The 114,434-nt window shown below is 42.7% G+C and carries 94 protein-coding genes and 1 tRNA gene; 49 read left to right on the forward strand and 46 right to left on the reverse strand.

Features of this window, described 5'->3' with window-relative positions:
* The first annotated feature begins 574 nt into the window (after positions 1–574).
* The 9 genes from ACPK8D_RS10930 (at position 575) to ACPK8D_RS10970 (ending at position 10,149) form a co-directional block, all read left to right on the forward strand.
* Complete coding sequence (locus ACPK8D_RS10930) at positions 575–949, forward strand: response regulator (RefSeq protein WP_424717886.1); 375 nt, start codon at positions 575–577, stop codon at positions 947–949.
* 321 nt (positions 950–1,270) lie between these two features.
* Positions 1,271–3,340, forward strand: coding sequence for a methyl-accepting chemotaxis protein (locus ACPK8D_RS10935; RefSeq protein ID WP_424717887.1), 2,070 nt, complete (start codon positions 1,271–1,273; stop codon positions 3,338–3,340).
* A 28-nt stretch (positions 3,341–3,368) separates the two neighbouring features.
* A complete protein-coding gene (locus ACPK8D_RS10940) occupies positions 3,369–3,881 on the forward strand; it encodes a chemotaxis protein CheW (protein WP_424717888.1) in 513 nt (170 codons plus the stop codon).
* A 191-nt stretch (positions 3,882–4,072) separates the two neighbouring features.
* The gene (locus ACPK8D_RS10945; RefSeq protein ID WP_424717889.1) at positions 4,073–5,389 is read left to right on the forward strand and encodes a GntP family permease; all 1,317 of its coding nucleotides are present in this window, start codon (positions 4,073–4,075) and stop codon (positions 5,387–5,389) included.
* Between the two features lie 138 nt (positions 5,390–5,527).
* Complete coding sequence (locus tag ACPK8D_RS10950) at positions 5,528–5,977, forward strand: metal-dependent transcriptional regulator (protein WP_424717890.1); 450 nt, start codon at positions 5,528–5,530, stop codon at positions 5,975–5,977.
* Between the two features lie 501 nt (positions 5,978–6,478).
* On the forward strand, positions 6,479–7,453 hold the full coding sequence (locus ACPK8D_RS10955) for a metal ABC transporter solute-binding protein, Zn/Mn family (RefSeq protein ID WP_424717966.1): 975 nt from the start codon (positions 6,479–6,481) through the stop codon (positions 7,451–7,453).
* A gap of 108 nt (positions 7,454–7,561) precedes the next feature.
* The gene (locus ACPK8D_RS10960; protein WP_424717891.1) at positions 7,562–8,326 is read left to right on the forward strand and encodes a metal ABC transporter ATP-binding protein; all 765 of its coding nucleotides are present in this window, start codon (positions 7,562–7,564) and stop codon (positions 8,324–8,326) included.
* Between the two features lie 39 nt (positions 8,327–8,365).
* Positions 8,366–9,202, forward strand: a complete 837-nt coding sequence (locus ACPK8D_RS10965) for a metal ABC transporter permease (RefSeq protein ID WP_424717967.1) — start codon at positions 8,366–8,368, stop codon at positions 9,200–9,202.
* Positions 9,203–9,693: 491 nt separating this feature from the next.
* A complete protein-coding gene (locus ACPK8D_RS10970; protein ID WP_424717892.1) occupies positions 9,694–10,149 on the forward strand; it encodes a hypothetical protein in 456 nt (151 codons plus the stop codon).
* Between the two features lie 1,291 nt (positions 10,150–11,440).
* Here ACPK8D_RS10970 and porB read toward each other — a convergent pair.
* The 6 genes from porB to ACPK8D_RS11000 form a co-directional block, all read right to left on the reverse strand.
* Positions 11,441–12,331 (reverse strand): pyruvate synthase subunit PorB, encoded by an 891-nt coding sequence (porB, locus tag ACPK8D_RS10975; RefSeq protein ID WP_424717893.1) that lies wholly within the window; start codon positions 12,329–12,331, stop codon positions 11,441–11,443.
* Entirely contained in the window at positions 12,328–13,536 is a 1,209-nt protein-coding gene (porA, locus tag ACPK8D_RS10980; protein WP_424717895.1) for a pyruvate synthase subunit PorA, read from the reverse strand. Before porA ends, porB begins: the two co-directional genes overlap by 4 nt.
* Positions 13,536–13,823, reverse strand: coding sequence for a pyruvate synthase subunit PorD (gene porD, locus ACPK8D_RS10985; RefSeq protein WP_424717968.1), 288 nt, complete (start codon positions 13,821–13,823; stop codon positions 13,536–13,538). The genes porA and porD overlap by 1 nt, the downstream gene beginning before the upstream one ends.
* A gap of 41 nt (positions 13,824–13,864) precedes the next feature.
* Positions 13,865–14,413 carry a pyruvate ferredoxin oxidoreductase subunit gamma gene (locus ACPK8D_RS10990; protein WP_424717896.1) on the reverse strand — a complete coding sequence of 183 codons (549 nt, stop codon included), beginning with the start codon at positions 14,411–14,413 and terminating at the stop codon, positions 13,865–13,867.
* Positions 14,414–14,980: 567 nt separating this feature from the next.
* Positions 14,981–15,952, reverse strand: coding sequence for a tRNA dihydrouridine synthase DusB (gene dusB, locus ACPK8D_RS10995; protein WP_424717897.1), 972 nt, complete (start codon positions 15,950–15,952; stop codon positions 14,981–14,983).
* A 606-nt stretch (positions 15,953–16,558) separates the two neighbouring features.
* Positions 16,559–17,116 carry a signal peptidase I gene (locus ACPK8D_RS11000; RefSeq protein ID WP_424717898.1) on the reverse strand — a complete coding sequence of 186 codons (558 nt, stop codon included), beginning with the start codon at positions 17,114–17,116 and terminating at the stop codon, positions 16,559–16,561.
* Between the two features lie 935 nt (positions 17,117–18,051).
* Between ACPK8D_RS11000 and ACPK8D_RS11005 the strand changes: the two genes are divergently transcribed.
* The 7 genes from ACPK8D_RS11005 (at position 18,052) to ACPK8D_RS11035 (ending at position 28,501) form a co-directional block, all read left to right on the forward strand.
* Positions 18,052–20,100 carry a DNA-directed DNA polymerase II small subunit gene (locus ACPK8D_RS11005; RefSeq protein ID WP_424717969.1) on the forward strand — a complete coding sequence of 683 codons (2,049 nt, stop codon included), beginning with the start codon at positions 18,052–18,054 and terminating at the stop codon, positions 20,098–20,100.
* A 258-nt stretch (positions 20,101–20,358) separates the two neighbouring features.
* On the forward strand, positions 20,359–21,387 hold the full coding sequence (gene twy1 / locus ACPK8D_RS11010) for a 4-demethylwyosine synthase TYW1 (protein WP_424717899.1): 1,029 nt from the start codon (positions 20,359–20,361) through the stop codon (positions 21,385–21,387).
* Between the two features lie 926 nt (positions 21,388–22,313).
* Positions 22,314–23,561, forward strand: coding sequence for a peptide chain release factor aRF-1 (gene prf1 / locus ACPK8D_RS11015; protein WP_424717900.1), 1,248 nt, complete (start codon positions 22,314–22,316; stop codon positions 23,559–23,561).
* A 167-nt stretch (positions 23,562–23,728) separates the two neighbouring features.
* The gene (argS, locus tag ACPK8D_RS11020; RefSeq protein WP_424717901.1) at positions 23,729–25,438 is read left to right on the forward strand and encodes an arginine--tRNA ligase; all 1,710 of its coding nucleotides are present in this window, start codon (positions 23,729–23,731) and stop codon (positions 25,436–25,438) included.
* A 318-nt stretch (positions 25,439–25,756) separates the two neighbouring features.
* Complete coding sequence (locus ACPK8D_RS11025; RefSeq protein ID WP_424717902.1) at positions 25,757–26,167, forward strand: hypothetical protein; 411 nt, start codon at positions 25,757–25,759, stop codon at positions 26,165–26,167.
* A gap of 125 nt (positions 26,168–26,292) precedes the next feature.
* Entirely contained in the window at positions 26,293–27,339 is a 1,047-nt protein-coding gene (locus ACPK8D_RS11030; protein ID WP_424717903.1) for a methionine synthase, read from the forward strand.
* A gap of 127 nt (positions 27,340–27,466) precedes the next feature.
* Positions 27,467–28,501 (forward strand): methionine synthase, encoded by a 1,035-nt coding sequence (locus ACPK8D_RS11035; RefSeq protein WP_424717904.1) that lies wholly within the window; start codon positions 27,467–27,469, stop codon positions 28,499–28,501.
* A gap of 244 nt (positions 28,502–28,745) precedes the next feature.
* On the opposite strand, the gene ACPK8D_RS11040 is transcribed toward ACPK8D_RS11035, so the two are convergent.
* Together ACPK8D_RS11040 and ACPK8D_RS11045 are read right to left on the reverse strand one after the other, a co-directional pair.
* Positions 28,746–28,916, reverse strand: coding sequence for a ribbon-helix-helix domain-containing protein (locus ACPK8D_RS11040; protein ID WP_128506349.1), 171 nt, complete (start codon positions 28,914–28,916; stop codon positions 28,746–28,748).
* Between the two features lie 685 nt (positions 28,917–29,601).
* Positions 29,602–29,675, reverse strand: a tRNA-Lys gene (locus ACPK8D_RS11045).
* 528 nt (positions 29,676–30,203) lie between these two features.
* Here ACPK8D_RS11045 and ACPK8D_RS11050 point away from each other — a divergent pair.
* The 4 genes from ACPK8D_RS11050 to ACPK8D_RS11065 all read left to right on the forward strand — a co-directional run bounded on the left by ACPK8D_RS11050 (position 30,204) and on the right by ACPK8D_RS11065 (position 31,758).
* On the forward strand, positions 30,204–30,410 hold the full coding sequence (locus tag ACPK8D_RS11050) for a TRAM domain-containing protein (RefSeq protein ID WP_424717970.1): 207 nt from the start codon (positions 30,204–30,206) through the stop codon (positions 30,408–30,410).
* A gap of 55 nt (positions 30,411–30,465) precedes the next feature.
* Positions 30,466–30,672: a TRAM domain-containing protein gene (locus ACPK8D_RS11055; protein WP_011033303.1), complete on the forward strand. Its 207-nt coding sequence runs from the start codon at positions 30,466–30,468 to the stop codon at positions 30,670–30,672.
* A 53-nt stretch (positions 30,673–30,725) separates the two neighbouring features.
* A complete protein-coding gene (locus tag ACPK8D_RS11060; RefSeq protein ID WP_424717905.1) occupies positions 30,726–30,932 on the forward strand; it encodes a TRAM domain-containing protein in 207 nt (68 codons plus the stop codon).
* A 397-nt stretch (positions 30,933–31,329) separates the two neighbouring features.
* Positions 31,330–31,758 (forward strand): polymer-forming cytoskeletal protein, encoded by a 429-nt coding sequence (locus tag ACPK8D_RS11065; protein WP_424717906.1) that lies wholly within the window; start codon positions 31,330–31,332, stop codon positions 31,756–31,758.
* Positions 31,759–31,866: 108 nt separating this feature from the next.
* Here the strand turns inward: ACPK8D_RS11065 and ACPK8D_RS11070 are convergent, their stop codons facing one another.
* The 3 genes from ACPK8D_RS11070 to ACPK8D_RS11080 form a co-directional block, all read right to left on the reverse strand.
* Positions 31,867–32,631, reverse strand: coding sequence for an ABC transporter ATP-binding protein (locus tag ACPK8D_RS11070; protein ID WP_424717907.1), 765 nt, complete (start codon positions 32,629–32,631; stop codon positions 31,867–31,869).
* A 1-nt stretch (position 32,632) separates the two neighbouring features.
* A complete protein-coding gene (locus ACPK8D_RS11075; protein WP_424717908.1) occupies positions 32,633–33,421 on the reverse strand; it encodes an ABC transporter permease in 789 nt (262 codons plus the stop codon).
* A 125-nt stretch (positions 33,422–33,546) separates the two neighbouring features.
* Positions 33,547–34,587, reverse strand: a complete 1,041-nt coding sequence (locus tag ACPK8D_RS11080; RefSeq protein ID WP_424717909.1) for an ABC transporter substrate-binding protein — start codon at positions 34,585–34,587, stop codon at positions 33,547–33,549.
* A 389-nt stretch (positions 34,588–34,976) separates the two neighbouring features.
* On the opposite strand from ACPK8D_RS11080, the gene ACPK8D_RS11085 reads away from it, so the two are divergent.
* Positions 34,977–35,498: a helix-turn-helix domain-containing protein gene (locus ACPK8D_RS11085; protein ID WP_128503196.1), complete on the forward strand. Its 522-nt coding sequence runs from the start codon at positions 34,977–34,979 to the stop codon at positions 35,496–35,498.
* Between the two features lie 424 nt (positions 35,499–35,922).
* Here the strand turns inward: ACPK8D_RS11085 and ACPK8D_RS11090 are convergent, their stop codons facing one another.
* From ACPK8D_RS11090 to ACPK8D_RS11110, 5 genes are all read right to left on the reverse strand, one after another.
* Positions 35,923–39,315: an S-layer protein domain-containing protein gene (locus tag ACPK8D_RS11090; RefSeq protein ID WP_424717910.1), complete on the reverse strand. Its 3,393-nt coding sequence runs from the start codon at positions 39,313–39,315 to the stop codon at positions 35,923–35,925.
* Between the two features lie 172 nt (positions 39,316–39,487).
* Positions 39,488–40,510: a thiamine-phosphate kinase gene (thiL, locus tag ACPK8D_RS11095; RefSeq protein ID WP_424717911.1), complete on the reverse strand. Its 1,023-nt coding sequence runs from the start codon at positions 40,508–40,510 to the stop codon at positions 39,488–39,490.
* A 492-nt stretch (positions 40,511–41,002) separates the two neighbouring features.
* A complete protein-coding gene (locus ACPK8D_RS11100; RefSeq protein WP_424717912.1) occupies positions 41,003–41,785 on the reverse strand; it encodes an anaerobic ribonucleoside-triphosphate reductase activating protein in 783 nt (260 codons plus the stop codon).
* 46 nt (positions 41,786–41,831) lie between these two features.
* Positions 41,832–44,216, reverse strand: a complete 2,385-nt coding sequence (gene nrdD, locus ACPK8D_RS11105; RefSeq protein WP_424717913.1) for an anaerobic ribonucleoside-triphosphate reductase — start codon at positions 44,214–44,216, stop codon at positions 41,832–41,834.
* Positions 44,217–44,295: 79 nt separating this feature from the next.
* A complete protein-coding gene (locus tag ACPK8D_RS11110; RefSeq protein WP_424717914.1) occupies positions 44,296–44,547 on the reverse strand; it encodes a glutaredoxin family protein in 252 nt (83 codons plus the stop codon).
* A gap of 774 nt (positions 44,548–45,321) precedes the next feature.
* Between ACPK8D_RS11110 and radB the strand changes: the two genes are divergently transcribed.
* The gene (gene radB, locus ACPK8D_RS11115; protein ID WP_424717971.1) at positions 45,322–46,017 is read left to right on the forward strand and encodes a DNA repair and recombination protein RadB; all 696 of its coding nucleotides are present in this window, start codon (positions 45,322–45,324) and stop codon (positions 46,015–46,017) included.
* A 192-nt stretch (positions 46,018–46,209) separates the two neighbouring features.
* Here the strand turns inward: radB and ACPK8D_RS11120 are convergent, their stop codons facing one another.
* Entirely contained in the window at positions 46,210–47,310 is a 1,101-nt protein-coding gene (locus tag ACPK8D_RS11120) for an inositol-3-phosphate synthase (protein WP_424717915.1), read from the reverse strand.
* A 590-nt stretch (positions 47,311–47,900) separates the two neighbouring features.
* On the opposite strand from ACPK8D_RS11120, the gene ACPK8D_RS11125 reads away from it, so the two are divergent.
* The 4 genes from ACPK8D_RS11125 to ACPK8D_RS11140 all read left to right on the forward strand — a co-directional run bounded on the left by ACPK8D_RS11125 (position 47,901) and on the right by ACPK8D_RS11140 (position 52,414).
* Positions 47,901–48,920 (forward strand): S-methyl-5-thioribose-1-phosphate isomerase, encoded by a 1,020-nt coding sequence (locus tag ACPK8D_RS11125; protein ID WP_424717972.1) that lies wholly within the window; start codon positions 47,901–47,903, stop codon positions 48,918–48,920.
* 295 nt (positions 48,921–49,215) lie between these two features.
* Positions 49,216–49,383 carry a preprotein translocase subunit Sec61beta gene (locus ACPK8D_RS11130; RefSeq protein ID WP_424717916.1) on the forward strand — a complete coding sequence of 56 codons (168 nt, stop codon included), beginning with the start codon at positions 49,216–49,218 and terminating at the stop codon, positions 49,381–49,383.
* Between the two features lie 25 nt (positions 49,384–49,408).
* The gene (locus tag ACPK8D_RS11135) at positions 49,409–50,227 is read left to right on the forward strand and encodes an alpha/beta hydrolase (RefSeq protein WP_424717917.1); all 819 of its coding nucleotides are present in this window, start codon (positions 49,409–49,411) and stop codon (positions 50,225–50,227) included.
* Between the two features lie 45 nt (positions 50,228–50,272).
* Positions 50,273–52,414 carry a MutS-related protein gene (locus ACPK8D_RS11140; RefSeq protein ID WP_424717918.1) on the forward strand — a complete coding sequence of 714 codons (2,142 nt, stop codon included), beginning with the start codon at positions 50,273–50,275 and terminating at the stop codon, positions 52,412–52,414.
* A 4-nt stretch (positions 52,415–52,418) separates the two neighbouring features.
* Here the strand turns inward: ACPK8D_RS11140 and ACPK8D_RS11145 are convergent, their stop codons facing one another.
* Positions 52,419–52,541, reverse strand: a complete 123-nt coding sequence (locus tag ACPK8D_RS11145; RefSeq protein WP_424717919.1) for a hypothetical protein — start codon at positions 52,539–52,541, stop codon at positions 52,419–52,421.
* Between the two features lie 419 nt (positions 52,542–52,960).
* Between ACPK8D_RS11145 and ppk1 the strand changes: the two genes are divergently transcribed.
* A complete protein-coding gene (gene ppk1 / locus ACPK8D_RS11150) occupies positions 52,961–55,147 on the forward strand; it encodes a polyphosphate kinase 1 (protein ID WP_424717973.1) in 2,187 nt (728 codons plus the stop codon).
* A gap of 419 nt (positions 55,148–55,566) precedes the next feature.
* Here ppk1 and ACPK8D_RS11155 read toward each other — a convergent pair whose 3' ends face one another.
* Together ACPK8D_RS11155 and ACPK8D_RS11160 are read right to left on the reverse strand one after the other, a co-directional pair.
* Positions 55,567–55,677, reverse strand: coding sequence for a desulfoferrodoxin FeS4 iron-binding domain-containing protein (locus ACPK8D_RS11155; RefSeq protein WP_424717920.1), 111 nt, complete (start codon positions 55,675–55,677; stop codon positions 55,567–55,569).
* 198 nt (positions 55,678–55,875) lie between these two features.
* Positions 55,876–56,079 carry a hypothetical protein gene (locus ACPK8D_RS11160; RefSeq protein ID WP_424717921.1) on the reverse strand — a complete coding sequence of 68 codons (204 nt, stop codon included), beginning with the start codon at positions 56,077–56,079 and terminating at the stop codon, positions 55,876–55,878.
* 1,283 nt (positions 56,080–57,362) lie between these two features.
* On the opposite strand from ACPK8D_RS11160, the gene ACPK8D_RS11165 reads away from it, so the two are divergent.
* Positions 57,363–59,012 (forward strand): HD domain-containing protein, encoded by a 1,650-nt coding sequence (locus ACPK8D_RS11165; RefSeq protein ID WP_424717922.1) that lies wholly within the window; start codon positions 57,363–57,365, stop codon positions 59,010–59,012.
* A 21-nt stretch (positions 59,013–59,033) separates the two neighbouring features.
* Here ACPK8D_RS11165 and ACPK8D_RS11170 read toward each other — a convergent pair whose 3' ends face one another.
* A complete protein-coding gene (locus ACPK8D_RS11170) occupies positions 59,034–61,709 on the reverse strand; it encodes a CHAD domain-containing protein (protein WP_424717923.1) in 2,676 nt (891 codons plus the stop codon).
* Between the two features lie 989 nt (positions 61,710–62,698).
* On the opposite strand from ACPK8D_RS11170, the gene ACPK8D_RS11175 reads away from it, so the two are divergent.
* A complete protein-coding gene (locus ACPK8D_RS11175) occupies positions 62,699–63,820 on the forward strand; it encodes an ORC1-type DNA replication protein (protein WP_424717924.1) in 1,122 nt (373 codons plus the stop codon).
* Between the two features lie 187 nt (positions 63,821–64,007).
* On the opposite strand, the gene thsB is transcribed toward ACPK8D_RS11175, so the two are convergent.
* Positions 64,008–65,663, reverse strand: a complete 1,656-nt coding sequence (gene thsB, locus ACPK8D_RS11180) for a thermosome subunit beta (protein WP_424717925.1) — start codon at positions 65,661–65,663, stop codon at positions 64,008–64,010.
* A 59-nt stretch (positions 65,664–65,722) separates the two neighbouring features.
* Here thsB and ACPK8D_RS11185 point away from each other — a divergent pair, with 59 nt between their 5' ends.
* Positions 65,723–65,935, forward strand: a complete 213-nt coding sequence (locus ACPK8D_RS11185; protein ID WP_424717926.1) for a hypothetical protein — start codon at positions 65,723–65,725, stop codon at positions 65,933–65,935.
* Between the two features lie 127 nt (positions 65,936–66,062).
* On the opposite strand, the gene ACPK8D_RS11190 is transcribed toward ACPK8D_RS11185, so the two are convergent.
* The 4 genes from ACPK8D_RS11190 to ACPK8D_RS11205 form a co-directional block, all read right to left on the reverse strand.
* Positions 66,063–66,818, reverse strand: a complete 756-nt coding sequence (locus tag ACPK8D_RS11190) for a DUF169 domain-containing protein (protein ID WP_424717927.1) — start codon at positions 66,816–66,818, stop codon at positions 66,063–66,065.
* Positions 66,819–66,846: 28 nt separating this feature from the next.
* Entirely contained in the window at positions 66,847–68,466 is a 1,620-nt protein-coding gene (sepS, locus tag ACPK8D_RS11195) for an O-phosphoserine--tRNA ligase (RefSeq protein WP_424717928.1), read from the reverse strand.
* A gap of 378 nt (positions 68,467–68,844) precedes the next feature.
* On the reverse strand, positions 68,845–69,468 hold the full coding sequence (locus ACPK8D_RS11200; protein WP_424717929.1) for a haloacid dehalogenase: 624 nt from the start codon (positions 69,466–69,468) through the stop codon (positions 68,845–68,847).
* A gap of 670 nt (positions 69,469–70,138) precedes the next feature.
* Positions 70,139–70,420 (reverse strand): UPF0147 family protein, encoded by a 282-nt coding sequence (locus ACPK8D_RS11205; protein WP_424717930.1) that lies wholly within the window; start codon positions 70,418–70,420, stop codon positions 70,139–70,141.
* Between the two features lie 251 nt (positions 70,421–70,671).
* On the opposite strand from ACPK8D_RS11205, the gene ACPK8D_RS11210 reads away from it, so the two are divergent.
* Positions 70,672–71,301: an Sjogren's syndrome/scleroderma autoantigen 1 family protein gene (locus ACPK8D_RS11210; RefSeq protein ID WP_424717931.1), complete on the forward strand. Its 630-nt coding sequence runs from the start codon at positions 70,672–70,674 to the stop codon at positions 71,299–71,301.
* 257 nt (positions 71,302–71,558) lie between these two features.
* Here the strand turns inward: ACPK8D_RS11210 and ACPK8D_RS11215 are convergent, their stop codons facing one another.
* Complete coding sequence (locus ACPK8D_RS11215) at positions 71,559–74,210, reverse strand: DEAD/DEAH box helicase (protein WP_424717932.1); 2,652 nt, start codon at positions 74,208–74,210, stop codon at positions 71,559–71,561.
* Between the two features lie 262 nt (positions 74,211–74,472).
* The gene (gene glyS / locus ACPK8D_RS11220; protein ID WP_424717933.1) at positions 74,473–76,296 is read right to left on the reverse strand and encodes a glycine--tRNA ligase; all 1,824 of its coding nucleotides are present in this window, start codon (positions 76,294–76,296) and stop codon (positions 74,473–74,475) included.
* Positions 76,297–76,728: 432 nt separating this feature from the next.
* On the opposite strand from glyS, the gene ACPK8D_RS11225 reads away from it, so the two are divergent.
* A complete protein-coding gene (locus tag ACPK8D_RS11225) occupies positions 76,729–77,049 on the forward strand; it encodes a nucleotidyltransferase family protein (protein WP_424717934.1) in 321 nt (106 codons plus the stop codon).
* Positions 77,050–77,580: 531 nt separating this feature from the next.
* On the forward strand, positions 77,581–77,763 hold the full coding sequence (locus ACPK8D_RS11230; protein ID WP_424717935.1) for a hypothetical protein: 183 nt from the start codon (positions 77,581–77,583) through the stop codon (positions 77,761–77,763).
* A gap of 723 nt (positions 77,764–78,486) precedes the next feature.
* Here ACPK8D_RS11230 and ACPK8D_RS11235 read toward each other — a convergent pair.
* The gene (locus ACPK8D_RS11235; RefSeq protein ID WP_424717936.1) at positions 78,487–79,077 is read right to left on the reverse strand and encodes an acetate uptake transporter; all 591 of its coding nucleotides are present in this window, start codon (positions 79,075–79,077) and stop codon (positions 78,487–78,489) included.
* A 435-nt stretch (positions 79,078–79,512) separates the two neighbouring features.
* Here ACPK8D_RS11235 and surE point away from each other — a divergent pair, with 435 nt between their 5' ends.
* Positions 79,513–80,316, forward strand: a complete 804-nt coding sequence (surE, locus tag ACPK8D_RS11240) for a 5'/3'-nucleotidase SurE (protein ID WP_424717937.1) — start codon at positions 79,513–79,515, stop codon at positions 80,314–80,316.
* Between the two features lie 243 nt (positions 80,317–80,559).
* On the opposite strand, the gene ACPK8D_RS11245 is transcribed toward surE, so the two are convergent.
* From ACPK8D_RS11245 to ACPK8D_RS11260, 4 genes are all read right to left on the reverse strand, one after another.
* Positions 80,560–80,724 carry a hypothetical protein gene (locus ACPK8D_RS11245; protein ID WP_424717938.1) on the reverse strand — a complete coding sequence of 55 codons (165 nt, stop codon included), beginning with the start codon at positions 80,722–80,724 and terminating at the stop codon, positions 80,560–80,562.
* A gap of 47 nt (positions 80,725–80,771) precedes the next feature.
* Positions 80,772–81,770 (reverse strand): GTP 3',8-cyclase MoaA, encoded by a 999-nt coding sequence (gene moaA, locus ACPK8D_RS11250; protein WP_424717939.1) that lies wholly within the window; start codon positions 81,768–81,770, stop codon positions 80,772–80,774.
* An 802-nt stretch (positions 81,771–82,572) separates the two neighbouring features.
* On the reverse strand, positions 82,573–84,372 hold the full coding sequence (locus tag ACPK8D_RS11255; protein ID WP_424717940.1) for a hypothetical protein: 1,800 nt from the start codon (positions 84,370–84,372) through the stop codon (positions 82,573–82,575).
* A gap of 541 nt (positions 84,373–84,913) precedes the next feature.
* Entirely contained in the window at positions 84,914–86,005 is a 1,092-nt protein-coding gene (locus tag ACPK8D_RS11260; protein WP_424717941.1) for a hypothetical protein, read from the reverse strand.
* A 468-nt stretch (positions 86,006–86,473) separates the two neighbouring features.
* Here ACPK8D_RS11260 and ACPK8D_RS11265 point away from each other — a divergent pair, with 468 nt between their 5' ends.
* Positions 86,474–87,793 carry a cobyrinate a,c-diamide synthase gene (locus ACPK8D_RS11265; protein ID WP_424717942.1) on the forward strand — a complete coding sequence of 440 codons (1,320 nt, stop codon included), beginning with the start codon at positions 86,474–86,476 and terminating at the stop codon, positions 87,791–87,793.
* Positions 87,794–88,027: 234 nt separating this feature from the next.
* A complete protein-coding gene (locus ACPK8D_RS11270) occupies positions 88,028–88,492 on the forward strand; it encodes a glyoxalase/bleomycin resistance/dioxygenase family protein (protein ID WP_424717943.1) in 465 nt (154 codons plus the stop codon).
* Positions 88,493–88,680: 188 nt separating this feature from the next.
* On the opposite strand, the gene priL is transcribed toward ACPK8D_RS11270, so the two are convergent.
* The 4 genes from priL to ACPK8D_RS11290 form a co-directional block, all read right to left on the reverse strand.
* A complete protein-coding gene (priL, locus tag ACPK8D_RS11275; RefSeq protein WP_424717944.1) occupies positions 88,681–89,769 on the reverse strand; it encodes a DNA primase regulatory subunit PriL in 1,089 nt (362 codons plus the stop codon).
* A 4-nt stretch (positions 89,770–89,773) separates the two neighbouring features.
* Positions 89,774–90,511, reverse strand: a complete 738-nt coding sequence (locus tag ACPK8D_RS11280; protein ID WP_424717945.1) for a DNA polymerase sliding clamp — start codon at positions 90,509–90,511, stop codon at positions 89,774–89,776.
* A 300-nt stretch (positions 90,512–90,811) separates the two neighbouring features.
* The gene (locus ACPK8D_RS11285; protein ID WP_424717946.1) at positions 90,812–91,126 is read right to left on the reverse strand and encodes a transcription factor S; all 315 of its coding nucleotides are present in this window, start codon (positions 91,124–91,126) and stop codon (positions 90,812–90,814) included.
* Complete coding sequence (locus ACPK8D_RS11290; protein WP_424717947.1) at positions 91,104–91,520, reverse strand: NUDIX domain-containing protein; 417 nt, start codon at positions 91,518–91,520, stop codon at positions 91,104–91,106. Before ACPK8D_RS11290 ends, ACPK8D_RS11285 begins: the two co-directional genes overlap by 23 nt.
* 616 nt (positions 91,521–92,136) lie before the next feature.
* On the opposite strand from ACPK8D_RS11290, the gene artA reads away from it, so the two are divergent.
* Genes artA through ACPK8D_RS11310 form a run of 4 tightly spaced genes read left to right on the forward strand, consistent with a single transcriptional unit; the run spans position 92,137 to position 94,836 of the window.
* Positions 92,137–93,003, forward strand: a complete 867-nt coding sequence (gene artA, locus ACPK8D_RS11295) for an archaeosortase A (protein ID WP_424717948.1) — start codon at positions 92,137–92,139, stop codon at positions 93,001–93,003.
* A 5-nt stretch (positions 93,004–93,008) separates the two neighbouring features.
* The gene (locus ACPK8D_RS11300; protein ID WP_424717949.1) at positions 93,009–93,632 is read left to right on the forward strand and encodes a phosphatidylserine decarboxylase; all 624 of its coding nucleotides are present in this window, start codon (positions 93,009–93,011) and stop codon (positions 93,630–93,632) included.
* A 2-nt stretch (positions 93,633–93,634) separates the two neighbouring features.
* A complete protein-coding gene (locus tag ACPK8D_RS11305; RefSeq protein WP_424717974.1) occupies positions 93,635–94,426 on the forward strand; it encodes an archaetidylserine synthase in 792 nt (263 codons plus the stop codon).
* Positions 94,427–94,479: 53 nt separating this feature from the next.
* Entirely contained in the window at positions 94,480–94,836 is a 357-nt protein-coding gene (locus ACPK8D_RS11310) for a dihydroneopterin aldolase family protein (RefSeq protein WP_424717950.1), read from the forward strand.
* Between the two features lie 87 nt (positions 94,837–94,923).
* On the opposite strand, the gene hisC is transcribed toward ACPK8D_RS11310, so the two are convergent.
* The 4 genes from hisC to ACPK8D_RS11330 form a co-directional block, all read right to left on the reverse strand.
* On the reverse strand, positions 94,924–96,024 hold the full coding sequence (gene hisC / locus ACPK8D_RS11315) for a histidinol-phosphate transaminase (protein WP_424717951.1): 1,101 nt from the start codon (positions 96,022–96,024) through the stop codon (positions 94,924–94,926).
* Positions 96,005–97,114, reverse strand: coding sequence for an acetylornithine transaminase (locus tag ACPK8D_RS11320; protein WP_424717975.1), 1,110 nt, complete (start codon positions 97,112–97,114; stop codon positions 96,005–96,007). Before ACPK8D_RS11320 ends, hisC begins: the two co-directional genes overlap by 20 nt.
* Before the next feature lie 538 nt (positions 97,115–97,652).
* The gene (locus tag ACPK8D_RS11325; protein ID WP_424717952.1) at positions 97,653–98,876 is read right to left on the reverse strand and encodes a polymer-forming cytoskeletal protein; all 1,224 of its coding nucleotides are present in this window, start codon (positions 98,874–98,876) and stop codon (positions 97,653–97,655) included.
* 213 nt (positions 98,877–99,089) lie between these two features.
* A complete protein-coding gene (locus ACPK8D_RS11330) occupies positions 99,090–99,572 on the reverse strand; it encodes a PUA domain-containing protein (protein WP_424717953.1) in 483 nt (160 codons plus the stop codon).
* A gap of 340 nt (positions 99,573–99,912) precedes the next feature.
* Here ACPK8D_RS11330 and ACPK8D_RS11335 point away from each other — a divergent pair, with 340 nt between their 5' ends.
* The 4 genes from ACPK8D_RS11335 (at position 99,913) to ACPK8D_RS11350 (ending at position 104,273) form a co-directional block, all read left to right on the forward strand.
* Positions 99,913–101,022, forward strand: a complete 1,110-nt coding sequence (locus tag ACPK8D_RS11335) for a hypothetical protein (protein ID WP_424717954.1) — start codon at positions 99,913–99,915, stop codon at positions 101,020–101,022.
* 127 nt (positions 101,023–101,149) lie between these two features.
* Positions 101,150–102,202: a hypothetical protein gene (locus ACPK8D_RS11340; RefSeq protein WP_424717955.1), complete on the forward strand. Its 1,053-nt coding sequence runs from the start codon at positions 101,150–101,152 to the stop codon at positions 102,200–102,202.
* Positions 102,203–102,528: 326 nt separating this feature from the next.
* The gene (locus ACPK8D_RS11345) at positions 102,529–103,623 is read left to right on the forward strand and encodes a hypothetical protein (protein ID WP_424717956.1); all 1,095 of its coding nucleotides are present in this window, start codon (positions 102,529–102,531) and stop codon (positions 103,621–103,623) included.
* An 83-nt stretch (positions 103,624–103,706) separates the two neighbouring features.
* The gene (locus ACPK8D_RS11350; RefSeq protein ID WP_424717957.1) at positions 103,707–104,273 is read left to right on the forward strand and encodes a hypothetical protein; all 567 of its coding nucleotides are present in this window, start codon (positions 103,707–103,709) and stop codon (positions 104,271–104,273) included.
* 173 nt (positions 104,274–104,446) lie between these two features.
* On the opposite strand, the gene ACPK8D_RS11355 is transcribed toward ACPK8D_RS11350, so the two are convergent.
* The gene (locus ACPK8D_RS11355; protein WP_424717958.1) at positions 104,447–104,749 is read right to left on the reverse strand and encodes a DUF1894 domain-containing protein; all 303 of its coding nucleotides are present in this window, start codon (positions 104,747–104,749) and stop codon (positions 104,447–104,449) included.
* Between the two features lie 548 nt (positions 104,750–105,297).
* Here ACPK8D_RS11355 and ACPK8D_RS11360 point away from each other — a divergent pair.
* Together ACPK8D_RS11360 and ACPK8D_RS11365 are read left to right on the forward strand one after the other, a co-directional pair.
* Positions 105,298–105,756, forward strand: coding sequence for a DUF1890 domain-containing protein (locus ACPK8D_RS11360; protein ID WP_424717959.1), 459 nt, complete (start codon positions 105,298–105,300; stop codon positions 105,754–105,756).
* The gene (locus tag ACPK8D_RS11365) at positions 105,753–106,127 is read left to right on the forward strand and encodes a DUF1894 domain-containing protein (RefSeq protein ID WP_424717960.1); all 375 of its coding nucleotides are present in this window, start codon (positions 105,753–105,755) and stop codon (positions 106,125–106,127) included. The genes ACPK8D_RS11360 and ACPK8D_RS11365 overlap by 4 nt, the downstream gene beginning before the upstream one ends.
* A gap of 191 nt (positions 106,128–106,318) precedes the next feature.
* On the opposite strand, the gene purM is transcribed toward ACPK8D_RS11365, so the two are convergent.
* The gene (purM, locus tag ACPK8D_RS11370; protein WP_424717961.1) at positions 106,319–107,320 is read right to left on the reverse strand and encodes a phosphoribosylformylglycinamidine cyclo-ligase; all 1,002 of its coding nucleotides are present in this window, start codon (positions 107,318–107,320) and stop codon (positions 106,319–106,321) included.
* Between the two features lie 21 nt (positions 107,321–107,341).
* The gene (locus ACPK8D_RS11375; protein WP_424717976.1) at positions 107,342–108,760 is read right to left on the reverse strand and encodes an aspartate kinase; all 1,419 of its coding nucleotides are present in this window, start codon (positions 108,758–108,760) and stop codon (positions 107,342–107,344) included.
* A 409-nt stretch (positions 108,761–109,169) separates the two neighbouring features.
* On the opposite strand from ACPK8D_RS11375, the gene ACPK8D_RS11380 reads away from it, so the two are divergent.
* Together ACPK8D_RS11380 and ACPK8D_RS11385 are read left to right on the forward strand one after the other, a co-directional pair.
* Positions 109,170–110,366, forward strand: a complete 1,197-nt coding sequence (locus ACPK8D_RS11380) for a cofactor-independent phosphoglycerate mutase (protein ID WP_424717977.1) — start codon at positions 109,170–109,172, stop codon at positions 110,364–110,366.
* Positions 110,367–110,597: 231 nt separating this feature from the next.
* Positions 110,598–111,059, forward strand: coding sequence for an Hsp20/alpha crystallin family protein (locus tag ACPK8D_RS11385; RefSeq protein ID WP_424717962.1), 462 nt, complete (start codon positions 110,598–110,600; stop codon positions 111,057–111,059).
* Between the two features lie 175 nt (positions 111,060–111,234).
* Here ACPK8D_RS11385 and ACPK8D_RS11390 read toward each other — a convergent pair whose 3' ends face one another.
* Both ACPK8D_RS11390 and ACPK8D_RS11395 read right to left on the reverse strand, forming a co-directional pair.
* Positions 111,235–112,212, reverse strand: coding sequence for a cation diffusion facilitator family transporter (locus ACPK8D_RS11390; protein ID WP_424717963.1), 978 nt, complete (start codon positions 112,210–112,212; stop codon positions 111,235–111,237).
* Between the two features lie 416 nt (positions 112,213–112,628).
* Positions 112,629–113,030, reverse strand: coding sequence for a hypothetical protein (locus ACPK8D_RS11395; protein WP_424717964.1), 402 nt, complete (start codon positions 113,028–113,030; stop codon positions 112,629–112,631).
* Positions 113,031–113,515: 485 nt separating this feature from the next.
* On the opposite strand from ACPK8D_RS11395, the gene ACPK8D_RS11400 reads away from it, so the two are divergent.
* The gene (locus ACPK8D_RS11400) at positions 113,516–114,280 is read left to right on the forward strand and encodes a coenzyme F420-0:L-glutamate ligase (protein WP_424717965.1); all 765 of its coding nucleotides are present in this window, start codon (positions 113,516–113,518) and stop codon (positions 114,278–114,280) included.
* The last annotated feature ends 154 nt before the right edge of the window (positions 114,281–114,434 follow it).

The following is a 114,434-nucleotide window of genomic DNA, read 5'->3' on the forward strand; positions in this document are numbered from 1 at the left end:
GCACTACTAAAATAAAAGCACTACTAAAATAAAAGCACTACTAAAATAAAAGCACTACTAAAATAAAAGCATTACTAAAATAAAAGCACTACTAAAATAAAAGCACTACTAAAATAAAACACTACTATATTTGTTTTAAACTTAATCTGTATTAACCTCAAATCTTTTTCCTCAAATAATAATACCAAAAATGATACCATAATTTAAATAGATTATTTTTATCGCTGTTTATATATTGAAAAAATGACTCTAAAGTTAGCAAATAAATTTATATCCTCTCGAACTTCATATATTATTCAGTAAATTGAGATATTAAACCTGACGCAATTGCAGGTATAAAATATACCTATTAAAAATATGAACGAGAAATTTTATTTAATATTTAACTGCATCAGATCTTTCAAGGAAAATTTGTTATAAACACTTCTTTAAAAGAATCTTGTTTACAAAAATCTCGTTTATAAAAGCCTTGTTTATAAAAAATTTCCTCTTACAAAAACCCATTTATAAAAATTTCCTCTTACAAAATTTCCCTTTAGAAAATCTTCAAGCTGCCTCCCAGGAGTAGGTTTTAGTGCCTGAAATCTTGATTGTTGAAGATGATTTACTTAATCTGACGATCGAAGCAGACTTACTTAAGTCCCTTGGATATGGGTCGAAAAAGGCCAAAAACGGTTTTGAAGCCCTCGATATCCTCAATAATATGAAAATTGATCTGATATTGCTTGATATGGAACTTCCGAAAATGCACGGTCTTGAACTGCTTCAAAGAATCAAACTTAATCCTGAAACCCGGAATATAAAGGTAATTGCAGTTACAGGTCACTCGGATCCCGAAAGTAAAGAAAAGTTCCTTAAGGCCGGATGTCATGCCGTTCTTGCCAAACCCATAAATTTTGGCGATTTTGGTTCACAGGTCGAAATATTTCTTACAACGGCAGATTCTTGAAAACAAAAGGGTAGGCACGAAGACAAAAGGGTAGACGCCTCAAGAGTTACTGATCACGATTACTCAGTGAAAAATTATCCGATGAAAGACCAATGATCAAAAAAATTACTGAGCCAAAGTTTTTATCTGGTCTCTACTCTTTAATGAATCAGAAAATTTATCAATTCTCAAATAGTCTGTATCGAATAACTGGTTGGGAAGATCAGGCAATTTCCTGTAGGGATATTCCGCCCGTTTACCTTCCTCAGCAGGTACCGCTGACAGGTTAATAGCCCGATTGCGGGCAGAGAGGCGGAGAAGCTGTAGCCACGGGTGAGAAAGATGTATAAAAACACAAAAATAGGGCATGTAGTGATAGGCTTTGCTCTTCTTCTAGTTTTGATTTTTTTTGTTGGGTACACAGGCTATCAGGGTATGGACGATGTTGAAAAGAAGACTCGAGCCATTCAAAACATGACCTTTATCATGAATAATATGCAGGGTGCCCTGGAAGCCCAGGAAAGATATGTTATTTATGGTGATCCTGCTTATAAAGAAGAGACTTATAAACGTCTTGATCTTGTGCCCACGCAGGCAGCTATATCTAAAGAAATATATCTTGACTATCTTGATCCTGTAAATCAGGAACGGATGGATTCTATTCTGGAAACTTCCGGCGAATTCAGGGAAACTTTTGACAGCTATGTTGAAGCAAATGATGAAGAGATAGCCCTGAGAACCGATATTGTCTCAAATGGCGAGCTTATTTTGCAGAAAGCAGACGAGCTTTATCAGGACCAGATGCTTCAATATCAGCAGTATGTGGAGAACGGCTCTTCGAGTGAAGTCCTCCAGCAAAAATTATCCAATGCTCAGGAAGCCCAGAAAATCAGTATACTTGCGATGGAAGCTCGAAACGAATATCAGAACTATATAATTGATCCCGAAGCTCAATATGCGGAAAATTTTGATCGGCTAATGGGGAATATAATTGAAGTTACCGAGAATCTGGATGAACAGATGGCGAGACCTGAAAATCTTGAGCGTGGAAACACAATAATTGCCAGTGCCACAGAGATCCGGACTGATTTTGATCGCCTGAAAGTTCTTAAAGAGAGAAAGGCGGTTGAAGTGGAAAATATGGCAACCATAGCTGGACAGGTTGAAGGAATTGCTCAAGCTGCCAGTACCGATCAGAAAGAGCGACTTGACGCCCTGATAACGGATTCTATAAATAAGATCTTTCTCGTTACTCTTCTTTCGATGCTTATCGGGGCTCTACTCGTTTTTATAATTCTGAACCTTTACAGGAAACCCATTTACGAACTACTTGAAGCGTCCGACAGGATTTCGGAAGGAGACCTGAGTATTGAGATTAAAGGAAACTCCAGAAGTGAAATCTCTCAGCTCTCACAAGCCTTTAAATCGATGGTTGAAAACCTTCGTAGTCTAATTAAAGAAATTCAGGAAAGTTCGCTTCACCTTTCCACACTTTCGGAAGAAATGTCTGCTTCTTCCGAGGAGGTAGCGTCGGCATCAAGAAAAATTTCCGATACCGCAGCTGAGATTTCAAACGGGACAGAAGTGCAGAGTACAAAAATAGTGGATATAACTCATGCAATGCAGGATATGACACATAATATCCAGGAAATTGCCGAAAATACCCAGAAAGTTTCTAAAAACACAAATCTTGTCAATAACACTGTCAGTAATATAGGAAATGCTTCAAGAGAAATCCTGTCAAAAATGGACCTTATTCGCTCCTCTGTTGATGAGACTGAGGAAGTGATAATGGAGCTGGACTCCAAATCTCAACAAATTAATGAGATTATAACTCTTATTACCAGGATCGCGGACCAGACAAATATGCTTGCACTGAATGCTGCAATTGAGGCTGCCCGAGCTGGCGAACACGGACGGGGTTTCTCTGTTGTAGCCGATGAGGTTCGAAAACTTGCTGATGAATCCGGCCGTGCTGCTAATAACATTTCCAAGCTAATCGATGAAATAAGAAGCAGTATCGGTGAAACGGTGGAAAGTATAGAAGCCAGTAAAAAAGATGTGCAGGTCGGTTCACTATCCGTTAACAACGCGGTTGAAATGGTTGCAGGGATAGTTTCTACAATCAATGAAATCACAAATATGATCGAAGATGTTGCAGCTGCTACAGAAGAGCAGTCCGCATCCATTGAAGAGATTACTTCCACCCTGGAGGATATTTCCTCAATCTCGGAACAGTCCGCCGCAGGAACGCAGGAAACTGCTGCAGCTCTCGAAGAACAGAGTGCTTCAATGTCAGAACTTGCCAATATGGCCAGTGATCTTTCCCTGCTCGGGGAAAAGATGAGAAAAGCTACTGAAAAATTCAGGCTTGGTAACTCAAAAGAAGTATCAGAAAATACAACTAGTTAAAATCCCGGAATTATTTTGAGGAATTCAAATGTTTGAAGAAACATTAGAAGAGGATTCAGGGTTCTCGGAAGAAACTCTCCATTTAGTGACCTTTGAACTTTCAGGCGAAGAGTTCGGAGTAGATATCATGCAGGTTTCCGAAGTTGTTCCGGTCCCGAGAATTACCCGCATCCCTCAGGCTCCGGAATGCATAAGAGGACTGATTAACCTGCGGGGAAAAATCCTCGTCGTGATAGATCTTAATAAACGGCTTGGCTTCAAGTCGAAAGAGACTGACAGCCTGTCCAGAATTATCATAGTGGAAATCAAAGATACAGTCATTGGAATGCTTGTAAATTCTGTAAAGGAAGTCCTGCGCCTGCCTCTCTCCTCAATCGAACCGCCCCCAGAGATGATCAAATCGAAAATTAATGCAGAATATCTGACAGGTGTCGGAAAAATGGGGAACAAGCTTCTTATTCTCCTGAACCTTGCAAGGGTACTTGGGGAAGAAGAGCTTGAAGAACTCGGTCAGATGTCTTCTCCTGAAGAGGAGGTTTAAACTGAGTGAAATGTCCCCTACCAGAGAGCATGTTTAAACTCGCTGAACTGTCTTCTCACAAAAAGAATAATAAAAGAATAATAAGAATAATAAAAGAATAATAAAAGAATGTTTAATTAAAAAATATTTTAAATCAGTGAGCTGCCTTCTGTTGAAGTGAATATTTAAAAATTCACGAGCCGGTTTTAAACATGCATCCTGTGGTCATCTTCCTTTTCGCTCTTCTCTGCATCCTGCTTTTTACAGCCAAACTGAGATTGCACCCTTTTCTTAGCCTTGTCCTTGTGTCCGTTCTTACAGGCGTCCTTGCAGGAGAACCTCTGGCCACGGTCGAAGCAATAACCGGGGGATTAGGCAGTGTTTTTTCCCGTTTTGCCATTATTATTACGTGCGGAAGTGTTATCGGGCTTTTGCTGCAGAGAACGGGAGGAACGTCCCTAATAGCCTCTGACATTATACGTTTTTCCAGAAATCCTCTACTTGCGCTGAATTTCCTTGGTTTTCTCTTTTCCGTGCCTCTTATGTGTTACATTCTTGCCTATGTTATCTTTATTCCAATAGCTAAAGAGTTGGCTGCCAGGCTCGATAACCCCCCAATTTCCACTGCAACAGCCCTTGCACTCGGAGCTGTTGCCTCATTTAATCTGGTTTATCCTTCACCTGTAGTGATTTCGGCAGCAGAAGAACTTTCAGCGAATACGGACAGGCTTTTTATCCTGGGATTTCTTATAGCGATTCCGACTTCCATTGCAGGCTACCTTTATGCCAGATGGCTGGGAAGGACTGAACCCGAAGGCGTTTCCAATAGGGTAAATCAAAGGAGATCCGAAATTCAGGAGAAAAACGTAGAAATATATAGAAACACTGCCGAAAACCCCCCCCGACTTGAAGCTTACTCTCCTATCTTCTTTCCTTTGCTTCTTATTTTCCTTCAGGCAGGTTTTGGACACTCTTATCCTGTGCTCACTTTTCTGGGAAACCCGAATATTGCGCTCCTTACAGGAGTTATTCTCTCCATTTTTTCCGGCAGAAGATTAGGGTCTTTCGCACTGAGGGAACTTGTCGAAAAAGCTGTAAGGAGAAGCGGAGTCGTCCTTCTTGATCTCTGTGGAGGAGGAGCACTCGGTGCAACCCTTGCCATGACAGGGGCAGGAGAAGCCCTGGGTCAGCTTTTCCTGCAGTTGAGCCTTCCTCATATCCTGATACCTTTTCTCGTTGCCGCAGCCCTTCAAACAGTACAGGGATCAAGGGTCGTGACCATGCTCATTGCACCTTCCCTCTTACTGCCTCTGGTGCCTGAACTCGGGCTTCCTCCGGAAATCCTGATTCTTTCAATGGCTTCTGGCACTTTTGTAATTTCCCATGTCAACGACCCTTTCTTCTGGATTTTTGGAGAGCTTGCAGAACTGGAACCTTCTGAGGTTTTCAGGTCAAATACCCTTGGAGGTGCCCTGATGGGCATTGTGAGTTTCCTGCTGGTATCTGCTGCGTATGTCTCCTTTTACTGATTTTTTTCTTTTACCTGGGCTTTTAATCGCTATTCTTCCGAGATTTTTCCAGCTCATCTGATTTTGCTATAGCACAATTATAACTTTATAATTTGGTGTGTGGCAAACAATAAATACCGGTTTTTTATATTTCTCTATATGAATGAGCAAAGTTATCCTGAATTTACAGGCCTTGAAATCTCCCCGAGAAAGGTAGATTATCTTAAGTTCATTCTTGAAAAAGGAGGCACTGTAAAAACCACAGAGATTTCATCAGGCCTGCAGGTTGACCCTTCAACTACAAGCAAGACCTTAAACGAGCTTGCAAGTGCAGGCTACCTGAACCACGTTCCTTACAGGGGTGTGGACCTGACGGAACTGGGGAAGGCATATACGCAATTTCTTGTCCGAAGACACAGGATTCTCAGTCTTCTTTTAACCCACTACGGTCTTTCGTCGGAGGAAGCATGTGATGAGGTCTCGCGCTTTGAGGCTTTTGTTTCTAGGCATGCTGTAAATAAAATCTGCAGCTCAATGGGTCATCCGATGTTCGGAGTATGCGGAGAAATAAGTCATGAAAAATGCTTGCATGAGGAAAATCATCATTGAATACAGGAATTCCCGGAATAAATAAAGCTTTAAACGAAATGCTAAATGAAATGCTAAAGTGCTAATAAAATGTTACTGAGTTATTACTGGAATATTAATGAAAGTTAATGAAATGCTAAAATAAGGTGCTGGCGAAGGGCTAGTGAAGTGCTAAAAAAGTGCAAGTGAAGAGCTAAGTGATGTGCCAAATGAAAAAAGTGATGTGCCAAATGAAAATCAACACTATATAAAGCCCTAATGAGCTTCGAGACAAATTTGGGCGTACACCAAAAAAATTTCCTGATAACTCAAAAATTTGGGTATATGCCAAACTTTGGATATTACAGAATTTGAAGATTCAGACTATGGAAATATACTAAATTTTGGAAATATGCTAAGCTTTGGAAATACACTAAACTTTGGAAATATGTCATTTATTCCTCTGATGTTGATTTTATCTCATCCGGAAGTAAATTCATGAGTCAAGTAAAAAATGAAAGTGAAGAAGGCGGGATCTCAAGTATGAATCTGAAAATTCTACCTTTATTAGTGCTCTTGACTGTTGGTCTGAGCCTTTTTGCCAGCGGCTGTACAGGCCCAGGTGATTCCCGGGTTAATGAAAGTACAGGACAGGAAGTAAAAGTAACAGAGTCAGGTGAGCCTATAGTCGTAGCTGTAAGCGTACTTCCTCAGGCTGAGTTTGTAGAAAAAGTGGGTGGAGATAAAATAAAAACCGTTGTCGTTATTCCTCCGGGAGCAGACCCTCACACCTATGAGCCTTCTCCAAGAGAACTCGGAGAAGTGAGTCAAGCCCGTATGTATGTTACGGTCGGAGTCGATATGCCCTTTGAGAAAGTCTGGATCGACAGGTTCGAATCTATCAATAGTGAAACTCTGATCATAAACTCTTCTAATGGGATCAAACTCAAGGAACTTGCTGCCCACGAGCATGATGAAGGGGAGGGAGCAGAGGAACATGCAGGAGAACTTGAAGCTGATCACGAAGAAACTGGACTGGACCCCCACATCTGGACATCGCCTGCAAATGCAAAGATAATGGTTGAGAACGTTTATGAGGGGCTTGCCAAAATAGATCCCGGGAACGAAACTTACTATGCTCAGAATAGAGATGCCTATCTTAAGGAACTGGACGCCCTGGATGCAAGGATCCGAGAAAAGCTTGAGGGAAAAAAGGAAAGAAACTTCATGGTTTATCACCCTTCCTGGGGCTATTTTGCAGCGGACTACAACCTTACCATGATTCCAGTTGAGATTGAAGGAAAAGAGCCGAGTGCTCAGGACCTGGCCGAACTCGTAGATCTGGCAAAGGAAAAGCAGGTTAAAGTGATTTTTGTTCAATCCCAGTTCAGTACGCGAAGTGCTCAAGCTGTAGCTGAAGAAATAGGCGGGGAGGTTATAGCTGTTGACCCTCTTGCAAAGGATTACATTGCAAATATGGACAATGTATCCGATGTTTTTGCCAGAAACCTTGTGTGAAGTCAGTAAAATTAGCATCAGGCCAGGTAAAGGCAGCATGCATGTCCTGTATCCGAATATAAAAGCACGTAATCCGGTAAATAAAAACGATATTCTGAAGGGAAGGCTATGGAGAAAGTTATAGAACTGAAGGACGTCTGGGTTCGTTACGGAAACCAGATAATTCTTGAGGCAATAAATCTGGAACTTAAAGATTCCAGTGGACTGCTTGGGATAATCGGACCTAATGGGGGAGGAAAGACTACGTTTCTCAAAGTGCTGCTCGGGCTTTTGAAGCCTTACAGGGGCAGTGTTAAACTCTTTGGGAAACCACCCGAGAAGAGCAAAGAGCTTGTAGGGTATGTCCCTCAATACAGAGGTTTTGATTTTGACTTTCCTATCAGTGTCTGGGAAGTTGTGCTTACAGGCAGGATGAGCCATACGGGTTTTCTGAAAAAATATCGGGAAGAAGACAAAAAGGCTGCCGAAGAGGCCCTGAAGACGGTAGAAATGTTCCAGTACAGGAACAGGCAGATTGGGCAGCTTTCGGGCGGGCAGCGGCAAAGGGTCTTTATTGCACGAGCTCTTGCCACAAACCCCAAACTCCTGCTTCTGGACGAACCCAACGCCGGGTTAGATCCTCATATGCAGGATGAACTCTACCGCCTGCTGGATAGGCTCAAGCACGAAATGGCAATTATCATGGTTACTCACGACCTCAGTGCAGTTTCGATTTATGTCGATAAGATAGCCTGCCTAAACCGCACCCTCTATTACCACAACTCCAGGGAAATCTCGGTTAAAGACCTGGAAGCCACTTACCAGTGCCCTGTCGAACTCATTGCCCATGGAATACCTCACAGGGTATTGAATAATCATGAGGGAAACCAATGAAGATTGAAATTGGTTCGAAAAACAGACGGAGAAATAAAAATGTTTGAGCTCCTGCAATACAGCTTTATCCAGAACGCCCTTGCAGCCGCAATTCTTGCAAGCATAGCCTGCGGGATTATTGGGGTCTACGTTGTCGTCAAAAAAATAGTCTTCATTAGCGGCGGGATAGCGCATGCTTCCTTTGGAGGTGTCGGGCTGGGCTACTACCTGGGAGTCAATCCTATGTTCGGCGTTCTTCCCTTCAGCCTGGTTTCGGCTCTTGTCATGGGAACAGTGAGCAAGAAATCTAAAATCCCGGAAGACAGTGCTATAGGTATACTCTGGTCTCTTGGAATGGCGCTTGGGATAATTTTTGTCTACCTGACTCCTGGCTATGCTCCTGATCTTATGACCTACCTATTCGGAAGCATTTTGACAGTGCCTCGCTTTGACCTCTACTTCATGCTGGCTCTTGATATCGTGATAGTAGGTGCGGTTTACTTATTTTATAAGGAATTTCTCGCCCTCTGTTTTGATGAAGAATTCACAACCGTACAGGGCCTTCCTACAGAGAAACTTTACCTTTTCCTGCTCTGCATTATTGCCCTGACAATTGTAGTCCTTATTAAAGTCGTGGGTATTATACTTGTGATTGCCCTTCTTACCATTCCTGCTTCCCTGAGCCGTAAATTCACGCACAACCTGAAGCAGATGATGTTGATCTCCATAACCTTCGGAACTGTAATCAGCGTTACTGGAATAGGCCTTTCATATGCTCTGGATGTTCCATCCGGTGCCACGATAATTCTTGTACTGAGCTTTGTATACGGACTTGCGGCCTTCGGGATGGAAATGCTCGAGAACAGAAGAAGTTCAGGGGATTTAAAAGAATCCTGAGCTCTGTCATACTAGGTTCAGGTACATACTCTATCATCCCTAATCATCCGAGATTATTCTTGAATTATTCTTGAATTATTCTTGAATTATTTTTGATATATTATAAAATGGGAATTTAAGCGGAATTGAGCAATAATCTTCTTTAATTATATTTATTCAGTTTTATTAAGACAAAATTTTATATATGGTGAGATGCAAGAGCCTAAACGTTTAATTGATTTTATTTTATAGAATCCCAGGATTAAACTTTCAGGCTGGGTTCGTAAAGAAAAAACGGAATCTGAAGCATCTAACCCATGTGCGTACAACCGCTTCGAGTGGGGAAGCGACGGATACGCCGGCAAGTTAGACACACTGGATGTACTTGGAGCCACCCTAAGCCAATCCAGTAAGTGTACCTGAAGCCACCTCAAAGCAAGTGACGAACCCGTTATATAAGACGGGAACCACCAGACTATTTATTAAACAAAATGTCACACCAGGGTGATAAAATGGACCGTGATACAACCCGGGATCAAAATATAAAAGAAAACGAAACTTTCGATGGAGAATACCTTGACCTTCCGGATATTCCCCTTCCGGAGACCGATAACGTGCTGTATTCAATCCTCAACTCCTTAAACCAGAATATCGCAGATTTTCACACCTTTGTGAAATTCAACCCCTATCTGTCTGAGGATCACCTGAACGTTGAACTTCTTAAAAGAAGCATGGGCATTCACAGGGACTTTACAGCCCTGTTCCTGCACACTAAAGAAGAACTGATATTTACCTACCCCGAGTTTATAGAAAAAACCGAAAAATTGCTGTTCAAGGGGAATGTTGGTACCAATTGCATAAAATATACACACAAATTATGCAGAACAATAAGCGATTATAAAATCGCCCTGCACAGAGAAGGCTATTTGCCTGACCTGAGAAGGCAGTTACCGTTAATTGATCTGTAATCATCCGGTAACTTCCTTTTTTATAAAAACCTATTTTTTATTAAGATGCAGAGCTGATTTCATTCTATTTTTAAAATGCTCTGAGTATCGTAAAAGCCCCTGAGAATTTCAATAATTCTAACAACTTTAATAACTCCAATAATCCTGAGAATTCTAATAACTCAATAATTCCATAATTCTGATAACTCAATAATTCTAATATTTTAACAATTAAAGGCGCTTCGAGGCCCAAATTCCAATTGAATGCAGAAAGAAGATTTCTTTCCTGTTTATGCCCGAACTCCTACTATATTTTACGGTACTTCCGGAATCTTATATTTAATTTTCAGTACATCCGTAGTTTTATATTATTAAAAGATATCTGGCATTCAAGGCATCTGTAAAAAACGGTGTCCTTGAAAAACGGTATCTTAAAAAACGGCATAAGAAAAACGGATTCTTTGAAAAACGGTCTTCGAAAAACGGTATTTTTTAAAAGTGGCAGTTAAAAAACGGATTCTCGAAAAACGGTACTAAAAAACAGCATTTAAAAACAGATGCCTATCTTATTTAATACTGGGGCTTCTTCTTATATGCTTCAAAAGTTATCAGACCTTTCCCATTTGTCTTAATAATTCTTCTCCTTCTTTATTCTACATTTCTCTATTTTAGTATTAATATTTTCAAGTTTCAACTTCAAGTTTATTTTTAACTGTATTCTGGAATTATCTTTTCTATATATTCTCGATATTAAATACTGATACAGGTTAATTTATTTCCGATTTTTAATCCAGAAATGCTATTCTTATATAATGCTCTTCCTTAAAAAGGAAGAATCTTAAGTATATATAGAATAGATTTAAAAATCTATTCTATACGGATATTGCAAGGTGGGGGTTTTAATCGTTTAGATTTTAGAGTATTCAGGTGCTGAAAAAAGTTTAATCAAAATTATCAGACAATTCGGATTTTAGTTTGGATGTTTTGATGATATATCTAAAGAAGAACATCTTAAAAACCAGTATATACTGAAGTATCCGACTGAATGTAATAAAGTTGAAACTGAAATAAAAAATCTGGAAGCCAAAATAGATGACCTCAAAATAGAAATAGAGTCCAGGTCGCTCATGCGTTCAAGCGAATTAAACCGCTACATAAAAAGAGGTTTTCAAACTCTTTTTCCTGAGGATCCCCGCGAGATTGCCGAAAAATTAAGCTATCGAGTTCCATAATCCAGTAACATCGAAAGTAAAGAAATAACCTGTGAGAATAGCAAAATAAAAAGAGGATTTAAAAAGCAGAACTTCAGTTTTCACTGAAGTCCGAAATGTTTTATGTTCCAGTCTGCACTGGCCTGAATTTTCTTTATTTCTTCTTCTCCGCCTTCCATGGTGAAGAGGTGTCTGAACCTTTTCTGGGCCTTCAGGTACTCCTCGACAGGTATGGGATCTTTAACCTTTCTGACATGGGTAATTTCCCCGTTTTCCATTTCGTACAGGGGCCAGAGACAGGTTTCGACTGCGAGTTTGGCGATCTCCAGAGTCTGGGAGGTATCAAAGCCCCAGCCAGTTGTACAGGGGGCGTGGGCATGGATGTAGGTCGGGCCCACGATTTCAGTGGCTTTCTTGACCTTACGCATCATATCCCTTGGGAAACCTATAGAGGTTGTGGCCACATAGGGGGAGCCGTGGGCCGCCATTATGGCAGGCATATCCTTTTTGGGGCGCGGGTTTCCGAAGGAAACTTTTCCGGCTGGACTTGTTGTGGTGCTGGCATCAAAAGGAGTCCCACTGCTGCGCTGGATTCCAGTATTCATGTAAGCTTCGTTGTCCATACACACATAGGTAAAGTCGTGCCCACGCTCAAAAGCACCTGAAAGGGCACCGATTCCTATATCCATGGTAGAGCCGTCGCCTCCTATTGATATGATTTTGATGTCATTCTTTTTGCCAAGGGCTTTTAAAGCAGCTTCCACACCTGAAGCCACTGCCCCTGCGTTTTCAAAGAGCGAGTGGATCCAGGGAACCTGCCAGGAGGAATTCGGAAAAGGAGTGGTCATCACTTCAAGGCAGCCTGTAGGGTTGACTACAATACAGTTAGGGCCTGCGCCCATAAGTGTAAACTTTGCAGCAAAGGCATCACAGCAGCCTGCACAGCCGCTATGTCCAGAGGCAAGATATGTTTTAGGTGCAGCTTTACTCATAGCAACTCCTCCTTGAGGTCCAGGAACTGGCTTTCAACTGCAATTCCGGACTTTGCAGCTTTTTTGGTTTCTTCAATAACCTTTTCAATGCTTTCTGCGCGAATATCACGGCCTCCGTGACCCACGGTGTAACCCATCAGAGGCACACGGATCTTACTGTTATAGAGGCAAGACTTGGTTTCGGTGAAGAGAGCTCCTTCATTTGTGCCTATGGAGATGTTTTTGTCAAGTACGACAACAGCGTGTGCGTTCTTGATGGCATCTCTAACCTGCTCTTTCGGGAAGGGCCTGAAGGATCTGACTTTTAAGACGCCGATCTTTTCTCCTCTTGCCCTGTACTCATCAACAACATCTTTAACAGTTCCAAGAATAGAGCCCATTGACATGACGACAATTTCAGCATCATCCAGCATGTACTCCTCAATAAGTCCACCGTGGAACCTGCCAAAGACTTCCTCGAATTCTTTTGCAACAGCCTCGATCTTCGGAAGAGCTTTCTGCATTGCCTGTTCCTGAAGATATCTGAACTCTTCATATGTGTCCGGGGCTGCAAAGGCTCCGAAGGTCTTGGGATCTTCAGGGTCAAGAATATTTTCGGGCTGGAAAGCTGGAAGGAAATTGTCGGTCAGTTCCTGTTCGAGCAGGATAACAGGCTCATAAACATGAGACAGGATAAAGCCGTCCATGCAAACCATACCCGGAAGCATGATCTCATGGTCTTCTGCAATCTTGTAAAGCTGGGGCAGGGTGTCAGATGCTTCCTGAACATCTTCCACATAGAGCTGGATCCAGCCTGTATCCCGCTGGGCAATTGCATCCTGGTGGTCATTCCAGATATTGATTGGAGCACCAACCGCCCTGTTTGCCACAGTCATTATAATCGGAAGCCTCATGCCTGAAGTGTTAAAAAGCGCCTCATGCATGAGCAAAAGCCCCTGTGAAGTGGTGGCTGAATAGGTTCTTGCGCCGACTGCCGATGCACCTATCAGGGCAGAGATTGCCGAGAACTCGGACTCCACATTAATATACTCACAGTTGGGAATTTCCCCATCTGCTATGAACTGGGACAGGTCTTCAACAATATGGGTCTGGGGAGTAATCGGGTAGGCTGAAATCACGTTTGGGCGGCAGATCTTTGCTGAATGGGCCACAGCATAGGAACCTTCCACAACTACCATTTTTTTCTTGTAAGCCGGGTCAATCATTATTTCTCCTCCAGAATCATTTCAATTGCATCCGCAGGGCACTCATTTGCACAGATGCCGCAACCTTTGCAATAATCATAATCGTATTCAAAAAAGCCGTCTTCTCTGGGTTTGACAGACATATCAGGGCAGACGATTTCGCAGATCCCGCACTTGGTACATTTTTCATAAATATAAACCGGACGGAAATTTCTCCAGCCACCGGTTTTGTTTTTAAGGGTCGAACCAGGTTTACAGACTCTGCAGTGTGTAATATTTAAACCTTCTTCTTCCTTTTCGGTTTTCAGAACTTCGGGACGTATCTTGCGGTCTTGCTCAGATCCGTTACTCACGCTTCTTCCCCCCTGATAAGCTTGTAGGCCTTCTGGATTGCATTTGCATTCTTTTCTCCGACCTTTCCTGGAAAACGAGCCTTTATTGCATGCTGGATGGATCCGACATTGATTTCTCCGGTTGCACCCGCAAAAGCACCAAGGAGGACGGTGTTTACAATGGGGACACCTATAACGTCCATTGCCACCTTCGTAGCGTCCACGGTCATGACCCTGGCTTTTGTATTGAGTTTCAGGCTTTCCGGCTTCTCGGTTGTGTTGACAATAATTATACCGTCGTCCTTTATTCCGCTTGCAACGTCAACAGTTTCAAGCAGGGTTGCATCCTGGACAATAACATAATCCGGAGTGTAAATCTGGCTTCGAAGCCTGATAGGACTATTGCTAATCCTCGTGAATGCCTGCACTGGGGCACCTCTACGCTCTACCCCAAAAGCGGGGAAGGCCTGGCTGAACTTTCCATCTTCAAAAGCTGCAACGGAAAGCAGTTCAGCCGCGGTAACAGAACCCTGGCCTCCTCGACCGTGTATTCTGATTTCCTTCATCTGAATTCTCCTTTTTAATGCGGTTTTATCTATCGTTTTTCTAATGTTTTCTGTATTTTGCTGTTCTCGGCAGTCTGTTTGGCAAGTCTTAATTAGCTGTCTGGCACACTGCTAGTAATCGAATATTAATTGAATTAACCTGATAATATACAATTTAACCTGATGTTATTCAATTTATTAATTTGGCAGACACAACCAGCATCTGACTCTTTCTTCAGGCACTACTGTAATATACTACTGTAATATGCACATACAGGCTCAGGAATTCAAAATCCTGGATGGCTAATGTTAACCTGGATCTCTTCCATCCATTGAATTATTGTTAATATTGAAAGCGTATATTTCCAATTCTGAGTTCACGCCGTTTTGTGCCTCATAGTTCATGGATAATAATGTAGAATATTATTAGGTTTTCGGTGAAATGAAAGAAATTTTTTATATATATTTCTAATCTATAATTATTTTTTAAGCGTGTTATATTTGTTATTTTCAGGTTAACCTGCCTTGTGCCCCTGTTTTATCGCTTTACAGCTGTAAACGAATATCCCTTAAAAAAATATGGAATATTTAATATATTTCCTCAAAGGAATTCTTTATTAGCTCAATCAACGCCTTTCCATCTTTCAGATTATTAATCTTTTCCCTTATCTGCCGCGAGCCATGCAGCCCTTTTGTAAACCAGTGGGCATGCATTCTCAGATTTGTGGATGAGTAAAGACTGTATTCTTCAAGTAGGGCGATATAACTCTTGAAGTCCTCCAGTTGCTGGACCTGCCTGTCAATTTTCAGCTTTTCCCCGGTTTCCAGATAGTGCCTTATTCTTTTAAAAACAAAGGGATTTCCCATTGCTGCGCGCCCTATCATAAGCCCGTCACAGCCTGTGAAATCGATGGCAACTTCGGCGGACTCTTCGTCCCTTATGTCACCATTTGCAATAACCGGAATGGAGAGTTCACGTTTGACCGCTCTGATCGTTGTAAGGTCCGAATTTCCGGAGTACATCTGCTCTGCCTTCCTGCCATGTACGGTCAGGGCCGAAGCCCCAGCCTTCTCGATCAGGCGCGCAATCTCAAGGGTTTTTTCGTCCCTTTCGAGAATGCGGATCTTTGCAGTTACAGGAGTTTTCAGAACACCGGTCAGCTCTGAGATTATTTCATATACAAGCTTCTCGGAATTGAGAAGAGCCGAGCCGCATCCGGTGCCTGTAATGCGCGGCGCAGGACAGCCCATATTCACGTCGATAAGTTCAGGACTGCATTCGTCCTCAATAAAGAGCGCAGTTTCCCTCAGCTTTTCAGGGGAACTTCCTACAAGCTGAACCCCAAAAGGTCGGTCTTCAGGGGAAGAGAGTCCTTTGAGAAGTGATTTTCGGTTTTCGTTGAGCAAGGCATCTGCACTGATCATTTCAGTGTAAGTAATGTCAGCTCCATTTTGCCTGCAGAGCAGCCTGAAAGCCAGGTTTGTCACGTCTGCCATAGGCGCAAGAAGAAGGTTTCCAGGAGTCTCGGTCTTGCCGATTTTCAATTTATTAAGTTTCATTTTTCTGACTGTTTTAAACTGTTTTTTGATTGCGTTTTAACCGTTTTTCTAATTATTATCCTTCGACTGCTTTCTCATTCCTTTCCTTTATTTATCTGTTTTGGAATTATTCCCTTTTCCAGAAATTGCAGCCTCTAGTTTTTCTGTAATTTTTAGAGGTTTTTTTACGGTTTATTAAGGATCTTCCGACTTTTCAAACTTTTTCTCATTTATTGAGACCCTATGTGATTTATTAATATTTGGTGCAATTATCAAGACTTGGCGTAATTTATCAATTATCAAGACTCGATGTAATTTATTGAAACCCGATGTGATTTTTCAAGGGTTTTACTCTGATCTGCTGAAATCCAAAAGTCCAAACAATTTTTTGCAAAAAATTCGCATAATTGGTTAAAGCCTAATTATTGAGAAATTATAAGAGTAAGATAAAATACAAATCACTAGTTTGAAAGCGAATCTAATCACTAGTTTGAACACGAATCTAAACACGAATCTAAATACGAATCTGATGCTGCAAAAAATAAAAAATAAGATGCTTGAACCAATTAGTAAAGAAAAATGGTTCAGGGGCTTAAAAAATAGGTTGAGCGGTCATAAAGACCTGGCTCATGAGAAGAACAGCCTGATATACCCCAGATAAGGAATCCTGTACTGTGCAGTCCCTATAATCCATTCGTCTTTTACGGGCATCTCGTAGCTTATCTGCCCTTCCTGGTCAAAGTGCGTGTTGGTTATAACATTGTCTCCTTTGGTAATATAGCCGGAGTACGGAGCAATGGGACCGTTCTCCCACATACGCTCTCCGGTTTCTACTCTATACATAGCCCTATGAATTATCGGGGTTACCCCTTGCTCGCCATACGGGCGGTAAAGAATTACATCTCCATAATTTTCAAAAGATGTATAACCTGTATTTTTTCCTTCCTCATTCGTGATAATATTCACTCGATCGACGCTTTTGATGAAAATAATATCTCCTACCTGCATATGCGGTTCCATACTCCCCGACTCCACCGCAACCATAGGAGTCCAGAGTCCGAATGCCAGCTTGGAAAGAACCATGAAAATAATCAGGACAGCCACAACAGACAGCAAATCCTTTCCAAGGGAAACCCAGGGGTTTTCCTGTTCCTGGACACTGATTTCCTTATTAATTTCGCTCATAATCAGCCTTTATTCTTTTGATTTTATTCTTTTAGGGTGCTGCATTACATTTCGTCCGGTCTTTTTGGCCGAAATTTATTCGATTTAACTCAGTTATAACTTAACGGAGTTTAAATTTAACCGAGTTTTGATTTAATTGAGTTATTTAATTTAACGGAGTTATTTGATTTAAAGGAGTTATTTAATTGAACTTATTGCGACTTCAGATTAATAGCACAATCCTCAGGATATAATGCAGCTGCAGAACTATTATTATACAGCGCTACATTCTACTGTTTTGACTTATATAAAGTTAGTCGAAAAATTAGTTTATTGGGTCCTCTCAGTAGATTTACTGAAGATTTGTTTTTATTCTATATTAATTTTCAATTAACTAATTTATTATTCAATATTATTGTTTATTATAATAGTTTGTAATTTTTTGATAAACCATAAGCAAACTCATTCATTCTATGTTAAACAGAAAATAAGACCAATTCCACACTAGACAGGAAATAAGACCAATTCCACATTAGACAGGAATTAAAATCTGTTCTGCAATAGATCGGAGTTAAAATCCGTTCATTAACAGAAAGAATTGAAGTTCTTTCTGCAACAGATAGGATCAAGAGCTTCTATCAGAGTAGAAATTGAGATCCGTCTACAATAGATAGGAGTTAATAACTATAAGTATTCTATCGAAACATACAAAAGTTTCCTGAGATTTTTTTATGGTAACAAGTTAATTTAATACATTAATTTCGTGTCTTATTAAACATATTTACTCGTATCTTATTAATTTTTATATTTTAAGCAGGCTTTTGATTTAGCCTTTCCAGGTCAGGAGTAAGATTGGTTCTGGTGCCAGACCAGGGACGAAAGACCTGGAAGAGCTCAGATCAGTTCAGAAAGGTCAGGTCGGAATTATGGAAAAAAATAATATTATAAGGGCTGTTATGGAAAAAGAGTACCAGATCAGCCCTGAAGCCGTGGAGCTTATCCATTCCAGTAACTCTCCCGAAGAACTGCTCAAATATGTCCTCTCAACTATAAATGACTCTGTTATTGTCATAGGGATCGAAGACATAGATCTTGAAGGTTTTGCCACCTCCGGAAAGCCTTCAAAGCTGATTTACACGGAAAATGGAAAAAATCCAGGTTTCGAAACTTCTTCAGGAGAGTTACCTTCTAATAAAATACAGGCCCCCTATCTAGAAGAAAGGAAAATTCTTTCCGGGGCCTCCGTACTCTCTTCCAGGTCAGGCAACCCGTCTCCCGAGCCGGATCTCTTTTTAAAGACTGATCCTTCTTCCGAGCTTTATCTCCCTCCCGAATCGGCTCTTTCCTCAGAACCCGATGCTGTTATTTCGGTCTCTGACTGGATTATAAAATCGTCTCAAGACCCTGCTTCTGATGCTTTTTCAGTTCCGGATATTGTACCGGACAATATGGCTTCGGATAAGATAGTTCCTGATATGGCTTATGAACCAGTTTCGGATACCCGGCAAGGTACTGTTTCCTCTGAGGAAGTTTCGGCCCTTTATCCTGCCCCGCACTCCCTTTCTTCAGTAAAGGCATCGCCTCAGGCTTTTTCCTCTCATTCCTCCCAGGCTGTAAACAGGTCAGCCTCTTCTTTTTTCGGACAGGGAAACTCTCTTCCCCCCTCTCCCTCAAATCGGATTTTCAGGGCAGACCCGTCTTCTTCCGGTTCTGGCAACGGGTTATTCTCCGGCTCCAGGGATGAGTACAAACACTACCCGGGCAGAAATCCTGTCACCGTAATTTCGGATATAACAGGACGTTCCACCTGCGTTGGAGAATATATGCAATTTGTGCAGTATTTCAGGGATAGGTACAGCAGGCTTTCGGAAATTATCCGGGGAAGGACTAACGCACGCCCAATCGAAAGTTTAAAAAGGAGAAGTTTCCGCCGGGGAAGCGATGGAGGTTCTGAAGAAATCTCGATTATAGGCATGGTTTCGGATATCAGCAACACAACAAACGGCCACAAAATTCTTTCTCTGGAGGATCCGACAGGCTCTTTTCCAGTCCTCATTCGGAATTCCGATAAAGAACTCTTTGAACTGGCATCAAGAATTCTCCTCGATGAGGTCATAGGGGTAGCGGGTTCGGTAACCAATGATGGAAGCCTTATGCTTGTTACAAAGCTAATACAACCTGATGTCCCGAATAATGTCCAGCGCAGAACCGGAAGTCACGGAAAGGCCGTACTGATTTCGGATGTACATGTGGGCAGTTCCCAGTTTCTGGAAGATGCCTGGCTTGATTTCCTGGATTTTTTAAAAGGAGAATCGGACTCTGAGAGTATGCGGGAACTTGCGGCCAGTATCCGTTATCTTGTTGTTGCAGGAGACCTTGTTGATGGGATAGGGATCTATCCTGACCAGGAAATAGAACTGGACATACTGAACGTCTACGAACAGTACAGGAAGGCTGCCGAGTATTTTAGGGAAATTCCCGAACACATTCGTGTAATCATAAGTCCTGGCAACCACGATGCGGTTCGCCAGGCAGAACCCCAGCCTGCCCTGCCGGAAAGTATTCAGGCGGATTTTCCTCAGAATGTAATTTTCGTTGGCAATCCTGCTCTAGTGGAGCTTGACGGTATCCGCGTTCTTATCTATCACGGCAGATCGATTGATGATCTTGTGGCAAGTATCCCCGGGGTTTCGTATCAGGAACCTGCAGGGGCAGTCCTTGAGATGCTGAAACGCAGGCACCTTGCTCCAACCTATGGGAGCAGGGTTTCCATATCCCCTGAGAAAAAAGATTATTTTATCATCGATCCTGTGCCTGATATTATCCATACAGGCCACGTCCACACCCTGGGAGTCCAGCGCTATAAAAATGTCCTTCTGGTCAATTCCGGAACCTGGCAGGACCAGACCGAGTTCCAGAAACGTGTAAATCTGGTGCCTGTCCCTGCTAAAGTCCCGATTGTGGATCTTGGGGATTTTGATGTAAAGATTCTTGCGTTTGACTGAACTTTTATTGAATTTTGATTGAATTTTAATCGATTTTGACTGAACTTTGATCGAACTCTGATCGAACTTTGATTGAATTTGATAATTTTGATCGAACTTCATTGGATTTGACTGAACTTTAATGGAGAGCCGAATTGTTCGGGCTACTGGTAAGATTAGACTACTACAGGTTATAGCCGATTATATGGGACTGCTGAAGCCCTCTCCAAAATTATTTTCCGATCCTTATATATACCACAAAGATTTAATATGCGGAAGATGCCGCTGGAAGAAATAAAGGAAAATGCCGGAGAAAATTTTCCGGAGATTCAGGACGGAAATCGGGATGAAGAGTCTAATTTTCTTCCCTTTGACATCCCTGATTTCAAAACCCTCCTGAAAAAACAGGGCTATGCTCTGGCAGGCCGCCACTCGGCTGTTAAGACCTGTCTCTGGCTCAGGCACGCTATGAATGGTCAGGGCTTTTGCTATAAATCGAAGTTCTACGGAGTTCAGTCCCATCGCTGCCTTCAGATGACTCCGACGCTTATGTGCAATCAGCGCTGCCTTTTCTGCTGGCGCCCGACTGAAGTTCCTGTTCCGGCGCCCGAGGAGTGGGATTCGCCTGAGAAGATAGTGGAAGAAAGCATTACCTGCCAGCGTAAGTTAATCACGGGTTTTGGCGGTTCTCCGAATGCACTTAAGGAACGCTGGCTTGAAGGCAATGAGCCGAACAATGTTGCAATCTCCCTATCCGGAGAGCCGACCTTTTACCCTTATCTCCCGGAGCTTATCGAGGAGTACGAAAAAAGAGGTTTTACGACTTTTCTTGTTACAAACGGCACAGTCCCGGAGATGCTTGCAAAAATTTCCCCTTCCCAGCTCTACATGAGTCTTGATGCCCCGGATATTGAGACTTACCTGAAGGTCTGCCAGCCCAGATCACCTGCACTCTGGGAAAAAATCAATGAATCCCTGTCCATAATGAAGCAGAAGAAATCAAGGACAGTCATCCGGACCACTCTGGTCAAGGGTAAAAATATGTTCAAGCCAGAGGCTTATGCCAGGCTTATCGAAAAAGCCTCTCCTGACTTTGTGGAGATAAAAGCATATATGCATCTGGGTTTCTCACGGCTCCGACTTGACCGATCTGCGATGCCGACTCACGAAGAAGTCCTGAAATTCTCACAGGGACTTGCAAAACACCTTGGGTATGAAATCGCAGATGAGTCTGAAATCAGCAGGGTAGTCCTGCTCTCAAAGGATGGAAAGAAATCTCCTGTTAAAAAGCTTTCCTGCCCTGATTAATCCTTCCTTGACGAATTCAACTCTTATTTGCTCAACTTTGACGTTTTCAGTCTTAATATGCCCAATAATGGCCAATAAAGCCTTGATATGTCCAATGATGGCCTACCCAGCCTTAATACACCCAATCTTTACTTATTCAGTAATGACTAATCCAGCCTTGACTTACCCAAACCTTCTACATTGACAACTGGCAACTTTAATGAGGAAAATACAGGAAGATTTTTATATGTGTGTGAATATATAAAATGAGTTAGGGAATGGAAACAAATATAAACTCAGGTTTCAATTAGCATATAATTCCATTAGAGATTAATTCATTTTAAATCAATTAGATACAGTTTGAGTAAAATTATGTCTCATATCTAGTGATATCAACAGAGCACGAAACAGATTAGGTTACGCATTACGAGAGCTGGCTTTTTACCGGAGTTTCGCGGTGTCGGCTTTTCTGGCAGGCGTACTCTTACTTTCGGTTTTTCGTGTTCGGAACGGTTTTTACATTCAGCTTTCGGTTGAGACAGGAACTCGCTGTGTGATTTGTTGTTTCAAATCCTCTGTTAACCCTTGTTAAGCTAACCGAAAAGCTAAACGAATGGTGGACTGAACAACAAAACTTATTAAGATCTCACCTCGAAAATGTCAAGGTTGAAACTCTCAAATATGCTTTCAAATCCGGGAATCTCAGGAAGGTTCAATAATCCCATTGACAACTTCAAACAGGTTCAACAGTTTAAGTTAGTTCGATAACTTAAATTGATCCATAGTTCAAATAATTCATAATTCAAATAATTCGATAGCTAGCTTAATTCGCCTTAAATTTATCAATTTCAATCGAAAAGATGTAATTTCAAACTCAATAACGGATTCAACCTCAAATTCACCAGAAATATCAAAATTTTGTACTTTCTTTACGGGGAACTTTTAAAATGACTGAACAATCTGCACACGAAAAATACGAATTTAAAAAGAAGCTTGAAAGCCTGAGGGATAAGAAGGGAAGAAGTACCGAGCTAATCTCTCTTTATATTCCTGCTGACAAGCAGATTTTTGACGTTACAAACCAGTTGAAAGATGAACATGGTCAGGCTGCAAACATCAAGTCCAAGCTTACCAGGACGAATGTACAGGGAGCCATTGAGTCCCTCCTTTCAAGGCTCAGATACCTTGACAAGGTTCCTGAAAACGGAATCGTTTATTTCACAGGAGCCGTGGATATCGGGGCCAACAAGACGAGCATGGAGAGCGAAGTAATTGTCCCTCCGGAACCCATTACTGTTTATAAATATCATTGCGACTCCTCTTTCTATCTTGAACCTCTTGAGGATATGCTCAAGGACAAAGGTACCTTCGGGCTTCTTGTCCTTGACCGCAGGGAAGCTACAGTAGGGCTTCTGGTTGGAAAGCGAATCCAGGCTTTCCGCAACCTGACCTCAACAGTTCCGGGCAAGCAGAGAAAAGGTGGTCAGAGTGCTCATCGTTTCCAGCAACTCAGGCTCATTGCTATCCATGATTTCTACAAGAGAATAGGAGATGCTGCAAGTGAGATTTTCCTTGCTGTTGATCCTAAAGATCTCAAAGGTATCCTGATAGGAGGGCCTTCCCCTACGAAAGAGGAGTTCTACGCCGGAGAGTTTTTACACCACGAGCTTATGAAGAAAATCCTTGGGCTCTTTGATGCGGCCTATACGGACGAATCCGGGCTTTCAGAACTGGTAAATAATGCCGGAGATAAGCTTCAAGATCTTGAGCTCATGGGGCAGAAGAACGCTGTCAGGGCTTTCTTCAAAGAACTGATTGCCGACTCAGGCAAAGTCGCCTATGGCGAAACCCAGGTACGGGCAAACCTTGAAATCAATGCTGTGGATGTGCTCCTGCTTTCCGAAGACCTGCGGGCTGAAAGAGTAACCACGAAATGCAGCGTTTGTGGGTATGAAAATAGATGGACACGGCGTTGGAAGCCAGGCGAACATGCTCCTACAGTCGGGAACTGTCCGAATTGTGGAGCTTCCCTTGAGGTTACGGATATTACCGATGTTGTGGACGAACTCTCAGCACTTGCCGACAAGAGCAATGCAAAAGTCACTTTCGTATCCACGGACTTTGATGAAGGTTCGCAGCTCATGAATGCTTTCGGTGGCATTGCTGCAATTCTCAGGTACAGTACCGGGGTCTGATCTCCTCCAGACTCCTACCAATACTTTTTATCCAATACTTTTTTAATTAGACCGTCCTTAGATCACTGATCAAATTAGTAGATTAAAACTGTAGATTAAAACTGTAAATCAGAATCGGTAAATCGAAATTATCACATTGTTTTCATAGTTTTTACAGGTGATTTATCTTGTTCCTGGAATTTAAAGCTCAGGCTATATCAATCTTAAAAGACGCTATCCGAAAGGTCGGACTTGAAATCGAAGGTTCCGAACTTTATTTCGAAACCTCTTCTCATGCTGACCTTGCAAGCAGGGCCGCTTTCAGGCTGGCAAGCCTGTACAGGCAAAACCCGAAGGAGCTTGCAACCCGTATCGTTTCTGCAATCGAAATTCCGGGCGGTTCATACATAGGAGAAGTGAGTGCTTCAGGCCCTTATATTAACTTCCATGCAGGCAGGCACTACCTGGACAGAACAGTTACCACAGTTCTGGAAGAGAAGGAAAAATTTGGCTGCGGAGCCCCAAAAGATAAAATCTTACTTGAGCACACCTCAGCAAACCCAAACGGTCCCCTGCATGTAGGACATATCCGAAATTCCATTATCGGAGATACGCTTGCCCGCATTCTCAGGCGAGCAGGATACGATGTCGAGGTACAGTATTATGTCAATGATATGGGCCGTCAGATCGCAGTAGTTTCCTGGGCATGTGAACGCTTCGAGCTTGACCTTTCAAGAAAGCCTGATGCTGCCATTGCTGATGTGTATATCAAAGCCAATGTCGAACTGGACAAAAACCCGGACTACGTAAAGGAAATCGACGCCCTTATGGAAAAGGTGGAAACCGGGGATGTCAGGACAATCGATAGTTTTGATAAAGCCGTTTCCCTGGCGATTTCCGGAATCAAGGAGACCCTGCTTCGCTTGAACGTTGCCCACGACAGGTTTGTCAGTGAATCCAGTTTCCTCAAATCCGGTGCAGTACACGACATTGTCGAGCGGATAAAGGCGACAGGAAGGACAAAAATGGACAAAGGGGCCCTCGTAGTAGACCTTTCGGATTACGGGTTTGAAAAAACTCTTGTTATCCAGCGCTCAAATGGCACCTCTCTTTACACTACCCGAGACCTTGCCTACCATGAATGGAAAGCCGAGCAAGCGGATCGCATAATCGATGTTTTCGGAGCTGACCACAAGTTGATTTCAGGCCAGCTCAGGGCTACCCTGAACGCAATCGGAATCAAAGAGCCTGAGGTCGTTATCTTCGAGTTTGTTTCCCTTCCCGAAGGCTCAATGAGCACCCGCCGCGGGCAGTTCATAAGTGCAGATGAGCTCTTTGACAGGGTTACGGAAGCTGCCTTTGAACAGGTCGAAACCCGTCGTCCTGAAACCTCTTACGAGTTCAAGAAACAGGTTGCGGAAATGGTAGGAATGGGTGCAGTAAGATACGATATAGTACGGGTTTCCCCTGAGAAATCCACGGTTTTCAACTGGAGAGAGGCTCTTGACTTTGAGAAGCAGGGCGCCCCCTATATCCAGTACTCCCACGCCCGCGCCTGCAGTATTCTCGAGAAAGCAAAAGAAGAAGCAGCCTGGGACCCCTCCGCAGAAATCGAGCCTGCTCTGCTGGTCGAGGACACTGAAATCGATCTTATCAAGAAGATGGCAATGTTTGACAGCATAATTGACCTTGGAGCCCGCGAACTGAAACCACATGTGCTTGCGATCTATGCCCGCGAGCTCGCCGATGCCTTTAACCAGTTCTACCGCTTCGTCCCTGTAATTGCTGCCGAGGACGAAAAAGTCAGGGCTGCAAGACTTGCCCTTGTGGATTGTGCAAGGATCGTGCTTGCAAACTCGCTTGATACGCTTGGAATTGCAGCTCCCGAATCCATGTAAAGGATAAATCCGTATAGAAAGAGAAGAAGTTGAAGATAAAAGATAGAAGATAATCGATAATCTTCCCCGTTATCTTTTTCTTTTCCTGCCTTTTCTCTCTTCTTTTCTTATTCTTTCTTAATTTATTCTCTATTTACCGTTTAGATATTATCCAGGCGCTGCCCGGGCGCTCTCTTAAGATACTGGCTGGTGAAAATCACCTGCCCATTTCCGTACAGAAAGCTTTGAGAAAAATATAAAATCTTTTGCAGCAAAAATGATAGTTTACAAAATGATAGTTTACAAAATTATAGTTTACAAGTACTGCTGCAGGATATTATGACCACGATAAATGAAGCTTTTAGGACGTTTTTGAATGAGCAGGAAGCCAGCTTGAAACCTGATGCCTTTCTGGACCTTGAAGACGTGATCCTTCTCTACGAGGAATTCCTGGAATTCAGTGCCGAAGATTCTTTTTCTGAGGAGGATAGAGAACTTTACAATGCCCGGCAAGAACACGAAAATAAGAGTTACTGCGATATTTTCGGCCCTGAGCACCTCACCCCATCCGGAATTAAGGACTTTCTCGATGATTACGTAGTTGAGGTCGGAGGGGGCAAGAAGTTCACGGGTACAGCTGTTAAAGTCCTTGAAAAATTCTTTGAATGGGCCCAGGAAAAAGGTTACATTGATGAGAAAGCCTTTGAAGTAAATAGCGAGATTCTCCGGAGATACAAAAAAAGGTATTGAGTGTCTTAAAATTGGCATCGAAAGGATGTTTATAAATAAAATCTGCTTTCCACCTTCACTTTGGCATTTTTTATTCAAATTAATTCCAATAATTATAATACTTGATACTGTCTTACATAACAGGTATGCAGGACATTATTTTTATTGATGGAGGCAGCCTTCCCACGCCTGAAGGTATTACGAGGGAATGGGTAAAGACTGCGGCTGAAAACCGGAACGAAGATGAGAAACTTTTTTCTGTGGTAAGGGAGGCTTTCCGGAAGAAAATCGGTGTGGGAGTACATGTGCCCACTTATCCTCAATTTAGAGATATGATCGGGCAATTTCTGGACATCATTAAAGATGAAAAGAACTGTTATGAGCCTTACATACTCAAAGAGGAAAATGCAAAAATCCTTGAGCTGGAGATAATTGACGAGGTTGCAAAACAGTACAGGGAAGAAACAGGAAAAACACTTGAAGTCAGGGTTTGTATTGCAGGCCCGACAGATCTATACCTTCAGGCATTCGGTGCAACGGGTTATGTCGATGCTTATCATGTCCTTGCTCTGGACATTGAGGACTTCATAAAGCAGGCTTTTGTAGCTGCCAAAAATTTCAAAATAAAAGTCATAGCCCTTGATGAGCCAAGCCTCGGGATAAATGACAAAATCCAGTTTTCCGATGCTGATATTGTCTCTGCTCTCACAGTCGCTTCTGCCTATGCAAGGAAACAGGGGGCAGATGTGGAAATTCACCTGCATTCCCCGTTAAAATACAAGCTCATTTGCGAGACACCTATCAATGTTATAGGTTTTGAATATGCTGCAACTCCTTCCCACCTGAGCCTCCTGGATAAAAAAGTGCTCGAAGACTCAAATACCTTCGTCAGGGTCGGAGTTTCGAGAACTGACATTTCCAGTCTTATAGGCGTTGTCAACGAAACATACGGGGTCAATGCCTGGAAAGACAGGGAGTACATGCAGAAAATCGTAACCGACCTGGAGACCCCTGAGGTCGTAAAAAAGAGGCTTGAAACAGCTTACTCCGCGCTTGGAGACCGGATAAAGTATGCAAGCCCGGATTGCGGGCTGGCTTTCTGGCCGGATCAGGAACTTGCTTTCCAATTGCTTGGGAATACCGCAAAAGGCATTAATGAATTCAATGCAGAAAAGAAGAGACAGGAAGAGTAATTTTTTCCTATGAGCTGGATAGCCGGATGAAATTAAGTTTTTCAAACATTTTTTTATATTTTTCTATTTTTTTATATTTTTCCTGTCTTCCAATAACGCTAAATCCTCAAAGGTATACTAAGAGGATATGGAAGAAATCATCTTTGACGATATTGGAAGTTATCCCCTTCCTGACGGAATAAGTAAGGAGTGGGTCCAAAATGCCTTTAAAACGAGAGCAGAAGATGAGAAACTCTTTACGGTAATCAATGATGCCTTTCAGCAGAAGATAGATGCGGGTGTGGATGTTCCTACTTATCCCCAGTATCAGGATATGAATGAACAGTTTTTAAAGGTTATCCGGGATTCTAACTGCTGTGACAACCCTTTTGAGGTAAAACTTGAGTGTGCCAGGATTGAGGAGCTTGAGGCTATAGAGAAGGTTGCAAAAGCCTATAAGGAACAATTCGGGGAAACTCTCAAGGTCCGAATCTGTGTAACCGGTCCGACCGAACTTTATTTGAAAGAGTTTGGGGGTACGCGGTATACGGACATCTATTCTCTTTTTGCAAAAAGCGTAAATAATTTTGTTAGAAACTCCATGAGATCTGCAAAAAACTTCAAGATTGCAACGGTTTCTATTGATGAGCCCAGTATAGGGCTGAATCCTGAGATTACTTTTGATGAAAACGATATTATCTCTGCCCTTACCGACGCTTCAAAAGCGGCCAGTAAGTGGGGAGCCGATGTAGAGATTCACCTTCACTCTCCTCTTTACTATAATCTTGCCTGTGAGGCTCCTACTATAAACGTTATAGGAGTAGAATCCGCAGGCACGCCTTCCTATCTGGAATTGATAGACAGGAAAATACTGGAAGACACGGATTCTTTCCTGAGGGTCGGGATTGCAAGAACTGATATTTTCACACTGGCAGGAATCCTTAATGAAAGATATTGCACCAACGTCTGGAAAGACCAGCAATATCTTCCGGAAATTGTTAGCGGACTTGAAACCCCGGCTACTATAACCAAGAGACTCAGGGTTTATTACAGGCGCTTTGGCAACCTGATAAAGTACGTAGGTCCTGACTGCGGGCTGGGCTCCTGGCCTAACCAAAGGATAGCATTCATCCTGCTTTCCAATGTGGCTCAGGGTATAAGGGATTTCAGGGAATCTCTCTGACCCTGAACTTTTTAATTAGCTTTTATATGAAATTATATCGAAAATTCATAACCTGAAAGTTCCATAGCCTGATTTCTCAGGCTTCATTTTTCGTTCCAGTGGAAGCTATACAACAGTGTCAAATCTCTTAAAAAATAGCCGACAGATGTCAAAGCACAGTGGAAACAAAGGGGTAATTTTTATTATTTATTTTTATAATTGTTCTGTCTTGAGTTTTTATTCGTTTTTTACTTATTTTTCCTAATCATTTATCGAGTCTTCCATGCCTTCTATCTATATCATCCATCATATCCAGCATCTTTCGAATGGCAGTTCGGATAGCATCCGACTGACTGACAAATTTTTTGTTATCTCCCACATGCCTGTTAAGGTCATCCAGAAGCTCCTGGGGGATTTCAACGCTTACTTTTGGCATTAGACCTGCACCCGTTAAGATATTTTATATTTGACAATTCTAGCAATTAGCCGTTTCCAAATATATTACTGCTCTTTTAGCAAGATAAGGTTAAGGAATAAACCTGTAGAATAAACTGCTGGGTTAAGAGTTCGATCTATCGAAAAAAACGGACTTTGCAGAACTTCTCTACATTCTATTTTTATCTGTGAATTTTGCAAAGCTATGTTGGGAAATATAAATTTAAAAATTCAGGGCAAAACTCAAGATGAATTAGGATAAAGTTCAGGACAAAATCCGGAAAGAATCCGAAACGAATCAAGAAATCCAGAAAATTCAGGATAAATCAAGGCACAATTTTCCTGATCAAAGGTATTTTCTGCATTATTATCACAATAATTAGAGAAACAACGAACAGTAAAGCTGTAACCAGTGGGATGGATATTATCGGGCTCAGAAAAGAAGGAGATAATGAGATATTGATAAAAAAAGCTGAACGATACCGTATTCAAGCCTTAAAACCCGTAATTTATTGCATAAAACCAAAATTCTCGAATAAATCCAGTTACCAGATAAACCACATTCTTGAATAAATCGATTTCAAATAAATCGAATTATCGAATAAATGCAATTAGCAAACGAATTAGCAAACAAATAAAAAACTCCACAAGAACAGATAAAGTTCAGTAAAAATAGATAACGGTAGCGGGCCCGAAGGGATTTGAACCCCCGGCCTATGGATTAAGAGTCCATCGCTCTGCCTGACTAAGCTACGGGCCCACGCATTGTTATTCTCATTGAATGAGCGACTCTCACAATGTAACTTTAAATATTTATAGGTTTCGGCACAGGCGTTTGTCCTTCGAATCTTTCCGAAATTGAATTAGAACTTTATGGAATTTGCTCAGGTTTTCTCAGGAAAGGTGCTTCTCAGAAAATTTTACCTTTAAAGATAAATATATTTTATTCGGATCAATTTTATTTTTTAGATGAGTTGACCTTATTTGAGTATCTTTGAAATTAGAAATCAGAAGACTGAAAACCAGGAATTGGATATTTTCCTAACTTCATTATTTTTCTTTTTTTAGAGATCTTAAAGCAAAACGTTATATACAAGCGAATATGAGTATGACCAATTAATTGACTTATCCGAAGCTCTGTTGGGGATCAATTAATCAAATAGATTAAGTAGAATGTGTACTTCCTGAATTTGGGTTCTCAAGTTTGGCTTGTCAAGTACTGTTTTTACTCTTTTCTGTCGATAGAGCTTTCCTAAGCTGATTAATAGAAGTTAAAGGAATGAATGTAATGTTTAGAGACGAACGTACTTCTGTGCCCATTGAAGAGGGCGAAACTTACGATGTAACAATTCAGGATATTGCTCGCCAGGGAGACGGCATTGCCCGTATCGAAGGTTTTGTAGTTTTTGTCCCGAATACGAGTGTTGGCGATGAAGTCCAGATTAAGATCGAAAGAGTACTTCCCAAATTTGCATTTGCAAGCATTGTCGAGTAAATGCAGGGAAATAAAATAATCACGTTAAATTAAGTAAATTAAAGGAATGGTTTTCATGTTCAGAGAAGAAAGTCGCTCAGTCCCTGTCGAAGAGGGCGAAGTTTACGATGTAACAATTCAGGACATTGCTCGTCAGGGAGACGGCATCGCTCGTATTGAAGGTTTTGTTATCTTTGTCCCGGGCACCAAAGTTGGCGATGAAGTCCGGATTAAAGTCGAAAGAGTACTTCCCAAGTTCGCATTTGCAAGCGTTGTCGAGTAAATGCAGGGAAATAAACCATATTAACTTTAATTAAGTTATTGGGAATGGTTTTCATGTTCAGAGACGAAAGCAGCTCTGTTCCTGTTGAAGAAGGCGAAGTCTACGATGTAACAATCCAGGATCTCGCCCGCCAGGGAGACGGCATTGCCCGTATCGAAGGTTTTGTAGTCTTTGTCCCGGGCACCAAAGTTGGCGATGAAGTCCGGATTAAAATCGAAAGGGTTCTTCCCAAATACGGTTTTGCCAGCGTCGTTGAATAAACAGGATATTTCAAATGAAAAAAGCAAGACTGAAGAATCATATCTATATGAATCATATCTATATAATTCTTCAGCTTCTTTTCCATCCAAATACATTAATTAATCTCCGGATCTTTCTTGCCGGAATTACTTTTCTTTAATCTGTTCTTTATTTTGATCAAATCATATTCTTTTCAGCTTATTTTGGTCGGATTAAGTTTCTTATTTACTTTTCAGAACATTGTTTATGCTTCAATTGTTTATTCGTGGCATCTGATAGTGAACATTCGATGCTATTATATAATAGATATTCAATCATATTTTGGGAACCCAATTGAAAAAATTTTTGCAAATGCTTTACAGAATAAATATTTACCTTACATCTATAGCCGGGGAAAGTAGCCCGGAGTGATTTCTAATGATTCGTTTTATCAAGTACCACCCCAGGTCCAATACTTACGTGATTGAAAAACGAGCTTTTCTTGAGGAGGACCTTACTCTGGACGGCAATGTAATTGTCGGGCAGGAAGTGAAATTCTGGAAGAACCTTACGGTAACTGGCAGGCTTGAACTCGGAAAAGGTTCGATTGTTCAGGGCAATGTAAAAGCCAGAAGTGCTCTTGTCTGTTCGGAAGCAAAAATTCTGGGCAATATCGAAACGGCTTCTGAGCTTGTCCTCCTTGATAGAGCTAAAATAAATGCCGCAGCCTGCCAGGGAGATATCCGCGTCAGGCCCGGGTGCACTCTCAACTCCGTAAAAGCAGAAGGCACGCTCGAACTCATTGGAAAAGTTATTGTCAGGAAAGTAGAGCCGTTAACGAAAGTGATTATCCGGGCTGAAGAATAACCGGGAGTTTCCAACAGGTTCTTAACTTTTTCTCTTCTTTCCCTCTTTTCATTCTCTTTACATTTTCGTACTGCGGTTTACTATTCTCTCCGTCAAAGCCGTAAAAGTTTACCTGTGGAACCTCTCTTCTTCCAGAAGTCTCAGGACTCGATCCCTTAGACGATTAACCTCAGGACTTGTTCTGGATCGCGGGCGAGGCAGATCCACTTCTACGATCTCTTTTATCCTTCCCGGCCTTGCGGTCATTACCACTATCCTGTCCGAGAGAACAACCGCCTCATCCACGCTATGGGTCACGAAAATGAAGGTCACGTGTTTTTGTTCCCATATCTTCAGGAGTTCATCCTGGAGAATATTTCGAGTCTGGGCGTCCAGGGCTCCAAAAGGCTCGTCCATAAGTAGGACTTCGGGCTCATTGGCAAGAGCTCTTGCAATGGCGGCCCGCTGCTGCATGCCCCCGGAGAGCTCATACGGATAGCTATTTTTGAATTGTTCCAGGCCGACAAGATCTATATATTTCTCCACATGCCTCCGGGCCTCAGCTTCATTCATTCCCTGCATTTCAAGCCCAAAAGTAACGTTATCGATGACGGTTCTCCAGGGAAATAGAGAATATTGCTGAAAGACCATGCCCCTTTTGGGGTCAGGGCCAGTTATAGGGACTCCATTGAGTGTAATTTCTCCTGAAGTCTGGGTTTCGAGTCCAGCAGTGATACGTAGCAGAGTGGTTTTCCCACAGCCAGAAGGTCCCAGAAGGCAGATAAACTCTCCATCCTCAACATCGAAGCTCACAGCGTGTAGAGCTTCCGTACCACCATTTTCTTCTCTTTTAGTAAAGACACGTGAAACATTTTTTACACTTACTCTGCCCATGTCATACCACAGTTCCTGATGTCCATCTAAGTAGCTTTGCGTCTACATAATACCTGAAGAAGCGGTCAATTAAAAGGCCCACGAACCCGAGCAGGAGCATATAAACTAGCACGAAATCCATCTTATGCAGGTAGTAATTGTGCCAGATCTGATACCCAAGCCCACTGGCACTAACTCCGAACATTTCCGCGGCTACAAGGCACATCCAGCCTACTCCCATGGCAATCCTGATTCCTGCAACAATTGAGGGCATAGCTGAGGGGATTGCAATATAACGTATAAGATCCAGATTTCGGGTACAGCCAAGAACCTTTGCTGCTTCGACATAAACTTTCGGTATATTTTTAAAACCTGTATAGGTATTGATAATAATAGGAAAGACCATTCCCACAAACACTACGAAACCTGCAGCCTGGCGAGTAAGTCCAAACCATACGATTGCAAAGGGAATCCAGGCAAGGGGAGGAATCGGGCGCAGGATTTCGATTATAGGGTCGATTGCCCGATTTGCTTTCCTGAACCATCCCATAGCTATTCCGAGTGGAATTCCTATAAAAAACGCAGCAATAATACCGATTGAGAAATGAACCAGACTTGTCAATGTATCCGTGAAAATTAGCCCGCTTTCGATGATTGCAAGGAAAGAGGCAGTTACATCATAAAAACTAGGCAGAAGAAATTTATTCTGTACAATTCTATCCGCTACAAACTGCCATATCGCGATTGCGACTATGAGAGACAATGCTTCAATACCATTTTCTTCTATTGTTTTTATGAAATTACTTTTCATGTCTAATTAAAAGAATTCTTACTTTTTTACCTTTCCGGCAGACTTCATTTTTCAGAAAAAAGAAAAGTTGAGGTTGCCTCTTATAAGACAGAGACAACCGATCTTTATTTTAACTTCATTCTTTATTATTCCTGGGTTTGTCCCTCACTGGTAACATTCTCATAGAAGCTTGTATCAAAGATTTCTTCCTGTGTCAGAGATTTCGGAATGTACCCAAGTTCATACTGAACATTTGAGTAATTGACAGCTGAGTTTTCAATCAGTGCGGGATCTGTGATCCAGGCCCCATCCCATTCGTTAAGAGATTTCTTTACGGTCTCAATATCTTCGTTAATCTTATTTGAATATATCTGGGCAGCTTCGTCCACATTTGCCTGGTTATACTCAGTTGCCTTAATATGGGTCTTCACAATCTGCTCTACAATATCCGGATGTTCCCTGATAAGTTCTCCGCTTACGACAAGTACACAGCAGGAATGGTTTGCTTCCATCTCTCCAGATTGCACTATGGTACGCCCGTTACCTTCTCTTTCTACAACTGTTGGGGAGGGGTGGGGCAGGAAGACAGCATCAACCTGTTTGGCTGAAATAGCAGTGACAGCATCTCCTGGGGTCATCCCAAGGATCGTTACATCTTTATCAGGGTCAAGCCCGTTTTCCTTAAGCCAATTCCTGATCAGGGTGTCCTGAATCGTCCCTGGAGGGAAAGTAGCGATTTTTAGACCTCTTAAGTCTTCAGGGTTTTCATATTCGTGCTCGGGCCGAAGAACAAGACTTGAACCGTTTATCTGTACAGGCGTAACAATCTTTGCGTCAAGTCCCTGGCTGAGAGCTGTAATTACAGGGGCTGCGCCGACATAGGCGACATCCAGGTCTCCAGCCAGCATAGCCTGCATTTCAGGTGCTCCTGTCGGGAACTGGTATTCATTGATCTTTGTAATTCCATATGGTGCAAGGTCTGCTTGCCACCACCCTTTTCCAGCTGCAGTCATATATGCGATCTGATGGGTACTTGGCTGATAGCCAATATTCAGTTCGGTAATTGCAGCGGCTTCTTCAGCTCCGTTTTCGTTTTCGGATGCGTTTTCACCATCGGATGCGCAGCCGGATACGAAGATCGATGCGAGCAGCAATAAAGTAAGTGTGAGTATGCCTAGTTTTTTCAAAGCTTCACCTCGATAATCCTTACAAACTGATAATAATCCATATAAATGATAAACTTCATTCTCTAAATAACATTTTTTGAAATCAGGCCTTCTTAAGGAAAACTTAACAGGCTCTCCATCTTTCTTTTGTCAGCCTTCCATAAACTCTTTTGCGAAGAGTTTATATTTCTCCAGATAAGAATTCCAGTAAAAATAAAAAGTAAATTCCCGGATGGGATATTAATATTTTTTTACACTTCCTATATATAACTTCTCAAAGCCGTCTTGATTATGACCCAAATGTATTAATATATCTGGGCATATTTCTCATTAAGGACTAAATCTTCTGTGAAACGTAAATTATTTACCAACATTAAAAACTCTTTACGTGATTTAAAAGGTTGAATTTTATGAATGTTGCAGACAAGGTTATCAAATCCGCATTCGAATCCGATGAGGTTTTTCAAAAAACGCTTTCCACTGTGATTAAAGAGGATCTTAACCTCACTGCTGTGGATTTCGCCAAAAAAGCAAATATCCCGCCAAGTACCCTTTACAAGATCCTGTCAGGGAACCGGGACCCCAACATTAAAACCCTTCGCCAGATCGTGAAAACCATCCGCGATATTAAAGAATCAGACAGTGGAGATTTTATCGCTGTAATTGCAGCTCGCTCGGTACTTGACAATATTGTAGAAACAAAGAAAAAGATAGCTGGCAGGCTGGTCACAATCAGGGAATACTCGGCAACCTCAATGGAAGAAGCCATAATTGCAGCCGTTAATGCCGAAAGGGATGGAGCAAAAGCCCTGGTCTGCGCTCCCATAGTGAGCCCGACCGTGGAAAAGATCCTGAATATTCCTGTGACAACAATTATCCCGAAGAGCAGCCTCATAGACGCTATTGAACTTGCGCTCAAGAAGATGGAGTAATCGTTAGAAAAAGCCAGGATAATGTTTGGATAAATAAAAACTGAAAAATACTTCACAGCCTGGAATAAAAATACTTAAATTTCTACAGACAAAAGCTTCAGAAACTGCTAAATTAAACCAAACCCGAATCAGGTCTGAGTCAAATCTGACTAAGTCTGGGTCAAATTTGAATCAAGTCTGAGTCAAATCTGAATCAAACCTGAATAAGGTCTGATCAAATAATGAATTGTTTTTAAAAATTGAAAAGACCCGTGTTAATTTGAAACGCGGGAATTCTAATTTCTATTCATTTGAATTTTTATTTCTTCGAGTTTCGTTTCTTTAAATTCTATTTCTTCAGGTTTTGTTTCTTTAAACTGTGTTTCTTCAGGTTTTGTTTCTTTGTCTTTGAACTTTATTTTCCTGCTTTTTTATCTTTCCTGATTTATTTCCTGGTAAGTTCACGTATCTTTTCCTGAACCATTCCAATATCTCCGCCGCCTTTTGTGAAGAAATAAGCAGCTCCGCCGACTATTAACAGGACAATGGCTCCAAGAGCATAGAGCAGTAAGGAAGACTTTTCTTTTACGGTGTAGGTTGCGGTTTCTCCTCCAACTTCTACCCTGTAGGTTCCTGGCACCTCTTCTACGTGTTCAAAGGTTACAGTGTCATTTTTCCCTATATCCAGGGAAATTTCTTTTGAGTCGGTTACGTTTCCGTTAACAAGCAATTCTACACTCTTATTCCCTGCAGCATTGCCTGTGTTTCCGACATCAACCGAGATTGTCGCATCTTTTCCTGCACTTACTTCCAAAGGCTCAACTACCAGGTTTGAGAATTCGAAGATAGCTTCAAAGTCTCTTACTTTTACATTTGCTTCCTGGTTCAGGAATCCTTCCTTTGTTATTTCCAGTTTAAGAGTACCGCTTCTATCTGTCGTATAGACAGCTTTTCCGTCGGACCCTGTTTTGTTAACGACATTACCATTAATTGAGATGTTTGCATCTTCAATAGGATCGCCACCGATTGCCTCGACAATCTCAATTTTCAGGGTGTCGCCGACATAAACTGTCTCAGGTGAAATGCTAAATGTCATCTTCTCTCTCGGAGGAATGACGTTGATATTCTTGTTTGCAGTTTTGTAATCGTCTTTTTCTGCAGTTATCTTGAGGGGTCCTACCTCTTCAGCAGTATACTCAACGATTCCGTCATCCTTGGTTTCGCCTACACTACTTTCGTTGACCGATACTGTGGCACCTTCTACTGCTTCTCCACCTGCAGTCACTTCGATATTAAATTTGTCATTGGCATAGACTTCATCTGGTACGGTTATTTTCAATGAGTTACTGCTGTTTCCTTCACCGCCGGTTTCAACCTCCACAAAGGGATAGAACCTGAGGGTACTGTCATCAGCAGTCTTGAAACTGACATTGCCCATAATCTCGATGGTTTCATCCTGGCCAAGTCCGATATCATCATCGTTTTTCATTATAATGCCGCTTTCTGAGACACTGCTAACCTCCATCTCGCCAAAGGTATCTCCATTGTTGATTTCAGTATAATCGTCCGAGAGCTGGAAAACACCCTGTACGAAAACAGCAGAGGTCTCAGTGCCTGAGAAAACTGTGCCGAAATGGATTATGATGAGGGGTACGTCTGTTGCTTCTCCAAGATCAGTCTCATAGACATAGTTATCACCTGAGGTGACAAAGGCTTCATCTACTACATCTCCATCCTTTTCGAGCTGGACCCAGACAGATTCTCCATTAACATCAACTTCGTTGATATTCAGGGAATAACCCTCTTCAAGGGTAAGGGCAGAACCTGAATTCATGGACTCTTTGTCATCACTGTCTGTAAGAACTTTACAAAGGATACTGTCCGAAAGGAGGCTCACATCATCAACAGCTCCTTTAACGGAACCATCAGTATATCCGGCAAAGTACTTCTCTGCCATGAAACCAACAACTGTGAAGTTGCCCCATTCTTTGTGTTCAAAATCAACAGCCTGAGGTTCGGATTTGTAGAGAAGTTTGCCTGGAGGTATATCCCCGTTCCCAAACTCTTCTACTGTCAGGTTTTCAGTCCCAATTCCTTCATCTATGTTGTAATAGAAACCTTCAAAATTAAAGGGCGTCCAGCTAGGAGGTTTGTTGTTAATCTTCTCGTCATAGACAGTCCCGCGCAGCTCGTAAATACCGGCTTCCGAGGTGTCAAGGACCGGGGCAAAGCGCAGTTTGCTGTCATCAGCGACCTGAATCTGTATTTTACCCATAAGGTCTATTGTTTCTCCCTGATCAAGTCCGACGTTATCATCATTCTTCATTTTTATTTCACTGCTGCTAAGGGAGGTTACTTCCATTTCTCCAAAGGTGTCTCCGTTTTCAAGTTCGACATAATTATCCGAAATCTGGAAGAGACCCTGTACGAAGACAGCAGAGGTCTCGGCTCCTGCAAATACTGTGCCGAAATGGACAATTATTATGGGTACTTCTTCTGCTTCTCCAAGATCGGTTTCATAAGCATAGTTATCACCTGAGGTGACAAAGGCTTCGTCTACTACATCTCCGTCCTTTTCGAGCTGGACCCAGACAGATTCTCCATTAACATCGACCTCCACGATATTCAGGGAATATCCTTCTTCGAGGGTAAAAGAATCTCCAGAATATGCGGAGTTTTTATCGTCGCTGTCGATTAGAATCTTGGAAAGGACACCGTTGGAAATAGGGCTGACATCATCCCCTATAACTTTGGAACCATCTGTAGTATAGCCTGCGAAGTATTTCTCAGCCATGAATCCTATTATCTGGTACGAGCCCCAATTACCGTATTCAAAATCGGTTTCAGTAGGTTTTGTGACGTACTCAATATTCCCTGAATCTATGCTTCTGTCTTTTATATCTTTAATAGTCATGTTTTCTGAAGATACTCCAGAGTCAAGATCATAATAGAAGCCTGAATAACTCTGGGCAGTCCATGTGTAAGTTTCGGGCATTCCCTCTTCCCAGATTCTGTATCCGCTGTTTGCGGAACTTACTTTGATATCTTTACTCGATGTTCGCTGGTTCCCACTGGTATCGGTTATAGTTAAGGTCACCTTGTATGTGCCTGCACTGGTGTAGGTATATGTAGGGTTCTGTTCTGTGCTGTTTGAACTTCCTTCTCCGAAATTCCATTCCCAGGATTTAGCATCGGTTGATTTATCATTAAAGGTAACAGTTAAAGGAATTATTCCTTCGGTAACGCTTGTTTCAAAAGCAGCAGCCGACTCTGTTGGAGCTAATGCGGTAATGTAAACATCATTTTTCGTATTAGATGTCCCATTGGCATCGGTTACGGTCAGGCTTACCTGGTACTTCCCTGCGCTGGTATAGGTATTTGTAGCATTCTGTTCCTGACTGCTGTTCCCATCTCCAAAACTCCATTGCCGTGATACAGTATTTGTTGATTTGTCAGTAAAGGCAACAGTTAAAGGAATTATTCCTTCCGTAACATTTGCTTCAAAAGCAGCAGCTGACTCTGGAGGTAAAACGTTTATGTAGACATCATTTTTCGTATTAGATGTCCCATTGGCATCGGTTACGGTCAGGCTTACCTGGTGCTTCCCTGCGCTGGTATAGGTATTTGTAGGGTTCTGGTCGATGCTGGTGTTTCCATCTCCGAAGTCCCATTGCCACGAGGTTGCGTTTTCGGATTGATTCTGGAAAGCCACACTCAGAGGCAGGTATCCTTCTGTTATGTTAGCGGTAAAATCTGCGATGGGTGCTGCAGTTGCAGCTCCGCAAAATAATCCTAACACCAGAAGTGCTGTAAATATCTGTAAAATAGCTTTGTTCATGTTTTTATCCTTCTGAACCTTGTGCATAAATTATACTTGTTAACTTTTATGTTAGAAATTTTCAAATTTATTTTGTTTTTATGATCTCTGTGAAATTAAATCAATAACTTTTGCTTTTCTCTATAACTCTAAGTTTTGATCTGGGGGATCTGAGGTCTTGGTTAATTTCTAATCAGGAGGATCTATCAATTGTTTCGGCTTTTAGCTGCTGGTATCCTCGCTGTGCTATAGTTGTAAGCTCGCATTCGGGGGATTCAAGTACGATGCCCGTTTCATACTTCGTGCATTCTCCTATAACAGTTAAGTTACATATATTTTGTACTTTTTTCAGCTTTTGAGGGTCAATTGTAATAAGAAGTTCGAAATCTCCGCCCGTGTAAAGGGCAAGTTCTCTTAGCTCGTCCGAATCTGAAGCAAATTCCCGGACCTCCCTGAGGATAGGAAGGGCATTTTCCCGAATCCTGAAACCCACCCGGCTCTGCCTGGCAAGGTCGTAAAGGGACATTGCAAGGCCGTCACTCGTGTCCATCATGGATGTGACTGCTCCGGACCCGGCCAGTTGTCCGGCTTCTTTCGTGCGCGGAATGGGCTCAAAAAGCGCCTTCAGGATGGTTTCACTTACTGGCTTTCTCGACTGGAGAGCTTTCAGAGCTGCTCCTGCTGCTCCTGTATATCCCGTGACGCAGACAAGGTCCCCTGGCCTTGCTCCGCGCCGGAGAAGGAGCTGGCTTTTCTTTACCCTGCCCAGTGCCGTCCCTGTCATTGTCAGTTCTGCGTGGGTGTCAAGATCGCCTCCAATAATCGCAGTTCCGCAGAATTCGGCACACGCCTGCATACCTTTTGCAAGTTCTTCAACAAAAGCAATTTCAGTATCTGCAGGCATTCCAATTGCCATAACAAGTCCTACTGGTTCTGCACCCATGGCTGCAACGTCACTGAGGTTTACGGCCGCTGACATCCAGCCCATTTGCCAGGGGCTTATCTCTTCCGGAAAATCCGTGGTCCTATGCAGCATATCAGTAGTAACAACCAGGCAGTCTTCGCCTTTCAGGTCAAGGACGGCGCAGTCATCCGAACCTGCACCTATAAGGATTCCTTCCTGTCCTTTCTTCTTGCCATCAGGGGCTTTAAAAATCTCAGATAAGATGGAGATTAAAGCGCGCTCTCCGATTGAAGATACTCTTGTGTCTTTCATGGTCTTTTTTGAAAAGGATAAGTTTTGCATTCATTTTTATAAACATGTGCCCTCTGTGAGCAAAATGCACTGAGTTTCTCTCCTTTATCTAATTTGTGTAATTTTGCGCGTTACACAAAAATTTAGTAGTATTAACACAGAAATTTTCGGTATTCAGCGAGATATTATTCCAGAAGTTCTAACACCTCTCCGCAAGCATCGAACAAATAAATTTTCTTGAATAAATTTCTCGAATAAATTTCCCAAGTGCTTCATTTTGCCTTTTATCTTTTGGGATGTATAAGACTTTTGTAAACTTCAAATTCATTTGAACTTAAAATCTGGTTTTCCATAAAAGGTCTGAAAGAAAAGTTTGAAAAGAGAAAGTGCTAGAGTTTGAAAAGGGAAATAAAGAGTAACTGAAGAAAAAGAATTAAATAAAAAGTTACGAAGAAAAATAACTGAAGAAAAATAACTGAAAAATATAAATTTAAAAAAGAAGAATTGGAAATATCATCTCGAATCGGAAATGATTTCCTCTCCGCCTTCTTTTGTTCTTATTCTCACATTTCCCAGAAAGCTTTTTGCGATTCCCCCAAGTTCGTATAGTTCTTTCCTTTTCAGAGCCCGTATTTCTCTTAAATTTTCCTGCAAGCTGTATTCCGGAATCCCCTGCTGCAATACATACGTAACTTCCCTGTTTTTAATATGTTCCGAGATCCAGGCAGCTATGCTGGCAATTTCGTCCCTGCTTCCGATAAAATCCCTGATTAGTGTTGTCCTGAGTTCCAGTTCCAGGACGCAGGAATTTACAATTTCGAGCGTTTCTATTACAGATGCAGTAATCTGTTCAGAAGTCTTTTTCACGGCTTCAGATTGTCCACAGCCCGTAACTTTCCCGTAAAGTTCGGGATCATCCGGAGGAGCTTTTATATCAATAAAAAATTTATCAATCAGTTTTTGTTTAACCAGTTGCCTGGCCATTTCAGGATAGCAGCCGTTTGTGTGAATCCCAATCGCAAGCCCCATTTCTTTTGCAAACTCTGCAAGAGGCACAATCGCGTCCTGCATCAGGGGTTCCCCTCCTGAAAATACGACTGCACTCACAAAGGGTTTAGATTTTTTAATCTGTTCTTTCACAAAGTCCAGTTCTACGGATTCCCACCCCTGCAGGTAGGGATGGTTCTGGCAGTAGGGGCAACGAAGGGGGCATCCCCGAAAAAAGATAGTGATCACCGCTTTCCCTCTCCAGTCCAGGGTTGAAAGCGGGACAGCACCTGCGTAGTTTACTTTCATGACTTACCGTTTCTCACACTTTTATGTAAAAAGGGTTAAGGAACTCTTACCTGAGTTCCTCCGTACTGTATCGTTTTCTGTCCAGGAGTTCCTGGCGCTTGCCTTTGTTCCAGCCTTCTACGGACTGAAGGTATCCTGTAATCCTTGAGAGGTGCTGCACGTTTTCAGACTTACACTTCGGGCATCTGTCCAGCAGGCCGTCGGCTACATAACCCTCGTCAGTGCACACAGTCATATCCCGGGTAAAGGCAAAGTAACCGGTCTGGGTATTCTTTGCTATATTCATGGCAAGCTCCTGCAAGCCATCAGGATCTGGCTTTCCTTCCCCAAGCCAGATATGCATGATATTTCCGCCGTCTACAATCGGGAAGAAAGTGTGTTCATACCTTATTCTTTCAGGCAGAGACACATTTGCACCAGGCGGGACATGAGTCCCGTTGGTATAGTAGATTGGCAGATCATGAGTCTGGCTTAGCTCTCTTTTTGCAGCCTTCACATCCCCTTTAATTGTGAGCTCGGCTTTGTCAGCATATTGCTTATGCAGGAGGTCCGAAACTGCAAAACGCTGGGCTGTCGTTTCCGCAGGCGTTCTTGCAAGAGCAATTTCCATACCGGTTTCCTGTGAAAGCTTTTGAGCATGCATCTTCATCTCAAACATAGCCCTGATTGCAAGCTTATATGCATCTGGAGACTCGTGGATCTGGCGGCCTGTATGGTACTGAACCATTTCATTAATCCCTACTATTCCTATAGTATACACCAGGCTTTCGAAATCCACAGCCATTGCCCCTTTTTCCTCGGTATTCGGATCTTTGGGACACTGCGCTGCAAACGGAATCCTGTTTTTCTTGATCAGGCTGTTCATCCATTTTCGCTTGATTTTGAAGATTTCCACACCCCTGTTCATCAGGGTCTTGAGCTCATTGAAAAGTTTTTCGTCATCATGTTCAGCCCTGTATGCGGCCCTGGGACAGTTTAAAGACAGGACCATCCATGAGCCCATTGAAAAGTGTTTTCCGTTCTTGAAATGAAGTTTGTCATTGAATTCTTTATCATCCGTAGGGTTTGCAGAAAACTGATAGGCACAGCATTGATAACATGAAATTCCCTCTCCTGCGCCCCTGTATTCCGGAAGCTGGTTATCAAAATAGGGAGTCCCGAATTTAGCAGCCAGCTCAAAGGTCATTCTGTACAGCCCTCTGTAAGTCGGAAGCTCGGGATGTGTCCTGTTGAATTCCTCATTTTCTTCCATAAAGTCAGGCTCAATGGAAATCTCGGGCTTGGGGAAACTGAAAGGTTTGCCCCAGGCGTCTCCTTCAAGCATGACATCCATGAGAGCCTTAAATCCAAGGCGAACTTCTTTTTCGAATTCTCCATAGGTTCTGAGCGGAGCCTGTTTGCCGTCCCAGACCTTACCCATAGCAACAATCGGAATGTTTCTCCAGAGCTTTGGAACGCCGGGGGAAAGCTGTACGGATGAAAAGACCGTCTGTCCGCCTCTTGCGCACATCATCTGCATCATTTCATAGACGAACATCTGCATAAGCTGTCTGATCTCGGTTTCGGACTTGCCTTCCAGATAGGGAGCCATAAAAGTCAGGAAATTGTAAAAACCCTGCCCACCTGCGAAATTGGTCTGAGCCGAACCCATAGCTTTTACGGCATGAAGGAAAGCTACCTCGGCATTCTTTGCAGGCTTTGCCACGCTTGATTGGGTTCCTACCCCGTCAGGCATAAGCCCATAGTAAAAAAAGTATCGAAGATCCCAATCCTGGCAAAAAGGCCTGGTGCCCATGTACTCAAGGTCATGTATATGAAAATCCCCATTCAGGTGTAAGTCTGCAAGCTCTTTTGGCATCAGAAGGAGATTCTGTTCCTTGGACATCTTGTCGGCTTTTCTTTTATGTGAGGTTTCGGCGTTATTTAGCTGGTTTGCGTTATCGTTTGCCTCAAAGCCGTATCCGGAATCGATTTCATATGCATCGTAGACCGAAGCCCCGACCCTGGTCATGATATTTCTCCACTCGACATGACCCCTGTCAAGCAGGATATTGTTTACGATTTCCCGGATAAGAGGACCTGATAGGAACTTGATATTCATCTTTCGAATAATCTTTTCAGCTTCCTTTGCAATCTCAAGGGCTTCTTCTTTTGTGATTGAAGGTTTATTATAGAAAATTTCGCTTAGTTTTGTTTCTTTCAGGAGCTGGTTTACAATGATGTTCCTATCCCAGTTAAGAATGAAACCATCGGTTGTCCTTACCTTCGGGAGTGGGGAGACGGACAGCCCGTCAAGGGTCTTTTGCACTGGCTGGTTGTCAGACAACTCGTCATCATTGGGGAGAGGAGAGACGGACAACTCTTCAAGCGGCTTCTGCGCTGATTGGTTGTCAGATAACTGGTCATCGGGTAAGAGGATCTCGGCTGTCATTTTCTCATCTTCAGTAACTGTTTTAAGAAAGGAATTTGCAGAATTATTCAAGTTATTTCTAATTTTCAGATCGCTTTCATCACAGGATTCCCTGGATTTTCTCAGGGTTTACTTCTCCCCCACGGAAGAGTTCCTCGTGCGTAAGGAAAGTATCATTAATCTGTAAAACAGGTGCTGTCACTGTGAAGACGCCGTTGAAACGCAGTTCCGTTAGAGCCTCGGGAGTAGACATATCTGCTATCTCGAAAGCAACTGAGTGTGCTTCCAGGAAATTTTTTAATTTATTGCATTTCGGACAGCGTTCCGTTGTATACACTATTATTTTTGCCATGCTTTATGTCCCTCTGATTTTTACTCTAATTCTTAATCTGATTTTTAGTTGCCGTTTTTTGCGCGGGATTTGTTCCCTTCTTACATATTGTGTTTATTTCCATTGTTTACAGAGTGAGCGCGCAGGTACAGGGCGCATTACACCAGTAAAACAAAACCCCACATGGGTTACCATTCCTCAGCTAACCCTTATAATCCCTATAAATGTGTATTCTCAAGTGTCAGTCAGTAATATCGGAACAGGGTGCAGCTTCTAAAAAATACCCCTCTGGATATAGTTTGTCCATTCTATTGAATGGAGACGGCCTTTATTTTCAGGTAAATATTCTGAATGCCGTATGACTTAATAATGGTTTTTCACCTCAGGTCTGGATACAATAACACCTTTATTTTGTATACAATGATCCTCTCTTTGTTATCAGATCTGGTAATAGATTTAAGGATTCCTGTTTTTGAAAAACGGCTCTCTTTAAAAAGACAATTTCAAGCACAGGAGGCTTTAAAAGACATATGAAGTCGCTTTGCCGGATACAGGTACGGCTAACATATATAAGGCATTATTCCTTGAAACTCTGGAAGATAATACTGAGAGATTGTCCCCATTTTCAGCGTACTGTTGTGAAATCTTTTTTTCTTCGACTCAGGGCTGGAAATTGATAGCTGAGCATTTCTTTTATATCCGCTTTACAGTTTTTATTCCTTTTAGAAAATCTTTAATCTTCCTGAAAAGGTTGAAAATTACAAAAAAACGTTATATCATGGGTCAGTTATATTTATCAAGCAGAAAAAGAGGTGTCACTTCATAGAGAAATTATTATCTTCCGGCTGCAAGCCCCTTGACGAACTTCTGGGAGGAGGTTTCGAGAAAGGCATCGTAAATCAAATCTTCGGACCTGCAGGAACCGGGAAAACAAATATCTGTATCCAGCTTGCAGTGGAATGCGTAAATCAAGGGCAGAGGGTCATCTTCATAGATACCGAAGGGCTTTCCCCTGCCCGCTTCAAGCAGATTGCAGGAGAAAATGCGAAAGAGATAGCCAGGAGTATCATTATCTACGAACCCCTGAACTTTGAAGAGCAGTATGCGGCCGTAAGGGAAGTGGAGAAAATAGCAGGCGAGAATATCGGTCTAGTGATACTGGATTCTGCAACCTCATACTACAGGTACGAGCTTGAAGACGATGAGACAGGCATCAAAAGCCGCAGAGAACTTGCCAGCCAGATAGGATTTTTACATGCTCTTGCCCGCAAACACGGTTTTGTTGCCGTCATAACCAACCAGGTATATTCCGATATTACTTCAGGAGGGGTGCGCCCGCTTGGCGGCAGTTCCCTGGAACATATCTCAAAGATGATCATCCGGCTGGAAAAAACAGGTGAAGGAACCAGGCGCGCCATTCTGTACAAACACCGCTCCCGTCCGGAAGGTTCGAGTGCGGAGTTTAGAATTACGGCTGAAGGAATTCGCTAAACCGGATAAAAGAAATCGGAAAGGAGTTCTTGAAAAAGCTTTCTAAAAACGATTCCACACAGAAAAACTTAATTTCTGAGTGGAATAAAACTTAAACTCTGATTTAAAAGTTTAATTCTGGATAAAAACCTGAAATTCCCGGGCACTCCCGGGATTCTTCGAAATCTACTTTTTACAGGAATTTGTCCCGGTTTAACGTTCCCGGGTTCCGGCGATAAACTCTTCAGTCCGCCTGTAAGCCTCATCGTCAGGGTACTGGATGGCCGGATGTTTCATAAAATATGAAGCCGGAGAATATAGCACTCCACCGATTCCACGGTCAAGAGCCAGCTTACAGCAGCGAATGGCATCGATTACCACACCTCCGGAATTAGGAGAGTCTTCTACCGAAAGCCTGAGTTCAAGGTTCATGGGCACATCTCCAAAAAGCTTGCCTTCCATTCTCAGAAAACATACTTTATTGTCCTTTTGCCAGGCTACGTAGTCGCTAGGTCCTATGTGAATGTTATCGTCTGCAAGCTTCCGGGAGAGCACGGACTGAACGGCTTCGGTTTTTGATTCCCTTTTGGAAGCAAGCCTGTTCCTGTTGAGCATGTTAAGGAAATCCGTATTCCCTCCGGTATTGAGCTGGTATGTCCTTTCGAGCTTTACGCCTCGTTTTTCGAAAAGGCTTGCAAGAACCCTGTGCGTGATAGTAGCTCCGAGCTGGGCTTTGATATCATCGCCAATAATCGGAATATTCTTTTCTTCAAACTTCTTTGCCCATTCAGGATTGCTTGCGATAAAAACAGGCATATTGTTTATAAAAGCCACACCTGCTTCAAGGGCACACTCGGTGTAAAAACGGACTGCTTCTTCAGAACCTACAGGCAGGTAATTGAGAAGCATCTCGGCACCCGAATTCTTAAGTTCGTTCACAATATCTGCTTTTGTGGCTTCCTGTTCCTTGCTGACAACAAAGGTATAACTCTCCTCATAATTCTTCATATGCTCAGAGACCCCGTCAAGGACCCTGCCCATCTTAACCTTCACACCTGTGGCCGGAACATCAGGACAAAAAACCGCTGTGCAGTTCGGGGGGGCAAAGATAGCCTCGGAAACATCTTTTCCTACCTTCCTGGCATCGATATCAAAGGCAGCAACGACTTCGATATCGCCGGGCTTATACCCTCCAATTTCCCTGTGCATAAGTCCTATGGGCTCTTTACCTTCTACTTTGTAGTACTCAATGCCCTGTATCAAAGAGCTTGCACAGTTCCCGATCCCTGCAATTGCTATTTTTATTTTTGTCATAAGCGCTTACTCTCCGATGAATATCCAGATTCTCATAAACCGCATTAATGAAATAACCACATTAATGAAATGACAGATCTTTTACGATTTCTGAAATCTACAGATTCAAGGATTTACGGATTCAAGGTCCCTGAAATTTAAGAATTTGTATTTCTGAGAATATGACTTCCTGTATCTCAGCTATGGATTTTAAACCTTGTCTTATTTGCTCTGTTACTCTATAAATCTATTATATCTAAGTTTGCCTCTCTGGGAAAAGATGGCATGTTTATTTATATATACCTAATACGTGTTATTTATTTTTTAAACAAAATTTTTATTCTGAGAGCTGGCCGCAGGGAGCTTCACCTGCTAGAATTTTTCCAGCCATTCTTAAGTTTAAGGATAGGTATCTGTAATTAATTTCATTTTAATTAACACATTTAATTTTAAATTTGTCAGGTTGCGCGGAGAAACAAAGAAGAGAGGGCAACAAGAGAAGAATGTGATTAGCCCTGTGAGTTGAATAAGTTTTTATCTGATGGGAAGCTTGAAAAGAAAACCGGAAATTTCTCCGGCAGAACCTGATGCTTACATCGGAAAGTGATCTAATGAGGACAATTGACTGGAAGGAAGAGTCCAACTCCGTAGTGCTGGTAGACCAGACCCTGCTCCCGAAAGAGTACAGGATCATAGAATGCAAAACCCTGAGTTCTCTCTGCGAGGCTATAAAGGCTCTCAGGATAAGAGGTGCACCTGCTCTCGGTGCAGCAGGAGGTTTCGGGATTGCCCTTGCAGCTTTCCTGAGCGGAGCCAGAGATATCGATACAATAACAAGAGACCTTGAAGTTGCGGGAAAAACCCTTAAGTCAACTCGCCCCACGGCGGTAAATCTTAGCTGGGGTGTAGACCGAGTCCTGAGAGCGATTTCGGATGCCTTTGATGTTCAGGGAGTCCGGGACATTGCCCTTCAGGAAGCCAGGGATATTGCGGAAGAAGATGTAGCCATTAACAGGTTAATAGGCAAATCCGGGGCAAAATTCCTGAAGGATGGAGATACCGTACTCACACACTGTAACGCAGGCAGGCTCGCCTGTGTAGACTGGGGTACAGCCCTTGGGGTTGTGCGTTCGGCTATTGCTGAAGGTAAAGATATCAAGGTCGTTGCCTGTGAGACCAGGCCTCTTAACCAGGGAAGCAGGATCACTGTATGGGAGCTGATGCAGGATAAAATTCCAGTAACCCTTATCTCGGACTCCATGGCTGGCTGGGTAATGCGGCAGGGACTTGTAGACAGCGTGCTTGTAGGAGCTGACAGGATTACCCAGGATGTAATTTTCAACAAAATAGGCACATATTCCCTTTCCATTCTTGCAAAAGAGCATGAAATTCCCTTCTACGTAGCAGCCCCTATCTCTACTTTTGATTTCAATGGCTGGGAAGGCAGCGTAAAAATCGAGATGCGAAATCCGGATGAACTTCGCTTTTTCGGTTCTGAGCAGCTTGCCCCGGAAGACGTGGAGGTTTACAATCCTGCTTTTGACGCAACTCCCATGGAAAACGTAACTGTGGTATTTACTGAGAAAGGAATATTCTACCCGCCCTTCCTGCTGGACGAGGTACTTGTTTGAGATTGCCCGCTTAAAGGGGATGGACTCCAATCAACCCTTCTGAACTCTGGCTGTTAAGAAATTTCTCTGCTGGATTTATATATCAGAACTGTAAATTATGTGATAATCACCAAAGTTAATAGGAAATTAAACAGTTAGGTTAAATTTCCTAGATTTTAACTGTCAATCTCCAGATAAACTATCAATTCCCAGATAATTATTTTATCACATGCCAGAACAATCTATTACAGGCAGATATAATAATGAAATTCATATTCTAATTATATTCTAATTAAATATTCACAGGTGTTAACACATGGCTAAAAAATCAGGTACCGGGCTCCAGTCCTCTGCAGGGCTCATGCGCTATTATGAAGCAGATAAAAATGCAGTTCACATCCAGCCCAAGACAGTGCTGATTATCGGCGCCATTACTGGCATAGCAGTATTATTCTTAAGTGCTGCAAACGGTTTCTGGCCGTAACCACAATTCTTTTGGCAGGGTTCCCTTGAGCAGGCGTAGTTCAGGAAAAAAAGAAAGCAAACACAGGGCTTTTTCAGGGACCAGAACCTCTAAACCCGCAGTTTTTCTCCTGGGTTTTCTCCTCATACTTGTAGGTATTTTTAGGGTCCTGTACAATCCTTCCGGTTCTGCAGACGCTGCGGCTCCCTGGGAGGTTTCGGAAGCAGGCACTCTAACTTTTCCAGAAAGAGAAGAGCCAGCATTTACAGCTCAGAAAATCGAAGATCTATACGCCCCTGAAGACTCCGATACTTTAAAATTACTGTCTTTTGAAAGCCGGGGGGAAAATCTTCAGGCTCTCTTAAGGCTTCCTGCAAAATCCTCTTCTCCTCTGGGCCTGGTTCTGCTGCCTGGAGCAGGGGTTAACAAGGAAGCCGAGCAGGGACTGGCTGTGGAACTCTCTAAGATGGAGTATGCAACTCTCACTCTTGACCAGCGCAATCTCGGCGGCATAAACATGGAAAGAGACCTTGAACTTTTCAGGGCCGGCCTTGAGCCCCTGGAATATAGCATGGTTTACGACGCCCTCAAAGCCTCAGACGTGCTTGCGGCCCAGCCGGAAATCGATCCTGACACCTATCTCTCCACCTTACTGCCTGCGAAATTCGTGCAGATTCATTCCTTTAATGATACCGTAATCTCCCACGACCTGGCACTCCGAACCTTTGCCCTTGCGAAAGAGCCGAAAGCGATGTATAACGTCACTGAGGCAACACACGGATATACGGCCTCAATGCGCCCTTATCTTGAAAAGGAACTCGCTCTTCTTTTGAAAGTAAAGAATATGGGCTTAATCCCCAGCTGAATTTATTGAAACAGAAATATCCTGTATATGAAAATCATTTTGCGTATGAAAACTTCTCAGCCTCTCTCAAGCCTGCGGGAAATTCATGGAATCGGTGAACGGGTAGCTGACAGGCTGATTGAGCACTTCGGAACTGAAGCTGCAGCTCTTCAGGCTATTTGCGAGGGAGATATAGCTTCGCTTTCCGAAATCAACGGTATCAGCCACAATTTTGCCCTTTCCCTTGCCAGGGATGCCAGATCCAGAGCTGAGGGCTGTTCGATTTCCGATTTTCTCAAAACAAAGGAAGCTCTGGAGCTTTATTCCCGCCTGCTTGAACTGATAAAAAGTTTTGCCCATACCACGCACGCCAGGGATAAGCTGAACCTTTTTTACCCTTTACCTGCTTCACGCATGGATCTCATTCAGGAGAGGCAGGCTTTCGTAGGAGAGTATCTTGAACTGGGAGATGCCTTTTCCGAAAATTCTGAGTTTCTGCAACTGCTTACCAGGGTCAGGAAGCTCAGGCCAGTGCCAGCTAACCTGAGAGTCAGAGACCGGATAATCCTCTGCGGAGACTCAAAAATCCTGAAAGCAGCCAGAGAAAAATTCCAGGCCTTTTTGCCTGTCCAGGGCGTAGAAAACCTCTCGGAATTTGTGGACCTTGCAAGAGGTTATTCCAGCGTGATTGTTTTTGACGACACCTATCTTGGGTTTGACCTGCCTGAAGACCTTGAACCCGAATATTTCCAGGACCTTTCCAGAGCTGAACTCTACCAGGTTTTGCCTGAAAAAGAACTGGCTTTTTTTGCACGGAACCTGGATTGCGTCCGCGCCTGCCTGAATATAGTATCGGCTCTGCGCTCCGAAGAATTCGGGTTCTTTGAGGCGCTCCCGGAAGAGAAGCTCGATATACTCGATGCAGCTCTTTCAAAACTCGGAGAGGATGGAAAGCCTGTTGAAGGGTTTGATCCTGAACTTGACAGGCTCGGAGCAGCTCTGCAAAACCTTGACCCTGTACTGACTTCGGTCCTGAATGAGGCTAACCGGCGCATGAACCGGACCCTTGAAGCAAGTTCGCTTACCCTGAGCGGGCAGGAACTCATCAAGCTTGTGACCGGGGGAATGGAGATTAAAGACCTGCTTGCAAAGGAACTCAATAGGATCTATAAAGCTGAGATTGAAGCCGTAAAAGAAGAACTTGCTGAAAAGCTAGGGCTTCAGAGGCAGGAAAAATTAATGCTTGATTCCCTTTTTCCTGATGAGATTTCCTATCCTCTGAGTGCAGACCAATCCCAGCTGCAGCTTCTCAGGCAAAAGTTGAATAATACCCTTGAAAAAGCAAGGCTTGCCCGAAAAAGGGAGCTTGCAAAAACGCTCTCAGCGTTTCACCAGCCTGTAGAAAAACTTGTCAGGGAAGTCCTGGATTTTGACCTGGGCTTTTCACTGGCCTGCTTTTCGGCAAAATTCCAGCTGAAACTCCCGGAACTAATTCCTGAAACCGGAATAGGTTTTAAAGCCGGAGAAAACCTTTTTTTAAAAGCCCGCCACGGAGAAATCGATCCTGTCAGTTATTCCATCGGAAAAACCGGTTTTTCCCCTGCAGGCCTGGAAAGCAGGGTTGTACTTTTGAGCGGAGTAAACTCAGGGGGCAAGACTTCCCTGCTCGAACTCCTTGCCCAATGCGTAATCCTTGGATATATGGGCTTTCCGGTTCCTGCAAAAGAGCTTGAACTCGGGCCTATTGAGGAATTCTACTACTTCGGGAAATCAAAAGGAACCCTGGATGCAGGAGCTTTTGAAACCACCCTGAGGCAATTCTCAGTGCTCTCCGAAGCCTCGGGAAAACTGGTGCTTGCCGACGAACTCGAATCGATCACCGAGCCTGGAGCTTCTGCGCGGATTATAGCAGGAATCCTTGAATATTTGTCCAGAAATGAACAGAGTCTTGGGATTTTTGTTTCCCACCTTTCGGAACTGATTCTTGAAAATACCGGAGCAGAGATAAGAGTAGATGGAATTGAAGCAGAAGGCCTGGATTCTCATCTGGAACTGATCGTAAACCGGAATCCTGTGTACAATCGTATTGCTCGAAGCACTCCCGAGCTGATTGTTGAACGGTTGCTCAGGAAAACCACGGGAAAAGAGCAGGAGTTTTATTCACATTTAAAAGATAAATTTAAAACTGGCTCAAAAGCAGAATCTTAAAAACTTAGGCAAGTATTTTAAAATATATTAATACAGAACCTACCCTGGATATCCCGATCTTTTCTGGTAATCTTTCAGTACTTTTTTTTCCTTTTAACCCAGAGCACCTTTTTTTTGCTTTTGTCAATAATCGCCTTTAAGAGATAACGTTATAAATCTTTAGTTCTATATATTAATAAATAGTAATGAGTTGGCGGAGATTCCGTAGAGTCCTGAAAATCCGGTCAATACAAAAGTTTATATAGGCGTTGGTGTCAATGCATCTCCGATAACTTAATATGGAGATTGCCTTTCCCCCTATGCAGTGAATACAAAACTGTAATCGGCTAAAAGGGTTGGTGTAATTAAGGGAACATTTCCCTGAGGCTGACTATCTCAGGTCGTTTAAGTAGACCCGGGGGCTACCTTCTTTTCAACCCAGTAAACCGGGTGACGATCAGGTAATGAAATTGAATTATGAAATGCAGAGATTCTATCTTCCGATCTTTTATGATTTTTCAAAGGCGGATCTGAAGAAGTGCAAAACCCAGGCCACGCGTGATAGTAATGGAGCGGAACTTCCCCATTCAGTGTGCAGATTTTGATAGGCTGGTTATGGATAATGTTGATGGAGCTCGGGTAGAAGTTTCCGGTATGCCTGATCTCAGTGATCCATGTTTATATACGGACCGGGAATATAGCTGGCTTCAGTTCAATGACAGGGTACTCGAAGAAGCTTTTGACGAGCGCAACCCTCTGCTTGAAAGAGTCAAGTTCCTTTCGATTTTTGGAAGCAATCTTGATGAGTTTTTCATGGTCAGGGTTTCAGGCGTCCAGAGAAGAATAGCGGAAGCTCTAAAAGACGACCGGACAGATGAACTGGCGCAGGAACAGCTTCGTATCATTCGGGACGAGCTTCTCAGGCAGCTTCCTCTCAATGACAGCTGCTGGAACGAAAGCCTTGAACCTGCTCTACGGGAAAAAGGAATTAAAGTTCTTAATTATTTTGAGCTTTCCGGGAAGGAAAGAAGAAAGTTAAGAGATTATTTCGAGAGAAACATTTTCCCTTTACTGACTCCTCTGGGTTTTGATTCAGGGCATCCTTTCCCTCACATTTCCAATCTCAGCCTTAACCTTGCAGTATTAATTGATGATCCGGATTACGGGGAACGCTTTGCAAGGGTCAAGATCCCTCCGATGTTCACGAGACTCATAGTTGTTCCTGAAGATGACCAGGAGAGAATAACTTCCAGTCTGGAGGAGCTGAAAACAGGGCGTTTTGTCTGGCTGGAACAGCTTATTGCTGCAAATCTTGACCTCCTGTTTCCCGGACAGCGCATTCTCGGAGCTTACCCTTTCAGGATCACACGTGATGCAGATCTCGGATTTGATGAGGATGGGGACAAAGACCTCCTGACCGCTGTAAAACAAAGAGTCGGCAGGAACTATTTCGGGTCGGTTGTCAGGCTTGAGACCGATTATACAATGCCTCCAAGAGTCTCGGATATCCTTCTCAAGAATCTGGAACTTACCGCTTCCCTGATGTTCAGGTCTGCAGCTCCTCTGGGACTTTCAAGTCTTATTAAACTTGCACAGATCAATCGCCCTGATCTTAAATACGAGCCCTTCGAGCCGAAAAAACATTCTCAGCTGGCGAACAAGGAGAAAATTTTTGCGGTTCTGAAAAAGAGAGATATTCTTCTCCACCATCCTTATGACAGTTTCGAATCGGTAATTGATTTCGTGGAAGAGGCTGCCGACGATTCCGATGTTCTGGCAATTAAAATGACCCTGTACAGGGTGGACGATAATTCCAGGATTATCCAGGCCCTTATGAAGGCTGCGGACCGGAAAAAACAGGTAGCGGTTCTGGTGGAACTTAAAGCCCGCTTTGATGAAGAGAACAATATAGGCTGGGCAAAAGAACTCGAACGCAAAGGGGTTCATGTAGCTTACGGCTTTCCAGGGCGTAAAACCCACGCCAAGATGTGCCTTGTGGTCAGGGCTGAAAAAGAAGGCATCAGGTACTATGTGCATATGAGCACGGGAAACTATAACGCTGTCACAGGAAGGCTCTATACCGATTTTGGTTACCTGACAAGCGACTCATTCATAGGCAAGGACATTTCTGACCTTTTCAATGCCCTTACCGGGTATTCGAGAAAGGACCATTATATCAAACTCCTCGTAGCCCCCCAGACCCTCAGGCATCAGATCCTGGAACGCATCAGGCGTGAAATCGACCTGCATGAAAAGTATGGGAACGGGCACCTGATCTTCAAGATGAATTCCCTTGTGGACTACCAGTGCACCCGGGAACTTTACAGGGCTTCCCGGGCCGGAGTAAAAGTAGACCTTATTATCCGGGGAATTTGCTGCCTGAGACCGGGCATTTTCGGGCTCAGCGAAAATATCAGGGTTACTTCGATAGTTGGCCGCTTCCTTGAACATTCCAGGATCTACTATTTCAGGAACGGCGGAAAAGAAGAGGTTTTTATGGGAAGCGCCGACCTTATGCCACGCAACCTGGACAACAGGGTAGAAGTACTCTTTCCGGCATCTGCCGAATACATCTCTATCCTGAGAGATGTAATCCTTGGAACTCACCTCAAAGATAATATAAAAGCCCGCCTGCTGCTCCCTAACGGCAGGACTGAAAGAATTTACCCACAGCCCCAGGAAGAAGAACTGGATTCTCAACTGTGGATGCTTGAGAATAGCAGAAGCTGGGATCTGGACTCTAAGAAAGGCTGAAAAAAGAAATTCTTTTTCTTCCCTTTCCTCACTTTTTTTTCTTCTCTTTCCTCACTTTTTTTCTTCTCTTTCTCTTATCCAGACAATGTGCCGATTTTTTTGTAGAATTGCAAATCTCAAGAAGTTTTCGAATGGGAAATTTCATATTGGGAGATCAATTTTCCCCATAGTACACAAAAATTTGACTTCAAATTTACAGCAAATTCCTCATAAAAGCGCTTATGGCTACAAAATATTAAAAGGTAGCTGTTTTTAGCTTATAGAAGAACTCTATTGATTTAATTATTCTCAATTATTATAGCATTTCATCGGTTTTCTTCCAGAATCAGAAAGTGCCTCTTTGTCCAAGCATTTCACGATCCAACATGCAGTACGTATACTTTGAAATACTTTGAAATCAAGGTTCTGCAGATACTTGATTATTCTTTTACAAGAGTCATCTCTTCTCCGCGACAAATAAGAGTTCCGCCTTCCACTTTTTCTAAGATAACTTTATTACCATAGATTTCACAGCGGTGTCTTTTTTCCACAGCGGTGTCTTTTTTCTGAAAATTCTTAATGGTAAGAGATTAATTTCGCAATGGGATGAGACCTTAAAATATATTTGTTGTAGAAAAGTTATCGAAAAACTAAGCACTAATGTCTTTTTATGTTTTTTTCTTAAACATTGAGTGTGCTTATTTTCTTACTTTATCAAAGACTCACCCCAATAGCAGATAAGAGCTTACTTACTTGCAGGTGTCAAGAAGACCTTTCTTTTTACCGCCCCTGCTTTCAGAGGGGTGTATTGGTTCAACTTTAGCTTCTTCTTCCTTCGGTTCTTCCTTCTTTTCTTCGTTATGGTGGGTCATAGATTCAACTCCTAAATCAATTACATTTTTAAACAATTTTCCTAGATTTTTTCTTTTGTTCAAATATCCTATAACCTTCAAAGGATTCCTAATTTTTACGTTATGTTCAGATTACTTCTGCCAACCTCTCTTTTTTCTGGGACTAAAAAAGGATTCATATCCTTTAGCAGTTAGCAAATAGTATTCTGCTTGGTTCTTTTATTTTGCAATGATAAATCTTTGAGTCCCAAAGATTCTATTCTTAGATATATTAGATTAGTAGTTTTTTTCCATCCCTCCTTTTTACTAATAAAACATCAATTGAACCAAATTTGAAAATATATACACAACTTCGAAAAGGTTAGAGAAAGCCCGGAGGACTTGTTGTTCCTGTTACCTGTCCCTCGATAGAGTAACCCAAAAAATATTCCCTCGATATATTTTTTAGATTAGAACGTCTTCCAGGCAATCCTTTATTCACATACCCTACCGGTCACTTTCTCATTTGTGTTGATCCCCTTTTTTTCTTAGCGGTCTTTGCATTCGCTTTAATCCGTTCGTTTGGGTCTACTCTCTTATTCTCGTGGGGTTGTAATCTATAATAATTCCCAAACTTATTTAAAATAAATTATATGAAAAATTGGTTCTGAACAAATAATATTCACATGTAAAATGTTATTTTATCAAACAATATTTTAAATACTAATTATAATTCAAACTCTGTCAAATATTCGATTTCAACTCAGACCTTAACTCTGGTCTTAATGTCGACACATCCGGCTCAATCTGGAAAGTATTACGAAAGTGGCCGCATTAGAGGCTCTGTAATCAAAAAAATGGGAGCTTCGAAGGGGAATTATACCCCCCTCTCCCTGAAGGCTTAATCTGAGACTTCCTATACAATAAAAAATCTGAGACTTCCTATACAATAAAAATATGTAAGCGGGAGTAGGCAGGTTACTGCCTGAATTTCCTATTCTAAGTTTTTAACTCATAGGGTATGTTTCTCTGAACTCGGTTATTCCATAGAATAGTGAATAGAAGATTTCCTGCCGATTACCGCAACATGAAACACAAAAAACATTTTAGATACACACAGATACACGTTTTTCAATGACAAGCAGCTTGATTTTCCCTTAACGAGCATAAAGAAAGAACCCTGAAAGAAGAGCTTTCTTAATACCCTTTCTTTATTCAGTGCATAAACAAGCAATCTATCCAATACATAGATAGGATATGTGCGGAAATAATAACGATTACAAACTTTCAATACGCTGCCAAATAATCTCAAATAGAATAAAAATATGAACTAGTAGTGTGAAGCTTATTTTGAGTTTCTCGACTCCTTCGAGAAAAACGAAAGACAGGGCTTTCAGGTGGTAATAATGGAACCCGAGAAAACTTCCGAAGGCAGAGTTGTTGCGTTTATCGATATAGGTACTAACTCGGTCCGGCTGCTTCTGGTCCGGATCAATCCGAATGGGTCTTACCTGCCCCTGACCAAGCAGAAGGAAACAGTCCGGCTTGGGGAGAAGGAATTCATAGACAGGATTCTGCAGCCTAAAGCGATAGAACGCGCGGTTGTTGTCTGTAAAAAATTCATGGAACTTGCCAGGGCTTACAGGGCAGAAGAGGTTATAGCTGTGGCTACCTCGGCAACGCGGGACGCGAGCAATAAGGTTCAGCTTCTCGAAATGCTGAAAAAGGAGGCAAACCTGGAAGTCTGTACAATTTCCGGAACCGAAGAGGCTCGCCTCATTTACCTTGGGGTTTCAAGCGGGCTCCGGCTCGGAAGCTCAAAAGCTCTGTTCATAGATATCGGAGGTGGAAGCACTGAAGTCTCAGTAGGGGACCAGACCCAGTGTTATTATCTTTATTCCCTCAATCTCGGGTCCATCAGGCTGACAAACATGTTTTTACCGGACGAGACAGGGCCTGTTTCCGAGGAACGATATGAACAGATTAAAGAGCATATCCGGCGCAAGATTGCGGATATAACAAAAGACCTTTCCAGGTACAGCGTAAACTGTTCGATTGGGAGTTCGGGGACAATTGAAAACCTTGCCAAGATCGCTTTTGTCTACCTGCACAAAACAGCCCATGAAAGCTTTGAGAAACTGGAGTACGAAGACCTTAAGAGTATAGTCAGGGCAATGTGTGCCATACCTCTTGAAGAGCGGCGCAAGTTCCCTGGAATCAACGCGCAAAGAGCAGATATCATCATCTCAGGGGCTGCAATTATTGAGACCTTCATGGAAGAACTTGGGCTTTCCGAAATCAGTGTAAGTAAACGCGGGCTTCGAGAAGGGCTGCTTGTAGATTATATCTCAAAGAGCGAGTTCTCCTACATGATTACGCAGATGTCGGTAAGAAAGCGCAGCATTATGCAGCTTGGACTTACCTGCAATTTCGATGAAGAACATGCCCATACCGTTACCAGGCTTGCCCTTGAACTCTTTGACAGTATTCAGGCGCTTGGAATTTACGAGTTCAGGGAAGGGGAAAGGGAACTTCTTGAGTACGGCTCAACCCTGCATGACATAGGGACTTTTCTGTCATATGATACCCATCAGGCCTATGCCTATCACCTCATACGGGAGAGCAGTCTTCCGGGTTTCCAGCCTGAGGAAATCGAGATCATAGCAAACCTTGCTTATTTCCATAGGAAGAACACGCCTAAAAAGAGACACCCTAATCTGATCGGGGTTAATAAAGAAGCCGTAAAAAGCATCAGGGTCCTGACCGCCCTGCTCCGCATTGCCGAAGGACTGGACCGCTCCCATAATGGAATTATTTCCCATGTCCGGTTTTATATCGCCTCTACCGACAGTCTGGTGCTTGAAATGCACGCTCAGCGGGAGTGTCAGCTTGAAATCTGGGAAGTAGAGAAGCAGAAAAAATACTTCAAGAAAATGTTTGGATACAATCTCCAGTCCAAAGTTCTTATAGAACAGGGCGTTGGAGTTCCCCTGGTACTTGAAGGAAGTGCTGAGCTTGAGGAAATCTCAGGGGTTGAAATGTCCTCAAAAAGCTAAATTTAAAGGTTTTTTATTAAATTAGTACAGGGTTTTTATTGCGCTTTCAATCCTTTCCCTGAAATTCCCATTCCGTATCTTTTCCCAGGCCTCGGGAAAGGTATTGAGCAGTGTCTGGAGTTCTTCTTCCCTGTACGCGAGATAGGCTTCAATTCCTTCAGCACCTTCGGAAAACTTCTTTTTCCCGGAAACTTTTCCACTTTCGGCAGAGCCCCATTCCCCGGTTCTCAGGTAAGAACCCAGCAGGTCAACTGCAATCACAGCATCATGCAGATTCCCAAGGTGATCCTGAAGGGCCTTGAGTTCTTTGATCAGGGCTTTTGCATCTTCTCCAAGCACGCTCTCAAAGAACTCAAGGGTATAACGCATTCCCTTTGCTGCAATCCTGAGCCTGTGCAGGCGTTCAACAGGAAGATAAGGCCCCTCTACCCATTCGGAGTAAGCGCTGATATCTGCTAAGCGTGCGTAAAGGATTGAAGGGAGAACTTCTCTTACCCTGTGGGGCAAAGCATCATGTTTCCTGTTAATTGCAGGAAGGGTCAGGGTTTCGGGAGAGGCAAGCACATCCAAAAAATCTTTTTTGAATGCCCGGTATTTTTCGCTTTCCAGATAATCAATCATAGCTTTCCTGACTTTTTCTCGTTCTTCCATTAGCACTGTAAAAAGCGGATCAAGATCATGCTCATGTCCTGGAGGCAGGGTTTTCAGGTACTTATCGGCTTTTTCGCGGAAAACATCCAGATCCCTGACGTCCCCAAGTGAGCCAAGTGTTCTCCTTAGCCCTTTAAGGTGAGGCTCAAGCTGCTCGGTATCAAGATAAGTCTCAAAAACCTTCGCTGCCGCTCTCATCCTGCGGACTGCAACCCGCATTTCATGAAGTTCTTCGATTTCTTCTCCTTTTACGGTTCCTTTTTCATGGGAGAGCATACAGGAAAATTGATAGGAAAATATCCTGCAGGCAAGCCAGGCCATAGAGTTAGTCGGTTTGACAGTTATTTCAGTGTGAGGCCTGCACTTTTTCTTTTCTGGCTTTTTCTCCTCTCCGGCTCGCCTCTTCTCTGATTTTTTCTCCTCTGCGGTTTCTTTTTTTTCTGGCTTTTTCTCTTTTTCCGCCTGTTTCTCCTTTTCTGCCTGTTTCTCTCCTGTTTCCTTTGTTCCTGTTTCCTTTATTTCGGATTCTTCTTCGCTTCGGACTTTTTCGTCTTCAGCAACCTGAGAAAACAGAAGTTTGCTTCCAGAAAGAGATTTCCAGAGTTTAGCTTTTGTCTCAAACCTTTTTGCAGCTTTTTCGGTTACAGTTCCTATTATTTCTATTTCCAGGGCGTTTTCAAGTTCCCTTATCTTTCCCGGCCTGGTTTCGGATGTTTCGAAAAGGTCTGCAATCGACATAATGGCTGCAAGCATCAGGGCTTTATTCTGGAAACCGGGAGGCAGCTTCGTGTGGAAATTTTTAAAAGTTGAGATTAAACTTTTTTCGCTTACACACGGGTCCTGAAGTTCAGTAATCAGAGCTAGCATTAAAATTTCGTGAAGCCTGATTCCCTTTATAAAATGCGTCAGAAGGATTTCCCTGCTCATACGGGCTCTCTCCTCAGGAAAGATAGAATTTCCCGTATCCTTCAGGAAGGCTGCAAGCCCGAGGAGTTTTCTCTCTTCCTTCCCCAATCCGTGATATATGAACAGCCCATCAAAAAGCATAAAAGCATATTCCCTGCTTTTTTCGGCCCTGCTTTTATTTGCTCCGTAATACTCAAGCAGGATTTCAGGGTCCCATTGCTTAAATTCTATCGCTTTCTTTTCCTTTTTCAAAATACAGTTTTTTCCGGACTGGAGATGGAATTCACTATCTTTTTCCTTATACGTTGTAAAAGGAAAAATAGAAAGCCTTTTTTCTTTAAATTCCGAGCGCAGGGCTTTTACTTGGACCTGGGGAACTTTCAGAAGCAGGCTGAGCTCTTCACAGGCCTGTCCCCTGTCAAGTCCTATTAAAATTTGAGCCTGCTTTCCATACACGTTTTTCTGGTCTGCAAGCTGTGCGCAAAAAGCTCTTTCTCTCAGGCTAAGGAAGGTTTTCTCAGGAAGTTTTTCCATGAAAAGAAAGGCTCTTTCGAACTTGGAAAAGGGGCTTTCTGCCAGGCTATAACGCTTGAGCAGGAAGCTCCGGATAGTCTCCAGATCTTTAGAGCTTCCTCCGCTTTTAAGCTCAACTTCAAACTCATTGTATTGCTTTTCCCTGTCTCCACTCTTCAGGTTTACTCTATCCAGATAAATTTCGGCTATAACTCTTTTTCCCATTTTTACCTGGCGTATCACCCTTTTCTGTTTGAGGGATAGAAGCGGAAAAAGATCAAGTCCTGCCGTAAATTCGAAAATCATGTCTCTGATACGGGAATCGGGACATTCGAGCACAGAGGCTCTTTCAGGCAGGAAACTTACATATTCCTCTCGCCTGTGAGTTCCGCCTTCGAAACCTCCCAGGCTTTTAACGGTTAGCCAGCTCCCTTCTTCCCCATAATCTTTCCTGACCCGCAGGTAGTATCCCGAGGCCATAATAGCTCGGTTCTCAGTATCAAAGAAAATATCTTCATTTAACTGGGTTTTCGCCTCAGAGAGAGCGTATGAAGCAAGCCCTGAAAGACTTTCGAGGGCCTGAAAATCCGCTTCTTCCGTTACTAGAAATTTAGATTCTATCTCCATACTCCTTCTCTCCCGCCCGAGTTCCGCTTCGGGATCACAGAAAATCTCTGATTTTCTGAGAGTTGCGATGCAATCACAACAGCACGGGTCCGTTTCGGCAGAGTTGCGGCTCTGCAGTACGCTGTCAGTTTAGCTCGCTTTTCTCACTCAAGCGGAGTAATTTATAAATAAAGATGCTGTGATGCGATTAAGAGGGCTGGTTTATAAATTCGAGTGCAGTTTTATTCCGAGTTTTCGCGGTTGTAAATTGTCTGATTAGTATTTTCCGGCCCCTCGGCATTTTCCGTGATTACAATATCATGATTAAATTAAATGTATAGATGTACGTTTAAAATGATTAAATTAAATGTATATGTACGTTTAAAATGATTAAATTTATAGATATACGTTTAAACTACAGTTATATTGGTTGAGGTAATATAAATTTCAGCATTGCTACAGAACTATTTTTTCTAAGTTGTTTTCTGAGTTATTTTTCTGTAACTACTGCTCAAGTCCTTATAAATAAATCTGCTGTCATTCTTTTTATTTGCTGGAATTAATCAATTCTCGGCGTTTTTCAATTGATTAAACCCCAGGTTGTTTTTGCGGCTGAACAGTTATACTGAGTGACAATTCAAAAAAGCTAAATGCAGTAAAACATATCTATTAAAAATTTAAAAACGGCTATAGACCTATTTATCAAATTTCAGTTGCTCAAGAATTAGGCTGGCTTATAGTAAACTTAAACTGCTCAAATTAATAAATTTTATCCGTGTTAAATCCGGCTTGAGTATTTAAACACTAACACTTAGAGACTACTAATGCTTAGGGTCTATTACATTCGACATTAGTAGAGATTATTCAATTCAATAAGCGGAGTTATCCTGTTTCCTGCCTCTATAATCTATTAGACTCCGTTCCACTCAAAAATACCTTTACAGCCCGAATTTCAATATTGCCGAGCTTTCAATATTATTAATAACCGATTAATCTATGGAGTAACTTCCTTGACAGGTGACGACATACTACTCTGGGATGAGACCCTATTTAAGGACCCTTCCGTGCTTGAGCCTGACTATCTCCCTGAATATTTTCCTCACAGGGAATCACAGTTGAATGCGCTCAAATTCGCACTCAAGCCAGCCCTGCGCGGTATGCGGCCTTTAAATTGTTTGCTGGTAGGTCCTCCCGGAACAGGAAAGACCAGTGCAGTTATGAAGGTCTTCAGGGAAGTTGAAGCCCATGCGTCCGGTGTCGTTACCGTCAAGGTCAACTGCCAGCTTGATTCCACACGCTTTGCGGTGATGTCCAGAGTTTACAGGAAGCTTTTTGGAATTTCTCCTCCCAATTCGGGAATCGCGTTCAGGAAGATCTTTGAAACCGTTGTTAATTTCCTTGTCTCTTCTGAGAAAGTTCTGCTTGTTGCTCTGGATGATCTGAATTACCTCTGCTATGAAGGGCACGCCAATGAAGTGATGTATTCGCTTTTAAGGGCGCATGAGCAGTACCCTGGAGCAAAGATCGGGATAATCGGGATTGTAAATGATGCCTCGGACCTTTACTGCCTGGACTCCAGGGTGAATTCGGTCTTCCTGCCTGAAGATATCCCTTTTCCAAGATATGGAAGCGCTGAAATTCTCGATATTCTCAAAGACCGGGTAAAATACGGTTTTTATCCGAAGGTAATTTCTGACGAGTTACTGGAACTTATTGTCTCGTATGTAGAAAGGACTGGAGACCTCAGAGTTGGAATTGACCTTCTTAAACGTTCCGGCTTTAATGCCGAACGCAGAGGAAGCCGCACAATCTCTTCTGAAGATGTGGAAAAAGCTTACGAAGCATCCAAACTGCTTCACCTCTGCAGGGGTATAAACCTCCTGTCTGACCCTGAAAAACGCCTGCTTGAGCTAATAGCCAGAAAAGGAGAAATTCAGGCAGGTGAGCTTTACAAGTCCTTCCATGAATTAACCCAGCTCGGGTATACTCGCTTTTACGGGATTGTCAACAGGCTCCAGGTGCTTAATTATATAGATGCCGACTTTACCGGCAAGGGCCAGAGAGGCAGGACCAGAATTATAAAAACAAAATTCGGGGCTGAAGATATTCTAAATTGCCTTGAAAAAAAATAATTATGAACTTCCGGATTTTGTAAAATTAAAAAAGGCCTGAAAAAAGAGATTCACATGGACTTCCGGTGAGAGGCCGGAAAAGATTTTTCAGGCTTGAATTTTCCGGGCTAAAAAGCTAAGTAGACACAGCTCGAAAGCTGTGCCCTTTCTCTTTTGCCCGAATTGGCTTTATATTTTTTTTCTTAAATTACATCATTCCTGGTGGCATTCCGCCCATTCCTGGTGGCATTCCACCCATTCCTGGTGGCATTCCGCCCATCTCTTCGGGGCTTGGTGCACGGGTGGAAGCTATGATATCATCGATCCTGAGGATCATAACTGCAGACTCAGTGGCTGCATTGATAACCTGGGTCTTGACTCTCAGAGGCTCAACTACAAACTCTTTCCACATGTCAACAACCTTGCCTTCGAAAACATTGAGTCCTGCGGTTTTTACGCCTTTCTCGTGCTGGGAGCGCAGCTCCATGAGCATATCAATGGGGTCGAGTCCTGCGTTTTCTGCAAGAGTTCTCGGAATGATTTCGAGAGCTTCGGCATAGGCTTTGACTGCAAGCTGTTCTCTGCCTTCGAGGGTTGCTGCATATTCCTGAAGCCTGAGTGAAACCTCAACTTCTGGGGAACCGCCGCCTGCAACGAGCTTTTCATCCTCGATTGCAACTCCAACCACACGCAGGGCATCTTCAAGAGCACTGGTAATGCTATCAACAACATGCTCTGTGCCGCCGCGCAGCAGGATGGTTACGGCTTTCGGGTTGTCGCAACCTGTGACAAAGGTCATGTTGTCGCCGCCAACTCTCTTCTCTTCCACGAGCCCTGCATATCCGAGGTCTTCGGAAGTGATCTCATCCATGTTGGTAATGAGTTTGCCGCCTGTTGCTCTGGCAAGCTTTTCCATGTCGCTCTTTTTAACTCTGCGCACGGCAAAGATACCTGCTTTTGCAAGATAGTGCTGGGCAAGCTCTTCAATTCCCTTCTGGCAGAAGACAACATTTGCTCCGCTGCCGATAACCTTCTGGACGATCTTCTTGAGCATCTGCTCTTCCTGGTCAAGGAAGGACTGGAGCTGGTCAGGAGAGGTTATGGAGATTTCCGCATCGACTTCAGTATCCTTGAGTTCGATTGCGCTATTGAGGAGAATGATTTTTGCATCCTTGACTTTTTCAGGCATGTTGGGGTGAATTCTTTCCTTATCAATGATCATGCCCCGGATGAGCTCGGAATCCTCTACCCTGCCGCCTACTTTCTTCACAACATTGATATTGTCCCTGTCAACACTCGCCTTTCCGTTTGTGTCTACAACGCTTGTGACGGCATCTACGGCGATCCCCGAGAGAAGTTTTTTGGAGGACTCTGCACCCTTTCCGGTCATTGCGGTTTCAGCGATGCTGACTAACAGATTCCGGTCAGACATTTCTACTGTCATTGCCAGGGAGTTCAGGACTTCTATGGCTTTTTCGGCTGCAAGCCTGTACCCTGATGCGATAACTGTCGGGTGGATTTCCTGCTCGATTAAATCCTCAGCTTTGCTTAAAAGCTGGCCTGCGACTACAGCTGCACTGGTGGTGCCATCTCCGACTTCTTCGTCCTGGGTCTTGGCTACTTCCACTACCATCTTTGCTGCAGGGTGTTCGATATCCATCTCTTTGAGAATGGTTGCCCCGTCGTTTGTAATAACCACATCACCCATGGAGTCCACGAGCATTTTGTCCATGCCCTTGGGCCCAAGGGTTGTTCTGACGGCTTCGGCTACTGCCTTTGCGGCCATAATATTGTTACTCTGGGCATCTCTGCCTCTGGTTCGCTTACTTCCTTCTTTTAAAATGAATATTGGCTGTCCTGCCATAATTTAATCCTCCATTAGTGTGAGTTTGAAATATTTCTGGAATTAAAATCGCATTTTACATGTTTGTACTTCTATATAAACTCATCCCGCTGGTAGCTCTGGATAATAGGGATTTTGCTTACCTGCTTCTCTCAAACAAGAGGCGGGATAACTCAATCTTGTCTAGGGCTTTTCACGGAAAAAAGCGCACGCCTTCGGTTGCAGATTTTCCAAAAAATATGAGTTCCAAAAAATGGGTTACCTGCCAGTTCCGGAACGCAGCCTCCTTCTAATTTAGGGAAGGCTGTCGAGTCTAAGAACGTGCATAGAAATATGGGTAAAAATGCATCTAAAAGCTCATATATATCTGTTTTAATTCTTCACTTTCTTTCGGAAAACAGCAGTGCCTCAGTTAACTTCTTACTCTCCTGTTTCCGGAAGTTTTGAAAGAACTTTTTCTATTTCGTTCGCTTTCTCAAAAGAGAGCCCAAGGGGAACCTCAAAATCCCCATATCCGCTATGCTTTCTCGATCCCTTGCACCCGAATGATAGGCCCATGCCCTGCCTGTATACAAGTACGGTACAGTCCCCACAGATTGAAGCTGCGCCCATTGTATCCAGTACTGCCCTTTTTCCTTCCGGATAAGCACTGGCCTGCACAATGCGCATAGCTTTTTCGGGCTTCAGGAAAAGAATCAGCACGTCAAAACTGCCTTTATTCAGGGACAGGGGCTCGACTCTTATAAAGCAAAACCTTTTTTTCAATCTCGGGAGCGATAAGGCTGCATTTTCCGCAGCCTTCGAGTCCTTATATCTTCCGGAGTTCAGGTAGTATGCAGCAGGACTCTCCTCTGAAAAGCCCAGCACATAGTTTCCCGGAGAGCAGCTCTGCCCTGAGACAAGGAACTCTTCTCCCATGCGGGCTTTTTGCACAAGTTCGCAAAAAAGAAGGCCGGATTTTTCAGGAAACTTTTCATCTCCTGCGTTGGCTACTCTTTCCCCGGCTTTTCCGTCGGGACTTTTTTCGATTTCGTGCCCGATTTCATACCTGGCTTCATTCTCAACTTCATCTCCGACTTCGTTTCCTGTTTCGAAGGTTACGCATACGGGCTCGCCGGTTTCCATCATCCTGCCGAGTTCAGGGTATCTTGAGAAAGGGCTCTGCGCGGGGTACATGTAGCATGCTCCTGTTTTTTCCTGGCCTTCAAATGAATTCCGCTTTTACGGACGTAAAAACCGGGCCTCTCATATCTATTTTCTTCTTTTTGCCCGTAATATAACGCTGGGCCATAGGGCCGATTCTCAGGTTTATTTCCGACGGAACTTTTGTAATTCTTACCCTTACTATATGCTCGGTTGCTTCTGACATTGCAGCCTCTTCGATTTCCCTGGCAGCCTGGGCTGCAAATGCTTCTATGAAACGAATTCCTGCCCTTGCTGAATGGTTTTCAAAAGCTTTTTGCCATTTCTTGGTATTCGGAATTCCTACGAGATCTCCCTGATAGGCTACAACCTCGTTGAAAGCTGCAGGCCCGCAAAGCTTTGTATTTTCTTCGGGCTCGATTACGGAAACTTTTACTTTCCTGCCGCAGATTTCTCCCTCCCAGGCAGGGAATTCACAGGGACTTAGTTCTTCCCCGTGCAGCTCGCACTGAGAAACAATTGCGGCTGCAATCGCAAGCCCTTCAGGAGTCTCAGGCATCTTATCTACAAATACCTGTTTTGCAAGTTCGCCATCTGACATTTCCCATTCAGTATACTGCGGAATCTGCGGGTAGGTCAGAGAGCGGACATCTGGAGCATCGTGCAGGATCATTGCCAGCCTTTCTACTCCAAGCCCGAGATTCATGACAGGATATGGGATATCATACTCTGCAAGGGCTGTCGGGGAATAAATTCCGAAAGTTGCAACCTCGATCCAGCCGTCCGAATACTTTGAGTTAGAACCCACGAGTTTCGGATGGAAGGCAAATACCTCGGTCTGGGTGTCAGGAATGTAATATTTGCTGCGTTTTTCATCGGGCCTGAAAAGGAATTTTTCAAAGCCAAACTGGGAAAGCAGTCCCTCTGCAACAGCTTTCCCGTGGTCAACAGTCACCTCTTCATCCATGATTACGCAGGAAGCCGAATAATAGGTCATGAGTCTTGAGGCATCCTCCTGCTGTTCTCGCCTGAAGCAGCGATCTATGGAGAAAAAGTGGAAAGGAGGCTCCTGCCTTTCAAGGAGGGCACCGAGGGAAATGAACCAGCCGCTGGTCATGTGGCTGCGGAGTGTCTTTGTGCTTGCCTGGGGCACAAGCTCTTTAAACTCCGGGAAAACCCTGTCAATCATATCGGCAACAAGGGCGTCCGAAACTCCAAGCACTGCTGAAATCTCGGGCACAAGGTCATCTCCTTCAATCTTTCCTTTTTTATACGAATGGAGTACCTGCCTGATTTTATCTATCCCTCCATCGCCTATATCCCCGAGAATCTCTTTTACCTGTGCAATGCGCTCATCAGAAATTCCAACGTTCGGCCTTGGCAGGCCTGCAAGATAGAAACAGCGGTCCAGGACTGCAAGCGCTTCGCTTCCGAACTGTTTGTGCACTTCTTTATCGTCCACTATCAGAGGATTCATCATCTCTTCAAAACCCATCCTTAGATAGGCTTCTCTGAGTTTCTGAATAGTATCGTAAACAGGATGTGCTTTTCCATATCTCAGAGTGGTCCTTGGATAACGTTCGTTCAGGGTAGGTGTCCTGACCAGCTTCTTACCCTCGTTCCAGGTCAGGTCGAAGTTCTCTCTTGCGTCCCTTTTTATTTTTTCCGGATCAAATTTCATGCATATCCTCTTGTAACAGATTATTGGAATTCTATATCTTACTGAAATTCTAAATTGACCTGCTGAATTCCTAAATTGATCTCCTGAAGTCCTAAATTGGTCTTCTGAAGTTCTACATTGGTCTACTGAAATTCTAAATGATTAACTTGGAAACTAACTTTGAAACTCTAATTAATAAAATTTAAACAGTTTAACTGTCAAACGGCTAGATAATTGTTAAAATAACAAGTGGTTTAATAGTTATCGGGTAAACTGTATAGCTGTATTTAGTGAGTTGCAGTTTAATGCCAGGTTCGAACTTTCACGGTTCAAAAAACGGTGAACTGCTCAATGTTTAAACATTCTTCTATCTAAAACTATCTAAGCCTGTAAAGCTATCTAAAGTCTGGATTCCAGATTCCGCATTGCGGCTTCAAGTCTTTTCTGACCGATTGCATTGACAACGTCGCCGCGTGTCTTTTCTATCAGGGAGCGGGACACATCGGTTTTTCTTCTCAATCCTCTCGTTATGGCATCAGGGTAGTCAAAGTCCATAAGAATTGCATGAATATTTTCCATGATACCTAAAAACACTTCGGCTTTTTCAAAGGATTCATTCCTTACAAGATCCAGGACATGTCTTCTAAGTTCTCCGACAACGTCCCCGAGTCCGTTAAGGTAAGCCGCATATTCGACTCTCAACTCTTCCGGAGAGGGAATTTTTTTTTCTTCCTTCAGCAGGCTGCTGAGGACCGAAACCTCCGAGTATTCCTGCTGGGCATGTTCTACAAAACCTGCATGATAAATGTCAGCATGCCCTTTGAAAAGAACTTCAAGTTTTTCAAGTGCTTTTCCAGCGGTTTTGATGCTTTTGTCTGCCTTTTCAAAGTCCTGACCATGCAGGGCGAATGATGCTGTCCTGCACTCCCTGACAACTTCCCGGGAAATTTTCAATCCTTCTTCCCTTATACTATCTTTAGCCTCAAAATTTTCCCTTATTCGGGCCGAAATTTCTTCAAGCATGGTTTTCATACCCCCTTTAATGCTTCTGAGCCTTTACCCAGTTTAGCTTTTCTCCTTAAAAGCTGAATGCCCTTTATATACTTTATACTTGTTTTCCAGAATTTCGGAATTTCATCTATGAAATTCTCTTCAAATATATTACGTCTATCATATTACGTCTATCGGTAAAATTTTTTCTCTGTATTTCCCGAATTAAAATTTCTCAAATTTCCCCTTTGTATAAACTTAATTTAAAGTTCTCTAAATTCTTATCCTGCTTTCTACCATTTTTTTTCCGTTTTATCCTGTTACAGTCTTTTCCAGCTTTGATCCTGTTAAATTCCTGAATAGATTCCTGAGTTAAATTCCTGAGTTAATTCACTCCGGTTTTAAGATCCAGGGTTTTAACACAATTCCCGGAAAAAGGTATAAAAAAGAGAAAAAAGGTTTTTTCCTTGTCGGTATCCTAACTTCCACAAATAATTTTAAGACCAGCTTGAAATGGCTGGTAAATAATAAGGTTATTTCCTTCCGGCTCTTTTTAGAATTAGTTGAAGTTTGGGATTTTTTAGCAGGGTCGTCTCAAGAAACGTACCTGAGCTTGCTTACTTCCTGGAGCTTATCTGTTTTCAGCCTGTGCTCCCGGGCAAATTCCGTTTTTATATGGTTTAAGGAATCTATCTTTGTGTTATTATTCGTCTACGGGAATGGTCTCGAGCTGGCTTGAGAGGTTCCATATCAAAGTTCTTGTGTGCAAAGGAAGGTTAGGATCGTTGCTTACATCTTCGAGAATGGAAATGCTTGATGCTGCTCTAAGAAAGAGAGGTTCGGATTCGTTGTTCAGTATGTTCATAATTTCATTTACGGAACGCCTGATATTTCTTGGAACTGAAGAGTCGCTGGTTATACTGTCTAGGACCTGGAGACATTGTCTTATAACTTCTGCTGAATCATTTGATGACACTCGAATCACCTTTCGCAGTCAATTATGATGTAAAAATTAGAGCTAATAGATTAGTCTAAGACAGGCTTGGTATATAAAATATTATCGGTGATTTTTAAGGTTGCCTGCTTCAGGGTCTGCCCTTTGTGATTCCGGATTTACTGCTTTTTCGAGTTACACAGGATGAAATTACCTCGTATACAGCGAGCTACAGGAAAAATTTTATAAAATAAATGAGAAGCAAATGCATGAGAAGCTGTGAATAAAGGAAGGTCAGGTATATGGATTCTGAGAAAGATAAAAAAGTAAAGCGAATAGCACGTTTTCTTGAATTAGGGGGCACTATGCTTGCCGAGCATTGTAAAGTCTGCGGAGCCCCAAAATTCCGTTATCAGGGTACAGTAATTTGCCCTATATGTGATGTCCGGGAAGAGGAAGAATCTAAGGAACCAGCCGAAGAAGTTCAGGCTCCTGAGCCCAGGCCGTACACGGAAAAAGACAGGCCCTCTTTTGACACTAAAAAGAGAGTCCAGGCACACAGGCAAAAACCACGGTTCGGGCTGAAAAGCTCTGAAGCTGCCGAAGAAGAAGAAAAAGCTATCGAGCCGGTAGAAGAGGAAATTCCCGGAATATCTCCCGAAAAAGAAAAAACAGGAAGGGCAGTCCCTGCAGTTTTTGCAACCCCTGCAATTCAGGCCGCACCTACAGGGAGAGTCGAAAAGCCAGCCGTCTCGGCATCGAAAATGTCCGGAATTCACGGAGACCGGAAAGTACTGGAAGACCTCCTCTTTAAAAAGATGGTCAATATTGCAGATTCCCTTCAGGATGAAGCAGATCCGCGCAGTGTTGCTGAGGATTTAGAATTAATTGAAAAAGGGCTTGGGCTTATAGAGCGCCTGAGGCAGATTTAAGAGAAAGGGCAAACAAAAGATCAAAGAAAGTATAGATATAAAGAAAAAAGTAGAAGAGAAGGCAGGAAATAGAAGAGGAAAAGTGAAGAAAAATAAGGAAAAAATAGCTGAAAATAGAGAAATATAAGGAAACATGGGAAAAATAGGGGAAATATTGGGAAAATAAGAAAAATAGAGAAACGAATCAGGGAAAAGAGGCAAAAGGGAAAAGGAAAGAATAAAAAAGTTTGCTTAAACAGTTTTTACATTGTCTTTCTTTACCCTTTATAAGGGCTCTCAAGGATTTCCCTTATTCTGGCTGCTGTCTTTGGTCCTATTAGTTTCACCTTTCTGAGTTCTGCAGGGTCAGCTTTCATAACAGCTTCTACTGAGCCGAAGTAGAGGAGCAGGTTTCTTGCGGCTTTTGGCCCTATGTTAGAGATCGAAGAAATCAGGTATTCCTGTTGTTCAGCAAGGGTACTGGCTGACTTTTTCCCATGAGGATTTATTTCACGTTTATTTTCGGTCTGCTCACGTTTTGCAAGTATTTTTAAAATTGCAGCGGTCTCTTCTTCATCTCTTGAATATAGCAGTGACACCCCAAAATCAATTGCGATGGATACCAGGGAGCCGTAGATGGCATTCGGATTGATTTGTCTTGATGTGAAAAGTTCTGCTCCTTCAATGATAAGGACAGGTTTTTCATACACTCTTGCAAGATTCGATAATTGCGCAAAAAGATTACGTTTTCCATCAATAAGAGAACTCGTAAAATCGTCAGTCCGCTTTCTCTCTACAGCCAGCCGGTCGCTTACAACGTAATCCCCTACCTCAAGAGCTGCAAAACTGAGTTCCATTCCGAGCCTGTCCAGGGCCTTTGCAACTCCACTCTTTGTTTCCCTATGGTCGATCACTATTCTGAGAGGCACGATTCCGGGTTCTACCTCGGAAGATCCTATTCCGGGCATTTTTGCTTTATATAGGGATTCCTCCCTGGGAAGGGCTTCAAAATCTACAAGGGTTTTTTGTCTTTCTTCACCTTTCTCGTTATCTTCCTCTTCCCTTTCTTTATTTATCCTGCCGCAATCTGAATCTACAAATTTATCCCTGATACCTATCATTAAATCTATGCTTTCCTGCTCATTTTCTACTTCATTTCCTACTTCATTTCCTACTTCATTTCCTACTTCATTTCCTACTTCATTTCCTACTTCATTTCCTACTTCATTTTCTACTTCATTTCCTACTTCATTTCCTACTTCATTTTCTACTTCATTTTCTACTTCATTTTTAATTCCTTTTTCCCTCGTGTCTGAAATAAAAGTCTCTGATTCAAAATCCGATAGTTTCAAACCTTGCTTTGAGTCTTTTGGGGCCAACCGGGCTTCAAGCCCCTGCATGCTGCTTAGCATTCTTTTTTCCTTATTCTTGCTGCTCCAGTAATAGGCTTCGTCGCGTGTACCCTTTGTTACCAGTACAATGACCCTGCCTTTATGCTGCCTGCCTGTCCTGCCCTTACGCTGGATGCTCCGAATTTCCGAGGGAATGGGTTCATAAAATAGTACCAGGTCCGTGGAAGGGATATCAAGCCCTTCTTCAGCAACTGAGGTGGCTACAAGTACGTTGTATTCTCCTTCCCTGAATTTATTGAGGATTTCCACCTGCTGTTTTTGTGTAAGCCCTTTGTCCTTACGGTGCGAAGCCTGTCCCACAAAACGGATAGGTACAATCCCCGGAACTCCCGACAGGGCATTTGCCACTATCTCTGCCGTGTCCCTGTAATTCGTAAAAACAATTGCCCTGGAATCAGGGCTTCCTTTTAGCTGCTCGGATACAATTTTCCGCGCAAGCTCGAGTTTAGGGTGTTCGACCTCGCATTCTTTTACCCTGTGAAAGGCTTTTCTCATAAAGAGATCATCCATCAGTCTTTTTGCAGCCTTGCTCGCACTATTTGAAGAGGCTTCTGCATCCAGTTTCTCCAGGTACTTTCTGAGGGTCTCAAGCCCCTGGGTCTCAACCATTTCCACAGCATGGTTCACCTTCATCATTTCCGCAAGCACGGACATGGCGGTAAAAATTGCAGGATCGCCCCCCATTCGGATTTCGCCCTGGAGTTTCTTCTGGAGGAGCAGGAGATCTTTTTTGGAGACATATTTCCCGCTGCCTGCCGAAAAACCCAGGCTTCTTATAATCCCGAGCCGATCATCAAAGATTTTTTCCAGATAGCCCCGGATTTCGGCCATTTCGACAGGAAGCTGAGCCTGAAGCCACTCTATCTCCTTTTCCTGCACATAAGGGCGAACATCCCTGTCTTTCTCAGTCCTCACCGAGACGTTCTCAACGTGCAAAGCCTGACAGACCTCAGAGATTTTCTCGTCCGAACTGCCCGGGCTTGCAGTAATTCCGAGCACATGGGGATTTCTTGCGCTCTCGAAATACTTTTCCGCAATAAAAGTATAAGCGTAATTTCCGACTGCCCTGTGGGCTTCATCAAAGGTTATGTGGCTTACATCCTCAAGGCTGATTCTTTTCGTAAGAAGGTCATTTTCAATAACCTGAGGGGTGGATACTATCAGTTTTCCCTGGGCCCAGAGCTTTTCCCGCTCCGCTGGGGCAATACTGCCCGTAAAGGCCAGAACCTCTTCTTCGGGAAGAGCCATTACCTTTTTGAAAAAGGCCGCGTGCTGCTCAACAAGCGGCTTTGTTGGGGACAGAATCAGGGCTTTCCCCCCGAAACGCTGAAGCCGCGAGGCAATTACGAAAAGCGCTATAATGGTTTTTCCAAGTCCAGTAGGAAGCACAACAAGGCTTGATCCTTCAAGGGCCTTTCCTGCAAGATTCAACTGATAGAGCCTCTGCTCAACGGTATCGGGCTTTATCAGCGGGTGCTTCATGCAGGCTGGCTTCTCAGGAAAAAAACTTTCGTTCATTCTGCTTCAGGATCATTTATTTCGGATTAATTTATCTCAGGTAGTCTATTTCAGATTAATTTATTTCAGATTAATTTATCTCAGGAATTTCTTACAAATTAACTTATTTCAAGTAATTTCTCTCAGATTAATATATTTCAGATTAATTATTTCAAGCCTATTTTATCTCAGAGTCTTAATTCAACTCTAAAAAATATAAATAATTAAAAATTTTGCTGCAGGCTTTTTAGCCCACAGTCCAGAAACTACCAGTTTTTTGGTTTTAGAAATTAAAGGGCTTGCCTGCGGATTCGAAAGCCCTGCCTCTGTAAATGAGTTCGTAGAGCAAGTTTTCAATCCCTTTGATCGGAGCCCGGATCTGGCGCATGGAATCCCTGTCCCTGATAGTAACAGTCCCGTCTTCGAGGGTATCGTAATCTACAGTAACGCAGTAAGGTGTTCCTATCTCGTCGTTTCTCCTGTAACGGCGCCCGATGGTTCCGGAATCGTCATAGCTGGCAAGCAGGGTCTTTTCCCTGAGTTCGGAAATAATCGTTTTTGCAGGATCTGCAAGTTCTTTACGGGTCAGGAGCGGGAGAACTGCAACCTGTACCGGAGCAACTGCGCTTGCGAAGTGCATAACAAGCCTGGCTTCCTCTTCTCCCTCGGCTTCACTCTCATCCTTTCCGGTTTCGAATTCCTTCCCAGCCTCTTCTGTGCCTTTAAGCCCGGATTCGGCGGCCTTCTGGGCCACATTTTCTTCGTCATAGGCATGCTCCATGATGCCATAGAAGATCCTGTCGATCCCGTAGGAGGGCTCGATTACGTGAGGAATGACATTTTCTCCACTGACCTTCACAGTCTCTTCCGCAAAGTCTACCACATCCGAACTGACTGTCAATTCTTCCCCATCCACGGTAACTTTGATCTCATCTTTCGAGAGCTCTTCTTCGGAAAGCTGCTTTAAGGCATCTGCGACGGCTTTTGCCTTGCCCTTAAAGACGGGTCCGAGCTTGCCCATGTTCGGCTTTACAGCAAAGCGAGTCACCATCTTCGGCTCATCGTATTCTACATACACGTAAAGTTCGGTCTTGCTGACTCTTGCATGGGCTTTGAGGTCGTAATCCGTCCTGTCGGCAATTCCCACGATCTCGACCCAGCCAAACCTGTCGGTCTCGATCTCGGCATCCCAGCAATCGATTGCGTAATGCGCCATCTCATCGGTAAGATGCTGCCTGAACCTGAGTTTTGCAGGATCCATCCCAACCTTTGTCAGGAACTCGTTGGTAAGTGCGATATTGTAGCCCAGAACCTCGTGTGCAATAACTCCGGCTTCTACAGCCTCCCGGACCGTCATCCTGAACGATTCGCCCTTTTCCTGTCCCCTCTGGGAATAAAGTACAAGTTCTTTATCCGCAAAGCGCTCGAAGTTGGGATGCTTCTTGTTCCGGGGGTCAACGAAAATCTCACATTCGGCCTGCGTGAATTCCCTGAGCCTGATTACACCCTGCCTGGGCGCAATCTCGTTCCTGTAGGACTTCCCGATCTGCACTGCTCCGAAAGGCAGTTTATCCCTGTAAAAGCGGGACAACCTCTGGAAATCTACAAACATCCCCTGAGCCGTTTCCGGCCTGAGGTACCCCTGCCTTCCTGTACCGGGCCCGATTGTGGTTTTGAACATCAGGTTAAATTCGTAAGCTTCCCCGAACTTGCCGCCGCATTCCGGGCAGGTGATTCCTTTTTCCCTTATTACCTTTGTAAGGTCTTCTGCGCTCAGGGTTCCGGCCGCATCCGTTACATCCTGTACAAGGTGGTCAGCCCGGAATGCCTCTTTACAGTTCATGCACTCGCACAGCGGGTCAGAAAAGCCTCCGACGTGCCCGGACGCAACAAATACTTCTTCGATCCCGATTGTCGGGCACTCTATCTCCATAAACCCTTCCTGGATAACATAAAACTCTCTCCAGGTCTGCTCGATCCGCCTCTTCAGCGTGCTCCCAAGAGGCCCGTAATCATAAAATCCCCGGCTTCCGCCATACAGCTCAAAGGAGTTCCACAAAAACCCCCGGCGTTTAGCCAGCTCGAATACCTTCTCGTATTTGTCCATTTTATAAATCCTCATGAAATTGATTGGGGGACATTAGATAATTGTAAATTTTGATCTATAGGAAATACTAGATGGATAAAGGGAATCATTATATTAAATTTGCACTGCTCTGCGTCAGTTGCAGATTACTGGAAACTTCTGGACGAAGTTTGCAGGCGGGTTATTGAAAAGGTTGAGTTGGATTTCCGGCACTGGCTGGCAGAAAAATAAAAATGAAGTTGTAAAAACAGGCTGAAATTCGCTTCAGCTCTGAAAGTTGCCGTTGAATTTTCTTTTCGATTTATCCGGGCTTTTATGTTCCAGCCGCGTCTGGCGCGGGATAGGACAGGTTTAAGACGACTATTAGTGCTGCCCTGTTTTTGATTTCTTAATCTTTTATACCCTATTCCGGTTTCAAGACAAATATTTAAAGATTGAAGCCGAATACTTATTATGGCAGAAGACAGTTCTGTTGCCTCTTCCAGAGATGCTGCTCGATTCATGGCTATTTTGCGTCATCATCTGCCTGAGATTTCCAGGAAATATAAAGTTAGTTATCTCGGGATTTTTGGTTCTTATGTTCGCGGGGAACAAAAACCTGAGAGCGATCTTGATATTCTGGTTGAGTTTGAGGAAGCTCCCGGTTTTTTTGAATACATTCAACTTGAGGATTACCTAAGTGAAATTCTTGGTGTGAAAGTGGATCTGGTGATGAAATCTGCCCTGAAACCTGCTATTGGGAAGCATATCCTTGAGGAAGTTATAGCAGTATGAATGAAAAAGCAGAATTCCGAGATTATTTATCAGATAGTTCGATCCTTTTATTTGCCTGATGGGATTTTTCCGCTCTGTTCTTTTTGCAGGGCACAGGAAATTAACTGAAGAATACTTTTTATTTCCATCTTCCTTCAACCTATTGCTTATACATTCTAACCTGAACTTATGGTTTGCTACTTTTTGCTATTAATGTTCAGGCCCTTTCTCACTATCAGCGACTAAAGCGTTAATCGCGATGTCTGTATATTATCTACGCGCTCATATAAAATTCTCTCATACAGGGTCAACAGCTTTTAATATCACAAGCTTCTAAAGCTAGAGTCGGTGGGGTACATAATGCATTTTCGATAAGAAGATGCCTCTTTGAGATCACGTCGGATAGTGTATGCTATGCAGGGCATTTTCGAACATAAAATGCCTGTTTGAGATACCGTTGGATTTATAGGGTACGTATTCGGAGCACTTTCTAACAGGGAATGCTCTGAGACAATACCAGATAGAATACATTATGAGTGGGGTTTTGATAAAATGCTGTTAAAGAGTTTAAAAGAAATCGTAAGAACCGTGAAAGGAAAAAGAATTTTACATTCGGAGAAGCTTATAGAGACGACACACTGGCTTCATAATCTGGAGTTTCTGGTCGTGAGATTGATGATGTTTGCCATAGGTGTTCACCACCTCTATGTGTATACCATAAAAACAGTGTTCTGAGTTTTATGAGTCTTAATCTGAGCTCAGCTGCACAGGTAGATTCGTCTCCTTCCCGATAAGAAAAACCCTTTGCCACCAAAAATCCGGGTCAAAACCAGGGGGAACCCGGTAGGGGATTGCAGAGATTGGTTTAAAATCGGGAGGAAGATTGCCAGCATCCAATAAGATCAGGATTTATGCAGGCTTTATGCAATCGAACCGAGAAACCGTAAACCGAGGCCCCAGATCGTGAAGACATAGTGCGCTTCTTCGAAACTCGGGAAATTCGGATTATCCGGTCTGCTTCTTAGCTGCATAATTATATCCTGAAAGAAGTAGGATTGGTTTCACAGATCCTAAAGTTCCATCAAATACCTGATGACCTCTTCAGTGCCCTTATCTGATACCTCACCGGTTTCAAAAGCCATTGGGTTAAAAAAGTTGGTCTGAGAGCATAAAGGAATCCTTTAATAATATCGTCTGCAGACAAAACACGTTAAAGGGAATTCTTTTCAAATTAAAAAAGTAGGGCTCGGAAACGCTAGAAAGCAGCCCTTAAATTGACTTTTCTTTTTGTGGCATTTTTTCTTTATTTTTGCCACTTTATTTTTTACAGTTTATTTTTTCCACTTTATTTTTTCCACTTTATTTTTTACAGTTTATTATTTGTGTTCGTTTATGTTTGTTTGTCATTTGTGTTTGTTATTTCTGTTTATTTTTTAACCTTTCATTTTCGCCTTTTTCTCAGATAGGAGCGACTGTCCTTCCGAATGCATCATTCAGTACTATCGCAAGGGCGGTGTACAGAGCTGAGAGACCCATGATAAGGCCAACATAGCCGGCTATAACAAGCAGGTCGGTATTTCCCGTGGCGTTTACGACAGCCAGAAGTATGAATAACAGAAATAATGTCAGGAATATGAACATTATTGATTTAGTGCCCAGCTTCAGTGTTGCTATAAGCATTACGAAAGTGTACACTCCCCAGAGGAAAAGGTAGGCTGCAGTAGATATCGGATTTGGGGCTTCAATCAGGCCCGCTGCCGGTAGAAGAAGAAGGCCTGCAAGGGAGAACCAGAAAAGCCCAAATGCACAAAATGCCGTGCCTCCAAAAACGCTCCCTTTTTTCCAGGCCATAAGGCCTGCGAATACCTGGGCAAAGCCCCCAAGGAATATTGCCATGGAAACGATCATCGAGTCCACAGGGTAAATGCCTATATAGCTCAGACTCAGGAGAACTGCTGACAGGCCAAGACCAGTAAATCCCAGAGGTGTAGGGTTTGCTGTCCTGTCCGTTACATGCACATCCGTTACTATTTCTTGTGTTTCCGCCATTAATACCACTCCCCTGATTTTAAATCAATTTTTTATAAAGTCGATTTCCACTCTAGTTTTTGATCCTCGTTTATTTTTACTCTAGTTTTAAGGGCTAATTCCGAATGCAGTTGCTAATTTTTAGCGGTGATTGACTTATCTTAGTATAACAATCATCAGCATTACTAACAGGTTCGAAAAGACCTTGTTACGGAATTCTCTAAATATTTTCACAAATAATACGAAAACAAAAACAATTCGAGGCAGTGCCCGCAGTTACTCTTCGTGTGTTGAAGCCTTTCGGTTTATTTCCACCTCCTGAGATGATTTTTATCAGTAATTATATTGCTTCTTATTTATTATTCTTGTTCGTATATTAATGTTTGAATTGAATTGTCTCTTGTGGATTTTTATTCCATGCGGCCTTTCCATTAATTTTAAATTATCCGACAACTTATGGGAAAGCTGATGGTCCCAAAAATTCTTGTTACCAATGATGATGGTGTTTACTCCACAGGTTTGAAAGCCGCTTTTGACAGTGTTTCGGACCTCGGGGAAGTTACGATTTCAGCTCCTGCTGTCCAGCAGAGCGGAGTAGGGCGTTCGATTTCTATCTTTGAGCCTCTACGAATAACGAAAACGAATGCCGGAGGCATACCTGCTTACTCTGTGGGAGGAACCCCTACCGATGCCGTAATTCTGGGTATCTTCACGATCCTCAAGGAAATGCCCGACCTGGTGCTTTCCGGCTTTAACATCGGAGAGAATATAAGCACGGATACTATCACCACCTCGGGGACCATCGGAGGAGCCCTTGAAGCTGCAAGCTATGGTGTACCTGCAATTGCCGCCTCCATGCAGGTGCTTGATGAAGGCCAGAAATTCGATGATCCCAGGGACTACCATAGAGAGCGTTTCGAAGTCGGGATAAAAGTGGTAAACAGGATCGCTAGAAATGTCCTCAGGCATGGCATGCCGGAAAACGTGGATCTTCTGAACATAAATATTCCCTATCACGCTGAAGAGGATACCCCTGTCGAGATAACTCGCCTTGCACGAAAAGTCTTTAAAACGGATGTCGAGGAAAGGCGTGACCCCAGGGGCAGGTCCTATTACTGGATTGCAGGTGACCTGATCCGGGAAGAAGAAGAGGGGACCGATGTGCACGCTATCATGCAGAAAGGGCACGTCTCAATAACGCCGATTTCCCTGGACTCAACTGCCAGGATAGAATTTTCGGAAATTGAAAAGTACCTCTAAAATCTCCAGATATCTCTGGATCGAAAAGTTTCCGAGAACTGCAATGCTACCGGGAATTGTAAAGTTACTGGAAACTGCAAAGTTACTCAGAAGTGTAAAATTACTTTGAGTTTCAAAACTACTGAGAGTTCTAAAAATACAAAGAATTCCGAAATTACTGAAAACCTAAAATTATTTGAAAATAAAAGATTTCAGTACCTGAGAATTCTGATCTTCTTCTTGTCCGAAAAAGTCCTTTTCTCTTTATTCTTTCACTTCATCTTTTTCAATATGAATGGAAATTTCCTTCCACCCATTATCGATAGTATGCAACGTTTCTACCATGGCTTTAATAACATTTACCACGATTTTCTGGACAAAGTCATTCATCGGGATTTTTCTCCCGTCTACTGAAAGTTCAATCTTCATTTTTTCCCTCCTTATTGTCGTATCAACTTGTGCACCCGTTTTTCTCTTTAAACCTTTTTTCCTTGTTCAGGAACATTGACAGGAATACAGTACGGTTTCCTTCGGCTTACGGCAAGCTTGAGCAACTTTTCGATCTCTTCGGAGCTTTTTGCTTCCCTGACATCCACAAGGTTGTCGTTTACCAGCAGGCAGGGCTTGAATTTTCCGTCGGCTGTAACCCTGAGCCTGCTGCAGTGGGCACAGAACTCCGAGTTGTCCATAGGACGAACGAACTCAACTTCCACCCCATCAATAATATACTTTTTTCGGTGGTGCAGGTGCCGCACCCTGATTTCGCTTGCTCTCTCAGCCAGACTTTTTTCGAGAGCTTTTGAGTCAATCATGTACTTCGAAAGCCCGGGGTCAATGTCCATAAGTTCAATGAGTTGCAGGATAACCTTTCCTTTATACTGCCGGACAAAATCCATCATAGAATCGATTTCATTATCGTTTATACCTTTCAGGAGTACCATATTCAGCTTCACAGGAATCAGTCCAGCTTCAACTGCACTGTCAATACCCCTGATAACCTTTTCAAGCGAGCCCGGAGGAGCTCCGGTAATCGATTCATATTTCCCCGGCACGAGGGAATCCAGGCTTATGTTTACCCTGTCAAGACCCGCAGCTTTTAGAGCTTTTGCACGTTTTTCAAGCAGGATGCCATTTGTGGTCGCAGAGACTTCTTTTAACGGAGGAAGGCGGGAAAGGATCTCCTCGAAATCTTTTCGGAATAGCGGCTCGCCTCCTGAAAACTTCACTTTGTTGATCCCGAATTTTGCAGCTTCCCTGACAATTCCGCAAACTAATTCAGGTCTCATTTCGCTTCCTACCGGGCCGCAGGTGCAGCAGTCTGCACCTTCATTATGGCAGTATATGCATGAAAGGTTACACCTCTCAGTTATGGATATTCGAAGTCCTGTCACCCTTCGCCCGTAAGGGTCCTCAAGAATTCTTTTTGGGCCTTCTTGTGCAACTTCAGGAGCTTTTCCTGGATTTCTCTGCTTCATGGCTGACTAAAATCCCCTGTTAAATATTTGGCACGCAATTCTTTATGAATTGGCACTCTTAATTGATATTCTGGGGCTGGCCCCTTTGAGTCATTTACGGGACAAATATTTCATGTCGGAAAAGATCTGTCCATACTAATCCTGACTTCAAATGAATTGGCACTTCTCAGAAAAAGCCCGAAATTTGTTACTGGTTTGAACTGAAGAAGTATACCAATATGGAGTGAACGTTTATAATTATATGAATTGAAAGTTTATAGCGATATGAATTGAAAGTTTATAGTGATATGAATTGAACGTATACTGATACTAGTTAGATACTTATAATGATGCGAATCGAATGTGTACTGATATGAATATGTATACTGATATGAATATATGATTACTGAAATCCGGAACTAATTATATAATCAAAATTTATTATATAATCAAATAATGTAAAGAAATAAAGGTTTCCTTTGCTTATGAAGCAGAAGCCTCATTTTTCGATATCTTCCTGAAATTCGAGCTATTCTTATCTCAGAGTAGGTATAAACTTTTACTTAAGGCTAATGTGCACGGACGCAGATACCAGGGCTTCCGAATCTTTTAAAAAAGCAATCATTCGGCATAAAGCTGGTCCTTCGGCATATAAGTCTTAAATAAAAATATAATGCCTTTAAATTCTCTCTTTAAAAACTAGAAAACAGATGTTAAAAATGATTAATTTTAATATTTTGTCGGAGAGTAGATATAACTCTCCGACACCTCGACTATACTTTTTTGGCCTTTAATTCTGCCACTCAAACGGGCCTGGTAATACTTATTCCGATTCTGTAAGGTTTTCAGAATTCACTTTTTCAGAGCTTGTTTTCTCAGGCTCTGTCGGTTCAGAGTTTGTTTGTTGAGATTCTATCTGCTCAGGACTTGCCTTCTCAGAGTTTGTCTGTTCAAGTTCTGTCTGTTGAGATTCTGTCTGTTCAGAACTCGTTTTCTCAGGGCTTGCCTGCTCAAGTCCTGTCTGCTGAGATTCTGTCTCTTCAAGGTTTCCCTGACCTGGGTTTGCTTTTTCAGAGTTTGTCTGTTGCGACTCAGTCTGTTCAGCATTTATCTGCTCTGTTTTTGTTTGATCTGTGCTTACCTGTTCGGTTTTTGTTTGATCAGTGTTTACCTGTTCTGATTCTGTCTGTTTGGAATTTGTCTTTTGAACGCTTGCCTTTTCAGAGTTAGTCTGTTCAGGCTCTACCTTTCCAGAGTTTACTTTTTCAAGTTCTGTAAGGTTTACAGGCTTCGCTTGTTCTGGATTTGCCTGTACAGGGTTTACCTGCTCTATTGTTGTCTGTTGAGGGCTTGTTTGCTGAGGTTCTGTCTGTTCAGGATTTACCTGTTCAGGGTTTACCTGTTTAGAGTCTATCTGTTCAGAGTTCACCTGCTCCTGGTTTTCCTGTTCAGGATTTATCTGTTCCTGATATATCTGCTCCTGATATATCTGCTCCTGATCTCTCTGTCCAGGATTTGTTTGTTCAGCATTTTCCTTTTCAGAGTCTGGCTGGTCACATTCTTCGGCATAGTCATCATAACAGTCACCGTCACAGTCAGTTAAGCCGCAGTCTCCGGTACAGCCTGCCCCTTCACAGTTCTCAATAGAGCTTTCCTGTGTGCAGCCTTCAAAATTGCCAGAAGCTGTCTGTTCAGAACTATCCTGTACGCAGCCTGAAGATAACTCACAATTTACTTCCTCAGAGCCTGTTTTTTCGCAGTCACCGTTACAGTCAGTTAAGCCGCAGCCTCCGGTACAGCCTTTATCTTCGAAGTTTCCAGTAGAGCTTTCCTGGATAGAACCTTCGAAATTTTCAGGTGTTGTCTGTTCAGAACTATCCTGTGCACAGCCTGTAGATAAGTCACAACCTGTTTCTTCAGAACCTGCCTGTTCGGAGTCCGCAGGACTACCACAACCTTCATTGTCGCATCCTTCAGCACAACTGTCATAAGACGCGCTGCTACAACCTGTTAGTCCACAGTCTTCGGTACAGCCGGTCTGCTCACAGCCTGAAGTACAAGTTTCCTGATCAAAACCTCCAGTATATCCTGTCTGTCCACAGTATTCCGTGCAGCCTGTCTGGTTACAATCTGCAGTACAATTTGTTCCTGCGTAGTCTCCAGTGCATCCTGTCCCACTATAGTTTCCTGTACAGTTTATCTGCGCACAATTTGTAACAAAATTTGTCTGATTGCACGCTCCTGTGCAGTTTGTCCCCTCACAGTTTATAGTACAGTCTGCCTGGCCGTAGTCTATAATACTTTCATCTGCCTGCTCAGAATTTTCCTGTCCATAACCTGCAAATGAGTCCGAACCCCCAAAGGAATTACAGCTTGATTGACCATAGCCTGAAGATAAGTCACACTCTGCAAAATCAGAATCTGCATATGAGTCGCAACTTGCCTGTTCAGTCTCTTGCTCAGGATCTATAGGATTATCTGAATCCACCTGTTCGGAACTTGTTTCTACAGAATTGACAAGAGCATCACAGGCAATTGCTCCTGCCGTAATTAAAGTTGATAGCATAAGTACAATAGAAACAAACGCCAGAATTTTTATAATTGACTTTCCATTTAAGTTCATTTTGTTCCTCCGTGTTTTTTTGATCTTACTCTTCTAGTTCGAGAAGATCAGGAACCAAAAAATATTAATTAAAAATTAATTAATGTATAATAAATGTTAGTATTTATTAATCCTGTGCCAATTGAGTTTCATCCTTAGAAATATGATTTGTTCATATTATTTCTATAATTTTTCACAAATAATTTCCTTCTATAATCTCCTTCTATAATTTCCTTCTCGTTTTTTATTGAAGCCTGCGGCTGCGGTAGAAAAGGTGTCGTGGGATGTAGAAATCCGGTTAAAAAATCAGAAGTCTCTGGATACAAACTCCTGGGAGTAAACTGAGAACTCTTATTAAGATCCAGTTCTTGCCTTCTTTTTTCTGGAGACAAAAATAGGAATCAATTTTCAATATAATTTTATAAAAATCTGGGCAAAAATAGAATTTAAAGGTAATAAAGCCTGAAAAGGCATTTTGAAATTAGTCACATTAATGAATTTAACATTCTGTGTGGAGAGTTGAGTACACTCTCCAACACATATGTTATTTTCCTAGCTTAATTTATTCGCATTCTACTGTGGCTTCTTCAGAGGTTTCCTCTCCACAGTCTTCTGCTGGGGCTTCTTCAACAACTTCCATGCATCCATCTGCAGGAGTGCTTACAACATCTTCATCTTCACATTCTTCTGGAGCGCTTACTTCTTCTTCATCTTCACATTCTTCTGGAGCGCTCACAACATCTTCAGCAGGAGTACTTACTTCTTCTTCGTCTTCACATTCTTCTTCCGGAATGCTTACTTCTTCTTCATCTTCACATTCTTCTTCCGGAATGCTTACTTCTTCTTCATCTTCACATTCTTCTGGAGTACTTACTTCTTCTTCATCTTCACATTCTTCTTCCGGAATGCTTACTTCTTCTTCATCTTCACATTCTTCTGGAGCGCTTACTTCTTCTTCGTCTTCACATTCTTCTTCCGGAACGCTTACTTCTTCTTCACATTCTTCTTCCAGAATGTCTACAACATTATCACATTCACTTGGAACTTCTTCAACATCACATTCACTTGATACTTCTTCAACATCACACTCACTTAGTACTTCTTCAGCATCACACTCATTTGGTACTTCTTCAACATCACATTCTTCTGGAGTGCTTACTTCTTCTTCACATTCATTGTCTGATGGAGTGGCTACAACGTCTTCACATTCACTTGGAACTTCTTCAGCAACTTCGGAGTCGTCTTCTTCACAGTCTACAATGGATTTACAGTTGCATGATTCACAGTCACAGCTTGCCTGGTCGCATTCTACAATAGATTCGCAGTCGCATGAATCACAATTTCCTTCGTTGCAACCTGCAAGGTTTTCAGAACCCTCCTGTTCGGAGTTGTCCTGTTCACTGTCTATAATAGAACTGCAGTCGCATAGTTCACAGTCACAGTTTGCTTGCTCACAGTCTGTAACAGATTCGCAATCACATGAGGTACATTCCTGATCACAATTTACAGGGGCATCACAGGGGGTTGCAGAGGCTTCTGCAGACTTTGTAAGAGTATCACAGGAAGCTGCTCCTGCAGTGATTAAAGTTGAGATCATTAATATAGTGAAAATAGATCCCAGAATTTTTGCAATTGATTTTCCATTTGAGTTCATCTTATTCCTCCGATTGTTCCACTGATTTATCTGATCTTGCTCATTTAACTTGAGAAGACCTGGAACTAAAAACTATCCATTCAATTATATATATAACAATACTTACATTAACAGTGTGAAATAAAAATTCTAAAAATGTATTTAAAACATTATAAACCCAGATAAAGCCATAAAAACAGATTTAAAGCTTTATAACGCTTTATTCAATTTTATAATTATTTCTAAAGTATTAAAATAAAGATTGACTAATTTGCTGTAAGCGTCGATATTAAGTATTAATATTGTTTTGTTCTGTTTTAACCAGATTTGCCCTCAAAAATCTAACATCTCTATATTATCTCTATATTATTTGTTTAGATTCTACTAAATTTTTTTATTGCACTCTTTTTTCTTGAAAACAATTACAAACTGCTTAAAGCAGCCGGATTAATAGCTTTAATATATTTTAACGGCAACAATATCCAGCAGATGACAAAAGGAATACTTATTGCAGGAACCCACAGCGGGGTCGGAAAAACGACAGTCTCCATGGGTATTATGGCTGCCCTTAAACACAGGCAGCTAAAAGTCCAGCCTTACAAGGTAGGGCCTGACTATATCGATCCTTCTCATCACACTGCAATTTGCGGGCGCCCCTCAAGGAATCTGGACACATATCTGATGGGCACCGATGGAATTGGGCAGACGGTAGCCCGGACGGCTGCAGATGCGGATATCGTGGTAGTAGAAGGAGTTATGGGTCTCTTTGACGGAATCGACTCAACGGAAATTGCAAGTTCCGCACACGTTGCAAAAACCCTCGACCTGCCGGTAATTCTGGTAATTAATGTGCACGGCATGTCCAGAAGCACCGCAGCCCTCCTGAAAGGGTACTCTGAGTTCGATCCTGAAGTCAGGATTGCAGGCATTATCCTTAACCAGGTAGGCAGCCCAAGGCATGTAGAGCTTGTAAGAAATTCTCTTCCGGGCAATATCCCTATTGTAGGCACGATCCCAAGAAGGAAAGATATCGAAGTTCCCTCCAGACATCTCGGGCTGTATATGGCCCATGAAAAGGACTACAATACTGAGGAAATGGCAGCTTTTATTGAGGAAAATGTTGACCTTGATGCAGTGCTTGAACTTGCCGAACCCTATTCGGTTCCGGAGATCAGGCGTATCCGGAGACCCGAAGCAGATCTCAGAATAGGAATTGCCATGGACCCGGCTTTCTGTTTCTATTATCAGGATATGTTCGACGCCTTCAGGGATTACGGGGCTGAAGTCGAATTTTTTAGCCCGATGGCAGGAGAGGTTCCGGAGGTCGATGGGATTTACCTCGGAGGGGGTTATCCCGAACTTTACGCAGAAATTCTTGAGAAGTCAGAAACAACCCGGAAACTTAAGGGCCTTGCAGCTGATGGTTTACCCATTTATGCGGAATGTGGCGGGTTGCTTTACCTCTGCGGGACATATGAGATAGAAAACAGAATCTATAAACTTGCAGACGTCGTACCTGCAAACACTCGCATGACAAACCGGCTTAAAGCCCTTGGGTATACCGAAGCTCGTTCTCTGGACAAAAACTTCTCTTCTCACAATATCAGAGGTCACGAATTCCATTACTCTCTCACAGAATGTGACCACGATGCAAAGTTCGCATACGAAATGTTGCGCGGAAAAGGTATACAGGGCGGTTTTGACGGCCTTGTCGAGCACAATACCCTGGCAGGTTATATGCATTCTCACCCTGCCACCTTCCCGGTAGAAAAATTCGTGGAAAAATGCAGGGAATACAGAAGAAGGTAATCAGGATTAAGTAAAGATTCAGTAGGAAGTAAAGGTTCAGGATCAGTGCAGTTGCTTGCTCTCTGATCAACTTTTCATTTTTATATTTATACTGAGATTGTTTTGGAGTTAACTGAAGTTTTAACTGAGTAACGGGGTTTGTTGAATGAGTTCAGTACTCTTATTCCAGAAATGAACAATCTGGAACAACAACTCGCATTCAATATCATATTTACTTATAAAAGAGGGAATAAGATGAGATTCATATGTCCACTTATTGTTGTTAATAATATAGAGGTTTCCAGAAATTTTTACGAAAACGTCCTTAATCAAAAGGTACAATGCGATTTCGGTGAGAACGTATCATTTGAGGGCGGTTTTGCTATACACTTGAAATCACATTTCTCAAATTTGATAAGCATAACCACAGATGATATCGTTCAAAAATCAAATAACTCTGAACTGTATTTTGAAGAAGATGACTTAGAAAGTTTCCTCCAAAAGTTAAAAGGTATGGACTCCGTTGAATATGTGCACGAACTAAGAGAACAGCCCTGGGGACAGCGGGTTATAAGATTTTACGATCCTGATATGCACATTGTTGAGGTTGGCGAACCCATGGAGAGCGTGGTAAAAAGGTTCTTAAATGAAGGCTTATCAATTGAAGAAACCGTAAAGCGCACCTTAATGCCAGAGGAATTTGTCAGACAGTATATGTAGATAAAGCTGGACAGTGTTTAACATAAAGATTTATAGATAGAGACAGGCCCATCTATAGACAAAAAGTATGTATGATGGAAGCTGGAGAATACACAACTTTTTAATATTATTTTTTCCGTGCTTCCTTCTATATGCAGGTGCATAAATCCGAGATTGAAAAATTACCGCTTTTCGATTTATTCCGAACTTTACTTCTCCTGCTCTTTTTCCTTTCCCTTTTCTTTTTCCTTCGCTTTTTCAGTCTCCTTCTCTTTTCCCTTTTCATTTTCTTTATTTTTCAGATATATTTTTTTTTCGTAGTACGCCAGAGGATGATTGATTTTTTCGCATAACCTATCTTTTCCTATGCAGTTGCCATAGGTTCTCATGGTATCGCATGCCGGAGGCTTGTATATATTTCCTGTTGCGCCTGCAATATGTTCTATCTGGTAAAGGGTCTTTTCGGCGTTAAAATCAGGGGAGATATTGAAAAGGTTAAGAATCTCGTCCACTGACATTCCTACGCTGAGCAGGAAGGAAGTCATGGCAAACCGCATGGAATGGGCAAGGTTTACTCCACCCTGTACGCTTGCAAGGGCATGGGATATGCAGGGAGGAAAAAGTTCCGGTTCCACAGTCCCAAAGTCCGTTGCTCCGAATTTTTTCTTCTGGACCTCAAACTGGTCCTTTATTTCGGCAACATAAGGGGCACAGAAACTTGAAACTTCAGGGGGGATTTCAGGAATTGGAAAGGACTGTTCAATACGTTCTCTGACTGCTTCTTCAAGCAGCCTTGCAAATTCTTCCCTGGTAATTTTTACTTCTCCAGCCCTGAACTGGCGGTTTGTCAGTTTCCAGGCAGGATCTTTCAGGGAGTTTGAAAAGCGAATATAATCCGTAAAATGCATACTGAAATAAGAATCTCTGAAGTCGGCTGAAATTCCGAAATCTTCCCCGAATTTAAGCAAAAAAGCCGGGTTTTCATTTTTCAGAAGAGTATAGGCAGCTTTGGCTTCTGCAAGAGAATAGCGTCTGGTAAAGAGCTGGTCATCCACACAGGCAACCAGCATCCTCGCAAAAGGATAAGAAAGAAGTTCCGAGAGAACCTGGGCTTCCCCGGAAACAGCGGGTTTTTTAATTTCCCCTTCCAGAGCCTCTCTTACCCTTTCTATTCCCCTTACCCTTGCGGCCCGGTAGGCCCGGGAGTTAAGTAGACTATCCAGGGAGATACCCAGATTCTCAACATGGGTAGATGCTTCTGAAATAAATGGGTAATATGCAAGTTCGTCAGCCTGCATAGGATTAGTCCGACTCGATTCTCGGAGCCAGGAGGTAAGAAATTTTTCCTGCACCGTTTGCAATTTCGAAATCTATGAAGATCGGGAAATCTTTTCCAAGGGAAAGCGTAACCTCATTGACTTTATTTGTGGGCTTGACTATATCGGTCAGATAGTCCAGAGAGAAAAGAGAACAGGCATCACCTGCTTTCAGATCGATTAGCTGGTCCCTGCCCATCTCCAGACGAACCTTATCGGTATCGCCTTTTGCTTCCATATAGAATGTGTCGTCAGAAACTCCCATGAGCAGATGGTCGCTTATTTTTTCTGCAGCCTTCACAGCACGCCTGAGGTCTGCACCGTTCAGGACAACTCTTGCAGGCAACTCGAGCTGAGGAACTCTTGGTTCTGCCCGAATTGTGGAAGGATCGAGAAGAGAAAGTGTGTAAGACAGCCCTCCGACATCAATCAGGAGTTTATGATTCCCTTCTTCAAGTTCCATCCGGACTGTGTCGTTCTTATCCGCAATCCCCAGCAGGTCCATAATCTTGTTCAGGTCGACTCCTATTTCAGACTCATCAGCGCTATATTCATCGAAAGCGGATGATCCGAGCTCAAAAATTCCCATTGCAACATTGGCAGGATCAACTGCCTTTACCGAAATACCTTCCGGTTTTATTTTGAATCTGACCTCATCTACAATTACAGCCAGTGCGGCAATTGCGTCTTTCAGAAGCTCTGCATTAATTGCTGCCTTGAACATAATTCTTCTCCAATAAATAATTTAAGTCTTAAACTCTTTATTACCCTTGAGATATATAAATTTCTTTACGGATTCGGAAGTTCTCGCTCTATTATGAGGAGTAAACTCTCCGAATAAAGTCAAATGGGTTTCTGGAATCGGAAAAATCATTAGATTCAAACTCCCGGCAACTATATAAATCTTGGTCAGAAAACAGGACTGCTTCAGGCTCTGCTTGAAGCAGAAAGGAAGCTGTAGCCTGATAAATCCACTTTTCCGGGAAATGTGCTTTTCAAGGGTGGATAGAAGAGCAATTAAACCTCAGTCGTATTCTCTCCAGGTAAATCCGCATTTCGTACATTTGAAGAAGCGAGTTTCGGATTCGTCAGCAGACCTGAGCTGTCTGAGCCACCAGGCTGCAGTATTATTCCCACACTCCGGACATTTTGCGTTTGTTGTTGGCAGACCTGAAGTCTGTTCACCTTCCAGAACCACTACCTCATGATCATCGATCTTGGCTTTGGAGACAAAACTTTTTGCATCACTTTTTATAGGTATTATGTTTCCACACTTTCTACACTCGAAATTGCCGTTTTTAGGAAACATCATACTTTTACATTTGGTACAGAATTGCATTAATATCACTTTTTGCGTCATTTATGATTTTATTGTGGTCAAAAGCCAGTTCAGGAATGGAATTGAGTTCAAAGAGCTCGACGGAATCGGCATCAGAACCTGATTTTAGCTCTCCGGATCCCGTTGCAAGGTAGCACACTGAAACCGTGTGACCTCTGGGGTCACGGTGAGGATCGGAATAGACACCTACCAGTTTAATAATCTCTACCGAAAGGCCTGTTTCTTCAAAAGCTTCCCTAGCTGCTGCCTTCTCTGTACTTTCCCCGATTTCTACGAAGCCGCCAGGAAGGGCAAATTTCCCCTGATACGGGGGGTTTTTTCTCTTTACAAGCACAAGCCTGTTTTTAAAGAGGATTACGGTATCAACGGTTAAACTAGGAGTTTGGGGTTTCATAAAACGCCTTCGCATTTACTTTCAGGGAGATCTATTTTTCCGCCGCCAATCCCTTTCTGAATTAGCTTTTCCGACAGGGATGCCAGAGTAAAATAATATTATTATTGTGCATAACGTAGAAACTCGTCATCGTATTTCAATTTTGACATTGTAAGTCAAGTTTCTGTCAAGCAGAAAAATCCCTTATGCAGTAGCTTCTCTTAAATGTTTCTTTTTTATCAAAACAAGGAATTTCACTCATATTCCTGAAATTTTTCATCTCGACATTTTTATATAAATAATGCCATGTTTGTAACGTTATTCTTCTATAATAGGAATCTATTATCTTATTTGCAGGCTCAATTATTCGGTATAAGTATTTTAATGGAGGTAATAACCCTAAATATTACCGATAAATAAAGTAAAATCCATAAGCTTTGAATTCCTTAATACTAATGGATATAAACTATTGAACTTATTAGAAACTTCTATGGAAATCTATTAATTATTTTAAATGATTTCATATGTTACTTTCCGGAAACTTCATAACTTGCCAGAGGCCTTTCTGAGCTCTCAGAAACAAGGAAAACAAAATCTAGAACTAAGCTTTACCTCTGGCAAAAAAGGTGCGTGAAAAATGATAGAAAATATACTCTGGCTCGCAGTCGGGTTAATGGTTGCGTCATCCGCCATCCCCAGAACCTTCAGGGTTCGTAAATTGGTAGGAGGGATTGGATGGGGTGTATTTTCCATCCACTGGAGTTATCAGCCTCTCCATTATCTCGAGATCCTGGACTATGCCAATGTGCTCCTTACAATAGTAGTAACCCTTTTTTGTCTACTTGTAGCGTATATTATGTTTCGGGAGTACAGGGAAGGTCCTCTCCATATAAGAAATAATAGAGAAGTGCTGCACTCGGAATTTGTTCACGGTGAAACCGATTCCCTTGATATAACCTCAATGCTTACCAGTGCCAGTGCACTTGGAGCTCTTGTTTATTTCCCATTTGCGAATTTCTCCTCTCTAAATACCTGGATTATAGGAGGGGTTACTTCCCAGGTTCTCTGGGTTCTCCAATATTTCGAGATTCCTGCATACATGAAAGCCTGGAATATGATAACACTTAACGGGTACACAGTGGAGATCATTCTCGCCTGTACGGCAATTGAAAGCATTGCTCTTTTTATGGGGCTTATAGGTGCGGTAAGAGCTCCCCTTAACCGCCTGGCTATGGCTTTTATCGCGTCGGTGCCAGTTATCTATATACTTAATCTTATCAGGGATATTTTCGTGGTAGTTGCTTACGGAGAGCAATGGTTTGGGGCTGACAGCTTTATAATTGCGCATAATTATATTGCAAAGGCGGGTTCAGGCATTGCCCTCTTTGTAATTTCATATATAGTACTCCGGATTCTGCCCGAACTACTTGGAATGATTGATGGCCTCTGGGTCATACTTTCTCAAGAATTGAGATCCCTTCTGCACAGGTCCGGGGGGGATTGAGGCCAATGCTTGCAAAGGGCTCGGAACCCTGGCTTTTTACAGCTGCGCTTGTAACCGCAATGTTTGCAGTTCTCTCCAGGACAATGGATAGCTCCCATCTAAACCACGCTGCTTACATAGCAATGGCACTGACTTTCTTTATGGTTCTTTTTTTCAGAGATCCCGAAAGAAAGGTGGAAATTTCGGATACTTATATGATTTCCCCGGCCGATGGCACTATAATAGACATTCGAGGCCGGAAAGTCTGTATTTTCATGTTTCTCCAGAATGTACATGTAAATCGAGCTCCTATTTCGGGAAAAATCAGGGAAATAAGTTACAAAAAAGGTGGATATCTTCCTGCTTTTTGTAAAGACTCTGAAAGGAACGAAAGAAACGAGTTTATTATTCACAGCAAGTATGGGGATGTCAGTGTCACGCAGATTGCAGGCACAATCGCCAGGCGAATTGTCCCTTATTCTCGAGTAAACGATATCATCGAGCAGGGACAACGCATCGGAATGATTCGCTTCGGATCAAGAGTTGACGTAACAATTCCTCATGACTTTGAAATCATAGTACGGAAAGGAGAGCGGGTACTTGCAGGCAAGACTGTTATAGCAACAATAAAAAATGACAGGGATTTTTGAACATGAACGTATTCCAGATGTTAAGACTCCCGGACCTGGTCTCTCTTTTGAACCTTATCTGCGGGATTAGTTCAATTGCAATAGCTGCCCAGGCTACAGTCCAGGTTGCCACATTTCAAACTGCAGCGGCCCATGACGGGTTTACCCTGGCTTTGATCTTACTTCTTGTTGCAGCAATTGCAGACGGAGCGGATGGATACATTGCCAGGCGATTCAAAGGAGGGGAACTCGGGGAACAACTCGACTCCCTGGCAGATGCAGTTTCTTTCGGGGTGGCTCCTGCTCTTCTCATATACCTGCAATTCGGACAGGTAAACCCTGTTGTCGGAGAACCAGATCCCCTTGTCGCGGTATTTCCGGCTTTCTATGCGGTTTGCGGTGTGCTCAGGCTCGCACGCTTCAACTCCGTGGCTTCCCTCAAAACGGGATTTGAAGGTCTTCCCATAACTGCAGGCTGCGTTATGCTTGTTACATATATGTTGCTGAGCGAAAGCCTTGTCAGGATAGACTTCCTTTTAGCGCTTACCCTTGGTCTCTCTATTCTTATGGTCAGTTCGGTAAACTATCCAAAGATCAGGAACATCAGGATTCTCGCTTTTGTAGCTTCCGTTTTCGGGATAACTATGCTTCTTTACCTGTATAATGTCGAATATATGCGAACTTTCTCGATTCTGCCCTTTATCCTGATGTTGACATACATCTTTTCTCCCTTTTTCAAGATCCCTTTATTAACTAATCTGGGTAGTAAGGAATATCGGAACAAGGGGCTGAGAGCCAGGAAGGAAAAACAGTAAAATCAATTTATTTTTAGACATTCATTAACGAATTTCCAAAGGGAGAGATTTATTTGGTTCAAGAAAAAGCAACTGACAGAGATAACGCGCTCTTTGAAGCAGGAATAAAGCTCGGAGCCCTTTACCATCAATTCACGGGCTCTCCTGTAAATTTGAACACGGCTTCAAGCCTTGAGCAGGCTATCCAGGAAAGCATTTCAGTCCAGCCCTATGTGGAAGAAATTTCCGTAAAAATCGATAGAGATATGCTGAAAAGCAAGCTGAACGACGAATTCGGTTACTCTGAACTTCAGGGGCCCATGCTTAAAGTAAAAATAACCGTAAAATACGGCTCTTCAAAGATAAAAGTCGGAATGGAATATGACCCTGAACTGAATTATCCGCTGATGAAAATTTTAGAAATTAAATAGATAAATGTTTGATACAGGCGACCCTGCAAAAAAACCTTAAAACAGATAAAATAACGAATGCAACTTAAAGTAAGGGAATGGAGGCTTTTAAACCTCATTCTTTACAGTCTCAAAAGCTCTGACAACTTTTTCGTTCTGTTCCGGAGTCCCGACGGTTACCCTGATAAAAGTATCTCCCGCCTCCCTGAAGGAGTCGCAGGAACGTACAATAATTCCCCTTCTCATGAGGTTTTGTGTAACGGCTTTTGCTTTAAAAGGGGCAACATCTACAAGTACGAAATTTGCCTGGGAAGGATAAACCGTAAAAGGAATCTTCTCTTTCAGATATTCTCTGCCTTCTCTTGCGATTTCTATGCTTTTTCTCAGATGTTCGGAATCCGAAAGGGCAGTTATTCCTGCTTTTAAAGCCGGGAGGCTTACTGAAAACGGAGTTGCTGCTCTTATGTACTCTTTTGCCAGCCATTCGGGCATGATCCCATAACCCAGGCGCAGGCCTGCAAGCCCGAATACCTTGGAAAAAGTCCTGCCGACAACAAGATTATCGTATTCCCTTACAAGCCCTGCAAGGTTCCTGTCCGCGAACTCGACATAAGCCTCATCAACGAACACGAGAGCCCTGGTATTTTCAAGGACTTTCCTCAAATCGTTTTCTGGAAGGAGATTGCCCGAGGGATTATTCGGGGAGCAGAGAAAGATTATTTTTGTCTTTCTGGACTCGGCTTCCAGAAGCTTTTCAGGATCAACCGAGAAGTCCTGTTTTCTCCTGACAAAGACCGGCTTTCCTCCGCATGCCTTTGCCGGAAGCTCATAATAGGCAAAAGTCGGAGTAGGGACTATGACCTCGTCTCCTTTTTCAATAATCAGCCTGCAGAGCCCGTCAAGAAGCCCGTCCATTCCCGGCCCTGAAGCTATAAGGTTTGAGACCGGAAAGCCTGTATATTTCGAGAGAGCTTCCCTGAGTTCTATCGCGTCTGCTGAGGGGTAAATATTTGCGCAGGGAGCTATATCCACCAGGGCCTGAACAGCCTTTGAAGAGGGACCGAGTGGGTTTTCATTTGAGCCGAGTTTGATGATTGAAGCCGGGTCAAGCCCGTAAGCAGAAGCTATTTCTTCAATGGATTTTCCTGGAACATACTCTGCGATATCAAATATTTCTTTTTTTATCAGTTCAGGCCTGCTCAAGAACATCAACTACCGTATCGATCTGTTCTTTCGTAATTACAAGCGGGGGAACCAGGCGGAGCACCGAATCCGAGGTGCAATTTACGAGCACGCCGTATTCCCTTGCAAAGTCCACAAACTTGCTGCAGGGATATTTTATCTCGACTCCTATCATGAGCCCTTTCCCACGGACTTCTACAATATCTTCCCTGTCCATATTCCTGAGCTTTCCCATGAAATAAGCCCCATTCTCTTTTGAGCGCTTAAGGAGTCCTTCCTCCCGGATTGCTTCAATCGAAGCGAGTGCAGCTGCACAGGCAAGCGGCCCGCCTCCGAAAGTAGAAGCATGCTGCCCGCGCCCAAAGCTGAGCCCTTCCCTGGCCGCAATAGCACCCATCGGAAAACCTCCGCCTATTGCCTTTGCCATGCTCATGATATCGGGTTCCACTCCGAACTGCTCTTTACAGAACCATGTGCCTGTCCTTCCGAAGCCTGTCTGCACTTCGTCAAAGATAAGGAAAGTTCCGGTTTCATCACAGATTTCCCTGACTGTTTTGAGGTATTCGGGATCCGGGATATTTACTCCGCCTTCTCCCTGAATGGGCTCAAGAATAACGGCTGCCGTGTTTTCCGAAATAGCCTGCCTGATAGCATCAGCATCGGAGTATGGGACAAAAGCAGTCTCAGAACTCACAGGAGGCATGAAAGGATCCCTGTACATGCTCTTGTGGGTTACGCTGAGTGCCCCTATAGTCCTGCCGTGAAAGGAATGTTCAGCTGCTACGAAAGCGGTTTTTCCGGAAGCCACACGGGCCAGTTTCATTGCAGCTTCCACGGCTTCAGCTCCGGAGTTACAGAAAAAAACACGTTCCATACCTGTAATCAGGGCCAGGGTCTCTGCAAGTTTTGCCTGAATTTCGGTGTAATAAAGGTTGGAGACGTGCAGCAGTTTCTCAGCCTGGGCCTGGATTGCCCTGACGACAGTCGGGTGGCAGTGCCCTACATTATTTACTGCAATTCCTGCAACACAGTCAATATACTCTTTTCCGTAAATATCCCGGACAACCGCCCCCTTCCCTTCCGAGAGTACAAGGGGCTGACGCCCATAGGTCTGCATTACGTTTTTTGAATCTTTTTCTATAACCGAATCATATTTTGCCTGCAGATTCTCAGGCTCTGTAACGTTCTCTGTCAATTGAATTCCTTCCTGAAATTTGTTCCTTTAGACTGATTGGAAAGTTTAACGAATAAAGTCTGGATTATTTTTAATTCATATCCCAATCCGGAAGCCTCAATACCTCGAAATGAGTATTTATTAAAATTTTTGAAAATATTTCTTCTGCAGATTAAAGAATTTGCAGTTGAATTTCACAGTCAAATATTACAGTCAAACTTCACAGTTGAATTTTACTGTTGAATTTTACCGTTGAATTTTACTGTTTATTATTATCTGTCTTCACCGGAATCCAGATAATTCCCTGATTCCCTAAGAATGTTACTGCTCCTTCTCAAAAAAGAAATTTTTTTCCGCAAGTAAGATTTGCCATATCTGGAACGAAAATTCAGAGAACGGCTCTCTGGTTAAGGGAAACTCCGGATTCTTCGGGGCGTCAAAAACTTACGAATTGTCTCGAGTCGGATTATTTACTCTCGGGTTACTCTCCGGACTTCTGTTCCTTTCTGTAAGTCCTCGCTCCTGTGAAGCGTCTGGTTCTTTCCAGAGCCCGGGTTCTGGCAGTTTTTCGTTTTCTACCAGGCACAAAAACATTCCTGGCTTTTGCACTCGACTTGATATGCGAATCTACTACCACATTCAGGGCTTTTACAGGTTCGTCCTGAGGTGCATCTTCGGGCAACTCATGAGTTTCGCTCATAATTACTTTCCCTAAAGCGTTGACTTCGGCAAGAACGGGCTTTTCTGCAGAGTCCCGTAAGAAAGATACTCCTGAAGGTGCTTTTATTGTACCGTCCACCCTTGCGTTTTCATGCAATAAGACCGAGTCGGCTTTTATTCCCCCGAAAACTCTACTGTTCCGGCCAATCTGCACCTGTCCTTTTGAATAAAGATTGCCATAGACAGTGCCGTTTTCTCCTATGTTGATCTTGCTCTCTGAGTAAATGCTCCCCTTAAAGGTCAGGTTTTTCCCGGTCTCGACAGCCTGTGCCCGGATGTTTCCTATCAACAGGCAGTTGTTCCCTATAATGGCTTCCCCGGCAACCTCAATAGCTTCAGGGGAAAGCTTTGCCCCGGCAGGTATAATTAATACGTTTTCACAGGGCTCTTTTCCTTCAGGGCCCAGGCTTTCCTCGGAATCTTCAAAAAGTTCTTCTACGGCTTTTTCGATTTCCTCGCCTTTGCCGAGACGCATCATTTCCCTTATGTAAAGAAACAGAAATATAATTACAGGGACCGGATTCCTTACCACTATCCATCCCTTGGCTTCGAACCCTCCCCGGATTTTAACTTCTTTTCCTACGTCAAGGTCCCCTTCTACGAGCAGCTTTCCGTCAATAGTTACAAATTCTCCCAGGTAGGCATTTCTGCCAACCTCTACCCTGCTCCCCAGTTTTGACCACATGTCAATCCTGACATCGGAACTTGCCGCGATATCCCCGGAGACGGTCACTCCTTCTCCCATAATGACGGTATCGCCGAGAATGCCGTATTCAATATTAGAGTGATTGCCGACAATAACGTCTCCCTCGACTGTAATCCTGTTTGCTTCGATTCTGGTGTTATCTGGAACCAGGAAGTGCTTTAGAATCTGTTCTGGCTCTGAAATAGTGCTCACGCTCCGGGAAACTGTTATCTCTTTAATATCTGGATTCAGGGTTGAAACTGCTCTTTTAAAGATCCGTTTTTTCTGAATGGTATTCATTCAAAAATTACTATCTATGATATATTCTTATTCATTTTATCCGTTCATTATAAGAATATTTGAAAAATATAAGTAGCATTTTATATGCTGTATTTAACTATATGTAAATTTGTGTAAAACTTAAAAAGCTTCAATTCTCAGCATAAAATTTAATGCTATTTCCTTTTCCTGTGTTTCTTTTATCTCTTCACAAGTTTCTCTGAGATTCCGGATTTATTTTTCTTTTTTCGAAGCAATTCCTGTTCTTACATCCACGGCTGCGCCACTGTCAAGGGCCAGGATCTCTGCAGGAGATAGGAGCAGTTGCCCTGTTGCTAGCAGTCTGTCGGCCTCGTCTGTTACGAGTACTTCTTCCCCGGCCCTCAGCTCAGGATCGATTTCAACTACGTGTTTTATAAACGCGGTTTTACCTTTCTCCACAAAAGGAGCAGCTTCTTCTGAGACGATGACCCTGAGTTTTTTTCCTGGCAAGAGCCTGTGAACAATGGAAGCTCCTTCAATACTAAGGGTAAAAAAGCCATCCTTTGCCCTTGCCGTAGCTATACGTTTTCCTGAATGAAGCACCTGGCGTACCCTTTTTGTCCTGGATAACTGGAATGTTGAGCCGTCAGGGAAAAGTTCTTTTCCAATTCCTCTCCCAAACTGGTAATCCGCAATCATGCGGACTCTGGTAAGTCTGTCGGTGTCATAATTCATGAGACTAGGTAATATAGGCAGACCTTAAAGCCATTCCGGTTATTTCGATCTTTAGGGGCCGTACTGCAGGAAAATTCTTCCAATTTATATTTTCCGAAAGAAATAATAAACTATTTATATTTGATACATTTTAAGCAATATCTGTCAGACAAGTGCCAGACTTAAAATTAGTATAGAAAATCATAATGCATTGCACCTGTTCAAACACAATTATAAACAGGGATAACGTACTGAATATCGAGAATTTCATTAATCTCTGGAGAAACTTCTGCTACTTAAATCCGGCAGGTTGAAATCCCTCCCTGAGTGAATCGCATTTTGGAAAAACAAATTGAGGGTCGTGTTGATTCGAAAAAACGTTTCCCTTGATGAAAGTCACCTTCAGAAGCTTCAGCCCCTTCTGGAAAAACATAAAGGGAATTTGAGCGCAGCAATAAGGGAAGTTATTGACCAGGTTAGCCCTGGCCTTGAAAAGCATGGAACTTCTGAGGAAATGGATGAGAAACTGAAAAAAGAGAGAAAATCTTCAGGAGCAAAGGAAAAACTTTTCGGGAGCGAAGAATCCGTAACTATGAACCAGCAAATGATGAAGTGGCTTGTAAGAAGCTGTGCTGGCAAGCTTATGGATGAAGATGTTGTTCACGGGCTGATAAATCCTTACATTGTCACCACACTTCCCGAACTGGAAGAGCATCTTAACCGCAGCAGTAAAAAGATGGGCTGGAAAATTGAGGTTTCCGGCCCGCGCAGCGAAGAATCTGAAAACGGGCCAACTATTCTGGATTTCACTGGCGGGGACCGGGATTTTCGTGAGCTTCTTGTAGAGGCAGTTTGCATTTTCCTTTCGCGCTGGATGAGCCTGGACGTAGAGGCGCTGCATAGAAAGTCCAATTCAATTACCGTCTACCTGAAAACTTTTGTCAGGCATGATCCGGAGGAAGCAGCCCCTGGAGTCAGGAAATATTTCGGTTCCAGAGACCTTCTTTACAGAGAACTTGAGAAAAAGCCTCAATTCTGGATTGTACTCGCTGAGCTTTATCAAAAGTTCAATTATAAAAGAGTAAATCTGGATAAGGACCTTTTTAAAGCTCTGATAGCAGGTGAAGTTCCGGATATTACAAAATATTTTGAGCTCAAAGCTGACCGCTCCCTGCGTGAAATCCCGCTTTCGGAACTGCTCCCTCTTTTCAAGTATCTTGTGATGACATCCCAGCTTGTTAATGATGTGGAAATCTGTACGGAAAAAGGAAAAGAACAAATGAAAATCAGGCATGATTATTCCGATGAAAAAGTCATTGCAAAAATGATACAATTATTTTCCAGTGTGTTTGAAGCTGGCTGGCATAATTTCAGCCTGAGTTCGGTATCGGAACTTATAATCTTTGATTTTTCTTTCTCTGGAGTTTCAGCCGGAGAAGCTGAAAGAGTTTATTCAGATCAGGGTCTTTAATTAAAATAGCAATTTATATATAAGTATTAATTTACTAAACACGTATATACTCTTTAGCTCAGCCGTGCCTCCTTTATTGTGAGGCTGTTTTCAAAAATGAACCGCATTGAAAAGGAGGGAACAATTTTTGGTTCGTAAAAACGTCTCCATGGAAGATACGCATCTCCAGAAACTCCAGCCCTTCCTGGATAAAAACAACGGAAACCTGAGTGCTGCAATCCGAGATGCAATAGAGCTTGCAGATGCAGCTCTTGAGGGACATGAGTCCGTAGAGGATGCTCTGGAATATTTCACAGAAGGCTCTGCGAAGTATCCCGAAATGCGAAATAATTTGATTGAAAGTGGAGAATGTATACTCATAAGTCAACTTTCCTTCAGATGGTTGATCGAAAATACGGATGGGATTCTTGTTGCTGATGAACTCGTAAGTGAGCTTTTTAATCCCTATCAGATAAAGAGCACCTCCTACCTGCTGGAGTACCTGAATAAACGCAGCATGAACCACGGTTGGGGAATTGAAGCTTCCCTCATCAACTGGGAGGAAGACAGGACCGAGGTAATAGTACTCGAGCATGGGGACCCCAGTTTAAGGGCCTTCCTTGCTGAAGCACTCTCAATTTTTCTTGGCCGCTATTTGAATCTTGATGTTTCTTTTGTCCATCGCAAATCCAATTCTATCCTGATTTTTCTTAAGGAATACAAATCTGATGCTGAGGTTCCTCCGGGAATCAGGAAAAACTTTGGAACCCTGGATTATACGTTTAAAGAAATCAAAAACAGACCAGATTTCTGGACCACACTTGTGGAAAGGTATATGATGCACAGATATGAGAGAGTAAACCTTAACAGGAATGTATTTGAGGTTTTCCTCTCAGGTGGAGTTCCGGATATAACAAGCTTTTTTGAAGCATTTGCAGGCAAACCTATTCGGGAGATTCCTCTTTCCGAGCTGTTTATTATCTGCAAAAAAGTAGTTTCAGTCACCCAGCTTGTAAATGAGATTGAAAGGACCAGCGAAGGCGGAAAAATGCATGTAAAAATCAGACATCAGTTTTCTGACGAAACCGTCATTCTCAAATTGGTTGAGCTCTTTTCAAAAGTGTTCCACGCAGCAGGTTACATATTCGAGGTCAGGACTATATCGAATCTTATCATCTTTGAGTTTGCAGGGGCATGTTAATAAATACTTTCGACTACTCAAAGTTTCTCCTGCAAACCTTTGCCTCAGGTTTGCTGACATAATATATATTTTTAGTAGATTATCCACGCATTCGGGGATACTGGCTTTCTCTTTCTACATTTACTTTCCGTTCTGATGACATTGTTTTTCCTTTTAACTTGCTTCATTTATTTTCTTTTATCATAAGCTTTTTTGCTCTCGATTCTAGCAAAAATATTAAGAAGTATGAGTGCCAATCTATTATCTGTTTTACTAGAATGAAAATGTGCATCTGCCAGGAAATTTGAGCTGCCTGTGGCCTCAAGAAAACAGGAGAGGGAATACCCTTGATAGTCCGAAAAAATATCTCTATTGACCAGTGCTATGTGGATAAATTAAAGCCCTTTCTGGAAAAAAATAACGGAAACTTAAGTGCGGCAATAAGGGATGCTATCGAAACTGCCTCTCTTGCTCTGGCTGGAAGCACCGGTGAAAATGGAGAAAAAGATTCAAGCAAGGTCTCACAGAATGCAGAATTTCGTAGTAAATTAATTGAAGAAGAAGAATTCCTGCTTGTTCATCACACACTGCTTGAGTGGCTTATAATAAAGACTTCAGGGTTATTGATTGACGAATCAATTGTATATGAAATAATCAATCCTTATAAAGTTAAACGAATCCCTGATATTGTCAGTTATATAAATTCACTCAATGAAAAAATGGGCTGGAAAATTAAAGTTGATGCGGAGTACAGTCCGGGTCCGGAACCGGAAACTGCAAGTCTTACTCTCTCAAACGGAAATTCCTGCTTCAGGGGAATTATGGCTCACAGCCTGGCACTTTACCTGGCAAAACAGATGAAACTGGATGTTCAGGGTCTTTTCTGCAGATCAAATGTAACAAAAGTCTATTTTAAAAGGTTCGAATTTCTTGATTATCAAAAAGTTCCTAAAGGGCTTGAGGAACACTTCGGGCCGATGGAGAGTACTTTCCGGGAAGTTCAGAAAAAGCCGGAATTCTGGAAAAATCTTATCAAAACCTACAGGCAGCAGAATTACCAGCGGCTCAGTATGCACAGAAAGACTTTCGAGGCTTTTGTTTCAGGAAATCTTCCATCCGTAGTTGAAGTGACAAGAAATTTCGAGTTGAGTACAGGCAAGCCCCCTGCAGCTTTTACTCTTGCTGAGCACATCATGATTTTTAAAGAAGTTTACCTGACGGACAGCATAGGAAATGATATTGAAATTTGCACGGAAAAGGACAAGGAATATGTAAAACTTATTCACGATTATTCTGACAGAAAAGTTTGTGAATCTATAACAAAATATTATTCAAATATTTTCAAGTCAATTGGCTACCCTTTTACAGTCACTACCAGCCCCCATATGATTCTATTCGAGTTCGGGAAAAGATCCGGGTCTACTCACATTTCTCTGGAATAACGGATCTGGAACCCTGAATTTGCCGATTCCTGAGATTCCGTAAGATAGATAACTTCATATGTGGGAGTTTCCTATCCTTTTTCATGAGTGACGTAATTTTGCTCTGGGACTGCCCCCTTCTTTTTGAGAAATTGTTTGTGGAATACGGGCTTGAATGCAGTCGTGCACTCTCAACATCCCTGGGTACTCCTTATCTTCCTGCCTGCAAGGTTCTGATCCTGCCGACAGGTTTTGCAAATAAACAGTATACGAAAACGGGTGCAGGACTTGAACGCGGCAGGCGCTCCCTTGAAAAGTTTGTGACAAAAGGGGGGACTCTTCTTGTTTTCAGCCCTCTTGTCCCGGAATACGAATACGAGTGGCTTCCTTTTTCCCTGAAGTATATCATGGAAGAGAACGCATGCACACCTCAGCCTGTGGGTAAGCACGACGCCCAGAAGCTTGTGGAAAACCTTGTTCCTCCTGCAGGATGTGACGGTTACTTCGCAGAAACCGATGCTGATGTAGTGCTCAAGGATGACAGGGGCAGGCCTATAATGGTCGTAAAAGAGATGGGAGAAGGCATGATCGTTGCAACCACAATACATGAACTTCCTGCAGCCGGGTTCTTTGAGTGCAGGGTCGCATGTACGAAAAAAGTAAAAGCCTGAAAAGGAAAAAGAGACAAAGACGAGAAGCGATCATAAAACGAGAAGCGATCATAAAACGAGAAGTGATCATAAAACGAGACAAAAAATCAGAACTAAGCACAAAAATAACTCTCAGGGAAAAATAGATGTTTACAGGCAATATATACCTGCAGGCGCAACCGGGTTATTAATCCTCACTTAATCTTTTTTATATTTTTATCCTTTTTATACTGGTCCCTGAGTTTCTTTACTTCCTCGGTTTCGTTTTCGAGTTTGATCACAAAGAAGCCGAAGCAGGGCTTTATGAACTGAAATATAATGTTGTTCCCTGAAAAACCAACCGGAGAAGCCATACCAAGTAAGGTGATGCCTTTTACCTTATACCCACCAGGCACCAGGTATGCCTCCTCAGAATGCCCTTTAATATAATTTTCGCATTCCTTGAGAGTGGTATTTTTCAGGAGAATCTCATACCGGTATTCTCTTAAGCACGCCATTTTCGTACCCTTTATGTTTTTTCTTTATATCAACTTCAAAATATTCTAAAACCGTTAATCCCCAATTGACTGCCAATTTAATTTATAAATTAAAATATGAGGGAAATAATATATGAGATATTTCATTCTGAAAAAAGATCCGAAGGATTTGTGGGAAGCATTAGCCTGATTCGAATTCTCTACCAGTTTTTATGTTATCCGGAATACCTGCATGAGAATAAAATGAGAGTGAATCTCCACTCGAAGGGTAAAGAGCTTTAAGCCTGATATCAACAATTTAATATATAAATTATTGATAAATGAAATAGTTTAAATCAGATTATGGAACGATTGAGACTCAATCTGTTAGAGATTTTCAGAATATTGAAAAAACGTTAAAGTTAGATCTTAGAGAGGTTGAGACCAAGGTATGTTAAGTATGGTTGAATCAAAGCGTTGTCCGGACTTCAAGAATTTCTACCAGAGCGATCCGAAGTGATAATTGCAAAGGTTCAAATGAGGATTAACCCTACATTCTTACAGATAAAATACGTTAGAGATGAAATTTTATGACCGGTGCAAAAGTGCTTCTTATGATGGGATGTCCCGAGGTCCCAATTCAAACCAGCATTGCCCTGTATCTTTCCCATAAGCTGAATAAAGCAGGATTTGATGTAACTGTTGCTGGGAATGATGCCGTAATCAAGCTTTTAAAGGTTTCTGATTTTGACGGTTATTATGTAAAAAAAATGGTTAATCTCGATAAAACCCTGGAGGATATTATTGAGAAAAGATTAGATTTCGATATATGCTTCGCCTTTATGCATAATGATTCCGGAATGACTTTTGCAGCGACAATGAACGCCATTTCTCAGGCCAAAATGTACTCTGTAATTTTTGGCAAGAACGCAGAAGCTCTGGAAGAAGCCATCGAGTTCGACTGTGTGAAAATAGTTGCAAAAGATGTTCATAATCCCACCAGGCTCAAGAATAAGCTGGATAAGGTAATGGAGGAGATAGTTAAATGAGCTGTATCGAGCAGATGAAGTATGAAATCCTCCTGGAAAGGATAAGCTTCAAGGAAGCCAGAGAGTACATTGAGAAAAACTCAGATGAGGTTTACTATGTATCTCCGGGCTACAAGATCTTTAAGGATTACTACATAATAGGGGTACCGCCCATTGCAGTGGGAGCAAAAGGCAATGCTCTGATGTTCCCTTATACGAAACCCTGTCATGGAAGCTTTGTCCTGCGCATAGAAAATGAGGACAGCATAAATGAGATCAACCGGCTCAGGGAGATGGGAACGGAAAAGGTCCCTGCCTCATCGAAAAAGGGCAAATCTCCTGAAAGCTCCAAAGAACCCCGGATCAGTTTCCAGGACATGTGGAAAAAATAAATTTGAAGGGCTACCCCTTATTAAGCTCACGGGAAGAATCTCTAAATAGAGAAAAGAGTAAAAGAGTTCAACAACGAAGAAATAAGTAGAAAATTTCAATATAGAGGAAAATGTAGGGGGAAAGTTTTCTCTCACTTTCCTCTGGCTTTTGTAATAGTTTTTGGTCAACCTTTTTCCAAAAAGGTTACTTCTTACTCTATTACCAGGTCTCTAACCCTGATACCGCTTTCTACGATTTTCCCTACGATTTTTCCACCGGTAATTTCTGCAGCTTTTGCAGCGTCTTCCTCAGGCAGGATGACAAGAAAACCCATACCCATATTGAAGGTTCTGTACATTTCAAGCTCTTCCACTCCGCCTTCTTTCTGCAGGAATTTAAAAATTTCCTGGGGCTCAAGGGGATCGTAAAAATCAAAGCCGAGTTTTGTCACTCTTCTCAGTTTCAAGAGTCCGCTGCCTGTTATATGGGCAAGCCCATGGACTTCACATGCCTTCAGGACGTCAAGAATCTCAATATAAATTCTTGTTGGGGCAAGGAGTTCATCTCCTATTGTTTTTGAACTGTCATAGGGACAGAGATCATGGTAAGAGTATCCGGATTCCTCAATGATTTTTCTTACAAGGGTGTACCCGTTGCTATGAATGCCTGTACTTGGAATACCTACGATCACATCACCTACCCTGACTTTTCCTCCCTCGACAATCTGATCTTTCCTGACAAACCCAAGGCATGTCCCTGCAAGGTCAAAGCCTTTAATTATCCCGGGCAGGGTTGCGGTTTCCCCACCTACAATGGACATCCTGGATATTTCCGCGCCTTTTACCAGCCCTTCGCCTATCTGGGCGGCAAAGCCTTCTTCGTGCTTTTCCACGGCAAGATAATCTACAAACGCTACAGGTTCGGCTCCTATTGCCAGAAGGTCATTAACGTTCATTGCGATACAGTCTATGCCTACTGTGTTCCACCGCTGCATTTCGTTCGCAATAAGAACTTTTGAGCCTACCCCATCCGTTGTCAGGGCAAGGGCAAATTCTCCGAAGTCCAGAAGCCCTGCATAATGCCCTATTCCTGTAAGGGGAGCTCCTATGCCTTTTCGAACGTAACTAAGCTTTTCGATAAGGGTTTTGACAGTTTTTTCTTCCTTTGCGATATCTACGCCTGAATCCGCATATGTTAAGTGTTTTTCACTCATTTTTGCCCCTCCCTGCCTGCTTTATAGCTGTTTTTCAATTCCGTTTCCGTTATATAATTCGAATTCATCATGCAGGGTCTTGACTGCGGCAAATGCATCACCTTCCCTTACTACGAAAGAGATATTGTACTGGGAAGAGCCCTGACTGATCATGATAATATTAATCATTGAGTTTCCGAGCGCTCCAAAGACTCGTTTTGCCACGCCTGGAGTCCCGGCCATACCTGCGCCCACGACTGCGACTACGCAAACATTTCTGTCCGAAGTGATCTCTCTTACGATTTCCCGGTTGAATTCTTCATGGAGCGCTTTTAAAGCGGACTCAATATGTGTCTCACTAACCACGAAAGAGATATTGGATTCCGAAGAGCCCTGGCTGATCATAACAACATTAACGCCTGCCTTCGCAAGCGCTGTAAAGAGCCTGGCTACAGTCCCGACAGCCCCTGCCATCTCTGCGCCTGCAATATTGATAAGAGCCACATTTTTGATCAGGCTTACGGCTTTTACAACATGCCTGCACTGGAACTTTTCCGCAACCACGAGTGTGCCAGGAAACTCAGGCTCAAAAGTATTTTTAACACGTACTGGAATGTGTTCGCGCATGGCAGGCTCAATTGTGCGTGGGTGCAGCACGTTTGCTCCGAAATAAGAAAGTTCCATGGCCTCGGCATAAGAGATTTGCGGGATAGTCTTTGCTTCTGGCACGATTCTCGGGTCAGTAGTCATGATCCCGCTCACTTCTTTCCAGAGCCAGATCTCATCGGCTTTCAGGGCTGCACCCAGGATAGAAGCTGAGAAATCAGAGCCGCTTCTTCCCAGAGTGGTAATAATCCCATCCTCATTTTCTCCTATAAATCCCGTGACCACGAGAACCTGGGACCCGAGTCTGCACCCGAGTCTCTTTTTCACAAGTTCGTAAGTTTTTTCCAGAGGCCTAGCGTTTCCGTAATCCGATGAGGTTATAATCCCTGCTTCTCCACCTGTAAATTCGGTTGATGGAATTCCAAGGGAACGAACAGCTCCTGACACTATCGGAGCAGCCAGGCGTTCTCCGTAAGAGCAAATATAGTCAATTGACCTTGGGGTAAGCTCACCAAGATAGCAGATTCCGATCAGGGCTTTTTCGAGCTCGTCAATGCGAAGGTCAAGGGTCTGGATAACTTCTCTTGCAACTGTGGGATCGTCAATGGCATCATTCACGGCTTCATGGTGTTTGTTTGTGATTTCGGTCTTAAACTCCTTCACAAGAGCAACTTTACCTTTTGTTGAGGCAAAGAGTGCATTTTCCAGAAGCCCATCGGTCACTCCACCGAGCGCCGAGGTTACCACCACGATCTGGTTGCCTTCTTCATGATACCTTTTCAGAAGCTGGGCAACATGACGGATTTTTTTCCCGTCCCCAATGGAAGTTCCTCCAAATTTCATTACAATTTTCATGATCGGATCACGTTTTGGCATTAACTGGTTATTCTCACACCACTTACTTTAACGGTTTGTGTAATTTTAGTTATCCTCATTAAATATTCCGGATCAGAATAAATAATAATAATCCGGGAATTCTGCAGGTTTGCAAAGTATTTCTTAGCAAAATAATTCTTTGTAGAGAAAGCTATATACCGGCTCTTTTGCCATTTATATATATTTTATGCTGAGAACTTTTTCTGTATAGGATATGGATACTATATTATAATGTTTGTGTAAAAATGGATATAAAAATAGATCTCTGGATCAGTAGAGAAACCTGCTGGCAAATGCCCGATAAAATCCCGGTGATCGGTATCTGGTAGAAAATAATATATTTAATTCCCAAGATGAATGACTAAAATAGTTGGAGACAGGTGAAGCAATGAAATACGCTGTACTTATAGGAGACGGAATGGCTGATTACCCGATAGAGAAACTGGGTGGCAAGACCATTCTCCAGGCAGCTCGAACCCCTGCTATGGATTATATCGCAGTCCGCGGAAAAATGGGGCTTGCAAAAACTATACCTGACGGATTTCCCCCCGGAAGTGATGTCGCAAATATGTCCATTCTCGGGTACGATCCGGCAGTGTACTACTCTGGTCGGGCTCCTCTGGAAGCTGCCAGCATGGGTGTGGCTCTTGCACCAGACGATGTGGCTTTCAGATGCAACCTTATAACTATCGAGCACGGAAGAATAAAAGATTACAGCGCAGGGCATATCAGCAGTGAAGAAGCTAAAATTCTCATCGAAACTCTTGATACGGAACTCAGTACCGAAGAGCTGAGCTTTTATCCGGGAATCAGTTACAGGCACCTGATTGTCGCCAGAAATAACCTGGGGGCTGAAACGGAGTGTACCCCCCCGCATGATATCACGGGAAAGAAAATTGAGGAATATCTGCCCGGAGGAAAAGATGGAGATTTCTTCTCCGGCCTTATCAAAGCATCCAGGGTCGTTCTTGAACTCCATCCGGTTAATCTGAAAAGGGTTGAGGAAGGTGAGAATCCTGCAAACTCAATCTGGGTCTGGGGTCAGGGATATGCTCCAAAGTTTACTTCGTTTCGAGAACTGTACGGGAAAACCGGGGCAATTATTTCGGCAGTTGATCTTCTGAAAGGCATTGGAGTTTATGCAGGCATGGACGTAATTGAAGTTGAGGGAGCAACCGGTTATCTCGATACCAATTATGAAGGAAAGGTCAGTGCTGCCATCGAGATCCTGAAAACCAGGGATCTTGTTTTTGTTCATGTGGAAGCTCCGGACGAAGCCGGACATGAAGGGAGTATTGACAAAAAGTTGAAAGCTGTCGAAGATTTCGATAACCGAATAGTAGCCCCTATCCTTAAACATGGCGAAGCTTCAGATGAACCTTTTACACTTCTCATACTGCCTGATCATCCAACTCCGATTTCCGTAAAGACCCACACTCGAGACCCGGTTCCTTTTGCAGTCTACAGAACCGACAGAACGGATTCCGATGGAGCAAAGACTTTTGATGAAGAATCGGCTAAAAAAGGTTCTCTGGGTCTTGTAAAAGCTTCGGATCTTATAGGAATGCTTGTGAAGGCTAAATAACTACCTTTCTTTCATTCTCTATTTTGATGCTCCTATCTGTCCAGCTTCCTTTAAATTTCCCGGAAATCCTCTGCTTCGGCTTTTCGGAAGTTTTTCTTTTTAACACTCAGGTTCTTTTTTGTACTACGTTTTTGTGAAATTGCTCAGGAAAATGTATATATCCTTTCTCAATATATTCAGAATAGCACATAAAAGCCTGTGTTATCGTTTTAATTTAGGGGGTATTTTAATATGAGATGGCCTATGAGAAAATCGTTTTCAGGACCTGCACGCTGGGACCCTTTTGAAGAGATCAGAAGGACGCAGGAGCGCCTGAACCAGCTGTTTGAAGACTTTATGCCAATGGAAGAGTGGGGAGGCGGAAAGGTTTACACGCCTGCCATTGATATTAAGGAAGAAGAAGACAAGCTTGTAGTCACTACCGATCTGCCTGGTATTGATAAAGAGGATGTTCAAATTAACCTCAAAGAAGACATGCTTGAGATTAGTGCAAAGACCGGGAAGGAAAAAGAGACCGAAGAAGAAGGATACCTGCGCCGGGAGAGAGCATACACTCAATTTTACAGGGCGGTCCGCCTGCCTGCGAGCGTTAAGGAAGAAGGAAGCACTGCAAAAATGGAAAACGGTGTCCTGACAATAACATTGCCGAAAATGCAACTGGAAGAGCCGACAAAGAAAATAGCTATCGAATAATCTTTCCAGAGCGGAAAGATAACCCTGAATGCAACGTCAGACTGCTACTTTCTTCCGCAGTCTTTTCTTTTTTGAATCTTTTTTGTTAATTTCCGAATTTATTACAATCCAAACTTCAATTTTTGATTCTTATACTCGGATAATCAGTTATTCTGGTAATCAATTTCTTATTCTGTTATTTGCCCGACACGCCGCTGCTATAATTCTCGGAGTCAGAACACGGCTCCACATGAATTGAAAAGTGACCATTTTTGCCGCAGGTTTCTTTTAACCTGTTTTCTATCTGCATTGAGATTTCATGTGCGTCCACGATGTTCAACTCCCTGTCAACCTCAATATGGACATCTGCAGCCATGGCGTTCCCTATTTTTCGGGTTTTTAGCTCATGGAAGCCTAAAACGCCTTCAGTAGAAATCAGAATCTCTTCAATGTTTCTGTAAGTCTCCGAATCAAGTGAAGCTTCCAGCAGTTCATTGAGATTTTTATAAGAGATGTCGAATGCCACTTTAAAGATAAAGAAACTCAATACAATTGCAGCTATTGGGTCAAGCACTACCCAATGACCTCCAAGAAAGATCGCGCCTCCTATCCCTATCATGGTTCCTATAGAAGAAAGGGCGTCTGAACGATGATCCCAGGCGTTTGCAATTACCGCATCACTGTTAAGTTCTCGACCACATACTATGGTATAACGGTACAGCCACTCTTTTGACACAATTGAAATGATTGCTGCAACAAGAGCGATTTTGCTTGGTTCTGGCAGACTCTCTCCCTGATAAAAAGTAATAACTTTCTGAAGACCCCCCCAGAAAATTCCAAACGCAGCCGCAACAAGTACAAGCCCTATAAACGCTGCAGCTAAAGTCTCAATCTTCCCGTGTCCATAATTGTGTGTGCTGTCCCTTGGTTTTCTAGCAATCTTTAAACCTACAATCACAGCAATATCAGTTATGAAGTCTGATAGGGAATGAGCCGCATCAGCAATCATTGCCGAACTGTTGCCCAGGATCCCAGCCGCAAACTTAAAACTTGTCAATAAAAAGTTTAAGATCATCGAGATTTTTGTTACATGAGCTGCCCTGGAGTACCTGGTGTCCGCATTCTCCTCATAATCAAAAAGAGCCCCTTTACTTATATCGCCAGCGCCTTCCATAATTTCTCATATCATCTTGATTATTTGAACAGATTTGAGATATTATATTTCGATATATATTATTATACTATTAGACCAGAGCATAGAAATTAGCGGCCATTAGATATAAGGTTATCTTTCATTGATTAAGGAGTTTATAAGGCTCTATATTGCTTTTACAGGCTAAGTCGCCTCTAATATTAAATAGTAATTATAAAAATAGCGGTATTCTTTTTACAAACTGGTAATTCTCTACAGACCTTCATAAGTATTATTATCTTTCGGAAAAATTACATCTGTAGATCTCTCCTGTGATCTCTGCCAATCGACGTATGCCGTCAACCTGTTCAATGCTCTCGTTATCTTTTGGTCCCATTATCTATTTTTCGTCATTTTCTTTGCTTTCCGTCCTATTGGAAAAGGTCTCCGGTGAACTTTCAGCTATAATGCGGGAATCTGTATTTTATTTCCTTAATTCTCTCTCCTTCCTTCCCCTCGAATTCTTCAGGGAATTCTTTATTTTTAAGGGCTTCAGCCTGTGCAATTTTGGGATGCAGTTTTAGAAATTCTATTGAATATTCAGTAGTTTCCTTTGCTGATGATTGAAAGGCCTTATCAATTTCTTCTTTGCTAAATTGCTCGTGATAAAGAAGAATCTGGGTTACTTTTTGCCTGGTGGCTTGAGGCTCATTTTCATAGTCCAGGGAGTAATACAGCTTGCTTATGATAACTCTTAAACTCCAGGTTCTGCTTCGTTCGTTATCTTTTAACTCAAAAGGGAGTTTATCCTTTATTTTTCTCATAATTTCGTTCAGGTCATACTGGCTCGTGTTTAACACCCCTATGAAATTTGGTTTGCAAGCAGATAAAGGCTCTTAAATCTTTCCGGAAAAATATACTATCAGTAAATAAGGTAGGTAGAAGACAACGTAAGTTAAAAACGAAATTGAAAATAAATTGATAAAGTAATAAGTTGAAAGCTAAATTAAAATCATATATAATCGGAAAATAAAATAGATTAAAAAAAGTAAGCTAGGACGCGATTAAGTTGAGAAATAATGTAAGCTGGATTAACTGAAAAAATAAGGCATCGAAAAATAGGTGAAAAGCGCGGCATCAGGAAACTGTTCTCATCATCTTTTGCTCAGTTGGGGTAACTCTCATCATCGCCGCAAGATCCAGTATATCGGTGGTCTTATTTATGGTTACTGCCTTTACTGCTGCAAATTATTGATTTAATGATCACTTCCTGTAATTTCCTGTATCTAACGGAACAAAATCAGTTGCTGTTATTTATTATTTCAAAGACTTTTGAGGAAAACACTTGAAATTCGAAGCCATAGCCGTTGAGAATATTCCCCTTATACATACTGGGGACAACCTGCCCTCGATCATCTGTGAGAATATCGAACTTCAGGACAGGGATATTGTTATCACTGCCTCGACCGTTGTTGCTAAAGCGGAGGGGGAGATCTTCAGGCTCGAGGACATTACCCCAGGAAAGATGGCACTTGAGATTGCAGCCCGGAGCGGAAAAGATGCGAGATTTATCCAGGCTGTACTTTCCCGAAGCAAGGAAGTACTTGTGGAAAAGCCATTTATGCTTGTGACAACTCTCGCGGGACATACCTGTGTAAACGCAGGAGTTGATGAGTCAAATATTGAAGACGGATTTTTGCTCTATCCCCCGGAAAATCCGGATGTAAGTGCTTCAAGGCTCGGGCAGGAGCTCGAAAAGTTAAGCGGGAAAAAGTTAAGTGTCATTGTCACGGATACAAACGGGAGGGCTTTCAAGATAGGACAGACCGGTGCTGCCATAGGAATTTACAAAATAAAGCCTGTAAAGCGCTGGATCGGGGAAAAAGACCTCTTTGGAAAAATCCTCGAGATTACAGAAGAAGCGGTTGCCGATGAACTTGCAGGTGCGGCAAATCTTCTGATGGGTGAAGGTGCGGGCGGAATTCCTGTGGTTGTTATTCGCGGGCTCGATCATTATTGTGAAGAGGAAACTTTTATAAAAGAAATATACCGCCCTGAAGAACAGGACATAATTAAAAAAGGGCTTCGCTGCCTGCAAAAAAAAAGTTGAATTAAAGAAGGAAATGATTCAGAGTTCAAGTATTGATTTTCATTCGAATACCCCGCAGCTTGCTGCGGGGATGAAAAACTTCCCCGAGAACCGTTGTTAAATAACCAATTTATATTTTCAACTACATTTGTAATGTAAATGGAACTAGGACGTG

Source organism: Methanosarcina sp. (genome assembly GCF_049706645.1).
Lineage (GTDB): Archaea > Halobacteriota > Methanosarcinia > Methanosarcinales > Methanosarcinaceae > Methanosarcina.

Excerpts from the sequence above, each read along its gene's own strand:
- ACPK8D_RS10935 (WP_424717887.1), top strand. The coding sequence starts at position 1,271 with ATGTATAAAAACACAAAAATAGGGCATGTAGTGATAGGCTTTGCTCTT.
- ACPK8D_RS10940 (WP_424717888.1), top strand. The coding sequence starts at position 3,369 with ATGTTTGAAGAAACATTAGAAGAGGATTCAGGGTTCTCGGAAGAAACT.
- ACPK8D_RS10945 (WP_424717889.1), top strand. The coding sequence starts at position 4,073 with ATGCATCCTGTGGTCATCTTCCTTTTCGCTCTTCTCTGCATCCTGCTT.
- ACPK8D_RS10950 (WP_424717890.1), top strand. The coding sequence starts at position 5,528 with ATGAATGAGCAAAGTTATCCTGAATTTACAGGCCTTGAAATCTCCCCG.
- ACPK8D_RS10955 (WP_424717966.1), top strand. The coding sequence starts at position 6,479 with ATGAATCTGAAAATTCTACCTTTATTAGTGCTCTTGACTGTTGGTCTG.
- ACPK8D_RS10960 (WP_424717891.1), top strand. The coding sequence starts at position 7,562 with ATGGAGAAAGTTATAGAACTGAAGGACGTCTGGGTTCGTTACGGAAAC.
- ACPK8D_RS10965 (WP_424717967.1), top strand. The coding sequence starts at position 8,366 with ATGTTTGAGCTCCTGCAATACAGCTTTATCCAGAACGCCCTTGCAGCC.
- ACPK8D_RS10970 (WP_424717892.1), top strand. The coding sequence starts at position 9,694 with ATGGACCGTGATACAACCCGGGATCAAAATATAAAAGAAAACGAAACT.
- porB (WP_424717893.1), bottom strand. The coding sequence starts at position 12,331 with ATGAGTAAAGCTGCACCTAAAACATATCTTGCCTCTGGACATAGCGGC.
- porA (WP_424717895.1), bottom strand. The coding sequence starts at position 13,536 with ATGATTGACCCGGCTTACAAGAAAAAAATGGTAGTTGTGGAAGGTTCC.
- ACPK8D_RS10990 (WP_424717896.1), bottom strand. The coding sequence starts at position 14,413 with ATGAAGGAAATCAGAATACACGGTCGAGGAGGCCAGGGTTCTGTTACC.
- dusB (WP_424717897.1), bottom strand. The coding sequence starts at position 15,952 with ATGAAACTTAATAAATTGAAAATCGGCAAGACCGAGACTCCTGGAAAC.
- ACPK8D_RS11000 (WP_424717898.1), bottom strand. The coding sequence starts at position 17,116 with ATGAGCGAAATTAATAAGGAAATCAGTGTCCAGGAACAGGAAAACCCC.
- ACPK8D_RS11005 (WP_424717969.1), top strand. The coding sequence starts at position 18,052 with ATGGAAAAAGAGTACCAGATCAGCCCTGAAGCCGTGGAGCTTATCCAT.
- twy1 (WP_424717899.1), top strand. The coding sequence starts at position 20,359 with ATGCCGCTGGAAGAAATAAAGGAAAATGCCGGAGAAAATTTTCCGGAG.
- prf1 (WP_424717900.1), top strand. The coding sequence starts at position 22,314 with ATGACTGAACAATCTGCACACGAAAAATACGAATTTAAAAAGAAGCTT.
- ACPK8D_RS11025 (WP_424717902.1), top strand. The coding sequence starts at position 25,757 with ATGACCACGATAAATGAAGCTTTTAGGACGTTTTTGAATGAGCAGGAA.
- ACPK8D_RS11030 (WP_424717903.1), top strand. The coding sequence starts at position 26,293 with ATGCAGGACATTATTTTTATTGATGGAGGCAGCCTTCCCACGCCTGAA.
- ACPK8D_RS11035 (WP_424717904.1), top strand. The coding sequence starts at position 27,467 with ATGGAAGAAATCATCTTTGACGATATTGGAAGTTATCCCCTTCCTGAC.
- ACPK8D_RS11040 (WP_128506349.1), bottom strand. The coding sequence starts at position 28,916 with ATGCCAAAAGTAAGCGTTGAAATCCCCCAGGAGCTTCTGGATGACCTT.
- ACPK8D_RS11050 (WP_424717970.1), top strand. The coding sequence starts at position 30,204 with ATGTTTAGAGACGAACGTACTTCTGTGCCCATTGAAGAGGGCGAAACT.
- ACPK8D_RS11055 (WP_011033303.1), top strand. The coding sequence starts at position 30,466 with ATGTTCAGAGAAGAAAGTCGCTCAGTCCCTGTCGAAGAGGGCGAAGTT.
- ACPK8D_RS11060 (WP_424717905.1), top strand. The coding sequence starts at position 30,726 with ATGTTCAGAGACGAAAGCAGCTCTGTTCCTGTTGAAGAAGGCGAAGTC.
- ACPK8D_RS11065 (WP_424717906.1), top strand. The coding sequence starts at position 31,330 with ATGATTCGTTTTATCAAGTACCACCCCAGGTCCAATACTTACGTGATT.
- ACPK8D_RS11070 (WP_424717907.1), bottom strand. The coding sequence starts at position 32,631 with ATGGGCAGAGTAAGTGTAAAAAATGTTTCACGTGTCTTTACTAAAAGA.
- ACPK8D_RS11075 (WP_424717908.1), bottom strand. The coding sequence starts at position 33,421 with ATGAAAAGTAATTTCATAAAAACAATAGAAGAAAATGGTATTGAAGCA.
- ACPK8D_RS11085 (WP_128503196.1), top strand. The coding sequence starts at position 34,977 with ATGAATGTTGCAGACAAGGTTATCAAATCCGCATTCGAATCCGATGAG.
- ACPK8D_RS11090 (WP_424717910.1), bottom strand. The coding sequence starts at position 39,315 with ATGAACAAAGCTATTTTACAGATATTTACAGCACTTCTGGTGTTAGGA.
- thiL (WP_424717911.1), bottom strand. The coding sequence starts at position 40,510 with ATGAAAGACACAAGAGTATCTTCAATCGGAGAGCGCGCTTTAATCTCC.
- ACPK8D_RS11100 (WP_424717912.1), bottom strand. The coding sequence starts at position 41,785 with ATGAAAGTAAACTACGCAGGTGCTGTCCCGCTTTCAACCCTGGACTGG.
- nrdD (WP_424717913.1), bottom strand. The coding sequence starts at position 44,216 with ATGACAGCCGAGATCCTCTTACCCGATGACCAGTTATCTGACAACCAA.
- ACPK8D_RS11110 (WP_424717914.1), bottom strand. The coding sequence starts at position 44,547 with ATGGCAAAAATAATAGTGTATACAACGGAACGCTGTCCGAAATGCAAT.
- ACPK8D_RS11120 (WP_424717915.1), bottom strand. The coding sequence starts at position 47,310 with ATGACAAAAATAAAAATAGCAATTGCAGGGATCGGGAACTGTGCAAGC.
- ACPK8D_RS11125 (WP_424717972.1), top strand. The coding sequence starts at position 47,901 with ATGAGGACAATTGACTGGAAGGAAGAGTCCAACTCCGTAGTGCTGGTA.
- ACPK8D_RS11130 (WP_424717916.1), top strand. The coding sequence starts at position 49,216 with ATGGCTAAAAAATCAGGTACCGGGCTCCAGTCCTCTGCAGGGCTCATG.
- ACPK8D_RS11140 (WP_424717918.1), top strand. The coding sequence starts at position 50,273 with ATGAAAACTTCTCAGCCTCTCTCAAGCCTGCGGGAAATTCATGGAATC.
- ppk1 (WP_424717973.1), top strand. The coding sequence starts at position 52,961 with ATGGAGCGGAACTTCCCCATTCAGTGTGCAGATTTTGATAGGCTGGTT.
- ACPK8D_RS11165 (WP_424717922.1), top strand. The coding sequence starts at position 57,363 with ATGGAACCCGAGAAAACTTCCGAAGGCAGAGTTGTTGCGTTTATCGAT.
- ACPK8D_RS11170 (WP_424717923.1), bottom strand. The coding sequence starts at position 61,709 with ATGGAGATAGAATCTAAATTTCTAGTAACGGAAGAAGCGGATTTTCAG.
- thsB (WP_424717925.1), bottom strand. The coding sequence starts at position 65,663 with ATGGCAGGACAGCCAATATTCATTTTAAAAGAAGGAAGTAAGCGAACC.
- ACPK8D_RS11185 (WP_424717926.1), top strand. The coding sequence starts at position 65,723 with ATGTTTGTACTTCTATATAAACTCATCCCGCTGGTAGCTCTGGATAAT.
- ACPK8D_RS11190 (WP_424717927.1), bottom strand. The coding sequence starts at position 66,818 with ATGTACCCCGCGCAGAGCCCTTTCTCAAGATACCCTGAACTCGGCAGG.
- sepS (WP_424717928.1), bottom strand. The coding sequence starts at position 68,466 with ATGAAATTTGATCCGGAAAAAATAAAAAGGGACGCAAGAGAGAACTTC.
- ACPK8D_RS11200 (WP_424717929.1), bottom strand. The coding sequence starts at position 69,468 with ATGCTTGAAGAAATTTCGGCCCGAATAAGGGAAAATTTTGAGGCTAAA.
- ACPK8D_RS11210 (WP_424717931.1), top strand. The coding sequence starts at position 70,672 with ATGGATTCTGAGAAAGATAAAAAAGTAAAGCGAATAGCACGTTTTCTT.
- ACPK8D_RS11215 (WP_424717932.1), bottom strand. The coding sequence starts at position 74,210 with ATGAACGAAAGTTTTTTTCCTGAGAAGCCAGCCTGCATGAAGCACCCG.
- glyS (WP_424717933.1), bottom strand. The coding sequence starts at position 76,296 with ATGGACAAATACGAGAAGGTATTCGAGCTGGCTAAACGCCGGGGGTTT.
- ACPK8D_RS11225 (WP_424717934.1), top strand. The coding sequence starts at position 76,729 with ATGGCAGAAGACAGTTCTGTTGCCTCTTCCAGAGATGCTGCTCGATTC.
- ACPK8D_RS11230 (WP_424717935.1), top strand. The coding sequence starts at position 77,581 with ATGCTGTTAAAGAGTTTAAAAGAAATCGTAAGAACCGTGAAAGGAAAA.
- ACPK8D_RS11235 (WP_424717936.1), bottom strand. The coding sequence starts at position 79,077 with ATGGCGGAAACACAAGAAATAGTAACGGATGTGCATGTAACGGACAGG.
- surE (WP_424717937.1), top strand. The coding sequence starts at position 79,513 with ATGGGAAAGCTGATGGTCCCAAAAATTCTTGTTACCAATGATGATGGT.
- ACPK8D_RS11245 (WP_424717938.1), bottom strand. The coding sequence starts at position 80,724 with ATGAAGATTGAACTTTCAGTAGACGGGAGAAAAATCCCGATGAATGAC.
- moaA (WP_424717939.1), bottom strand. The coding sequence starts at position 81,770 with ATGAAGCAGAGAAATCCAGGAAAAGCTCCTGAAGTTGCACAAGAAGGC.
- ACPK8D_RS11255 (WP_424717940.1), bottom strand. The coding sequence starts at position 84,372 with ATGAACTTAAATGGAAAGTCAATTATAAAAATTCTGGCGTTTGTTTCT.
- ACPK8D_RS11260 (WP_424717941.1), bottom strand. The coding sequence starts at position 86,005 with ATGAACTCAAATGGAAAATCAATTGCAAAAATTCTGGGATCTATTTTC.
- ACPK8D_RS11265 (WP_424717942.1), top strand. The coding sequence starts at position 86,474 with ATGACAAAAGGAATACTTATTGCAGGAACCCACAGCGGGGTCGGAAAA.
- ACPK8D_RS11270 (WP_424717943.1), top strand. The coding sequence starts at position 88,028 with ATGAGATTCATATGTCCACTTATTGTTGTTAATAATATAGAGGTTTCC.
- priL (WP_424717944.1), bottom strand. The coding sequence starts at position 89,769 with ATGCAGGCTGACGAACTTGCATATTACCCATTTATTTCAGAAGCATCT.
- ACPK8D_RS11280 (WP_424717945.1), bottom strand. The coding sequence starts at position 90,511 with ATGTTCAAGGCAGCAATTAATGCAGAGCTTCTGAAAGACGCAATTGCC.
- ACPK8D_RS11285 (WP_424717946.1), bottom strand. The coding sequence starts at position 91,126 with ATGCAATTCTGTACCAAATGTAAAAGTATGATGTTTCCTAAAAACGGC.
- ACPK8D_RS11290 (WP_424717947.1), bottom strand. The coding sequence starts at position 91,520 with ATGAAACCCCAAACTCCTAGTTTAACCGTTGATACCGTAATCCTCTTT.
- artA (WP_424717948.1), top strand. The coding sequence starts at position 92,137 with ATGATAGAAAATATACTCTGGCTCGCAGTCGGGTTAATGGTTGCGTCA.
- ACPK8D_RS11300 (WP_424717949.1), top strand. The coding sequence starts at position 93,009 with ATGCTTGCAAAGGGCTCGGAACCCTGGCTTTTTACAGCTGCGCTTGTA.
- ACPK8D_RS11305 (WP_424717974.1), top strand. The coding sequence starts at position 93,635 with ATGAACGTATTCCAGATGTTAAGACTCCCGGACCTGGTCTCTCTTTTG.
- hisC (WP_424717951.1), bottom strand. The coding sequence starts at position 96,024 with ATGTTCTTGAGCAGGCCTGAACTGATAAAAAAAGAAATATTTGATATC.
- ACPK8D_RS11320 (WP_424717975.1), bottom strand. The coding sequence starts at position 97,114 with ATGCAGACCTATGGGCGTCAGCCCCTTGTACTCTCGGAAGGGAAGGGG.
- ACPK8D_RS11325 (WP_424717952.1), bottom strand. The coding sequence starts at position 98,876 with ATGAATACCATTCAGAAAAAACGGATCTTTAAAAGAGCAGTTTCAACC.
- ACPK8D_RS11330 (WP_424717953.1), bottom strand. The coding sequence starts at position 99,572 with ATGAATTATGACACCGACAGACTTACCAGAGTCCGCATGATTGCGGAT.
- ACPK8D_RS11350 (WP_424717957.1), top strand. The coding sequence starts at position 103,707 with ATGAGTGACGTAATTTTGCTCTGGGACTGCCCCCTTCTTTTTGAGAAA.
- ACPK8D_RS11355 (WP_424717958.1), bottom strand. The coding sequence starts at position 104,749 with ATGGCGTGCTTAAGAGAATACCGGTATGAGATTCTCCTGAAAAATACC.
- ACPK8D_RS11360 (WP_424717959.1), top strand. The coding sequence starts at position 105,298 with ATGACCGGTGCAAAAGTGCTTCTTATGATGGGATGTCCCGAGGTCCCA.
- ACPK8D_RS11365 (WP_424717960.1), top strand. The coding sequence starts at position 105,753 with ATGAGCTGTATCGAGCAGATGAAGTATGAAATCCTCCTGGAAAGGATA.
- purM (WP_424717961.1), bottom strand. The coding sequence starts at position 107,320 with ATGAGTGAAAAACACTTAACATATGCGGATTCAGGCGTAGATATCGCA.
- ACPK8D_RS11375 (WP_424717976.1), bottom strand. The coding sequence starts at position 108,760 with ATGAAAATTGTAATGAAATTTGGAGGAACTTCCATTGGGGACGGGAAA.
- ACPK8D_RS11380 (WP_424717977.1), top strand. The coding sequence starts at position 109,170 with ATGAAATACGCTGTACTTATAGGAGACGGAATGGCTGATTACCCGATA.
- ACPK8D_RS11385 (WP_424717962.1), top strand. The coding sequence starts at position 110,598 with ATGAGATGGCCTATGAGAAAATCGTTTTCAGGACCTGCACGCTGGGAC.
- ACPK8D_RS11390 (WP_424717963.1), bottom strand. The coding sequence starts at position 112,212 with ATGGAAGGCGCTGGCGATATAAGTAAAGGGGCTCTTTTTGATTATGAG.